The 113,396-nt window shown below is 65.8% G+C and carries 104 protein-coding genes (1 of these 104 only partly in view); 44 read left to right on the top strand and 60 right to left on the bottom strand.

The features are described 5' to 3' along the window. Positions 1-767, bottom strand: the 5' portion of a protein-coding gene (gene cysD, locus JLK41_RS04665) for a sulfate adenylyltransferase subunit CysD (RefSeq protein ID WP_037046552.1). The gene continues 151 nt to the left of window position 1, outside the view; the window shows 767 of its 918 coding nt (coding positions 1-767); its start codon is at positions 765-767; its stop codon lies off the left edge, out of view. 132 nt (positions 768-899) lie between these two features. Further along, positions 900-1,658, bottom strand: a complete 759-nt coding sequence (locus JLK41_RS04660) for a Nif3-like dinuclear metal center hexameric protein (protein ID WP_037046550.1) — start codon at positions 1,656-1,658, stop codon at positions 900-902. 110 nt (positions 1,659-1,768) lie between these two features. Here JLK41_RS04660 and algW point away from each other — a divergent pair, with 110 nt between their 5' ends. After that, positions 1,769-2,911: a Do family serine endopeptidase AlgW gene (algW, locus tag JLK41_RS04655; protein WP_179553485.1), complete on the top strand. Its 1,143-nt coding sequence runs from the start codon at positions 1,769-1,771 to the stop codon at positions 2,909-2,911. Positions 2,912-2,965: 54 nt separating this feature from the next. On the opposite strand, the gene hisC is transcribed toward algW, so the two are convergent. From hisC to JLK41_RS04600, 11 genes are all read right to left on the bottom strand, one after another. Continuing rightward, positions 2,966-4,018, bottom strand: a complete 1,053-nt coding sequence (gene hisC / locus JLK41_RS04650) for a histidinol-phosphate transaminase (protein WP_210390463.1) — start codon at positions 4,016-4,018, stop codon at positions 2,966-2,968. Between the two features lie 80 nt (positions 4,019-4,098). Then, entirely contained in the window at positions 4,099-5,409 is a 1,311-nt protein-coding gene (hisD, locus tag JLK41_RS04645; protein WP_037046542.1) for a histidinol dehydrogenase, read from the bottom strand. A 137-nt stretch (positions 5,410-5,546) separates the two neighbouring features. Next, positions 5,547-6,182, bottom strand: a complete 636-nt coding sequence (gene hisG, locus JLK41_RS04640) for an ATP phosphoribosyltransferase (RefSeq protein WP_037046535.1) — start codon at positions 6,180-6,182, stop codon at positions 5,547-5,549. Between the two features lie 150 nt (positions 6,183-6,332). Then, positions 6,333-7,598, bottom strand: coding sequence for a UDP-N-acetylglucosamine 1-carboxyvinyltransferase (murA, locus tag JLK41_RS04635; RefSeq protein ID WP_037046532.1), 1,266 nt, complete (start codon positions 7,596-7,598; stop codon positions 6,333-6,335). Positions 7,599-7,620: 22 nt separating this feature from the next. Continuing rightward, positions 7,621-7,860 carry a BolA family protein gene (locus JLK41_RS04630; protein WP_017678930.1) on the bottom strand — a complete coding sequence of 80 codons (240 nt, stop codon included), beginning with the start codon at positions 7,858-7,860 and terminating at the stop codon, positions 7,621-7,623. 123 nt (positions 7,861-7,983) lie between these two features. Then, positions 7,984-8,289, bottom strand: coding sequence for an STAS domain-containing protein (locus JLK41_RS04625; RefSeq protein ID WP_210390462.1), 306 nt, complete (start codon positions 8,287-8,289; stop codon positions 7,984-7,986). Next, a complete protein-coding gene (locus tag JLK41_RS04620; RefSeq protein WP_179553483.1) occupies positions 8,286-8,918 on the bottom strand; it encodes an MlaC/ttg2D family ABC transporter substrate-binding protein in 633 nt (210 codons plus the stop codon). Before JLK41_RS04620 ends, JLK41_RS04625 begins: the two co-directional genes overlap by 4 nt. Before the next feature lie 14 nt (positions 8,919-8,932). Further along, positions 8,933-9,403 (bottom strand): outer membrane lipid asymmetry maintenance protein MlaD, encoded by a 471-nt coding sequence (mlaD, locus tag JLK41_RS04615; protein ID WP_037046523.1) that lies wholly within the window; start codon positions 9,401-9,403, stop codon positions 8,933-8,935. Continuing rightward, entirely contained in the window at positions 9,403-10,200 is a 798-nt protein-coding gene (gene mlaE, locus JLK41_RS04610; protein WP_037046520.1) for a lipid asymmetry maintenance ABC transporter permease subunit MlaE, read from the bottom strand. The genes mlaD and mlaE overlap by 1 nt, the downstream gene beginning before the upstream one ends. Next, positions 10,200-11,009, bottom strand: a complete 810-nt coding sequence (locus tag JLK41_RS04605) for an ATP-binding cassette domain-containing protein (RefSeq protein WP_150608148.1) — start codon at positions 11,007-11,009, stop codon at positions 10,200-10,202. Before JLK41_RS04605 ends, mlaE begins: the two co-directional genes overlap by 1 nt. Continuing rightward, on the bottom strand, positions 11,006-11,251 hold the full coding sequence (locus tag JLK41_RS04600; protein ID WP_156049158.1) for a hypothetical protein: 246 nt from the start codon (positions 11,249-11,251) through the stop codon (positions 11,006-11,008). The genes JLK41_RS04605 and JLK41_RS04600 overlap by 4 nt, the downstream gene beginning before the upstream one ends. On the opposite strand from JLK41_RS04600, the gene JLK41_RS04595 reads away from it, so the two are divergent. From JLK41_RS04595 to JLK41_RS04550, 10 genes are all read left to right on the top strand, one after another. After that, positions 11,250-12,224 (top strand): KpsF/GutQ family sugar-phosphate isomerase, encoded by a 975-nt coding sequence (locus JLK41_RS04595; protein ID WP_134676875.1) that lies wholly within the window; start codon positions 11,250-11,252, stop codon positions 12,222-12,224. The two genes, JLK41_RS04600 and JLK41_RS04595, sit on opposite strands and share 2 nt — an antisense overlap. Then, entirely contained in the window at positions 12,224-12,745 is a 522-nt protein-coding gene (locus JLK41_RS04590; RefSeq protein WP_047586962.1) for a KdsC family phosphatase, read from the top strand. The genes JLK41_RS04595 and JLK41_RS04590 overlap by 1 nt, the downstream gene beginning before the upstream one ends. A gap of 7 nt (positions 12,746-12,752) precedes the next feature. Then, positions 12,753-13,319: an LPS export ABC transporter periplasmic protein LptC gene (gene lptC / locus JLK41_RS04585; protein WP_047586960.1), complete on the top strand. Its 567-nt coding sequence runs from the start codon at positions 12,753-12,755 to the stop codon at positions 13,317-13,319. Then, positions 13,306-13,848: a lipopolysaccharide transport periplasmic protein LptA gene (gene lptA / locus JLK41_RS04580; RefSeq protein WP_047586957.1), complete on the top strand. Its 543-nt coding sequence runs from the start codon at positions 13,306-13,308 to the stop codon at positions 13,846-13,848. The genes lptC and lptA overlap by 14 nt, the downstream gene beginning before the upstream one ends. Further along, on the top strand, positions 13,848-14,573 hold the full coding sequence (gene lptB, locus JLK41_RS04575) for an LPS export ABC transporter ATP-binding protein (protein ID WP_047586954.1): 726 nt from the start codon (positions 13,848-13,850) through the stop codon (positions 14,571-14,573). Before lptA ends, lptB begins: the two co-directional genes overlap by 1 nt. Before the next feature lie 136 nt (positions 14,574-14,709). After that, the gene (locus JLK41_RS04570) at positions 14,710-16,203 is read left to right on the top strand and encodes an RNA polymerase factor sigma-54 (RefSeq protein WP_047586951.1); all 1,494 of its coding nucleotides are present in this window, start codon (positions 14,710-14,712) and stop codon (positions 16,201-16,203) included. 98 nt (positions 16,204-16,301) lie between these two features. Next, positions 16,302-16,610: a ribosome hibernation-promoting factor, HPF/YfiA family gene (gene hpf, locus JLK41_RS04565; RefSeq protein WP_037046497.1), complete on the top strand. Its 309-nt coding sequence runs from the start codon at positions 16,302-16,304 to the stop codon at positions 16,608-16,610. Between the two features lie 12 nt (positions 16,611-16,622). Next, positions 16,623-17,087, top strand: coding sequence for a PTS IIA-like nitrogen regulatory protein PtsN (gene ptsN, locus JLK41_RS04560; RefSeq protein ID WP_210390461.1), 465 nt, complete (start codon positions 16,623-16,625; stop codon positions 17,085-17,087). Between the two features lie 2 nt (positions 17,088-17,089). Next, on the top strand, positions 17,090-17,947 hold the full coding sequence (gene rapZ / locus JLK41_RS04555; protein WP_210390460.1) for an RNase adapter RapZ: 858 nt from the start codon (positions 17,090-17,092) through the stop codon (positions 17,945-17,947). A gap of 14 nt (positions 17,948-17,961) precedes the next feature. Then, entirely contained in the window at positions 17,962-18,234 is a 273-nt protein-coding gene (locus JLK41_RS04550) for an HPr family phosphocarrier protein (protein ID WP_037046487.1), read from the top strand. Between the two features lie 32 nt (positions 18,235-18,266). On the opposite strand, the gene JLK41_RS04545 is transcribed toward JLK41_RS04550, so the two are convergent. The 6 genes from JLK41_RS04545 to pmbA all read right to left on the bottom strand — a co-directional run bounded on the left by JLK41_RS04545 (position 18,267) and on the right by pmbA (position 23,528). Beyond that, positions 18,267-19,166 (bottom strand): ZIP family metal transporter, encoded by a 900-nt coding sequence (locus JLK41_RS04545; protein WP_037047383.1) that lies wholly within the window; start codon positions 19,164-19,166, stop codon positions 18,267-18,269. 14 nt (positions 19,167-19,180) lie between these two features. Then, complete coding sequence (locus JLK41_RS04540) at positions 19,181-19,792, bottom strand: superoxide dismutase (RefSeq protein WP_037046481.1); 612 nt, start codon at positions 19,790-19,792, stop codon at positions 19,181-19,183. Between the two features lie 12 nt (positions 19,793-19,804). After that, complete coding sequence (locus JLK41_RS04535; RefSeq protein WP_051800506.1) at positions 19,805-20,242, bottom strand: tetratricopeptide repeat protein; 438 nt, start codon at positions 20,240-20,242, stop codon at positions 19,805-19,807. A 29-nt stretch (positions 20,243-20,271) separates the two neighbouring features. Further along, positions 20,272-21,651: a class II fumarate hydratase FumC gene (fumC, locus tag JLK41_RS04530; RefSeq protein ID WP_210391188.1), complete on the bottom strand. Its 1,380-nt coding sequence runs from the start codon at positions 21,649-21,651 to the stop codon at positions 20,272-20,274. 1 nt (position 21,652) lies between these two features. Beyond that, positions 21,653-22,045, bottom strand: coding sequence for a hypothetical protein (locus JLK41_RS04525; RefSeq protein WP_037046475.1), 393 nt, complete (start codon positions 22,043-22,045; stop codon positions 21,653-21,655). Between the two features lie 136 nt (positions 22,046-22,181). Beyond that, a complete protein-coding gene (pmbA, locus tag JLK41_RS04520) occupies positions 22,182-23,528 on the bottom strand; it encodes a metalloprotease PmbA (RefSeq protein WP_134676878.1) in 1,347 nt (448 codons plus the stop codon). Positions 23,529-23,659: 131 nt separating this feature from the next. Between pmbA and yjgA the strand changes: the two genes are divergently transcribed. After that, positions 23,660-24,178 (top strand): ribosome biogenesis factor YjgA, encoded by a 519-nt coding sequence (gene yjgA / locus JLK41_RS04515; protein WP_037046464.1) that lies wholly within the window; start codon positions 23,660-23,662, stop codon positions 24,176-24,178. 11 nt (positions 24,179-24,189) lie between these two features. Here yjgA and tldD read toward each other — a convergent pair whose 3' ends face one another. From tldD to mreB, 8 genes are all read right to left on the bottom strand, one after another. Continuing rightward, a complete protein-coding gene (gene tldD / locus JLK41_RS04510) occupies positions 24,190-25,632 on the bottom strand; it encodes a metalloprotease TldD (protein ID WP_210390459.1) in 1,443 nt (480 codons plus the stop codon). 2 nt (positions 25,633-25,634) lie between these two features. Next, complete coding sequence (locus JLK41_RS04505; RefSeq protein WP_134676879.1) at positions 25,635-26,483, bottom strand: carbon-nitrogen hydrolase family protein; 849 nt, start codon at positions 26,481-26,483, stop codon at positions 25,635-25,637. 49 nt (positions 26,484-26,532) lie between these two features. Beyond that, a complete protein-coding gene (locus JLK41_RS04500) occupies positions 26,533-30,354 on the bottom strand; it encodes a YhdP family protein (protein WP_210390458.1) in 3,822 nt (1,273 codons plus the stop codon). 17 nt (positions 30,355-30,371) lie between these two features. Then, positions 30,372-31,829 carry a ribonuclease G gene (gene rng / locus JLK41_RS04495; RefSeq protein WP_037046445.1) on the bottom strand — a complete coding sequence of 486 codons (1,458 nt, stop codon included), beginning with the start codon at positions 31,827-31,829 and terminating at the stop codon, positions 30,372-30,374. Between the two features lie 88 nt (positions 31,830-31,917). Continuing rightward, on the bottom strand, positions 31,918-32,520 hold the full coding sequence (locus tag JLK41_RS04490) for a Maf family protein (RefSeq protein ID WP_037046439.1): 603 nt from the start codon (positions 32,518-32,520) through the stop codon (positions 31,918-31,920). Between the two features lie 49 nt (positions 32,521-32,569). After that, a complete protein-coding gene (mreD, locus tag JLK41_RS04485) occupies positions 32,570-33,058 on the bottom strand; it encodes a rod shape-determining protein MreD (RefSeq protein ID WP_037046434.1) in 489 nt (162 codons plus the stop codon). Continuing rightward, entirely contained in the window at positions 33,058-33,984 is a 927-nt protein-coding gene (gene mreC / locus JLK41_RS04480) for a rod shape-determining protein MreC (RefSeq protein WP_037047379.1), read from the bottom strand. Before mreC ends, mreD begins: the two co-directional genes overlap by 1 nt. 188 nt (positions 33,985-34,172) lie before the next feature. Next, on the bottom strand, positions 34,173-35,210 hold the full coding sequence (mreB, locus tag JLK41_RS04475; RefSeq protein WP_047586922.1) for a rod shape-determining protein MreB: 1,038 nt from the start codon (positions 35,208-35,210) through the stop codon (positions 34,173-34,175). A gap of 237 nt (positions 35,211-35,447) precedes the next feature. On the opposite strand from mreB, the gene gatC reads away from it, so the two are divergent. The 6 genes from gatC to JLK41_RS04445 all read left to right on the top strand — a co-directional run bounded on the left by gatC (position 35,448) and on the right by JLK41_RS04445 (position 40,811). Next, a complete protein-coding gene (gatC, locus tag JLK41_RS04470) occupies positions 35,448-35,735 on the top strand; it encodes an Asp-tRNA(Asn)/Glu-tRNA(Gln) amidotransferase subunit GatC (RefSeq protein ID WP_037046429.1) in 288 nt (95 codons plus the stop codon). A 13-nt stretch (positions 35,736-35,748) separates the two neighbouring features. Next, positions 35,749-37,200 (top strand): Asp-tRNA(Asn)/Glu-tRNA(Gln) amidotransferase subunit GatA, encoded by a 1,452-nt coding sequence (gene gatA, locus JLK41_RS04465; protein WP_037046425.1) that lies wholly within the window; start codon positions 35,749-35,751, stop codon positions 37,198-37,200. Positions 37,201-37,310: 110 nt separating this feature from the next. Continuing rightward, complete coding sequence (gene gatB, locus JLK41_RS04460) at positions 37,311-38,759, top strand: Asp-tRNA(Asn)/Glu-tRNA(Gln) amidotransferase subunit GatB (RefSeq protein ID WP_210390457.1); 1,449 nt, start codon at positions 37,311-37,313, stop codon at positions 38,757-38,759. A 61-nt stretch (positions 38,760-38,820) separates the two neighbouring features. Continuing rightward, entirely contained in the window at positions 38,821-39,240 is a 420-nt protein-coding gene (locus tag JLK41_RS04455) for a septal ring lytic transglycosylase RlpA family protein (RefSeq protein ID WP_210390456.1), read from the top strand. A 90-nt stretch (positions 39,241-39,330) separates the two neighbouring features. After that, positions 39,331-40,425 carry a calcium/sodium antiporter gene (locus tag JLK41_RS04450; protein WP_037046411.1) on the top strand — a complete coding sequence of 365 codons (1,095 nt, stop codon included), beginning with the start codon at positions 39,331-39,333 and terminating at the stop codon, positions 40,423-40,425. Between the two features lie 2 nt (positions 40,426-40,427). Beyond that, entirely contained in the window at positions 40,428-40,811 is a 384-nt protein-coding gene (locus tag JLK41_RS04445) for a carboxymuconolactone decarboxylase family protein (protein ID WP_210390455.1), read from the top strand. A gap of 43 nt (positions 40,812-40,854) precedes the next feature. Here the strand turns inward: JLK41_RS04445 and JLK41_RS04440 are convergent, their stop codons facing one another. The 3 genes from JLK41_RS04440 to JLK41_RS04430 all read right to left on the bottom strand — a co-directional run bounded on the left by JLK41_RS04440 (position 40,855) and on the right by JLK41_RS04430 (position 43,752). Further along, a complete protein-coding gene (locus JLK41_RS04440) occupies positions 40,855-41,796 on the bottom strand; it encodes an AEC family transporter (RefSeq protein ID WP_037047376.1) in 942 nt (313 codons plus the stop codon). A gap of 127 nt (positions 41,797-41,923) precedes the next feature. Further along, positions 41,924-42,484, bottom strand: a complete 561-nt coding sequence (locus JLK41_RS04435; protein WP_047587309.1) for a response regulator transcription factor — start codon at positions 42,482-42,484, stop codon at positions 41,924-41,926. Between the two features lie 14 nt (positions 42,485-42,498). After that, positions 42,499-43,752, bottom strand: a complete 1,254-nt coding sequence (locus tag JLK41_RS04430) for an ATP-binding protein (RefSeq protein ID WP_037046403.1) — start codon at positions 43,750-43,752, stop codon at positions 42,499-42,501. A gap of 193 nt (positions 43,753-43,945) precedes the next feature. On the opposite strand from JLK41_RS04430, the gene JLK41_RS04425 reads away from it, so the two are divergent. The 7 genes from JLK41_RS04425 to JLK41_RS04395 all read left to right on the top strand — a co-directional run bounded on the left by JLK41_RS04425 (position 43,946) and on the right by JLK41_RS04395 (position 52,421). Beyond that, complete coding sequence (locus JLK41_RS04425; RefSeq protein ID WP_210390454.1) at positions 43,946-44,659, top strand: SIMPL domain-containing protein; 714 nt, start codon at positions 43,946-43,948, stop codon at positions 44,657-44,659. A 221-nt stretch (positions 44,660-44,880) separates the two neighbouring features. Beyond that, positions 44,881-46,479 carry an ABC transporter substrate-binding protein gene (locus JLK41_RS04420; RefSeq protein ID WP_134676956.1) on the top strand — a complete coding sequence of 533 codons (1,599 nt, stop codon included), beginning with the start codon at positions 44,881-44,883 and terminating at the stop codon, positions 46,477-46,479. A gap of 41 nt (positions 46,480-46,520) precedes the next feature. Then, positions 46,521-48,119, top strand: a complete 1,599-nt coding sequence (locus JLK41_RS04415) for an ABC transporter substrate-binding protein (protein WP_150608130.1) — start codon at positions 46,521-46,523, stop codon at positions 48,117-48,119. A gap of 124 nt (positions 48,120-48,243) precedes the next feature. Then, positions 48,244-49,254 (top strand): ABC transporter permease subunit, encoded by a 1,011-nt coding sequence (locus JLK41_RS04410; protein ID WP_037046393.1) that lies wholly within the window; start codon positions 48,244-48,246, stop codon positions 49,252-49,254. A gap of 117 nt (positions 49,255-49,371) precedes the next feature. Next, the gene (locus tag JLK41_RS04405) at positions 49,372-50,274 is read left to right on the top strand and encodes an ABC transporter permease subunit (RefSeq protein ID WP_037046390.1); all 903 of its coding nucleotides are present in this window, start codon (positions 49,372-49,374) and stop codon (positions 50,272-50,274) included. Between the two features lie 213 nt (positions 50,275-50,487). Further along, a complete protein-coding gene (locus JLK41_RS04400; RefSeq protein WP_037046387.1) occupies positions 50,488-51,450 on the top strand; it encodes an ABC transporter ATP-binding protein in 963 nt (320 codons plus the stop codon). Continuing rightward, the gene (locus JLK41_RS04395) at positions 51,450-52,421 is read left to right on the top strand and encodes a peptide ABC transporter ATP-binding protein (protein WP_037046369.1); all 972 of its coding nucleotides are present in this window, start codon (positions 51,450-51,452) and stop codon (positions 52,419-52,421) included. Before JLK41_RS04400 ends, JLK41_RS04395 begins: the two co-directional genes overlap by 1 nt. A gap of 6 nt (positions 52,422-52,427) precedes the next feature. Here the strand turns inward: JLK41_RS04395 and JLK41_RS04390 are convergent, their stop codons facing one another. Next, complete coding sequence (locus JLK41_RS04390) at positions 52,428-53,600, bottom strand: HD domain-containing phosphohydrolase (RefSeq protein ID WP_179553469.1); 1,173 nt, start codon at positions 53,598-53,600, stop codon at positions 52,428-52,430. Positions 53,601-53,771: 171 nt separating this feature from the next. On the opposite strand from JLK41_RS04390, the gene ada reads away from it, so the two are divergent. After that, on the top strand, positions 53,772-54,800 hold the full coding sequence (gene ada, locus JLK41_RS04385) for a bifunctional DNA-binding transcriptional regulator/O6-methylguanine-DNA methyltransferase Ada (protein ID WP_210390453.1): 1,029 nt from the start codon (positions 53,772-53,774) through the stop codon (positions 54,798-54,800). Between the two features lie 49 nt (positions 54,801-54,849). On the opposite strand, the gene JLK41_RS04380 is transcribed toward ada, so the two are convergent. Then, entirely contained in the window at positions 54,850-55,401 is a 552-nt protein-coding gene (locus JLK41_RS04380; protein ID WP_152487913.1) for a DJ-1 family glyoxalase III, read from the bottom strand. Positions 55,402-55,600: 199 nt separating this feature from the next. On the opposite strand from JLK41_RS04380, the gene JLK41_RS04375 reads away from it, so the two are divergent. Both JLK41_RS04375 and trmA read left to right on the top strand, forming a co-directional pair. After that, on the top strand, positions 55,601-56,893 hold the full coding sequence (locus tag JLK41_RS04375) for an NCS2 family permease (RefSeq protein ID WP_037046356.1): 1,293 nt from the start codon (positions 55,601-55,603) through the stop codon (positions 56,891-56,893). A 244-nt stretch (positions 56,894-57,137) separates the two neighbouring features. Next, positions 57,138-58,226, top strand: a complete 1,089-nt coding sequence (gene trmA / locus JLK41_RS04370; RefSeq protein ID WP_175252986.1) for a tRNA (uridine(54)-C5)-methyltransferase TrmA — start codon at positions 57,138-57,140, stop codon at positions 58,224-58,226. Positions 58,227-58,240: 14 nt separating this feature from the next. Here the strand turns inward: trmA and JLK41_RS04365 are convergent, their stop codons facing one another. Further along, positions 58,241-58,630, bottom strand: a complete 390-nt coding sequence (locus tag JLK41_RS04365; RefSeq protein WP_210390452.1) for a DUF4345 family protein — start codon at positions 58,628-58,630, stop codon at positions 58,241-58,243. Positions 58,631-58,960: 330 nt separating this feature from the next. On the opposite strand from JLK41_RS04365, the gene JLK41_RS04360 reads away from it, so the two are divergent. The 3 genes from JLK41_RS04360 (at position 58,961) to ypfJ (ending at position 61,733) form a co-directional block, all read left to right on the top strand. Then, positions 58,961-60,310: a hypothetical protein gene (locus JLK41_RS04360; protein WP_210390451.1), complete on the top strand. Its 1,350-nt coding sequence runs from the start codon at positions 58,961-58,963 to the stop codon at positions 60,308-60,310. Between the two features lie 102 nt (positions 60,311-60,412). Continuing rightward, positions 60,413-60,853 carry a DUF411 domain-containing protein gene (locus JLK41_RS04355; protein ID WP_210390450.1) on the top strand — a complete coding sequence of 147 codons (441 nt, stop codon included), beginning with the start codon at positions 60,413-60,415 and terminating at the stop codon, positions 60,851-60,853. Between the two features lie 19 nt (positions 60,854-60,872). Next, positions 60,873-61,733, top strand: coding sequence for a KPN_02809 family neutral zinc metallopeptidase (gene ypfJ / locus JLK41_RS04350; RefSeq protein ID WP_150608120.1), 861 nt, complete (start codon positions 60,873-60,875; stop codon positions 61,731-61,733). A gap of 7 nt (positions 61,734-61,740) precedes the next feature. On the opposite strand, the gene JLK41_RS04345 is transcribed toward ypfJ, so the two are convergent. After that, positions 61,741-62,910, bottom strand: coding sequence for a multidrug effflux MFS transporter (locus JLK41_RS04345; RefSeq protein ID WP_037046342.1), 1,170 nt, complete (start codon positions 62,908-62,910; stop codon positions 61,741-61,743). 203 nt (positions 62,911-63,113) lie between these two features. Here JLK41_RS04345 and JLK41_RS04340 point away from each other — a divergent pair, with 203 nt between their 5' ends. Then, on the top strand, positions 63,114-63,734 hold the full coding sequence (locus tag JLK41_RS04340) for a TetR family transcriptional regulator (protein WP_037046340.1): 621 nt from the start codon (positions 63,114-63,116) through the stop codon (positions 63,732-63,734). Positions 63,735-63,750: 16 nt separating this feature from the next. Here the strand turns inward: JLK41_RS04340 and JLK41_RS04335 are convergent, their stop codons facing one another. After that, a complete protein-coding gene (locus tag JLK41_RS04335) occupies positions 63,751-63,948 on the bottom strand; it encodes a heavy-metal-associated domain-containing protein (protein ID WP_037046338.1) in 198 nt (65 codons plus the stop codon). Between the two features lie 114 nt (positions 63,949-64,062). Here JLK41_RS04335 and JLK41_RS04330 point away from each other — a divergent pair, with 114 nt between their 5' ends. The 3 genes from JLK41_RS04330 (at position 64,063) to cueR (ending at position 67,311) form a co-directional block, all read left to right on the top strand. After that, entirely contained in the window at positions 64,063-64,455 is a 393-nt protein-coding gene (locus tag JLK41_RS04330; protein ID WP_210391187.1) for a hypothetical protein, read from the top strand. A 64-nt stretch (positions 64,456-64,519) separates the two neighbouring features. Further along, positions 64,520-66,889, top strand: a complete 2,370-nt coding sequence (locus JLK41_RS04325) for a heavy metal translocating P-type ATPase (protein ID WP_210390449.1) — start codon at positions 64,520-64,522, stop codon at positions 66,887-66,889. Further along, positions 66,886-67,311, top strand: coding sequence for a Cu(I)-responsive transcriptional regulator (cueR, locus tag JLK41_RS04320; RefSeq protein WP_210390448.1), 426 nt, complete (start codon positions 66,886-66,888; stop codon positions 67,309-67,311). The genes JLK41_RS04325 and cueR overlap by 4 nt, the downstream gene beginning before the upstream one ends. A 141-nt stretch (positions 67,312-67,452) precedes the next feature. On the opposite strand, the gene JLK41_RS04315 is transcribed toward cueR, so the two are convergent. After that, positions 67,453-68,340: a PA4780 family RIO1-like protein kinase gene (locus JLK41_RS04315; RefSeq protein WP_134676899.1), complete on the bottom strand. Its 888-nt coding sequence runs from the start codon at positions 68,338-68,340 to the stop codon at positions 67,453-67,455. 72 nt (positions 68,341-68,412) lie between these two features. Then, positions 68,413-69,300, bottom strand: a complete 888-nt coding sequence (locus JLK41_RS04310; protein ID WP_037046329.1) for a LysR family transcriptional regulator — start codon at positions 69,298-69,300, stop codon at positions 68,413-68,415. Positions 69,301-69,400: 100 nt separating this feature from the next. On the opposite strand from JLK41_RS04310, the gene JLK41_RS04305 reads away from it, so the two are divergent. Then, positions 69,401-70,042 (top strand): NAD(P)-dependent oxidoreductase, encoded by a 642-nt coding sequence (locus JLK41_RS04305; RefSeq protein WP_210390447.1) that lies wholly within the window; start codon positions 69,401-69,403, stop codon positions 70,040-70,042. Between the two features lie 49 nt (positions 70,043-70,091). Then, complete coding sequence (locus JLK41_RS04300; RefSeq protein WP_037046322.1) at positions 70,092-70,394, top strand: DUF2218 domain-containing protein; 303 nt, start codon at positions 70,092-70,094, stop codon at positions 70,392-70,394. Here JLK41_RS04300 and JLK41_RS04295 read toward each other — a convergent pair. The 6 genes from JLK41_RS04295 to JLK41_RS04270 all read right to left on the bottom strand — a co-directional run bounded on the left by JLK41_RS04295 (position 70,376) and on the right by JLK41_RS04270 (position 79,808). Continuing rightward, complete coding sequence (locus JLK41_RS04295; protein ID WP_152487900.1) at positions 70,376-71,119, bottom strand: 5-oxoprolinase subunit PxpA; 744 nt, start codon at positions 71,117-71,119, stop codon at positions 70,376-70,378. The two genes, JLK41_RS04300 and JLK41_RS04295, sit on opposite strands and share 19 nt — an antisense overlap. Positions 71,120-71,272: 153 nt before the next feature. Next, positions 71,273-73,477, bottom strand: coding sequence for a TonB-dependent receptor (locus tag JLK41_RS04290; protein ID WP_210390446.1), 2,205 nt, complete (start codon positions 73,475-73,477; stop codon positions 71,273-71,275). A gap of 249 nt (positions 73,478-73,726) precedes the next feature. Further along, positions 73,727-74,839 carry an alpha-hydroxy acid oxidase gene (locus JLK41_RS04285; protein WP_210390445.1) on the bottom strand — a complete coding sequence of 371 codons (1,113 nt, stop codon included), beginning with the start codon at positions 74,837-74,839 and terminating at the stop codon, positions 73,727-73,729. A 19-nt stretch (positions 74,840-74,858) separates the two neighbouring features. Further along, positions 74,859-75,527 (bottom strand): Fe2+-dependent dioxygenase, encoded by a 669-nt coding sequence (locus JLK41_RS04280; RefSeq protein ID WP_037046309.1) that lies wholly within the window; start codon positions 75,525-75,527, stop codon positions 74,859-74,861. Positions 75,528-75,654: 127 nt separating this feature from the next. Then, positions 75,655-76,818: a type III PLP-dependent enzyme gene (locus tag JLK41_RS04275; protein WP_037046306.1), complete on the bottom strand. Its 1,164-nt coding sequence runs from the start codon at positions 76,816-76,818 to the stop codon at positions 75,655-75,657. Positions 76,819-77,276: 458 nt separating this feature from the next. After that, on the bottom strand, positions 77,277-79,808 hold the full coding sequence (locus tag JLK41_RS04270; RefSeq protein ID WP_210390444.1) for a sulfite reductase flavoprotein subunit alpha: 2,532 nt from the start codon (positions 79,806-79,808) through the stop codon (positions 77,277-77,279). A 237-nt stretch (positions 79,809-80,045) separates the two neighbouring features. On the opposite strand from JLK41_RS04270, the gene JLK41_RS04265 reads away from it, so the two are divergent. Together JLK41_RS04265 and JLK41_RS04260 are read left to right on the top strand one after the other, a co-directional pair. Then, complete coding sequence (locus JLK41_RS04265; protein ID WP_037046300.1) at positions 80,046-81,629, top strand: peptide chain release factor 3; 1,584 nt, start codon at positions 80,046-80,048, stop codon at positions 81,627-81,629. Positions 81,630-81,840: 211 nt separating this feature from the next. Further along, positions 81,841-82,308 (top strand): REP-associated tyrosine transposase, encoded by a 468-nt coding sequence (locus JLK41_RS04260; protein WP_134676904.1) that lies wholly within the window; start codon positions 81,841-81,843, stop codon positions 82,306-82,308. Between the two features lie 69 nt (positions 82,309-82,377). On the opposite strand, the gene JLK41_RS04255 is transcribed toward JLK41_RS04260, so the two are convergent. From JLK41_RS04255 to urtA, 9 genes are all read right to left on the bottom strand, one after another. Further along, positions 82,378-83,412, bottom strand: a complete 1,035-nt coding sequence (locus JLK41_RS04255; RefSeq protein ID WP_210390443.1) for an AAA family ATPase — start codon at positions 83,410-83,412, stop codon at positions 82,378-82,380. A gap of 55 nt (positions 83,413-83,467) precedes the next feature. Next, positions 83,468-84,511, bottom strand: a complete 1,044-nt coding sequence (locus tag JLK41_RS04250) for an aliphatic amidase (protein WP_210390442.1) — start codon at positions 84,509-84,511, stop codon at positions 83,468-83,470. A gap of 94 nt (positions 84,512-84,605) precedes the next feature. Further along, positions 84,606-84,953, bottom strand: coding sequence for an FmdB family zinc ribbon protein (locus tag JLK41_RS04245; protein ID WP_210390441.1), 348 nt, complete (start codon positions 84,951-84,953; stop codon positions 84,606-84,608). Between the two features lie 59 nt (positions 84,954-85,012). Beyond that, positions 85,013-86,242 (bottom strand): formamidase, encoded by a 1,230-nt coding sequence (gene fmdA, locus JLK41_RS04240; RefSeq protein WP_210390440.1) that lies wholly within the window; start codon positions 86,240-86,242, stop codon positions 85,013-85,015. Positions 86,243-86,569: 327 nt separating this feature from the next. Further along, a complete protein-coding gene (gene urtE, locus JLK41_RS04235; RefSeq protein WP_037046284.1) occupies positions 86,570-87,259 on the bottom strand; it encodes an urea ABC transporter ATP-binding subunit UrtE in 690 nt (229 codons plus the stop codon). Positions 87,260-87,322: 63 nt separating this feature from the next. Next, a complete protein-coding gene (gene urtD, locus JLK41_RS04230; RefSeq protein ID WP_175252975.1) occupies positions 87,323-88,084 on the bottom strand; it encodes an urea ABC transporter ATP-binding protein UrtD in 762 nt (253 codons plus the stop codon). Next, a complete protein-coding gene (gene urtC / locus JLK41_RS04225; RefSeq protein ID WP_175252974.1) occupies positions 88,081-89,256 on the bottom strand; it encodes an urea ABC transporter permease subunit UrtC in 1,176 nt (391 codons plus the stop codon). The genes urtD and urtC overlap by 4 nt, the downstream gene beginning before the upstream one ends. Before the next feature lie 93 nt (positions 89,257-89,349). Next, positions 89,350-90,267 carry an urea ABC transporter permease subunit UrtB gene (gene urtB, locus JLK41_RS04220; RefSeq protein WP_037046275.1) on the bottom strand — a complete coding sequence of 306 codons (918 nt, stop codon included), beginning with the start codon at positions 90,265-90,267 and terminating at the stop codon, positions 89,350-89,352. Positions 90,268-90,363: 96 nt separating this feature from the next. After that, a complete protein-coding gene (gene urtA, locus JLK41_RS04215) occupies positions 90,364-91,596 on the bottom strand; it encodes an urea ABC transporter substrate-binding protein (protein ID WP_150608098.1) in 1,233 nt (410 codons plus the stop codon). Between the two features lie 354 nt (positions 91,597-91,950). On the opposite strand from urtA, the gene JLK41_RS04210 reads away from it, so the two are divergent. The 3 genes from JLK41_RS04210 to cobB all read left to right on the top strand — a co-directional run bounded on the left by JLK41_RS04210 (position 91,951) and on the right by cobB (position 96,890). Further along, a complete protein-coding gene (locus tag JLK41_RS04210; RefSeq protein WP_175252973.1) occupies positions 91,951-95,346 on the top strand; it encodes an ATP-binding protein in 3,396 nt (1,131 codons plus the stop codon). After that, positions 95,321-96,028, top strand: coding sequence for a response regulator (locus JLK41_RS04205; RefSeq protein ID WP_051800504.1), 708 nt, complete (start codon positions 95,321-95,323; stop codon positions 96,026-96,028). The genes JLK41_RS04210 and JLK41_RS04205 overlap by 26 nt, the downstream gene beginning before the upstream one ends. A 154-nt stretch (positions 96,029-96,182) precedes the next feature. After that, positions 96,183-96,890: a Sir2 family NAD+-dependent deacetylase gene (cobB, locus tag JLK41_RS04200; RefSeq protein ID WP_210390439.1), complete on the top strand. Its 708-nt coding sequence runs from the start codon at positions 96,183-96,185 to the stop codon at positions 96,888-96,890. Positions 96,891-97,034: 144 nt separating this feature from the next. On the opposite strand, the gene JLK41_RS04195 is transcribed toward cobB, so the two are convergent. The 4 genes from JLK41_RS04195 to ptsP form a co-directional block, all read right to left on the bottom strand. After that, on the bottom strand, positions 97,035-99,209 hold the full coding sequence (locus JLK41_RS04195; protein ID WP_210390438.1) for a hypothetical protein: 2,175 nt from the start codon (positions 99,207-99,209) through the stop codon (positions 97,035-97,037). A 147-nt stretch (positions 99,210-99,356) separates the two neighbouring features. Next, positions 99,357-101,084 carry a fructose-specific PTS transporter subunit EIIC gene (locus JLK41_RS04190; protein ID WP_210390437.1) on the bottom strand — a complete coding sequence of 576 codons (1,728 nt, stop codon included), beginning with the start codon at positions 101,082-101,084 and terminating at the stop codon, positions 99,357-99,359. Positions 101,085-101,096: 12 nt separating this feature from the next. Further along, positions 101,097-102,017: a 1-phosphofructokinase gene (gene pfkB, locus JLK41_RS04185; protein ID WP_210390436.1), complete on the bottom strand. Its 921-nt coding sequence runs from the start codon at positions 102,015-102,017 to the stop codon at positions 101,097-101,099. Continuing rightward, positions 102,017-104,878, bottom strand: a complete 2,862-nt coding sequence (gene ptsP / locus JLK41_RS04180; protein ID WP_134676912.1) for a phosphoenolpyruvate--protein phosphotransferase — start codon at positions 104,876-104,878, stop codon at positions 102,017-102,019. Before ptsP ends, pfkB begins: the two co-directional genes overlap by 1 nt. Positions 104,879-105,057: 179 nt before the next feature. On the opposite strand from ptsP, the gene cra reads away from it, so the two are divergent. Further along, positions 105,058-106,044 carry a catabolite repressor/activator gene (cra, locus tag JLK41_RS04175; RefSeq protein ID WP_134676913.1) on the top strand — a complete coding sequence of 329 codons (987 nt, stop codon included), beginning with the start codon at positions 105,058-105,060 and terminating at the stop codon, positions 106,042-106,044. Between the two features lie 79 nt (positions 106,045-106,123). After that, positions 106,124-106,903 (top strand): TatD family hydrolase, encoded by a 780-nt coding sequence (locus tag JLK41_RS04170; RefSeq protein WP_134676914.1) that lies wholly within the window; start codon positions 106,124-106,126, stop codon positions 106,901-106,903. A gap of 48 nt (positions 106,904-106,951) precedes the next feature. Here JLK41_RS04170 and JLK41_RS04165 read toward each other — a convergent pair whose 3' ends face one another. The 4 genes from JLK41_RS04165 to JLK41_RS04150 all read right to left on the bottom strand — a co-directional run bounded on the left by JLK41_RS04165 (position 106,952) and on the right by JLK41_RS04150 (position 113,178). Further along, positions 106,952-108,982, bottom strand: coding sequence for a methyl-accepting chemotaxis protein (locus JLK41_RS04165; protein ID WP_150608082.1), 2,031 nt, complete (start codon positions 108,980-108,982; stop codon positions 106,952-106,954). 303 nt (positions 108,983-109,285) lie between these two features. Then, positions 109,286-110,119 (bottom strand): regulatory signaling modulator protein AmpE, encoded by an 834-nt coding sequence (ampE, locus tag JLK41_RS04160; RefSeq protein WP_047592421.1) that lies wholly within the window; start codon positions 110,117-110,119, stop codon positions 109,286-109,288. 12 nt (positions 110,120-110,131) lie between these two features. Next, complete coding sequence (gene ampD / locus JLK41_RS04155; RefSeq protein ID WP_150608080.1) at positions 110,132-110,680, bottom strand: 1,6-anhydro-N-acetylmuramyl-L-alanine amidase AmpD; 549 nt, start codon at positions 110,678-110,680, stop codon at positions 110,132-110,134. A 191-nt stretch (positions 110,681-110,871) separates the two neighbouring features. Then, positions 110,872-113,178: a DUF1631 domain-containing protein gene (locus JLK41_RS04150; RefSeq protein WP_210390435.1), complete on the bottom strand. Its 2,307-nt coding sequence runs from the start codon at positions 113,176-113,178 to the stop codon at positions 110,872-110,874. Between the last annotated feature and the right edge of the window lie 218 nt (positions 113,179-113,396).

Here is a 113,396-nt window from a genome sequence, read left to right as displayed (position 1 = left end):
GGGTAGCAGCCGAGGGTACGGAAACGCACCATCTTCTTGGTGATACGTGCCTTCTCCTCGTCGGAGAGGTGCTCGAGGATGCGCTCGTCATCGATCATGATCAGCGTGCCGTTGCGCTCGATCACTTCACGCTCGGCGGCGAAGTACAACGGAACGATCGGGATCTGCTCCAGATAGATGTATTGCCAGATGTCCAGCTCGGTCCAGTTCGACAGCGGGAAGACACGGATCGACTCGCCCTTCTTCACCTTGCCGTTGTACACGTTCCACAGCTCGGGGCGCTGGTTCTTCGGGTCCCAGCGATGCTTGCTGTCACGGAAGGAGTAGACACGCTCCTTGGCACGCGACTTCTCTTCGTCGCGGCGGGCACCGCCGAAGGCGGCGTCGAAACCGTACTTGTCCAGCGCCTGCTTGAGGCCCTCGGTCTTCATCACGTCGGTGTGCTTGGCACTGCCGTAGGTGAAGGGGTTCATGTCCTGCGCCACACCGTCAGGGTTGATGTGGGTGATCAGATCCAGGCCCATTTCGCTGACCATCTTGTCGCGGAAACGGTACATTTCCTGGAACTTCCACCGTGTATCGACGTGCATCACCGGAAATGGCAGCTTGCCGGGGAAGAACGCCTTGCGGGCCAGGTGCAGCATCACGGCGGAATCCTTGCCGATGGAATAGAGCATCACCGGGTTGTCAAATTCGGCGGCCACTTCACGAATGATGTGGATGCTTTCCGCCTCCAGCTGCTTGAGATGGGTCAGTTTGTCGAGCATGGCTACTCACGGTTTGCTGTTATGGGGCCGGCGGGCCGTGGACGAGCGCGCACTCTATCACAGCATCTGCTTATACTCAGGGCACTGGTTAGACCGAAAAGATCTAGCGTTATACCTGCCCGTAAGCGCCATTCAGATGGGATTGGGGCAGTCGATGAACAGGTGTTCGAGGGCGAAACGCCGCGCCAGATAGTCGCCCAGGGCCTGCACGCCGTAACGCTCGGTCGCGTGATGGCCGGCCGCGATGAAGCTCACGCCGTTCTCGCGGGCACTGTGGAAGGTCTGCTCGGAGGCCTCGCCGGTCAGGTACAGGTCGACCCCTGCGGCGATGGCCTGGTCGATGTAGCCCTGGCCACCGCCGGTGCACCAGCCGACCCGACGAATCAGCCCCTGCCCTTCGACCAGCAGCGGTTCGCGACCGAGGGCCTGCTGCACGTGACGGGCGAAATCGGCGGCACTCATCGCCTCCGCCAGCGAGCCGACCAGACCGACGGTACGCGGGTTGTCCGGCTCCAGCGGCCCTTCGACGACGATGCCCAGCTGCCGAGCGAGCTGCACGTTGTTGCCGACCTCGGGATGGACATCCAGCGGCAGGTGGTAGGCCAGCAGGCTGATGTCATGCGCCAGCAGGGCCTTCAGGCGGCGCTGCTTCATGCCGGTGACACAAGGGTTCTCGCCTTTCCAGAAATAGCCGTGATGCACCAGCAGCACATCGGCCTCGGCTTCGATGGCCGCCTCTATCAGTGCCTGGCTGGCGGTAACGCCGCTGACGATACGGCGCACTTGCGGACGCCCCTCGACCTGCAGACCATTGGGGCAGTAATCGCTGATGCGCGACGCGTTGAGAAAAGCGTCAGCTTCCTCGACCAGGGTGGACAGGGCAATGGCCATGAAGATTCCTCTCAAGCTGTTGCGGGCCGCTGCCTAATTGGCGAGCACCTCACTATAATGCGCCACCTTAAGGGCGACCTTTTGCCCTCGCAACCCTCAGGATTGTCTCGATGCCCCAGGCACTGCGTTTTCTCGGTTGGCCCCTGCTGGTCGGTGTGCTGCTCGCACTGCTGCTGATTCAGCAGTACCCGGAGTGGGTCGGCTTGCCGCGCAAGGAAGTGCAGCTGGTCCAGGCACCGACCTACAGCCGCCTGCAGGAAGGCCCCGTGTCCTATGCCGAAGCCGTGGACACGGCGTCGCCGGCGGTCGCCAACCTCTATACCACCAAGCTGGTGAGCAAGCCGGCCCACCCACTGTTCGAAGACCCGACCTTCCGCCGCTTCTTCGGTGACAACCTGCCCCGCCAGCAGCGCATGGAGTCGAGCCTGGGCTCGGCCGTGCTGATGAGCCGCGAAGGCTACCTGCTGACCAACAACCACGTCGTCAGCGGCGCCGACCAGATCGTCGTGGCGCTCAAGGACGGCCGCGAAACCCTCGCACGGCTGATCGGCAGCGACCCGGAAACCGACCTGGCGGTGTTGAAGATCGATCTGCCCAACCTGCCGGCGATCACCCTGGGCCGCTCCGACGCCATCCGCATCGGCGACGTGACCCTGGCCATCGGCAACCCGTTCGGCGTCGGCCAGACCGTGACCATGGGCATCATCAGCGCCACCGGGCGCAACCAGCTGGGACTGAACACCTACGAGGACTTCATTCAGACCGATGCGGCGATCAACCCCGGCAACTCGGGCGGCGCGCTGGTCGACGCACATGGCAATCTGGTGGGCATCAACACCGCGATCTTCTCCAAGTCCGGTGGTTCGCAGGGCATCGGCTTCGCCATCCCGGTCAAACTGGCGATGGAGGTGATGCAGGCGATCATCGAACATGGCCAGGTGATCCGTGGTTACCTGGGCGTCGAAGTGCAGCCGCTGACTCCTGAACTGGCCGAATCCTTCGGCCTGGAAGGCCGCCCCGGCATCGTCGTCGCCGGCGTCTACCGCGACGGCCCGGCGCAACGCGCCGGCCTGCAGCCAGGCGACCTGATCCTCAGCATCGATGGCGAAACGGCCAGTGACGGGCGCCGCTCGATGAATCAGGTGGCGCGCACCAAGCCTGGCGACAAGATCCGCATCGAAGTACTGCGCAACGGCAAGCAGTTGGAGCTGACCGCGGAGATCGGCATTCGCCCACCGGCCAACGGTAACTGAAGACATGAAAAAGCCGGCATCAGCCGGCTTTTTCATGCCTGCCCCGCGAGCGTCTTACAGCCCCTGCAAGGCCTCCAGCAACGCCTGGTTCTGTTCCGGCGCACCAATGGTGATGCGCAGGAACTGAGCGATGCGCGACTGCTTGAAGTGCCGCACGATCACACCCTGCTCACGCAGGCCGGCCGCCAGGGTCGCAGCGTCCTTGCCGGGATGGCGGGCAAAGACGAAGTTGGCCGCCGACGGCAGTACCTCGAATCCCAGCCCCTGCAGGCCCGCCACCACCGCCTCGCGGCTGGCGATGACCTGCTGGCAGGTCTGCTCGAAGTAGGCACGGTCCGCGAAGGCCGCCGCCGCACCGGCGATCGCCATACGATCGAGCGGGTAGGAGTTGAAGCTGTTCTTGATTCGCTCCAGGGCCTCGATCAGGTCGGGATGGCCCACGGCGATACCGACGCGCAGACCGGCCAGCGAGCGCGACTTGGACAAGGTCTGGGTGACCAGCAGATTGGGGTACTTGTCCAACAGGCTGATCGCCGTCTCGCCACCGAAGTCGATGTAGGCCTCGTCCACCAGCACCACCGAATCAGGGCTGCCCTGCAGCAGGCGCTCGATGGCGTCGAGCGGCAGCACGCAGCCGGTCGGCGCATTGGGGTTGGGGAAGATGATGCCGCCATTGGGCCTGGCGTAGTCCTCGACACGGATCTGGAACTGCTCGTCCAGCGCCACCTGCTCATGGTCGATACCGTACAGGCCGCAGTACACCGGGTAGAAGCTGTAGCTGATGTCCGGGAACAGCAGCGGCGCGTCATGCTGGAACAGGCCGTGGAAAGCGTGTGCCAGCACCTCGTCGGAACCGTTGCCGACGAACACCTGGGCCGGCTGCACGCCGTAGTACTCGGCCACCGCCTGCTTCAGGCGATCGCCGTTGGGGTCCGGGTACAGGCGCAGGTCATCGTTCAGCTCCGCCTGCATGGCCGCGATGGCCCTGGGCGAAGGACCGTAGGGGTTTTCGTTGGTGTTGAGCTTGACCAGCCTGCTCAGCTTCGGCTGCTCACCCGGCACGTAGGGCACCAGGTCCTTGACGAAGGGGCTCCAGAATTTGCTCATCTGCCCTTCTCTCCTCGAATACTTGAGTTGTCTTATGCAAAGCGGTGGACAAGCGTAGCGTTGTCCACCCTGCGCGGCCGTTAAGGCTTGATGCGGTACTCGGCGCTGCGCGCATGCGCGGTCAGCGACTCGCCGCGAGCCAGCACCGAAGCGCTCTTGCCCAGCTCGGACGCCCCGTCCGGCGAACAGAAGATGATCGACGAACGCTTCTGGAAGTCATACACCCCCAGCGGCGAGGAAAAGCGCGCAGTACCGGAGGTCGGCAGCACGTGGTTGGGGCCGGCGACATAGTCGCCCAGCGCCTCGGCGGTATAACGCCCCATGAAGATCGCACCAGCGTGGCGAATCTGCGGCAGCCAGGCTTCCGGGTCGGCCACCGACAGCTCCAGGTGTTCCGGGGCGATGCGGTTGGCCACCTCGATGGCCTCGGCCATGTCCGCTACCTGCACCAGTGCGCCACGGCCTTCCAGCGAAGTGCGGATGATCTCGGCACGCTCCATGGTCGGCAGCAGCCTGGCGATGCTCTCGGCCACGCGGTCGAGGAAGGCGGCATCCGGGCTGACCAGGATCGACTGGGCATCTTCGTCGTGCTCGGCCTGGGAGAACAGGTCCATGGCGATCCAGTCCGGATCGGTCGCGCCGTCGCAGACCACGAGAATCTCGGACGGCCCGGCGATCATGTCGATACCGACCTTGCCGAACACATGGCGCTTGGCGGTGGCCACGTAGATGTTGCCGGGGCCGACGATCTTGTCCACCGGTGGCACGCTCTCGGTGCCATAGGCCAGGGCAGCGACGGCCTGCGCGCCACCGATGGTGAACACGCGGTCGACACCGGCCAGGGCGGCGGCGGCCAGCACCAGTTCGTTGATCTCGCCACGCGGGGTCGGCACCACCATGACCACTTCCGGCACGCCGGCGACCTTGGCCGGAATGGCGTTCATCAGCACCGACGACGGATAGGAGGCCTTGCCGCCCGGCACGTACAGGCCGGCGCGGTCCAGCGGAGTGACCTTCTGCCCGAGCACGGTGCCGTCGGCCTCGCTGTAACGCCAGGAGTCCTGCTTCTGCTTCTCGTGGTAGCTGCGCACGCGCTCGGCGGCGACCTCCAGGGCCGCACGCTGCTCGGCGGTGATGCGTTCCAGCGCCTGTTCCAGACGCGCGCGCGGCAGGATCAGATCGGCCATCGAGGCCACTTCCAGAGCATCGAAGCGCTGGGTGTACTCGACCAGAGCGGCGTCGCCCCGCTCGCGCACGGCCTTGATGATTTCCAGCACGCGCTGATTGACGCCATCGTCGGAGACGCTTTCCCAGGCGAGCAGATGGTCCAGATGAGCCGCGAAGTCCGGATCGGCAGCATTGAGTCGGCGGATGGCAACGGGAGCGGTCATAGCGAAAGCCTCATCTGATTGGCGTTTTCTCGGGCGCCCGTAATGTAGCAAGCCCACCGTGCGGGCACCCGAGAAAAATGGCTATGACACGGATAGGCTGGTAAAGCACCCTGCCGCTAGGGCAGGCGTGCCATTGATCAGCCTTGGTGTCGTGCTTCGACGGCACCACGCAGGGTTTCGATCAGCGCCTGGATGCGGGCGTGCTGCATCTTCATCGACGCCTTGTTGACGATCAGTCGCGAACTGATCGTCGCGATCAGCTCCTGCGGTTCCAGACCGTTGGCACGCAGGGTGTTACCGGTATCGACCACGTCGATGATCTTGTCCGCCAACCCCACCAGCGGCGCCAGCTCCATCGAGCCGTAGAGCTTGATGATGTCGACCTGGCGACCCTGCTCGGCATAGTAGCGCTTGGCGACGTTGACGAACTTGGTGGCGACGCGCAGGCGCCCCTTGGGCTCCGGCGCACCGACCTTGCCGGCGGTCATCAGCTTGCACTTGGCTATCTGCAGGTCCAGCGGCTCGTAGATACCCTGGCCACCGTACTCCATCAGCACGTCCTTGCCGGCCACGCCGAGATCGGCGGCGCCGTGCTCGACATAGGTTGGCACGTCGGTGGCGCGCACGATCAGCAGACGCACGTCATCCTGAGTGGTGGGGATGATCAGCTTGCGACTCTTGTCCGGATTCTCGGTCGGCTCGATGCCCGCTGCCGCCAGCAGTGGCAGGGTGTCATCGAGAATGCGGCCTTTGGACAGGGCGATGGTCAGCATGAAACGGTTTCCTTGATCGGAAGCGGCCGCTCCGACGGGAAGCGGCCCTACGACAATGGCGGCACGCGGAGGCACCTGATCACAACGCCGCTGGCTGCAGGCCCGTCACAACGCAGCAGGGCCGGCGCACAGCGAGTTGCCAGCGGCGTCTCAGCCCGGCACGCGGCGAATCTTGGCACCCAGCAGTTGCAGCTTCTCTTCGATGCACTCGTAGCCACGGTCAATGTGGTAGATGCGGTCGATCAGCGTATCGCCATCGGCCACCAGCGCAGCCAGCACCAAACTGGCAGAAGCACGCAGGTCGGTCGCCATGACCGGGGCACCCTTGAGCTTGTCGACACCCGTGACGATGGCGGTGTTGCCCTCGACCAGGATGTTGGCGCCCATGCGCAGCATCTCGTAGACGTGCATGAAGCGGTTTTCGAACACGGTCTCGACGATGGTGCCGGTGCCTTCGGCCACCGCGTTGAGGGCGATGAACTGCGCCTGCATGTCGGTGGGGAACGCCGGGTAAGGCGCGGTCCGCAGGTTCACGGCCTTGGGACGCTTGCCCTTCATGTCCAGCTCGATCCAGTCCGGGCCGGTGGTGATCTCGGCACCCGCTTCCTGCAGCTTGGCCAGCACGGCTTCCAGGGTCGACGGATCGGCATCCTTGACCTTGACGCGGCCGCCGGTAACGGCAGCAGCGACCAGGTAGGTACCGGTTTCGATACGGTCGGGCATGACATTGAAACGCGCGCCGTTGAGACGCTCGACACCGTCGATGACGATGGTATCGGTACCCGCACCCTGAATCTTCGCCCCCATGGCGATCAGGCAGTTGGCCAGGTCGACCACTTCCGGCTCGCGGGCGGCGTTTTCCAGCACGCTGCGGCCCTTGGCCAGGGTCGCCGCCATCATGATGTTCTCGGTGCCGGTCACGCTGACCACATCGAAGAAGAAGTGCGCGCCACGCAGGCCGCCTTCCGGCGCCTTGGCCTTGATGTAGCCGCCTTCCACGTCGATCTTCGCGCCCATGGCCTCGAGCCCGCGGATGTGCAGGTCAACCGGACGCGAGCCGATGGCGCAACCGCCAGGCAGGGCAACTTCGGCTTCACCGAAACGGGCGACCATCGGACCGAGCACGAGGATCGAGGCACGCATGGTCTTGACCAGCTCGTAGGGGGCGACCAGCGTCTTGATGCTGCGCGCGTCGACTTCGACGGAGAGCTTTTCGTCGATCACCGGCTCGATGCCCATGCGACCGAACAGTTCGATCATGGTGGTGATGTCGTGCAGGTGCGGCAGGTTGCAGATGGTGACCGGCGCATCGCCCAGCAGGGTCGCGGCCAGGATCGGCAGCGCAGAGTTCTTCGCACCGGAAATACGGATTTCGCCATCGAGGCGAGCGCCGCCGGTAATGATCAGTTTGTCCATAGGAATCTCGTCGCCCGCAGGCTCAGGAACGCGCGGCCCAATCGGCCTGGCTGAAAAATTTCATGGTCACGGCGTGGATGCTGCCATCGGCGATCCAGGCGTTGAGGTGGGCATAGATCTGCTGCTGACGCTTGACCGGGCTGAGAGCGGCCAGATCGTCGCTGATCAGGTTCAGCTGGAAGTTGCAGCCTTCGCCTTCGACTTCCACCTGGGTATTCGGGAGTTTTTCCTCTAGGAGGCTTTTTACTTCTGCAGCCTGCATGCTCGACCTCGACTGACGCATTCGGGCACCTGAGCCCGCGGGTCGGCCATCATACAAAAAAGCCTCCCGCCTGCGAACCCCGCCCGCCGCACCGCTGACGGAACGTCGAGAGGCGGTTCTCGGTTACGCCAGTGGCAGCAACTCCAGCAACCCGCTGACCTGGGCGATCTGCCGCATGTCCTCGGGCAGGCCGCTGATCGACAGTTCATGCCCGGACTCGCGCGCATCGCGAGTGAACGCCAGCAGCAGCGACAGGCCGACGCTGCTGGACTTCTCCACCGCCGCACAGTCCAGCGACAGGCGCTTGACGCTGCAGCTGGTGATCAGGCGCGCACCCTGCTCGCGCAAGCCGGGGCCGGTGCGATAGTCGAGCACGCCGGCCAGCTGCAGCTTACCGGGCGCCCGCTCGATGATGGTCGCCTGGCTCACGAATTGCCTCGCGCCTCACGCGCCCTGGCCACGGTATCGGCCCAGGTGTCGATGACCTTGTCCAGGTCGTTGCGATTGTTCTGCATCGACTGGGCGAACTGGTCGCGGAACAGCTTGCCGACGTTGATGCCGTTGATCACGACGTTGCGCAGCTTCCACACACCATCCATGGACACCATGGTGTAGGACAGCGGATAGACCACGCCCTTGCCGTCACGGATTTCCATGCCGATCGAGGTGCGCTCGGCGTCCTGCTTGCCGGTGGCCGGCAGCACACGGATGTCCTGATTGTCGTACTCGAGCAGGGCGTTGCCGTAGAACTGCATCAGGCTGCGCTTGAAGTTCTCCTGGAAGCGGCTCATCTGCTCGGGCGAGGCCTGACGCGAATAGCGCACGGTCATCACGCCACGCGAGATGCCGTCGACATCCACCACAGGGCCGAGAATGTCGTTGAGCGACTGATAGAAAGCCGCCGGATCACGACGGTACTCGTCCTTGTTGGCCTTGAGGTCCGCCAGCAGCGTATCGGTGGTCTGCTGCACCACCTCGTGAGCGCTCGGCGCCGCCAGTGCCAGCAGAGGCATGGCCGCGAGCAGGGTCAGCAACAGGTTACGTGCGGTCTTGAACATCTTGGGAGCCCTCATCAATTGGCTTCGTCTTTATTGACCGAATTGAGCAGGAATTTGCCAATCAGGTCTTCCAGCACCAGCGACGACTGGGTGTCGTGGATGGTGCTGCCGTCTTTGAGCACCGCCTCCTCACCACCCACGCTGATGCCGATGTATTTCTCGCCGAGCAGCCCAGCGGTCAGAATCGACGCAGTGGAGTCCTCGGGTAGATTGTCGACGTTACCGTCGAGTTCCAGGGTCACCCGCCCCATGTAGCTGTCACGATCCAGGTCGATGGCCGTCACCTTGCCGATACTGACACCGGCCATGGTCACCTTGGCGCGCACGGTCAGGCCGGCAATGTTGTCGAAATAGGCATAGACCTTGTAGGTGTCACCCGCCGATCCGACGCTCAGGCCGCTGACGCGCAGGGCCAGCAGCAGCAGGGCCAGCACACCTGCCATCAGGAACAGACCGACACCAATCTCCAGCGTGCGGTTTTGCATCAGAAATCTCCAAACATCAAAGCGGTCAGAATGAAATCCAGCCCCAGCACGGCCAGCGAGGCATAGACAACGGTACGGGTAGTGGCGCGACTGATCCCCTCGGACGTGGGCTCGCAGTCATATCCCTGGAACACGGCGATCCAGGTCACCACGAAGGCGAAGACGATGCTCTTGATCACGCCGTTGAGCACATCGTCATAGAAGGAAACGCTGTTCTGCATGTTGGACCAGAACGAGCCCTCGTAGACTCCCAGCCAGTCGACGGCGACCATGGCCCCGCCCCAGATGCCGACGACACTGAAGATCATCGCCAGCAGCGGCATGGAGATGAAACCGGCCCAGAGGCGCGGGGCGACGATGTACTTGAGCGGATCGACACCGATCATTTCCAGGCTGGACAACTGCTCGGTGGATTTCATGTTGCCGATCTCGGCGGTCAGCGCCGAACCGGCACGTCCGGCGAACAGCAGCGCAGTCACCACCGGGCCAAGCTCACGCAACAGGGTCAGGGCGACCATCTGCCCCACGGCCTGCTCGGAGCCATAGCTGACCAGGATGTTGTAGCCCTGCAGCGCCAGCACCATGCCGATGAAGACGCCGGAGACGACGATGATCGCCAGCGACATCACGCCGACGGCGAACAGCTGCTTGATCAGCAGTTGCATCGGCTTGCCGGCGCGGTTGCGGCCGAACAATGCGCCCACCAGGAACAGCATCGAGCGCCCCAGCGTCGCCACCACATCGATACCCGCACGACCGAACAGACGCAGCCGTTCGAGCGGTGAAATTCTGCGCATCAACCTCTCCCCAACAGATCTTCGCGGTAATCCGGCGCCGGATAATGAAAGGGTACCGGACCATCCGGCGTGCCTTTCATGAACTGCCGGATACGCGGGTTATCCGACTCCATCAGCTCGGCCGGAGTGCCGTGTCCCAGCACCTGCGCATCACCGACGACATAGAGGTAGTCGGCAATGCTGGCGGTTTCCGCAAGGTCGTGAGAGACCACCACGCTGGTGATTCCCAGCGCGTCATTGAGCAGGCGGATCAGGCGCACCAGCACGCCCATGGCGATGGGGTCCTGGCCGACGAAGGGCTCGTCGTACAGCAGTATCTGCGGGTCCAGCGCAATGGCACGCGCCAGGGCCACACGGCGCTTCATGCCGCCGGACAGCTCGTCCGGCATCAGCTCCAGCGCGCCACGCAGGCCGACGGCCTGCAGCTTCATCAGCACGATGTCGCGGATCATCTCTTCGGGCAGCTTGGTGTGCACGCGCAACGGAAAGGCGACGTTCTCGAAGACATCGAGGTCGGTGAACAGCGCGCCACTCTGGAACAGCACGCCCATCTGCTTGCGCATGTCGAACAGCTCATCGCGCGACAGCTTCGGCAGACTGACGCCCGCGACGCGGACATCACCGGCGGACGGACGCAACTCGGCGGCGATCAGCCGCAGCAGCGTGGTCTTGCCGCAACCGGACGGCCCCATGATGCCGGTGACCTTGCCGCGCGGTATGCGGATATCGACCGTGTCGAAGATCGACCGCGCGCCACGCTTGAAGCTGACGCCCTGCAACTCGATCGCATACTCGTGCTCGGCGCTCATCTGAACTCCTTGAAAAACTGGCCTTCCTGGCAGACGCCATCTCTCACCCGATGGGACACACCTGCAAGATGGCCGAAATGGCCGCGGACTATAGCATTTGCTGGAGTTGCCGCCCAATAGCGGCGCGCGCCAGCGTTCAGACTTGCGACAGCTTCGATACTAAGCACACTCAGCAAAGGTGAGCGCTGCAAGCTTTTCCGTTTATAATCCTCGTCTTTTTCGCCCGAAGCTTCGTTCAGCATGAACCAGACCCGCGACCTGATTGACTCCGCGCAGCGCACCATTCGCCTCGAGATCGAAGCAGTACAGGAACTTTTGCCTCGTATCGACGCAGATTTCGTCAAGGCCTGCGAGCTGATCCTGGACTGCAAGGGCCGCGTGGTCGTGGTCGGCATGGGCAAGTCCGGGCACATCGGCAACAAGATCGCCGCCACCCTGGCCAGCACCGGCACCACGGCGTTCTTCGTCCATCCGGCCGAGGCCAGCCACGGCGACATGGGCATGATTACCCGCGATGACATCGTCCTGGCCCTGTCCAACTCCGGCTCCACGGCGGAGATCGTCACGCTGCTGCCGCTGATCAAGCGTCTCGGCATTCGCCTGATCAGCATGACCGGCAACCCGAACTCGCCGCTGGCCCAGGCCGCCGAGGTCAATCTCGATGCCAGCGTCTCGCAGGAAGCCTGCCCGCTGAACCTGGCACCGACGTCCTCGACCACCGCCAGCCTGGTACTCGGCGACGCCCTGGCCATCGCCCTGCTGGAAGCTCGCGGCTTCACCGCCGAAGACTTCGCCTTCTCCCACCCGGGCGGCGCACTTGGCCGCCGCCTGCTGCTGAAAGTGGAGAACGTCATGCACAAGGGCGACGCACTGCCCTGCGTGCAACGCGGCACCAGCCTGCGTGACGCACTGCTGGAAATGACCCAGAAAGGCCTGGGCATGACCGTGGTACTGGAGAACGACGGCCGCCTGGCTGGCATCTTCACCGATGGCGACCTGCGTCGCACGCTGGACAAGGGCATCGACGTGCGCCAGGCGCTGATCGATGAGGTGATGACCCCGCATGGAAAGACCGCCCGCGCAGAGATGCTCGCGGCAGAGGCCCTGAAGATCATGGAAGACCACAAGATCAATGCTCTGGTCGTCGTCGACGACCAGGACAACCCGGTCGGCGCATTGAACATGCACGACCTGCTGCGCGCGGGGGTGATGTGATGAACGACCTGCTGCAGCGAGCACGCGCCGTCAAGCTGGCGATCTTCGACGTCGATGGCGTACTCACCGACGGCCGCCTGTACTTCCTCGAAGACGGCAGCGAGTTCAAGACCTTCAACACCCTCGACGGCCACGGCATCAAGATGCTCATCGGCTCGGGCGTGCGCACCGCCATCATCAGCGGGCGCAAGACCCCGGTGGTCGAGCGCCGCGCCAACAACCTCGGCATCCAGCACCTGTTCCAGGGCCGTGAAGACAAGCTCGTCGTTCTCGACGGCCTGCTCGCCGAACTCGGCCTAGACTACGAGCAGGTCGCCTACCTGGGCGATGACCTGCCGGACCTGCCAGTCATCCGTCGCGTCGGCCTGGGCATGGCCGTGGCCAGCGCGGACGGCTTCGTGCGCCAGCACGCCCACGGCGTGACCCAGGCGTGCGGCGGGGCAGGCGCCGCCCGGGAATTCTGCGAACTGATCATGCGTGCCCAGGGCACGCTGGATGCGGCCCAAGCCGCCTACCTGTGAGCCAAGCATGCCGCGTCAAGCCTTCAACACTCTGATTTTCGCCCTGATCGCAGCCGTCGTGGCCGCCCTCGGGTACTGGAACATCGCCCCGGAAACCCCACACCGACCTCAGCAGGCCGGCAACGACGACGCCATCGACTTCTACGTACTGGGTGCACGCACCGTGCAGTACCAGGATGACGGCAAGCTGCACTACCGCATGACCGCGGAGAAGCTCGAGCACGTCAAGAGCACTGACATCACCCTGGTCGACACCCCCAAACTGGACCTCTACCGCGGCACCGAACTGCCCTGGAAGGTCACCAGCCAGCGCGCCGAGGTCTCCCCCGGCGGCACCGAGGTGGAGCTGATCGACGATGTGCGCATCGCGCGCACCGATGCCAAGAACCGCCCGACCATCATCACCAGCAGCCGCATGACCGTAATTCCCGACAAGGAATATGCGCAGACCAAGCAAGCCGTTAGAATCGTCGCGGCCAATGGGGTGACCACGGCACAAGGAATGAAAGCGTACTTGAATGACGGCAGGATGATCCTGCAGTCCAACGTAAGAGGCCAGCATGAGGTTCGTTAACACCCTCCCCCTGATTCTCAGCCTCAGCGCCGCATTGGGAAGCGCGGCCGCCTGGGCTCTGCCATCGGATCGCGACCAGCCGATCCGCATCCAGGCCGACACGGCCGAATTGGATGACAAGCAGGGCGTCGCAGTCTATCGCGGCGATGTGATCATCACTCAGGGCACCCTGAAGATCACCGGCGACACCGTCACCATCACCCAGACCGCCAGCGGTGACATCGACGTGTTCACTTCGGTGGGCAACCTCGCCTACTACGAACAGAAGCCGGATGTGGACAAGGACATCGTCAAGGCCTACGGCAAGACGATCCAGTACTTCGCCAGCAACGAACGTATCGTGCTGATCGATCAGGCCAAGGTGATCCAGGAAGGCAATACCTTCGAGGGCGAGAAGATCGTCTACGACACCCGCCGCCAGATCGTCAACGCAGGCCGCGCCACTGGCAGCAATGTCAGCACGCCGCGCCCACGCATCGACATGGTCATCCAACCGAAGAACAAACCCGCGGATCAGGCACAGCAGTAATGGCCATTCTCAAAGCCCAACATCTGGCGAAAAGCTACAAGAGCCGCCAGGTCGTGCGCGACGTCAGCATGAGCATCGAAAGCGGGCAGATCGTCGGCCTGCTGGGCCCCAACGGTGCCGGCAAGACCACCTGTTTCTACATGATCGTCGGCCTGGTACGCGCCGATCAGGGTCGCGTGCTGATCGACGACGTCGACGTCAGCCATCAACCCATGCACGGCCGTGCTCGCGCCGGCATCGGCTACCTGCCGCAGGAAGCCTCGATCTTCCGCAAGCTCTCGGTAGCCGACAACATCATGGCTATCCTCGAGACCCGCAAGGATCTCGACCGCGCTGGACGTCAGGCCGAACTGGAAAGCCTGCTGCAGGAATTCCACATCCATCACATCGCCGACAGCCTGGGCATGAGCCTGTCCGGTGGCGAACGGCGTCGCGTGGAGATCGCCCGAGCCCTGGCCACCAACCCGAAGTTCATCCTGCTCGACGAACCCTTTGCCGGCGTCGACCCGATCTCGGTAGGTGACATCAAGCAGATCATCCATCACCTCAAGGCCAAGGGCATCGGCATCCTGATCACCGATCACAATGTGCGCGAGACCCTGGACATCTGCGAGACCGCCTACATCGTCAACGACGGCCAGCTGATCGCCGAAGGCAACGCCGAGACCATCCTCGCCAACCAGACGGTGAAAGAGGTGTATCTGGGCCACGAGTTCCGCCTGTAGGGCGCAGGCTATTTCGCTACAGAAATATTGCACCCCCTAGGCAAGAACGAGAAATTCAGGCATATAATTTGCTTCCTGGCGGCGCTTCGGCGCCCTGATGTGGAAGGCGTAACTCGCCAGTAAATTAAGGTCTGCAATGAAACCATCGCTAGTCCTCAAGATGGGCCAGCAGCTGACGATGACACCGCAGCTGCAACAGGCTATCCGCCTCCTCCAACTGTCGACCCTGGACCTGCAACAGGAAATCCAGGAGGCACTGGAATCCAACCCCATGCTCGAGCGCCAGGAAGACGGCGACGACTTCGACAACAGCGACCCCATGGCCGACGGCGCGGAAAGCGCCGCCCCCACCCCCAGCAAGGAAGACAGCTACCAGGAATCCACCCCGACGGTGGACAGCCTGGAAGAAGGCGAGTGGGCAGAGCGCATTCCCAATGAACTGCCGGTCGACACGGCCTGGGAAGACGTCTACCAGACCAGCGCCAGCAGCCTGCCGAGCAACGACGATGACGAGTGGGACTTCACCACCCGTACCTCCAGCGGCGAGAGCCTGCAGAGCCACCTGCTCTGGCAGCTGAACCTGGCGCCCATGTCCGACAAGGACCGCCTGATCGCCGCCACCCTGATCGACTGCATCAACAACGACGGCTACCTCGAAGAAACCCTCGAAGAAGTCACCGAGTCCTTCGACCCTGAACTCGACATCGAGCAAGACGAAGTCGAGGTCGTCCTGCATCGCATCCAGCAGTTCGAACCGGCCGGCATTGGCGCGCGCGACCTGCGCGAGTGCCTGCTGCTGCAACTGCGCCAGCTGCCTGCCGGCACGCCATGGCTGAGCGAGACGCAGCGTGTGGTCAGTGACTTCCTCGAAGTGCTCGGCAGCCGCGACTACGCCCAGCTGATGCGGCGCACCAAGCTCAAGGAAGACGAACTGCGCCAGGTCATCGACCTGATCCAGCGCCTCAATCCGCGCCCCGGCTCGCAGATCGAATCCAGCGAGCCGGAATACGTGGTACCGGACGTGATCGTGCGCAAGCACAATGATCGCTGGCTGGTGGAGCTCAACCAGGAAGCCATGCCACGCCTGCGCGTCAACGCGCAGTACGCGGGCTTCGTCAAGCGAGCCGACTCCAGCGCCGACAACACCTTCATGCGCAACCAGTTGCAGGAAGCGCGCTGGTTCATCAAGAGCCTGCAAAGCCGCAACGAAACGCTGATGAAGGTGGCCACGCAGATCGTCGAGCACCAGCGCGGTTTCCTCGACTACGGCGACGAGGCGATGAAACCGCTGGTCCTGCACGACATCGCCGAAGCGGTCGGCATGCACGAGTCGACCATCTCGCGCGTGACCACGCAGAAGTTCATGCACACCCCGCGTGGCATTTACGAGCTGAAATACTTCTTCTCCAGCCACGTCAGCACCTCCGAAGGGGGCGAATGCTCGTCCACCGCGATCCGCGCAATCATCAAGAAACTGGTCGCGGCAGAAAACGCGAAAAAGCCGTTGAGTGACAGCAAGATCGCTGGTTTACTGGAGGCACAAGGCATCCAAGTCGCCCGTCGGACGGTCGCCAAGTATCGCGAGTCCCTCGGCATAGCGCCCTCCAGTGAGCGCAAGCGACTGATGTAGGCCAGATCGATTGGAGGCCTGGGCCTCCAAGCCAACGTGTTCCGGTGGCGGGTCGCACGAGACCCGTCTCTTACACAAGGCAACAAGGAGAAAGCGGTATGCAAGTCAACATCAGTGGACATCAGCTGGATGTGACCGACGCCCTGCGTGACTATATCGGCGAGAAACTGGGCCGACTGGAACGCCACTTCGACAAGATCACCAACGTTCAGGTGACCATGGAGGTCGAGAAACTCAAGCAGAAGATTGAGGCGACTCTGCACGTTGCAGGCGGCGAAGTGGTCGCCAACGCCGAACATCAGGACATGTACGCAGCCATCGACCTGTTGGCCGACAAACTTGACCGTCAACTTATCAAGCACAAGGAAAAGCAGCTCGACCGCCTGCAAGGCGCCACGGCCCGCTGACATTCCCCATCCATGATCCGACTTGAAAACATCCTGACCCCCGGCCGTTCCCTGGTGAACGTGCCGGGCGGCAGCAAGAAACGCGTGCTCGAACAGATCGCCAACCTGGTCGCCCGCGATCTTCCCGACCTGGATGCCCAGGACATTTTCGAAAGCCTGATTGCCCGCGAGAAACTCGGCTCGACCGGTTTCGGCAACGGCATCGCCATTCCTCACTGTCGCCTGGCTGGCTGCAGTGAAGCGATCAGCGCCGTGCTGCATCTGGACACCGCAGTGGACTTCGACGCCATCGACGGCGCCCCGGTCGACTTGCTGTTCGTACTGCTAGTGCCGGAAGCCGCAACCGACGCTCACCTCGAGCTGCTACGCCAGATCGCCAGCATGCTCGACCGCGGCGACGTACGTGAACGTCTGCGCCATGCCTCAAGCGGCGAAGACCTTTACCAAGTGGTCGTGGACACTCAGAACGGTCAATAAGCATGCGCCTGATCATCGTCAGCGGTCGCTCGGGCTCGGGCAAGAGCACCGCCCTCGATGTCCTTGAGGACAACGGCTTCTATTGCATCGACAACCTGCCAGCCGGCCTCCTGCCTGATCTCGCGGAACGCTTTCTGCCGCACAGCGACATGCTCCTGCCACAGGTCGCGGTATCCATCGATGCACGTAACCTGCTGAGCCAGCTCAAGCGTTTTCCCGAACTGCTCGACGAAGTGCGCCAGCGCAACATTCGCTGCGACGTGCTCTATCTCGATGCCGAAGACGACACCCTGCTCAAGCGCTTCTCGGAAACCCGCCGGCGCCACCCGCTGACCAATGACAACCGCTCGCTGGCCGAGGCGATCGCCTACGAAAGCCAGTTGCTGGCTCCGATCACCGATCGCGCCGACCTGAAAATCGACACTACACGCCTGAACCTGTACCAGTTGCGCGACGCCCTCAAGCTCCGCCTGCTGGGCCAGGCACAAACTGGCACGGCATTTCTGGTCGAGTCCTTCGGCTTCAAGCGCGGCATGCCGGTAGACGCCGACCTGGTGTTCGACGCCCGCTGCCTGCCCAATCCCTACTGGAAACCCGAATTACGCGACTACTCCGGCCTCGACCAGCCCGTGATCGACTACCTGGCGGCGCAACCGGAAGTGGAAGAAATGTATCAGGACATTCTCGTCTATCTGGACAAGTGGCTGCCCCGCTTCGCCGCCAGCAACCGGGCCTACGTGACCGTCGCCATCGGCTGCACCGGCGGTCACCACCGTTCGGTCTACCTGGCCAGCCGCCTGAGCCAGGCACTGAAAGAGAAACTGAAGAACGTCCAGGTGCGTCACCGCGACCTCAGCTAAGGAGCCCCGCCGCGATGCCAGCACGCGATATCACCATCATCAACAAGCTCGGCCTGCACGCACGTGCTGCGGCCAAGTTCGTTGGCGTGGCCACGACCTACCCCTGCCAGGTGCGCATTGGCAGAAGCCCGGAGAGCCTGGTCGATGGCAAGAGCATCATGGCCGTGATGATGCTCGCGGCCGGCAAGGGCACCGATGTGCACCTGTCGACCGAAGGCGAACAGGAGCTGCAAGCGATGGAAGCCCTGGTCGGCCTGATCGAGAACTACTTCGAGGAAGGCGAGTAAGGCCGCGACCAGTTGCACCCGGCTCTTCAGTTCTAGGCCAGGGCGGTATCCAGCACCATCATCAGGCAGAAGCCCATCGCCAGCGCCAGACTGGCATCGCCGCGATAACCGTTGCCGTGCGACTCGGGAATGACTTCGTGAGTCACAGCGACCAGCATGGCCCCCGCAGCCAGCGCCAACCCCCAAGGCAACAGTAACTGCGACAGGCTCACCACCCAGGCGCAGAGCACCGCGAACAGCGGCTCGACCAGCCCGGACGCCGCGCCGATCAGCACCGCCCTCCCCCGCCCCATACCGGCACTGGCCAGCACCAGAGCGACGATCAGTCCCTCCGGCACGTCCTGCAGGGCGATACCAATCACCAGGCCCTCGGCGCCGCTCAGTCCGGCCCCGACAGCCACACCGACAGCCATGCCTTCCGGCACGTTGTGCAGCATGATGGCGATGACGAACAGCAGCACGCCCGGCGTCAGACCGGCCTGGGTATCCGGCAGGCACTGCCGCGTGTCCAGCAAACGCGCCAAACCGAGCAACCCAGCCGCGCCCAGCAACAGGCCAGCACTGCCCAGCGCGCCAGCCGACCAGGGGCCGAACCCTTGCGTGCGCGCCACGTCCAGCGCCGGTATCAACAGAGAGAACACTGCCGCCGCAAGCATGACACCGGCACCGAAGCCGAGCAGACGGTCACGCCAGCGCTGGGACAACTCGCGCATGAACAATACCGGCAGCGCGCCTGACGCCGTGCCGAGAGCGCACAACAGCCCGCCCTGCAAGGCATCCATCAAGCGCGGCTGCGCGTGCGGATCGAGCAGTGCGGTCGACTGGATGAACAGCAGCAACGCACCGCTGAACAGGATGGCCCCACCCAGCAGATAACGCAGTACTCGTCCGTTGGCGGCTGCCGAGGGGCTCAGCAAGGTTCGCCGCAGCATCACCAGGCGCATCCTCAGCTCGACGCCCGTCGGAATCGACTCGCCACTTCCGCCCAGTCGATGACGTTGTAGAAGGCACCAATGTATTCCGGCCGGCGGTTCTGGTAACGCAGGTAGTAGGCGTGCTCCCAGACGTCCAGCCCGAGAATCGGCGTGTTGCCGTGCATCAGCGGACTGTCCTGATTGGCGCTGCTCTCGACCAGCAACCTGCGCTGCGGCGTCACGCTGAGCCAGGCCCAGCCACTGCCGAAACGACTCAGCGCCGCTTGCGTGAAGGCCTCCTTGAATGCCGCGAAACCACCCAGTTCGGTATCGATCGCCAACGCCAGTTCCCCCTCGGGCACGCCGCCTCCGCTGGGTGACATCACCTGCCAGAACAGGCTGTGATTGGCGTGGCCACCCCCCTGATTGATCACCGCGCCCTGCAGGCTCTGCGGCAGCTCGCTGACCTGACGCAGCAAGTGCTCGACGTCCTGCTCGGCGTACGCCGTACCTTGCAGCGCCGCGTTGAGGTTGTTGATATAGGTCTGATGATGCTTGGTGTGGTGAATCTCCATGGTCTGCGCATCGATATGCGGTTCCAGGGCATCGTAGGCGTAGGCGAGCGGCGGAAGCTGATAAGGCATTGACGTCATCCTTCAGTGACAGTGACGGCCATTGCAGGCCAGGTGCTGCTGGCGCCTGCTCGGCGCCCCCAGCAAGCGGTCGGTACGCGGGAATGCGCCGTGCTCGGCGATGAACTGCAAGAGTTCGATGTAGGTACGCCGGCTGTGATGCATGGCGATATCCCGCAGCGCCTGGGGCTGCTGCGCGTCGCTCAGGGTCTGCAACAGGCGCTCATGGCTGGCACAGAGGTTCTCCGCCGCCTCCTCCGGCTGGCCCAGCGTCAGATGCAGATCGGCCAGGTTGTGGTGCGAGATCACGAACGCGGCCACTGCCATGTTGTGCTCGTGCCAACGCCCGAACAGCACCTGAGCCTCGGCCAGGGCTTGCAGATAGAGTTCACGGGCCTGCACCCAGTCGCCGTCCCGAAAGCAGCGGTTGCCCGCTTCGATGATGTGTTTCCAGTGCTCCATGGTTACCTCCCGGCTGCTCGCCAGTGGATTTACAGACCGCCTGCGGTGAGTTTCTCCGGGTCGAGCAGATGCTCGAGTTGCTGACGGCTCAGCTCGGTGTGCTCCAGCGCCACATCGATGATCGGCCGCTGTTCGCGGTAGGCCTGCTTGGCGATCTCCGCGGCCTTGAGGTAGCCGATCAGCGGGTTGAGCGCGGTAACCAGAATCGGGTTGCGCTCCAGCGCTTCCCTGAGCTTCGGCTGGTTGACCTTGAAGCTGCTGATCGCCCGGTCGGCCAGCAGGCGGCTGGCATTGCTCAGCAACTGCATGCTCGACAGCAGGTTGTCGGCCACCAGCGGCAGCATCACGTTGAGCTCGAAGTTGCCGGACTGGCCGGCGATGGCGATGGCCGCGTCGTTGCCGATCACCTGCGCCGCCACCATCGCGGTCGCTTCCGGGATCACCGGATTGACCTTGCCCGGCATGATCGAAGAGCCAGGCTGCAAGGCCTCCAGCTCGATCTCGGCCAGGCCGGCCAGAGGCCCCGAATTCATCCAGCGCAGGTCGTTGGCGATCTTCATCAACGACACCGCTACCGTCTTCAGCTGACCGGAGACGGCAACGGCGGTGTCCTGCGAACCGATCAGGGCGAAGAAGTTGGTGCCGGTGGTGAAAGGCAGACCACTCAGGGTGCTCAGCTCCTGGCAGAACTGCTCGGCAAAGCGCGGGTGCGCGTTGACCCCGGTGCCCACCGCCGTACCGCCCTGGGCCAGCGCCTGCAGGGAGGGTTGCAGATGACGCAGGTGCTCGATATTGGCCTGGATCTGCTGCGCCCAGCCGTCGAGCACCTGGCTCATGCGCACCGGCATGGCGTCCATCAAATGGGTCCGCCCGGTCTTCACGTAAGGGCGCACTTCCAGCGACTTCTCGCACAGCGCCTGCAGCAGGTGGCCAAGCGCCGGCAGCAGGCGCTCATGCAGCTCGATGGCGGCGCTGACGTGAATGGTCGTGGGAATGATGTCATTGCTGCTCTGCCCGCAATTGACGTGATCGTTGGCACTGACCGCATCGCCCAGCAGGTCGCTGGCCAGGGTGGCGATCACCTCGTTGGCGTTCATGTTGGAGCTGGTGCCAGAGCCGGTCTGGAACACGTCCACCGGGAAATGCGCCATGAAATCGCTGTCGAGCAGTTGCTGGCAGGCGCTGACAATGGCATCGCCCATCGGCGCATCGAGCTGCTGCAACTCGACGTTGGCCCGCGCCGCAGCCGCCTTGGCCAGGATCAGCGCACACACGAAAGCGGCCGGCATACGTTGCCCGGAGATCGGGAAGTTGTTCACCGCGCGCTGCGTCTGTGCGCCATAGAGCGCGCCACCGGGTACGGCCAACTCCCCCATGCTGTCGCGTTCGATACGGGTGCTAGCAGTCATTTCAAGCATGGGATGGTCCCTCAGCTGATTCGTCGTAGGAAAGCGATGGCGCCAGGCGCAGGTGGGCCAGGCGGCTGCGCAATGCATCCAGGCGCAGCAGGCGGCGGCGATCACTGGCGAGCATCTGCAGGGCGTAGAGGGGGCGCCAGGCACGGTCCAGGCACTGGCTGCGCCAATGCCAGGGCAATGCCGGATCGGCAGCGCTGTCGAGCAGCAACTGCGCCAGGTGCCACCACATCCGCCAGGCGTCCAGGCGCCCCTGCGCGACCAGCTGACGCCCCTGCGCCTCGTGGAAATCGAACAGGCGCGGGTCGTCCGGCAGCAGCGCGCAGCGAATGCGCAGCCCTTGCCAGTGCCAGCAGTCGAGACAGAGCGAGGAGTAGGGATTGTGCATAGAGGCCCACCAGATTACGTAATGATATTTATTCCCATTCTCATGAGATAATCAACACGCAATCCGTGTGGGCTTCGCTGCGCACCGTGCAGCGGGCGCGCAACGAGAAAGGCCGACGCGGCGGTCGGCCTGGGGATCAGCTGCCGGCGACCGTCATCCGCTCGATCAGTACCGAGCCGGTGCAGATGTTGCCACGGCGCTCCAGATCGCTGCCGACCGCGACGATCTGGGCGAACATGTCGCGCAGATTGCCGGCGATGGTGACTTCCTGCACCGGGAACTGGATCTCGCCGTTCTCGATCCAGAAACCGGCGGCGCCACGCGAATAATCGCCGGTCACCAGGTTGAGCCCCTGCCCCATCAGCTCGGTCACGAGCAGCCCGCGCCCCATGCGCCGGATCAGCGCCTGCTGGTCTTCGTCGCCATGAGTGACGAACAGGTTGTGCACGCCCCCCGAGTTGGCCGTGCTGGGCAGGCCCAGCTTGCGGCCGGAGTAGGTGCCGAGCACGTAGGACACCAGCTCGCCCTTGTCCACGAACGGCTTGGCATAGGTGGCCAGGCCATCGCCATCGAACGCGGCGCTGCCGAGCGCTCGCGGCAGATGCGGACGCTCGTCGAGGCTCAGCCACTCGGGGAACAGGCGCTGGCCGAGCGCCCCTTCCAGGAAGGACGAGTGACGATAGAGGTTGCCACCGGAGATGGCTGCCAGCAGGTGACTGAACAGCCCCCCGGCGAGCTCCGCAGCGAACAGCACCGGCACTTCGCATGTCGGCACGGGGCGTGCGCCCAGGCGGCTGACGGCACGTTGTGCCGCGCGCTGGCCAATACCGGCGGCGTCGGCCAGCAACTCGCCCTGGCGGTTGACGTCATACCAGTAGTCACGCTGCATCTGCCCTTCGCCCTCGGCGATCATCACGCAGCTCAGGCTGTGCCGGGTGCTGGCGTAACCGCCGATGAAGCCATGGCTGTTGCCGTACACGCGGCAACCCTGATGGGTGTTGAGGCTGGTGCCATCGGCGTTGCGGATGCGCGGGTCAGCAGCGAAGGCCGCCGCTTCGCACGCCAGCGCCTGCTCCACCGCCTGCTCCGGGCTGATCGCCCAGGGGTGATAGAGGTCCAGTTCCGGCAACTCGCGCGCCATCAGCGCCGCGTCGGCCAGGCCGGCGCATTCGTCTTCGGATGCGTGCCTGGCGATCGCCAGCGCCGCCGCCACCGTCTCGCGAACGGCGTCGAGACCGGTCGCCGAGGTACTGGCCGAGCCCTTGCGCTGGCCGACGTACAGGGTGATGCCGAAGCCCTGGTCGCGGTTGAACTCCACGGTTTCCACTTCGCGCTGACGCACCGTGGTCGACAGTCCCTGGCCGATCGAGACCGCCACTTCGCACGCACTGGCACCCTGGCGCGCCGCCTCGGCAAGAATGCTCTCGACCTGCTGCTGCAGCTCTGGCAAGGCCTGCGGCCCGATCTGTTCTAACTCACTCATAACGACTCCTAAAAAGCAGCTTCAAGCTACAAGCTCCTCGCTACAAGAAAAACGCCGAACCCGTTTTTCGCTTGAAGCTTGAAGCTCGCAGCTGCTGTTATCATGGCGGCGTTTCCATCTGGACCCGCCCCATGTCTGATTCTTTCGACGACTTCTCCCTGGAGAAGAGCAAATCCCAGGTCAAGCGCGAACTGCATGCCCTGCAGGAACTCGGCGAGCGACTGACCACGCTCAAACCCGACCTGCTGGCCAAGATGCCGCTGACCGACGCCCTGCGCCGGGCACTGGCCGAAGCGCCGAAGCATACGGCCAACGCGGCGCGCAAACGCCACATCCAGTTCCTCGGCAAGCTGATGCGTGAACAGGATGTCGAGGCGATCCTCGCCATGATCGACCAGGTGGACACTTCCACCCGTGAATACAACGAGCGCTTTCACGCCCTCGAGCGCTGGCGCGACCGCCTGATCGGCGAAGGCGACAGCGCCCTGGAAAGCTTTTTCGAGCTCTACCCCGACGCGGACCGCCAGCACCTGCGCAGCCTGATACGTCATGCCCAGCACGAGGCCGCGCGCAACAAACCGCCGGCGGCCGCACGCAAGGTGTTCAAGTACATCCGTGAACTCGACGAGATCCAGCGCGGCCTGCGCTGACCTCGCACCCTCTAGGCACCGGTACCGCCGACCGTGATCGCATCGATCTTCAGCGTCGGCTGACCAACGCCTACCGGCACCGACTGGCCGTCCTTGCCACAGGTGCCGACACCGCTGTCCAGGGCCAGGTCGTTGCCGACCATGGACACGCGGCTCATGGCTTCCGGCCCATTGCCGATCAAGGTGGCGCCCTTGACCGGCGCAGTGATCTTGCCGTCCTCGATCAGGTAGGCCTCGCTGGTGGAGAACACGAACTTGCCACTGGTGATGTCCACCTGGCCACCGCCCAGGTTGGCGCAATAGATGCCCTTCTTCACCGAACGGATGATTTCTTCCGGATCGCTCTCGCCAGCCAGCATGTAGGTGTTGGTCATGCGCGGCATCGGCAGATGCGCGTAGGACTCGCGCCGGCCGTTACCGGTGGCGGCGACGCCCATCAGGCGGGCGTTGAGCTTGTCCTGCATGTAGCCCTTGAGCACGCCGTTCTCGATCAGCGTGGTGCACTGTGTCGGCGTGCCTTCGTCATCGACGCTGAGCGAGCCGCGACGTTCGGCCAGGGTGCCGTCGTCGACGATGGTGCACAGGCTGGACGCGACCTTATCGCCCACCTTGCCGCTGTACGCCGAGCTGCCCTTGCGGTTGAAATCGCCTTCCAGGCCATGGCCTACCGCTTCATGCAGCAGCACGCCCGACCAGCCCGCGCCCATCACCACCGGCAAGGTCCCGGCAGGCGCGGCAACGGCTTCCAGGTTGACCAGCGCCTGGCGCAGCGCTTCACGGGCATAGCCCATGGCGCGATCCTCGCTGAGGAAATAGCGGTAGTCGGTGCGTCCGCCACCGCCATGCCCGCCACGCTCACGACGGCCGTTCTGCTCGACGATGACGCTGACGTTGAAACGCACCAGCGGGCGGATGTCGGCGCTCAGGCTGCCATCATGGGCCGCCACCAGGATGCGGTCCCAGACCCCGGCCAGGCTCACGGTCACCTGCTTGATGCGCGGGTCCAGCGCACGCGTGGCGCGGTCGATGCGCTGCAGCAACTCGACCTTCTCGGCCCGGCCGATGACATCCAGCGGATTGTCCTGGGCATACAGCTGGGTCACCTGCGGGCTGACGAAGGCCTGCACGCGCCCCTGCTGGCCGGAGCGCGAGATCGAGCGCGCCGCACGCGCCGCCTGCTGCAGCGCATCGAGGCTGATCGCGTTGCTGTAGGCGAAGCCGGTCTTCTCGCCCGACTGCGCACGCACGCCGACGCCCTGATCGAGATTGAAGCTGCCCTCCTTGACGATCCCGTCCTCCAGCACCCAGGACTCGGATACCTGGCTCTGGAAATACAGATCAGCCGCGTCGATACCCGGCCCGGCGACCTCACCCAGCACCGAGCCGAGGCTATCCAGAGTCAGGTCGCCTGGGGCGAGCAGGTGCTCGCTGACGGATTGCAACATCGTATTCATGGTCACTCCACAACGATCGGGCGTGCGACGCCCGATGAAAAAAGACGGCGGTGCTGCTGCACCGGCATGCGTTGGCGAATGGCCGCCTGCTCGGCGCCATCGCGTGAAGCCAGCAAGGCGGCTTCGCCCTGATCCTGCTCGACCAGCACGCCCCCCCAGGGGTCGATGATGGCCGAATGGCCGAACGTCCAGCGCGGCCCGGGGTGTTCCCCGCCCTGACCGGCCGCCAGCAGGTAGCACTGGGTCTCGATGGCGCGGGCACGGGTCAGCACCTGCCAGTGGGCCGCGCCGGTCACCGCGGTGAACGCCGCCGGCACGCTGATCAGCTCGGCTCCGGCTTCACGCAGCGCGCCATACAGCTCGGGGAAACGCAGGTCATAGCATACCGTCAGCCCGAGCCGACCGACCGGCGTGTCGACCACCACCACCTGCTCGCCATGGGCGAAATCGTCCGATTCGCGATAGCGGCCACGATTGTCCGCCACGTCGACATCGAACAGGTGCAGCTTGTCATAGCGTGCGGCACGCTCACCCTGTTCATCGATCAGCAACGAACAGGCCCGTGGCTTGCCGTCGCGGTCGTCATCCGGTGGCAGCGGCAGCGTACCGGCCACTATCCATAAGCTGAGGTCACGGGCGGTCTGTTTCAACCAGGGCAGAATCGGCCCCTCGCCCATGGCCTCGGCACGCCCGATGGCGGCCAGGTCGCGCCGGCCCATGGCCGCGAAGTTTTCCGGCAGTACGGCAAGGCGCGCACCACCTTGTGCGGCACGCTCCAGCCAACGCCTAGCCTGCGCGAGGTTGGCCCGCACCTCTGCCTGACTGACCATCTGTATCACGGCAAGATTCATGGCTGCGCTCATTGCCTCCGGTGCTGACAGCGTACGCCAAGGCGGCGCTTCATTGCGGTTTTTCGAAGGGTTTGTCGAAGCTGATCTTGGGATCCTGCAGCGGACCGTCGACGTCGTACTGCACGCTGGCGAAACGCGCCACCTTGTCGCCCAGCAGCTTGTCCACCACGAACAGTGCACCACCAATGGCCGGCGCACCGACGATCAACGCTGCCAGCGGCAGGTTGTTGGTCACCGGCAGGGTCACCAGCAATTTGGCGTCGATGCGCTCGTTGCGCATGTCCAGGTTGCCATTGAGTTCCAGGTTGCTCGAGGGCCCTGTCAGGGTGATCGGCTCCTGCGTGACAAACAGGCCATTGGTCGCCTGCAGGTTGCCCTTGACCCGGTCGTAGCTGAGGCCCTTGCCCAGCAGGTCGGAGAAATCCAGGCGCAGGCGGCGGCCGATCGAATTGAAGTTGAGCAGGCCGAACACCCGCAAGGCCTGCGCCGAACCCTGCACCTCGACGAACTGGCCGCTGCGCAGCGACGGGTCGAGGTTGCCGGAGAACCGCTTGAGGGAGAACCACGCCGGCGAGCCCGGCCAGTTGCCATCGGCATCCACCCGGAAACTCTCGCTGGTGACGCTCGGCGCGAAATCCCAGGCCTTGAGCACCTTGCCAAGGTCATCGCCGTGCAGGCGTCCCTTGTACCAGCTCTGGAGGTTGCCTGGCGTGCCACGCCAGCCGGCGCTGCCACTGATCTTCAGCCCGCGCAGGTCGAGGTCGAGTTCGTCGAAGCGAACCCCCTGCGCCTCAGGCCGAACCTTCAGCGACCAGGCCCCCAGCACCTTGTCACCCCGCTGTACGCGGTCGATCCTGATATCCAGCGCCGGAATCTGCCGCGGGTCGACACCCGCCAGAGGGTCCGGGGCGTCGTCGCTTGTCAGCGTATCGACGGCCGGGGCTGGCAGGCTCACATGCTGCAAGTCGACCTGGATGGGTACGTCCTCGGCGTCCGCCAGCACCACCCGCCCGCTCGCCAATGCGCTGTCGAGCTGCAGTGCCCAGCCCTGAGACTCTCGTTCGAGACCGACGGCGAGCTGCTCGACTTCCTGGCCGAAGCCCTGGAAACGGCCGATATCCAGCTGGGCGCTGCGGAACAGGCGCTGGCTGTCAGCGTCCACCTTCAGCGGGTGATCCGCGATGAACTGCTTCCAGGCATCCAGGTCCAGCTCGGCCAGGCGACCACGCACACGCAGGCCCTGGCTGGTCGGTAGCCGGGCGGGCTCCCCGCCCAGCATCAGCTCGCCACGGCCCTCGGCCAGTGCCGTCGGCGGCGCCGCCAGGTTCAGGCTGGCCAGCCCACGATAGTCGGCCCAGTAGCGGCGCTCCTTGCCGGACAGCGTCATGCGCCAGTCGGCATAGGCCTCTTGCTCGGCGCCCTTGCCGAAGGGCGCGGGCAGCGCCACATTCACCCCGAGCAGGTTGGAATCGACGCGCAGCTGGCTGTCGTCGCCATCCAGCGTCAGGCGCAGGCGATAGGGCAGCAGGCCGCTGACAGGCAGCGCCTGCGGACCATTCAACCATTTGTTGAGAGTGTCGACCTGCACCTGCCCGCGCAGATCGAACAGAGTTCTGGCCTGACCGCGCGCACCCTCGGCGCTGATCTTGCCGCGCACCTGGCGCCCGAACACCTCGCCACGCACGTCGGGCGAGCTGAGGCCCGCCGCACTGTCGAAACGAAACGCGCCCTTCACCTTGCTCAGCTGCAGGTCCGGGTTGGGCAGCTTGAGACGCGCGCCTTCGGTGGCGAAGTCCACTACCACGACCGGGGCATCCCCCTTGTGCAGCGGGATATCCAGCTTCAGGCGTCCGGCCAGCGGCCCCTCGCCCTGCCAGCCGGCGAAGATCTGCGAGGTGCCCAGGGGCGCCTCCTGCAGCAGCTTGATGGCATCGCTCAGGCTGCTCTGCACGTCGCCTTCGAGGTACAGGTGCGGCGCCTTGCCGTCATGCAGCAGCGGGATATTGGCGGCCACGTCCGTGACCTGACTGTCGAGCAGGCGCCCCTGCTGCAGGCGCACCCGCACGGCATCATCCTCGATCAGTACTTCGCCGGCGCCGTCGCGCAGCGATGGCCAGCCAGGCTGGAAGGCCAGCTCGGCATCCCTGACCTTGAAGAACAGGCTGAGGCTGCGCGCCGCCAGCGGTGCACCCTTGTGCAGCGAGCCCTGGTACTGGAAGTAGCCCTCCTCGACGTGGCCGGCACGGATCGCCGTCTTCAGCCAATGATCGAGTTCCGGGCTCATGCCGGGCGAGAGACTCGGCAGGTACTTCTCGGTGAAGGCCGCATCGCCGTCGCGCAGACCGACACGCAGGTCCATGTAGTCCTCGGCCTCGGGATCGCTCAGCAGGCGGATCAGCATGTCACCCGCAACCTGCCCTTCCTCGCCGTCGACACGCATGTAGGGGCTGTACAGGGTCAGGCCGGCTTCGCTCCAGTCCCAGCTCAGGCGGGCCTGGGCATAGCGATAGCGCCAGGGTTTGGGAAACAGTTCATTCAGGTGCAGGGCAAAGTTCTCGCTGTTCAGGCGCAACTCGCCTTTGAACAGGTTGCCAGAGACGCTGCCGCTGACATTTTCGGCAGCCGGCGCGCCGTGGTAGGCCTGGACGCCCACCTGCTGCAGATTGGCAGCGAAGCGCAAGCGCTCCGCACCCTGGTGCTGCGGGTAGTAGTCGAGCAACAGGTTGTTGACCACGCCGACGGGTGCCAGCGCGACCAGGGCGTCGTGGGCCGCGTCGGGCATGGGCGCCAGCGCCTGCACCAGCGGCGCCCAGGCCGCCAGGTCGAGGCGGTCAGCCGTCAGCGCCCAGCGCTCGTCGGTCTCGCCGCCATCGAGTTGTTTCAGGTTGAGGTGCAACTCGCCGATGCGCTGCTCGCCATGGGTCATGGCCAGGGAGTCGATCTGCCCGCGCATGCCCTGCTCGTCGAGTTCGAAGAAGGCGTTGAAGGCCAGGTCCTTGAGGGTCACGGCTTCACGCTTGACCCGACCGCCCACCAGCTCGGGCGCATGCAGGCGCAGCGCAGCTTTATCAAGGGCCAGGCCGTGCCCTTGCAGCCAGAGCTCGCCACCGGCCTGCAGACGCTGCACCTGCCAGTCGCCCAGCAGCGACCTGGGCAACCACGTTGCCCAGTCACTCTGCGGCAGGCTCAGGTAGAGCTCGGACTCCGTCTCGCGCCAGGTCTCGGGCTGCATGCGCGTGCGCAGCCGCAGGGCGACCGGCTGGCCGTCGGGGAGCAGCAGGCGGCCGTCGAGGCGCTGCCGGTTGCTGCCGTAGCTCAGGCTCAGATTGACGTAGCTGAGCAGCAACGGTTCCTGATCGAGCGGCTGCAGCACCACGCGACTGTCGAACAGGCTGACCCGCCGCACCGCCTGCAACTGCCGCAACAGCTGCTCGACATCCATCTGCCGCTCGCTGCGCTGTGGCCAACCCTGCAGATGCCAGCGACCCTCGCTGTCCTGCTGCAGGTTCAGCTGCAAACCGTCGAATTGCAGGTGGGCGATGCGGGGCTGGCGTGCCAGCAGGCTGGCCAGCACATCGGGCATCAGTTGTACGCGCTCCAGGCTCAGCCCGTCGTCCTCTGCGCCCAGGCGCACGTCGTGCGCCAGCAGCACCGGGGAGAACCCCTGCCAGCGCCCTTCGAGCCGGCCGATACGCACGGGCACACCCAGCTGCGCGCTGGCCTTGTCCTCCAGTTCGAGGCGGTACTCGGCCACCAGCGGCACCAGCTCGCGCCCCAGGCTGACGTACAGCGCCGCCAGCACCAGCAGCGCGGCAAGGACACCCAGCCCCCAGCGCAGCAAGGTGGTGAACAGGCGCACCAGGCCGTTCACCTCAGCGCTCGCGGCGCTCAGAGCAGCACCACATCGTACTGTTCCTGGGAATACATGGTTTCCACCTGGAACTTGATGGTGCGGCCGATGAAGGCTTCGAGATCGGCGACGTTGCCCGACTCTTCATCGAGCAGGCGGTCGACGACCTTCTGGTTCGCCAGCACCCGGTAGCTTTCCGCCTGGTAGGCCCGCGCCTCGCGCAGGATCTCGCGGAAGATCTCGTAGCAGATGGTCTCGGGAGTCTTCAACTTGCCGCGCCCCTGGCAGGCGCTGCACGGCTCGCAGAGAATCTGCTCGAGGCTCTCGCGGGTGCGCTTGCGGGTCATCTGCACCAGGCCCAGCTCGGTGATGCCGATGATGTTGGTCTTGGCGTGATCACGCTCCAGCTGTTTCTCCAGGGTGCGCAGCACCTGGCGCTGGTGCTCCTCGTCCTCCATGTCGATGAAGTCGATGATGATGATCCCGCCCAGGTTGCGCAGGCGCAGCTGGCGGGCGATGGCCGTGGCCGCTTCCAGGTTGGTCTTGAAGATGGTCTCTTCGAGGGTGCGATGGCCGACGAAGGCGCCGGTATTGACGTCGATGGTGCTCATCGCCTCGGCGGGGTCGACCACCAGATAGCCGCCGGACTTCAGCGGCACCTTGCGCTCGAGCGCCCGCTGGATCTCGTCTTCGACGCCATACAGGTCGAAGATCGGCCGCTCGCCGGGGTAATGTTCCAGGCGGTCGGCAATCTCCGGCATCAGCTCGGCGACGAACTGAGTGATCTTCTGGAAGGTCTCGCGCGAGTCCACGCGAATCTTCTCGGTTCGCGGGCTGACCAGGTCACGCAGCGTGCGCAGTGCCAGCGACAGGTCCTCGTAGATCACCGAGGGCGCCTTGGCGGTCTGCACCTGCGCGGAAATCTGATCCCACAGGCGCCGCAGGTAGCGGATGTCGATGAGGATCTCGTCGGCACCGGCCCCCTCGGCGGCCGTGCGCAGAATGAAGCCGCCGGCCTCCTCGATTCCCTCGGCGGCCACGCAGTCGGCCACCACCTGCTTGAGACGGTCGCGCTCGGCTTCGTCCTCGATCTTCAGGGAAATGCCGACGTGGCTGGTGCGCGGCATGTACACCAGGTAGCGCGACGGAATCGACAGCTGAGTGGTCAGGCGCGCGCCCTTGCTGCCGATCGGGTCCTTGGTCACCTGCACCACCAGGCTCTGGCCTTCGTGCACCAGCGCGCTGATCGGCTCGATCGCGGCGCCCTCGCGGGTGGAGATCTCCGAGGCATGGATGAACGCGGCACGTTCCAGGCCGATGTCGACGAAGGCCGCCTGCATGCCGGGCAGCACGCGCACCACCTTGCCCTTGTAGATGTTGCCGACGATGCCACGCTTCTGCGTACGCTCGACGTGCACTTCCTGCAGCACACCGTTTTCCACTACGGCCACACGCGATTCCATCGGCGTGATGTTGATCAGAATCTCTTCGCTCATGCATCCATCCTGGTGATCATGCCGGCCGGACCATAACGCCGCCCCGCGGACTCAAGCTTTCGGGAATCGCTGGAAACGCCCCGCGTTTCTACACGCCCCCTTGCGCCGGCAACTGCCAGCAGGCAATACCGAACTGGCCAAGCATCTCGGCAGTTTCGCACAGCGGCAGCCCCACCACCGCCGAATAACTGCCCTGCACACGGTTGACGAACACCGCCGCCAGGCCCTGGATACCATAACTGCCGGCCTTGTCGCAGGGCTCGCCACTGGCCCAGTAGGCCGCGATTTCCGCCTCACCGAGGGTGCGGAAACTCACCTCGCTGGTCACCACCCGGGACGACTCCCGCCCGGCGCCCACCAGGGCGACTGCGGTCATGACCTGATGGCTGCGACCGGACAAACTCAAGAGCATCTCGCGGGACTCGGCGAAGTCGGCCGGCTTGCCGAGAATGCGCCCATCCAGCACCACCGCCGTATCGGCCCCCAGGACCACGGCATCGGCCCGCTCGCCCAGGGCACGCAGCCCCGCACGCGCCTTTTCCAGCGCCAGGCGCTCTACATAGACTGCAGCAGGCTCGGCTGGCAACGGGGTTTCATCTATCGAGGCGATTTGCGTGACACATGGCACAGCGATCTGGGCCAGCAGTTCACGCCGACGGGGCGAAGCGGAGGCCAGGAACAGCTCGGCCATGCGGGTATCTCCGTTGGCGAACCGCGACCAGCCGTGCGGCGGGCCGCGCTCAGTTGACGTTGAGGCGCAGGTGCAGACCACGCAGGATGGCGCAGATCCACGGCCAGAGCAGGGCACTGACCAGCGCCGGCAGGATGAAGGCCAGGGTCGGCGGCCGACTGCCGGTCAGCGCATTGAGCCACAGCTGAACCAGCTGGGCCAGACCGAACACCACCATCAGCACCATGCTCTGCTGCCACATGGGGAACATGCGCAGACGCTGGTGCAGGCTCAGCACCAGGAAGGTGATCAACGTCAGGATCAGCGCGTTCTGCCCCAGCAACGTGCCGAACAGCACGTCCTGCGCCAGACCCAGAACCCAGGCGGTGGTCATGCCGACACGGTGCGGCAGGGCCAGCACCCAGTAGGTCAGCACCAGCGCGACCCACAGTGGGCGGCCGATCTGCATGAACTCGGGCAACGGCGAAACACTGAGTAACAAACCCAGCGCGAGGCTGAGCCAGATCACCCAGCCATTGCGAGGCTGCACGCCAACCATCAGTTCGTCTCCTCTGCGCCAGCGTCCGCAGCCGGCGCCTGCCCATCCGCGGGTGCCTGCTCGCCCTGTCGCGCCTGCTCGGCCTCACGGTCGGCGGCTTCCTGCGCCACGGCGGAGTCGTTGGCACGCTGTTCGGGGGTACGCCGGTCGGAAAACACCAGCAGCAGATAGCGGCTGCGATTGAGCGCCGCAGTGGGCACCGCGCGAACGATGGCGAACGGCTGGCCGGAGTCATGGATCACTTCCTTGACCGTGGCCACCGGATAGCCCGCCGGGAAGCGCTGGCCCATGCCGGAGCTAACCAGCAGATCGCCTTCCTTGATGTCCGCGGTATCCGCCACATGGCGCAGCTCCAGGCGCTCGGGGTTGCCGGTGCCGACGGCAATGGCGCGCAGGCCGTTGCGATTGACCTGCACCGGAATGCTGTGGGTGTTGTCGGTGAGCAGCAGCACCCGCGAGGTGTAGGGCATGATCTCGACCACCTGGCCCATCAGACCACGGGCATCGAGCACCGGCTGGCCGAGAAACACGCCGTCCTTCTCGCCCTTGTCGATGAGAATGCGGTGGGTATAGGGGTTGGGATCGACGCCGATCAGCTCGCTGACCAGTACTTCGTCATCCACCAGTGCGGCGGAGTTGAGCAATTCGCGCAGGCGCACGTTCTGTTCGGTGAGGGCCGCCAGCTTCTGCAGCCGGCGCTGCAGCAGCAGGGCCTCGGCCTTGAGCTTCTCGTTCTCGGCCATCAGCTCGCTGCGCGAGGAAATCTGCTGGGTCGCGCCATCCCAGGCCCGCACCGGCAGGTCCGCCAGCCAGTAGAACGGTGTCAGCACCAGGCCCATCTGACTGCGCACCGGCTTGAGCGCCTCGAAGCGGGCATCCACCACCATCAGCGCAGCCGACAGCACCGCCAGCACCAGCAGGCGGATGCCCAGCGAAGGACCTTTGGCGAAGAGCGGCTTAATGACCTGCTCCTTGTGCGCCACGAGGGCGGAAAGCGCGCGAATTCATGCGAAGGGCAAACCGATCTGGCGAAGGTTGAGGCGAGTGTACTGCAATGCTCGAATATGCGCGTGCCGCCCGGAGGCGGCACGACAGCGAGCCCCACGGCAAGCGCTTACTCGGTGGAGAGCAGGTCCATGGCGTGGCGATCCATCATTTCCAGCGCCTTGCCGCCGCCACGGGCGACGCAGGTCAGCGGGTCTTCGGCGACGATCACCGGCAGGCCGGTCTCCTGGCTCAGCAGCTTGTCCAGGTCGCGCAGCAGTGCGCCACCACCGGTCAGCACCAGGCCGCGCTCGGCGATGTCCGAGGCCAGCTCGGGCGGCGATTGCTCCAGCGCGCTCTTCACCGCCTGGACGATGGTCGCCAGGGATTCCTGCAGCGCCTCGAGCACTTCGTTGGAGTTCAGGGTGAAGCTGCGCGGTACGCCCTCGGCCAGGTTGCGGCCGCGAACGTCGACTTCGCGAACCTCGCCACCCGGGTAGGCGGTACCGATTTCCTGCTTGATGCGCTCGGCGGTGCCTTCACCGATCAGCGAGCCGTAGTTGCGGCGCACGTAGGTGATGATGGCTTCGTCGAAGCGGTCGCCGCCGACGCGGACGGACTCGGCATAGACCACGCCATTGAGGGAGATCAGAGCGATCTCGGTGGTGCCGCCGCCGATATCGACGACCATCGAGCCACGGGCTTCCTCTACCGGCAGGCCGGCACCGATGGCGGCGGCCATCGGCTCTTCGATCAGGAACACTTCACGGGCACCGGCGCCCAGGGCCGATTCACGGATGGCACGGCGCTCGACCTGGGTCGACTTGCACGGCACGCAGATCAGCACGCGCGGCGACGGCTGCAGGAAGCTGTTCTCGTGCACCTTGTTGATGAAGTACTGCAGCATCTTCTCGCAGACGCTGAAGTCGGCGATCACGCCATCTTTCATCGGCCGAATGGCGGCGATGTTGCCAGGCGTACGGCCGAGCATGCGCTTGGCCTCGGTGCCGACGGCCACGACACTTTTCTGGTTGCCGTGGGTGCGGATGGCGACCACGGACGGTTCATTCAGGACAATACCGCGCTCGCGCACATAAATAAGGGTATTGGCAGTTCCCAGGTCGATAGACAGATCACTGGAAAACATGCCACGCAGTTTCTTGAACATTAGGAAGGGACCCTAGGCAACGCGTGGGTAAAAAAGTGCGGCAAACTCTAACAACGGCAGGGATTTTGGGCAAGGCGGCAATATGGTAGATTGCCTGTTTTTCCGGGCCTTGTAGCTGCACATCGCGGCCTTTGACCGCCGGCTCGCGACATCCGTTCCCTACAGGCGACGCGGGATGCCCGAGCGCAGCAATTGGCAGACACCCGCCCCGTCACACTTCCACTGGAGACCCCCCCAATGGCGCTTGAACGCTCCGAGGTGGAAAAAATCGCCCACCTGGCCCGCCTGGGCCTGAATGACGGCGATATTCCGCAAACCACCGAGACCCTGAACAACATCCTCGGCCTGATCGACCAGATGCAGGCCGTCGACACCCAGGGCATCGAACCCCTGGCCCACCCGCTGGAAGCCACCCAGCGCCTGCGCGCCGACGTGGCCACCGAGGGCAATCAGCGCGACGCCTACCAGGCCATCGCCCCGGCCGTGGAAAGCGGCCTGTACCTCGTGCCGAAAGTCATCGAATAAGGAAAGGGCTGACATGCATCAACTGACCCTGGCCGAGATCGCCAAGGGCCTCGAGGCCAAGCGATTCTCCGCCGAAGAACTGACCCGCAGCCTGCTGGCGCGCATCGAGCAGCTCGATCCGCAGCTCAACAGCTTCATCACCGTCACGCCCGAACAGGCGGTCGCCCAGGCCCAGGCCGCCGACGCCCGCCGTGCCGCTGGCGAGAACGGCGCCCTGCTCGGTGCGCCGATCGCGCACAAGGACCTGTTCTGCACCGAAGGCGTGCTGACCACCTGTGCCTCGAAGATCCTCACCGGCTTCAAGGCGCCGTACAACGCCACCGTGGTCGAGAAACTGGCCGCCGCCGGCGCTGTCACCCTCGGCAAGCTGAACATGGACGAATTCGCCATGGGCTCGGCCAACGAATCCAGCCACTACGGCCCGGTGAAGAACCCCTGGGACACCAGCCGTGTACCGGGCGGTTCCTCGGGCGGTTCGGCGGCTGCGGTCGCCGCACGCCTGCTGCCGGCCGCCACCGGCACCGACACCGGCGGTTCTATCCGCCAGCCGGCGGCGCTGACCAACCTCACCGGGATCAAGCCGACCTACGGCCGCGTCTCGCGCTGGGGCATGATCGCCTACGCCTCCAGCCTCGACCAGGGCGGCCCGCTGGCCCGCACCGCCGAAGACTGCGCGCTGCTGCTCGGCGCCATGGCCGGTTTCGACGCCAAGGACTCCACCAGCGTCGACCAGCCGGTGGATGACTACCTGGCCGCCCTCGCCCAGCCGCTGGCCGGCCTGCGCATCGGCCTGCCGAAGGAATACTTCGGCGCCGGCCTCGACGCGCGTATCGGCGAGAAGGTGCTGGCCGTGGTCGAGGAGCTGAAGAAGCTCGGCGCCAGCGTCAAGGACATCAGCCTGCCCAACCTGCAGCATGCGATCCCGGCCTACTACGTGATCGCCCCGGCGGAAGCCAGTTCCAACCTGTCGCGTTTCGACGGTGTGCGCTTCGGCTACCGCTGCGAGAATCCGCTCAACCTCGAAGACCTGTACAAGCGTTCGCGCGGTGAAGGCTTCGGTGCGGAAGTGAAGCGCCGCATCATGGTCGGCACCTACGCCCTGTCGGCCGGCTACTACGACGCCTACTACATCAAGGCGCAGCAGATCCGCCGCCTGATCAAGAACGACTTCGTCGCTGCCTTCAATGACGTCGACGTGATCCTCGGCCCGACCACGCCGAACCTGGCGTGGAAGCTCGGCGAGAAAGGTGGCGACCCGGTGTCGGCCTACCTCGAGGACATCTACACCATCACCGCCAACCTCGCTGGCATCCCCGGCCTGTCGATGCCAGCCGGCTTCGTCGATGGCCTGCCGGTGGGCGTGCAGCTGCTCGGCAACTACTTCCAGGAAGGTCGCCTGCTCAACATCGCGCATCAGTACCAGCAGGTGACTGACTGGCACAGCCAAGCACCGAGCGGCTTCTAGGCCATGGCGCAGCCATGCAGCCTTTTCCCCTCTCCCATTCATGGGAGAGGGTGGCGCGCAGCGCCGGGAGAGGGCTGGATGACGCCACACAGGATTGAGGAACACTAAAGATGCAATGGGAAACAGTGATCGGGCTGGAGATTCACGCTCAGCTCAGCACCCAATCGAAGATCTTCTCGGCCAGCGCCACCACTTTCGGCGCCGAGCCCAACACCCAGGCCAGCCTGGTTGACCTCGGCATGCCCGGCACCCTGCCGGTGCTCAATGCCGAAGCGGTGCGCATGGCCTGCATGTTCGGCCTGGCGATCGACGCCGAGATCGGCGAGCGCAACGTCTTCGCGCGCAAGAACTACTTCTACCCGGACCTGCCCAAGGGCTACCAGACCAGCCAGATGGATCACCCCATCGTCGGCAAGGGCCACCTGGACATCACCCTGGAAGACGGCACCGTCAAGCGCATCGGCATCACCCGCGCGCACCTGGAAGAAGACGCCGGCAAGAGCCTGCACGAAGACTTCCACGGCATGAGCGGTATCGACCTCAACCGCGCTGGCACGCCGCTGCTGGAAATCGTCTCCGAGCCGGACATCCGTTCGGCCAAGGAAGCGGTCGCCTATGTGAAGTCGATTCACGCCCTGGTGCGCTACCTCGGCATCTGCGACGGCAACATGGCCGAGGGCTCGCTGCGTTGCGACTGCAACGTGTCGGTACGCCCGAAAGGCCAGGAAGCCTTCGGCACCCGCGCCGAGATCAAGAACGTCAACTCCTTCCGCTTCATCGAGAAGGCCATCAACCACGAGATTCAGCGGCAGATCGAGCTGATCGAGGACGGTGGCAAGGTGGTACAGGAAACCCGCCTGTACGACCCGAACAAGGACGAGACGCGCTCCATGCGCGGCAAGGAAGAAGCCAACGACTACCGTTACTTCCCCTGCCCGGACCTGCTGCCGGTGGTCATCGAACGCAGCTTCCTCGACGACCTGCGCGGCCAGCTGCCGGAACTGCCGGTGCAGAAGCGCGAGCGCTTCGAGAGCCAGTTCGCTCTGTCCGCTTACGACGCCAGCGTGCTGAGCGCCAGCCGCGAGCTGGCCGACTACTTCGAAGCGGTCGAGAAGACTTGCGGCGATGCCAAGCTGTCGGCCAACTGGGTGATGGGCGAGCTGTCCAGCCTGCTGAACAAGGAAGGCCTGGAGATCGAGCAGTCGCCGGTGTCCGCCGAGCAACTGGGTGGCATGATCCTGCGCATCAAGGACAACACCATCAGCGGCAAGATCGCCAAGATGGTCTTCGAAGCCCTGGCAGCCGGTGAAGGCACCAGCGCCGACGAGGTGATCGAGAAGAAGGGCCTCAAGCAGGTCACCGACTCCGGCGCCATCGAGGCGATGCTAGACGAAGTGCTGGCGGCCAACGCCGAGCAGTTCGAGCAGTACCGCGCAGCGGACGAAGCCAAGCGCGGCAAGATGTTCGGCTTCTTCGTCGGCCAGGCCATGAAGGCCTCCAAGGGCAAGGCCAACCCGGGCCAAGTGAACGAACTGCTGAAGAAAAAGCTCGAAGGTTGAGCCTCGACCCACCGAAACGACGCCGGGCTTGCCCGGCGTCTTTCTATCTGGAGATACCGCGATGATGACCCGTAGCCCGGATGCAATCCGGGAGCCCGCAACGCCCAGGATTGCATCCGGGCTACAGACCTGCGCCTTGCTTGGCGCGCTGGTCCTGCTCGGCGGCTGCTCGACCTTCGGCGGTAGCGGCGGCAGCGAAACCGGCAAGGCCTCCTATTATGGCCAGGCGCACCATGGCAAGCGCACCGCCAGCGGCGAGCGCTTCGATCAGAACGCCCTGACCGCCGCGCATCGCACCCTGCCCTTTGGCACACGGGTCCGCGTCACCAACCTGAACAACGAGCGCAGCGTGGTGGTGCGCATCAACGACCGCGGCCCGTTCGTGCGCGGGCGCATCATCGACCTCTCCCGTGCCGCCGCCGAGCGCCTGGACATGCTGCGTGCAGGCGTGGTGCCGGTTCGGCTTCAAGCGCTGGACTGACGAACAATTGGCAACAAATACCTTGCGTAATCTCTGGCGGCCACGGACGCCATCGCTACACTAGCCGCACTTTTTCGGAGCCTCCCTGTAATGACCCTGATGACTTTCGTCTACCTGATCGCCGGCCTGGTGTTGCTGGTCGCCGGCGCAGAAGTACTGGTACGCGGCGCCGCCAAACTGGCTGCGCAGTTCGGCATTCCCCCGCTGGTGATCGGCCTGACCGTGGTGGCCTTCGGCACCAGCGCCCCGGAGACGGCGGTCAGCGTGCAGTCGGCCTTCAACGGCAGTGGCGACCTGGCGATCGGCAACGTGATCGGCAGCAACATCGCCAACGTCCTGCTGATCCTCGGCGTGACCGCACTGGTGGCCCCGCTGATCGTTTCGCGCCAGCTGATCCGCCTGGACGTGCCGATCATGATCGGCGCCAGCCTGGTGGTCTACGCACTCGCCTGGGACGGCCAGCTGAGCCGTCTCGATGGCGCCCTGCTGTTCGCGGGCGTGATCACCTACACCGTCTTCCTGATCTACAGCAGCCGCAAGGACAAGGGCGGCGAAGACGATGAGTTCGCCAAGGAGTTCGGCCTCGACGAGCCGGCCAAGCCCTACGCCTGGGCCGTCAACCTCGGCCTGCTGCTCGCCGGCCTGGCGCTGCTGGTGGGCGGATCCAACCTGCTGGTCGACGGCGCCGTGCAACTGGCCCGCGCCCTGGGCCTGTCGGAGCTGGTGATCGGCCTGACCGTGATCGCCATCGGCACCTCGCTGCCGGAACTGGCCACCTCGATCATCGCCGCCTTCAAGGGTGAGCGCGACATCGCCGTCGGCAACATCGTCGGCAGCAACATCTTCAACCTGCTGTGCGTCCTGGGCCTCGCCTCGCTGGTCTCGCCGAACGCCATCCCGGTGGCCGCCAACGCGCTGGCCTTCGACTTCCCGGTGATGATCGCCGTGGCCTTCGCCTGCCTGCCGATCTTCTTCAGCGGCTATCGCATCAACCGCTGGGAAGGCTTGCTGTTCGTCGCCTACTACGTGGCCTACACCCTCTATGTGGTGCTGTTCGCCACCGGCCGCCCATTCGCCCAGAGCTTCGGTGACGCAATGATCGGCTATGCGCTGCCACTGACCGCCATTACCCTGGTGATCATCGCCGGGCGTGCCTGGCACAAGCAACGCGGCCAGGAGATCTGAACATGAGCGAGAACCACGAGCGCGGCCTGCAAGTACGCCGCGAAGTCATGGGCGAGGCGTTCGTCGAGCGCGCCCTGGGCAATGCCACCGAGTTCAGCCAACCCCTGCAGGACTTCGTCAACGAACACGCCTGGGGCGGCGTGTGGACGCGCAGCGGCCTGTCACGCGCGACCCGCAGCCTGATCACCCTGGCCGCGCTGACCGCACTGAAGTGCCCGCAGGAGCTCAAGGGGCACGTGCGCGGCGCGCTGAACAACGGCTGCACCGTCGAGGAAATCCGCGAAACCCTGCTGCACTGTGCGGTCTATGCCGGCGTGCCGGCGAGCATCGATGCCTTCCGCGCAGCCCAGGAAGTGATCGACGACTACCAGCGCAACGCCTCGTAGGAGCCGCCTTGCCGGTGCTCCATCGAGCGCCGGCCACGACCGGCTAGACCCAGCCCCCCCACTGCAACAGCAGCAGACCGAAGTTGGTGGTCAGCACCGCCGCCAGGGTGGTGATGACGATGATCGCCGCCGCCAGCTCATGGTTGGCACCGACGGCCCGGGCCATGACGAAACTGGCCGCAGCCGTCGGGCTGGCGAAGTAGAGAAAGAGAATCGCCAGGTCCGCATCGCGAAAACCCAGCAGCCAGGCGCCGGTGGTGCTCAACAGCGGCAGCCAGACCATCTTCATCAGGCTCGAGCCGATGGCCGTGCCGCTGCTGCGCTGCAGCGAGGCCAGGCTCAGCGTGCCACCGATGCAGATCAGCGCCAGCGGCAGCGTCATCTGCGCGAAATACTCCGCCGAGGTGAGCAGCCACTGCGGCAGGGCGATCTTCCAGTAGGCGAAAGGCACGGCCAGCAGCACGCCGATGATCATCGGGTTGCTGACGATGCTGCGGGCGATGGCCCGCATGCCGGTTTTCGCCCCCGGGCTGTAGATGGCCAGCACGACGGCCGAGAGCGCGTTGTAGCAGAGGATCACCAGCGCGGCGAGCACCGAACCGAGGGACAGCCCGTAATCGCCATACATGCTGGTGGCCAGCGCCAGCCCGACGATACCGTTGTTACCGCGAAAGGCACCCTGAGTGTAGACGCCACGGTCCACGAACGGCACGCGCCAGACGGCCCAGCCCCAGGCCAGGAAGAAGCTGGCCACCGTGGCCAGCACGTAGTAGGTCAGCAGCCCCGGCTGCATCGCCGCATCCAGGTCGGCCTTGATCACCCCGAGAAACAGCAGGGTCGGCATGGTGCCGCGAAACACCAGGCTCGAGGCGGTATCGATGAAGGCGCCGTCGATCCAGCGCACGCGCTTGAGCGCCACACCGAGAAACAGCATGGCGAACACCGGGGCGGTGACAGCGAGGGTTTGTGCAGCGACGGCGAGCATGAAGGCACCGATGCAGTTGTACGACAACGCATGTTAGCCGGCTAATGTTTATGCTGCTACCGGTAAATCGGGTGGCCACCTGCGGCGGCCATGAAGCGAGGCCCGGAACCGCTCCGAGCCAATGGCCTCAGCGGCGTACCGGGCGCTTCTGCAACTTGCGCTGCAAGGTACGACGGTGCATGCCCAGCGCGCGGGCCGTGGCGGAGATGTTGCCCTCATGCTCGGCCAGCACACGCTGGATGTGCTCCCACTGCAGACGGTCGACCGACATCGGGTTTTCCGGCACCAGGCTGTCCAGGTCGGCATGCTCGGAGAGCAAGGCAGTCAGCACGTCGTCGGCGTCAGCCGGTTTGCACAGGTAGTTGGCGGCACCACGCTTGATCGCCTCGACGGCGGTGGCGATGCTGGAGTAACCGGTGAGCAGCACCACGCGCATCTCGGCATCCAGCTCCAGCAGCTTGGGCAGCAGGACCAGGCCGGAATCGCCTTCCATTTTCAGGTCGACCACCGCGTAGTCGGGCAGGTCTTCCTTGGCCATCGCCAGGCCTTCCTCGGCGCTGGACGCAGTGGACACACGCAGGCCACGGCGGCTCATCGCGCGCGCCATCACACGGGTGAACGTCGGGTCGTCGTCGACCAGCAGCAGATGGGGCTGCTCTTCACCTTCGAACAGGGATTCTTCGCTCATGCAGGTTTTCCTTGTCAGGCCACGCCATAGGCTCGCGGCAACTTCAATTCGGTGAGGGTGCCGCCATCCTCATGGTTATACAACTTAACCGTACCACCGGCACGGGTCACGCTGGCCTGGCTGAGGAACAGACCGAGCCCGAAACCCTTGCCCTTGGTGGTGAAGAACGGCCGCCCAAGCTGTTCGGCAATGGCCAGCGGGACGCCGGCGCCATGGTCGCGGATGCTCAGGCGCAACCACTGGTGATCCCAGTCCAGACGGATGTCGAGCTTGTCCGGGCAGGCGTCGGCGGCGTTGTTCAGCAGGTTGAGCAGCGCCTGGGTAAGGTCGGCCGGCGGCATGATGCGCGGCGCCGTGCCACGCCCCAGGCACTGGTAGCGGTAGCTGGCCTCGGGGCGCATCAGGTGCCAGCGATTGAGGGTGGTTTCCAGCCACTCCACGCAGGACTGCTCCACCACCGCCTGGCGCCGGTCGTTCTCGGCCGCACGCACCAGTTGCTGCAGGGTGTACTTGCACAGCTTGACCTGCTCCTGCAGCAGGGCCAGGTCGTCCTGCAGGGCTGGCTTGTCGCGGTGTTCCTGGCGCAGCTCCTTGAGCAGCACGCTCATGGTGGCCAGCGGCGTACCCAGTTCATGGGCGGCGCCCGCAGCCTGGGTGGCCACGGCCAGCAACTGCTGGTCGCGCAGGCTCTCCTCACGGCGCTCGGCACGCAGCTCGTCCTGGCGCCGCAGTTCCTCGGCCATCTTGGCGACGAAGAAGGTGATCAGCGCGGCAGCCAGGGCGAAGCTCAGCCACATGCCATAGACCAGCAGGCTCTCGCGCGCCGCCGGCAGTTCCAGCGGGTGCGTCCACACCAGCAACAGGGTGTAGCCCGCCAGCGCCATTCCCGCCAGCACGATGGTGAACAGCCAGGGCAAGGTGGCCGCAGCGATGGTCAGCGGCACCAGGTAATAGGAGACGAAGGGGTTGGTCGAACCACCCGAGTAATACAGCAGCACGCTGTGGATGATCAGGTCGCAGCCGAGCTGCACGGCGTACTCGACCTCGGTGACCGGCCAGGGACCGCGCAGACGCAGCGCCGTGCCCACGCAGAGCAGCAGGGAAATGCCGAGGGTGATCGACAATTCGCACCAGGGCAGCGCCAGCACGCCCGACTTGTACGCGAGCCCGACGGAACCGGCCTGGGCGGCGAGCACGAGAATACGAATGAGGGTCAGGCGCCAGAGATTCTGGCGGCTGGCGGACAACAACTGCACGGGTTCGAGCATGGCGACTCCAGTCAATGGGGCGAGTATAACCAAGCCTGGCGCGGCCTTCCGCCGCTGCGGCAACCGGACGCACGCCTGTTCGGCGCGGCTGTGTGGCCTGAAAAAAACCTGAACCGGGTTTAACCCGGATGGTCATCTGTCTTCGTCTAACCTCGGGAAACGGCCATCAAGGCCACTGAAAAAGGAACAGCACATGCTCACCATGCCCCGTATCGCCTCCGCCATCGCCCTGACCATCGCCGGCCTGGCCAGCAGCGGCCTGCTGGCCGACGAAGCGCGCTACAACCAGATTGCCCTGCGTGCCGAGGTGAACCAGGAAGTCGCTCATGACCTGATGCACGTCACCCTGTACACCGAGTCGCAGAATGCCGACCCGGCCAAACTGGCGGCGGAGATCACCAGCACCCTGAACAAGACCCTGGAGCAGGTGCGCCAGGTCAAAGGCGTCTCGGTCAAGCTGGGCAGCCGCCACAGCTACCCGGTCTATGACGACAAGGGCCAGAAGATCACCGCCTGGCGCGAGCGCGCCGAAGTACGCATGGAGAGCGCCGACTTCGCCCGCCTGTCCTCGCTGACCGGTGAACTGCTGCAGTCGATGAAGATGGGCGGCATGGACTTCAGCATCGCCACCGATACTCGCAAGACACGCGAGGACGCCATGCTCAAGGACGCCGTGGATGCCTTCAAGGCCCGCGCCCAGCTGGCCACCCAGGCGCTCGGCGGCAAGGGCTACAAGCTGGTCAGCCTGAGCCTGAACACCGGTGGTTTCCAGCCGCCGATGCGCATGCGCGGCTTCGAGGCGAAGAGCATGGCGATGATGGATTCAGCCCCCACTCCGCAGATCGAAGCCGGCACCAGCCAGGTGACCGTGAGCGCCGATGGCGTCATCGAAGTGCAGATGCCCTGACCCGCGCCCCGCGACAAAGCAGCGCCGTTGTCGAAAGATAACGGCGTTTTGCTATCTCTTCCCGACAAAAGTTCATAAATGCGACAGCGAGTTACACCCGTGTAGCGCTAACCCTTTTTACGCCACTTGCGCACTTGCCTCAGGCACACGCCCTGCATAGCTTGCCAGGAGGCCCCCACAAGGGGCTCCTCAAAAACAAGCAAAACAACGATGAGGTCATGATGCGCAAGAACGCCGTTATCCAGGCTTTGCTTACCGCTGGGCTGATCGCCAGCGCCCCCCTCGCCAGCGCCGCCAACCTGGTTTTCTGTTCCGAAGGCAGCCCCGCCGGATTCGACCCGGGCCTGTACACCACCGGCACCGACTTCGATGCCGCTGCGGAAACCATCTTCAACCGTCTGACCCAGTTCGAGCGTGGCGGCACCAAGGTCGAGCCCGGCCTGGCCGAGAGCTGGACGGTCTCCGACGACGGCCTGGTCTACACCTTCAAGCTGCGTCCCGGGGTGAAGTTCCACACCACCGACTACTTCAAGCCCAGCCGTGAGTTCAACGCCAACGACGTGCTGTTCACCTTCGAACGCATGCTCGACAAGGACCACCCCTTCCGCAAGGCGTACCCCACCGAGTTTCCCTACTTCACCGACATGGGCATGGACAGCAACATCGCCAAGCTGGAGAAGCTCGATGACATGACGGTGCGCTTCACCCTCAACCAGGTCGACGCCGCGTTCGTGCAGAACCTGGCGATGAGCTTCGCCTCGATCCAGTCCGCCGAATACGCCGACCAACTGCTCAAGGCCGGCAAGGCCTCCGACATCAACCAGAAGCCGATCGGCACCGGCCCCTTCGTGTTCAGCCGCTACCAGAAGGACGCGGTGATCCGCTACAAGGGCAACAAGGACTACTGGAAGCCCGACGACGTGAAGATCGACAACCTGATCTTCGCCATCAACACCGACTCCTCGGTGCGCATGCAGAAGCTCAAGGCCGGCGAATGTCACGTCACCCTGTTCCCGCGTCCGGCGGACATCGAATCGCTGCAGAAGGACCCCAACCTGCAGATGCCCGAGCAGGCGGGCTTCAACGTCGGCTATATCGCCTACAACGTCACCCACCCGCCGTTCGACAAGCTGGAAGTACGCCAGGCGCTGGACATGGCGGTGAACAAGCAGGCGATCCTCGACGCCGTCTACCAGAAGGCCGGACAGCTGGCCGTCAATGGCATGCCGCCGACCCAGTGGTCGTATAACGAGGACATCAAGGACCCGGCCTTCGACCCCGAGAAAGCCAAGGCGCTGCTCAAGGCCGCGGGCGTCAAGGAAGGCACCGAGATCACCCTGTGGGCCATGCCGGTGCAGCGCCCGTACAACCCCAATGCCAAGCAGATCGCCGAGATGCTGCAGGCCGACTGGGCCAAGATCGGCATCAAGGCGCGCATCGTCAGCTACGAGTGGGGCGAGTACCTCAAGCGTGCCAAGGGCGGCGAACATGACGCCATGCTGATCGGCTGGAGCGGCGACAACGGCGACCCGGACAACTGGCTGGGCACCCTCTATGGCTGCGATGCGGTCGACGGCAACAACTTCTCCAAGTGGTGCTTCGAGGACTACGACAAGCTGGTCAAGGCTGCCAAGCGCACCACCGATGTGGCCGAGCGCACCGAGCTGTACAAGCAGGCCCAGGTGATCCTCAAGCGCGAAGTGCCGATCACCCCGCTGGCACACTCCACCGTGTACCAGCCGATGCGCAAGGAAGTGCACGACTTCCGCATCAGTCCGTTCGCGCTCAACTCCTTCTATGGTGTAAGCATCGACAAGTGATGCATGCGGCGCCCGCAAGGGCGCCGTTCAAGGAGTTATTCATGTCATCCACGTCCTTGCTACGTGGCGGCCTGCTGTTGGCCGCCCTGCTGGGCGCACACGTCCAGGCGGCTGACAGCCTGGTGGTGTGCACCGAAGCGAGCCCGGAAGGTTTCGATATCGTCCAGTACACCGCGGCGACCACCGCCGACGCCAGCGCAGAGACCCTGTTCGAACGCCTGGTGGCCTTCGCTCCCGGCAGCACCGAGATCATTCCCGCGCTGGCGCAGAGCTGGAGCATCAGCGACGACGGTCTGAGCTACACCTTCAACCTGCGCCAAGGGGTGAAATTCCACAGCAACCCGGCGTTCACCCCGACGCGCCCCTTCAACGCCGACGATGTGTTGTGGAGCTTCCAGCGTCAGCTCGACCCGGATCACCCCTGGCACAAGCTGTCGCTGCGCGGCTTTCCCTATGCCGAAGCCATGGGCCTGCGGCAACTGATCGAGCGTGTGGAAAAGCTCGACGACTATCGCGTGCGCTTCGTGCTCAGGCACCCGGAAGCGCCATTCCTGGCCAACCTGGCCATGGGCTTCGCCTCCATCTATTCGGCCGAGTACGCCGACCAGCTGCTCGCCGAGCATGCGCCCGAGCGCCTCAACAGCCAGCCCATCGGCACCGGCCCGTTCATCTTCGAACGCTATGCCAAGGATGCCCAGGTGCGCTTTCGTGCCAACCCCGACTACTGGGATGGTGCCCCTGCCATCGACCGCCTGCTGCTGGCCATCACCACCGAGCCCAACGTCCGCCAGCAACGGCTCAAGGCCGGCGACTGCCAGATCGCCCTGTATCCGCGTCCGGTGGACATCCCCGCGCTCAAGGCCGATGCTCGGCTGCAGGTGCTGGAACTGGACTCGCTGCTCACCGCCTATATCGGCATCAACACCCGCCACCCGCCGCTGGATGACGTGCGCGTGCGCCAGGCGCTGAACCTGGCGTTCGACAAGGCCGCCTACATTCGCGCGCAGTATGGCGAAGGCAATGCGAGCCCTGCCGTCGCCCCCTACCCGGCGACACTGTGGGGCTACGACGAAGAGTTGCAGGACTGGCCGCACGACATCGAGCGCGCCCGCCAGCTTCTGGGCGAAACCGGGCGCAAGAGCGGCTTCAAGCTGTCGATCTGGACACGCCCCGGCGGCGGCCCGACCAATCCCAACCCCGGTATCGGCGCGCAGATGCTGCAGGCCGATCTGGCCAGGCTGGGCATCGCCAGCGACATTCGCGTGTTCGAGTGGGGCGAGCTGATCAAGCGCGCCAAGAATGGCGAGCACGATCTGGTGTTCATGGGCTGGGCCGGCGACAACGGCGACCCGGACAACTTCCTCACGCCCAACCTGTCCTGCGCAGCCGCCGAAAGCGGCGAGAACCAGGCCGGCTGGTGCAACGAGGCCTTCGATGCGCTGATCACCCAGGCCCGCCGCGAGCCGCAGCAACAAAAACGTGCGGCGCTGTACCGCCAGGCCCTGGCGATCTTCCACGAGCAGGCGCCATGGATCGCCCTGGCCCACCCGAAGCAGTTCGCCGCGCTGCGCAAGGGGGTCGAAGGTTTCGTGCTCAGCCCCATGGGCTCGAACAACTTTGCCCGGGTGAAGCTGCCATGACCCCTCGCCGCACAGCCCGCCAACCCGCGATACCCCCGGAAGGCCTCCGGGCCACGCACATCCCAGAACAGCGGCGGACCACGCAGTCCGCCGCCCGCTTCCAGCCATGGAGTAGAACCGCCTGATGTTTTCATTCATCGCCAGACGCCTGGGGCTGCTGATCCCCACCTTCTTCGGCGTCACCCTGCTGACCTTCGCATTGATCCGCCTGATCCCCGGCGACCCGGTGGAAGTGATGATGGGCGAACGCCGCGTCGACCCGGAAATGCACGCCCAGGCCATGGAGCGCCTGGGGCTGAACAAGCCGCTGTATGCCCAGTACCTCGACTACATCGGCCAGCTCGCCCAGGGCAACCTGGGGGAATCGCTGCGCTCGCGCGAAAGCGTCTGGCGCGAGTTCCTCACCCTGTTCCCCGCCACGGTCGAACTGGCACTGGCGGCGCTGCTGTTCGCCGGTACGCTGGGCCTCGTCGCGGGGGTGGTCGCCGCGCTGAAACGCGGCTCGCTGTTCGACCACGGAGTGATGGGCATCTCGCTGACCGGCTATTCCATGCCGATCTTCTGGTGGGGCCTGCTGCTGATCATGTTCTTCTCCGTCGGCCTGGGCTGGACCCCCGTGTCCGGACGCATCGACCTGCTCTACGACATTCCGCCGGTTACCGGTTTCATGCTGATCGACACCCTGCTCTCCGATGAACAAGGTGCCTTCCTCGATGCCCTGCATCACCTGATCCTGCCCGCCATCGTGCTCGGCACCATCCCGCTGGCGGTGATCGCCCGCATGACCCGTTCGGCCATGCTCGAAGTGCTGCGCGAGGACTACATCCGTACCGCGCGGGCCAAGGGCCTCTCCCCGGCACGGGTGGTGTTCGTCCACGGCCTGCGCAATGCCCTGATCCCGGTGCTCACCGTGTTCGGCCTGCAGATCGGCACCCTGCTGGCCGGCGCCGTGCTCACCGAAACCATCTTCTCCTGGCCGGGCATCGGCAAATGGCTGATCGAAGCCATCGGCGCCCGCGACTACCCGGTGGTGCAGAACGGCATTCTGCTGATCGCCTGCCTGGTGATCCTGGTCAACTTCATCGTGGATGTCCTCTATGGCCTGGCCAATCCACGCATCCGCCATCAGCAGTAAGGAAGGCGCCATGCACGAACATGACGATTACGCAGGCTGGATGACCCCCGCTTCATCCAGCGTGAAAAACCATTGGCGGACCGCCACTGCAGCATCCAGCCCACGCGAGGTGCGCCCATGACGACCGCCACCACGCTCGACCAGAGCCTGCTCTACCCTTCGCCGCTGAAGGAATTCTGGCAGGCCTTCAGCCACAACAAGGGCGCCCTGGGCGGCCTGGCGTTCATGCTGCTGATGGTGTTCTGCGCCCTGTTCGCCCCCTGGATCGCCCCACACGATCCCAGCGAGCAGTACCGCGACTTCCTGCTCACCCCGCCGGTGTGGCTGGAAGGCGGGCAATGGCAGTTCCTCCTCGGCACCGACGAACTGGGCCGCGACCTGCTGTCCCGCCTGATCCATGGCGCACGCCTGTCGCTGCTGATCGGCCTGGCCTCGGTGGTGCTGTCGCTGATCCCCGGCATCCTCCTGGGCCTGGCCGCGGGCTTCTTCCCGCGCCTGCTCGGCCCGAGCATCATGCGCCTGATGGACATCATGCTGGCCCTGCCGTCGCTGCTGCTGGCGGTGGCCATCGTCGCCATCCTCGGCCCCGGGCTGATCAACACCATCTTCGCCATCGCCATCGTTTCGCTGCCGTCCTACGTGCGCCTGACCCGCGCCGCGGTGATGGGCGAACTCAACCGTGACTACGTCACCGCCGCCCAGCTGGCCGGCGCCGGCCTGCCTCGCCTGATGTTCGTCACCGTGCTGCCCAACTGCATGGCGCCGCTGATCGTGCAGGCCACCCTGAGCTTCTCCTCGGCGATTCTCGACGCCGCCGCGCTGGGCTTTCTCGGCCTCGGCGTGCAACCGCCCACTCCCGAGTGGGGCACCATGCTGGCCTCGGCACGCGACTACATCGAGCGCGCCTGGTGGGTGGTCAGCCTGCCGGGTCTGGCCATCCTGCTCAGCGTGCTGGCGATCAACCTGATGGGCGACGGTCTGCGCGATGCGCTCGACCCGAAACTCAAGAATGCGCAGTGAGGAGCCCGACATGAGCCATACCCCAGCCCGAATCGGCCTCCTCCCCTCTCCCGTTCACGGGCGAGGACTCTGCCCAACCCTCCCCCGCCAGCAGGCGAGGCAGCACGCCCTGTGTGTCAGCGACGCAAGGGGGATGACGCGCTGTTCATCCACCAAGAATCTACGACGCTGGACGGGTGCAGCATCGTCCACCCTGCGCACGGAGGCACGCCCATGAGCCTGCTGGATATTCGCAATCTTTCCGTACGTTTCGGCAGCGCCGATGCCGTGCCGGTGGTCGACGGCCTCGACCTGTCCGTGGAAAAGGGTGAAGTGCTGGCCATCGTCGGTGAGTCCGGCTCCGGCAAGTCGGTGACCATGATGGCGCTGATGGGGCTGATCGACGCCCCCGGCATCGTCGGCGCCGACTGCATGCAGTTCGATGGCACCGACATGCTGCGCCTGAAAGGGCGTCAGCGCCGGCACATCGTCGGCAAGGACCTGGCCATGGTCTTCCAGGACCCGATGACCGCCCTCAACCCCAGCTACACCGTGGGCTTCCAGATCGAGGAAGTGCTGCGCCAGCATCTCGGGCTCAAGGGCAAGGCCGCGCGGGCACGTGCGCTGCAACTGCTCGAACGCGTCGAGATTCCCGCTGCCGCCAGCCGCCTGGACGCCTATCCGCACCAGCTTTCCGGTGGCATGAGCCAGCGCGTGGCGATCGCCATGGCCATCGCCGCCGAGCCCAAGTTGCTGATCGCCGACGAGCCGACCACGGCGCTGGACGTCACCATCCAGGCGCAGATCATGGAGCTGCTGCTCGACCTGCAACGCGATCAGGGCATGGCCCTGGTGCTGATCACCCACGATCTTGCCGTGGTGGCCGAGACGGCCCAGCGCGTCTGCGTGATGTACGCCGGGCAGGCGGTTGAACTGGGCCAGGTGCCGGCGCTGTTCGATGCCCCCAGCCACCCCTACACCGAGGCACTGCTCAAGGCCATTCCCGAGCACAGCGCAGGCGCCGAGCGCCTGGCGACCCTGCCCGGCATCGTGCCCGGACGCTACGACCGGCCGCAGGGCTGCCTGCTGTCCCCGCGCTGCCCCTACGTGCAGGAGCGCTGCCGCCAGCAGCGGCCCGCACTCGATGAACACGCCAGTGGCGCCGCGCGCTGCTTCTTTCCCCTGGAGGTGGCCTGATGAGTTGCGTACTCGAAGCCCAGGACCTGACTCGTCATTACAACGTCTCGCGCGGCCTGTTCAAACCCACCGCGCTGGTCAGGGCACTCAACGGCGTGTCGTTCAGCCTGCAGGCCGGCAAGACGCTGGCGGTGGTCGGTGAATCCGGCTGCGGCAAATCCACCCTGGCCCGCGCCCTCACCCTGATCGAGGAGCCCAGCTCGGGCAGCCTGCAGATCGCCGGCCGCGAAGTGGCCGGGGCCAGCAACGACCTGCGCAAGCAACTGCGCCGCGACGTGCAGATGGTGTTCCAGAACCCCTACGCTTCGCTCAACCCCCGGCAGAAGATTGGCGACCAGCTGGCCGAGCCGCTGCTGATCAATACCGGCCTGGATCGCGGCGAGCGCCGCGAGCGCGTACAGGCAATGATGCAGCAGGTGGGCCTGCGCCCCGAGCACTACCAGCGCTACCCGCACATGTTCTCCGGCGGCCAGCGCCAGCGCATCGCCCTGGCCCGCGCCATGATGCTGCAACCCAAGGTCCTGGTGGCGGACGAGCCGACCTCGGCCCTGGACGTGTCGATCCAGGCCCAGGTGCTCAACCTGTTCATGGACCTGCAGGAGCAGTTCGCCACCGGCTACGTGTTCATCTCGCACAACCTCGCGGTGGTGCGCCATGTGGCCGACGACGTGCTGGTGATGTACCTCGGGCGCCCGGTGGAAATGGGCCCGGCGGCGGCCCTCTACGACCGCCCCCTGCATCCGTACACACGGGCGCTGCTGTCGGCGACGCCGGCGATCCATCCCGATCCGGACAAGCCCCGGGTGAAGATCAGCGGCGAGCTGCCCAATCCGCTCGATCCGCCGTCCGGCTGCGCCTTCCACAAGCGCTGCCCGCATGCCGACGAGCGCTGCCGCGGCGAGCGCCCGGAGCTGCGCCTGATCGACGCGCGCCAGGTCGCCTGCCATCACGTCGAGCGAATAGCCGGCTGAGCGTCTTCAGCTCACTGGCGGCAGGGTCAGCTCGATGCTCTCCGCCAGGGAGTCCTCCAGGCGCTGCAACTCGACCTCCACGGCCGCCGCGTCGTCGGCCAGCGACTCGGCGATGCGCATGAATGCCGGCGTCGCCTCGACGAGGGCCAGCACCACCATGGGATCGAAGCGCGTACCGCTGGCCTCGCTGATCTGCGCCACCGCCTGAGCGGGGCTGAGCCGTGGCCGGTACGGGTGCTGGCAGGTCAGCTCCTCGAAGTGGCCGACCAGCGCCATCAGGCGTGCGGACAGGGGAATCTGCTCACCATGCACGCCCTGCGGGTAGCCCTTGCCATCCCAGCGCTCGTGCTGGCCATGGACGATGTCCTTGGCATCGGAGAGAAAACTGGTGCTGCTGCCCAGCTTGCGCTCGGCACGCAGCAAGGCGTCCCGCCCGGCCAGCACGCCTTCGCTGAGCAGGCGCAGGTCGCCCTCGTCCGGTTCGCCATGGCGGAACAGGATACGGTCCGGCAGGGTCATCCGCTCGATCACGTGGAGCATGGCGGACTTGCCCAGCTGGGCGATGCGCTCCTCGTCCAACTGAGCGGAAAGCGCGGGCTGTTGCCGTGCCACCGCCGCCGCCAGGCAGGTCATGTAGCGCTCGATGCGCGCCAGGTGACGGCTGCACGGGTTGTCACGCATGACGGCAACGCTGGCCATCGCCTCGATGGTCACGTCCTGCAGTTTCTGGATATCGCGGGTGCGCCGCTTGACCTCGAGTTCGAGGTACTCGCTCTTGTCGCGCAGGTAGTCGGTGGCCGCCTTGAGCTGCAGCTGCGCCTTGACCCGAGCCAGGACGATGGGCGGGCTCACCGGCTTGGTGATGTAGTCGGCGGCGCCGAGGTCGAAGCCCATCTGCTCGTCGACGGCATCGCGCTTGGCAGTCACCAGAATCAGCGGGATATGCCGGGTCTGCGCTTCACGCTTGAACTGGCGGCAGAGCGCATAGTCATCCTGCCAGCCGAGCAGTATCAGGTCCGGCTGCGGCGCCTCGCAGGCGGCAGCCAGCGCCTGGTCAGCGGCGACCAGGCGCACCTGGTAGCGCTCGACCAGCAGCGCACCGATACGCTCACGCACCTCCTGTGAGTCGTCCGCGACCAGAATCAGCTCCTGTTCCGGCCTGTCGAGCATCCCGCGCATGGCGACCTCCACGGCTACCTGTCTACCGAACAGTAAAGGCGCAGAACGGCATCTGCGCCCAGGTGTTCCACAACTGACCGCCGTTAGGCTTTGAAAGTGCAATACGGATTGGCAGCGCGGCGCAGCCGGCCGACAATCGTCATTCAGATCGTCATCACCTGGGCAGGCCACATGTTGAATCCGGAGAGTTGCTGGCAGGCCGTCTGCGAGCGCGACGCGACGCTCGACGGACGCTTCGTGTTCGCCGTACGCAGCACCGGCATCTATTGCCGGCCAAGCTGCCCGGCCAGGCGCCCACGCCGCGACAACGTCAGCTTCCATGCAGACCCGGGCAGCGCCGAAGCCGCCGGCTTTCGCCCGTGCAAGCGCTGCTCGCCGCAAGGCCAGAGCCCGGCGCAGCAGCTCGACGCGCTGGTCGCGGCCGCCTGCCAGTTGCTGCGCGGCGAGCAACGCCTGACGTTGCCCCAGCTGGCCGCGCGCATCGGCTTGTCGCCCTCGCACCTGGCGCGCGCGTTCAAGGCGCGTACCGGCATGACGCCCCACGCCTGGGCCGATGCCGAACGACGACAGCGCCTGGACGCGCACCTCGCGCAATCGCACAGCGTCCTCGACGCCGCGCTGGCGGCGGGCTACTCCGGCACCCGCGCCCTGTATGAGAAGCCGCAGGCCATGAGTCCGGGCCGACGGCGTTCAGGGGGCGCCGGCGAACACCTGCGCTACGGCATCGCCCCCTGCGCCCTCGGCCACGTGCTGCTGGCGAGCAGCGACAAGGGCGTCTGCGCCCTGCTGTTCGGCGACAATCCGGCGACGCTGCTCGCCGAACTGCAGCAGCGCTTCGCCGCAGCCCGGCTGGAGCAGGATGAGGGCGCCCTGCACGACTGGCTGCAGCAGGTACTCGGGCAACTACAGGAGCCGGAACGCGCCGCCCACCTGCCGCTGGACATTCGCGGCACGGCCTTCCAGCAGCGCGTCTGGCAGGCCCTGCAACAGATTCCCAGCGGCGCGACCCGCAGCTACGCCGAGCTGGCCGGGCAGCTGCGCAGCCACCCGCGCGCGGTGGCACGGGCCTGCGCCAGCAACGCCATCGGCCTGCTGCTGCCCTGCCACCGTGTGGTGGCCAGCGACGGCAGCCTCAGCGGCTACCGCTGGGGGCTGCAGCGCAAGCGCCAGTTGCTGGCGAACGAGCGTGGCGAACCATGAGTTCGCCGCTGCCATCCGCGACGCCCGCCCTGCAACAGCATCGCAAGCGTTACACCAGCATCGCCGCCGCCACCTCGTTGCGCTTGCCGCGCCCGACCAGCTGTTCGACCAGGGTCAGGGCGAAGGCCAGTGCCGTTCCCGGCCCCTGGCTGGTGATGCAGTTACCGTCGACCACCACCGCTTCATCGACGAAGCTGCAGCCGCTCAGGCGATCGCTGAAGGCCGGGTAGCAGGTCATCCGTCGCTGCCTGAGCACCCCGTAGCCCTGCAACGCCAGGGCGGGCGCCGCACAGATGGCAGCGAACAGCTCACCGGCCCTGGCCTGCTTGCGCACACGCTCGGCCAGCGGCTCGAAGTCGGCCAGGCGCTGCGCACCGGGCATGCCACCGGGCAGCACGATCAGGTCGAAGTCCTGCGCCAGCACATCCACCAGCATGGCGTCGGCGGTCAGGCGCGTGCCACGGGAGCAGGTGATCATCCGCCGCTCCTCGACACTCGCCACCAGCACCTCGACGTCGGCACGGCGCAGCACATCGATCAGGGTCACGCATTCGAGATCCTCGACGCCATCGGCGACGGTGACCAGTGCACGCTTGCTCATCTATCCACTCCTTCAGGTGCGAAATGAAACTGTCCGCCTGGTCATGAAATGGCCGCACAGCGCACAAATTCACCAGGCAAAACCTTGCTGGTATGATGCGCGGCTTTTGCGGGAACGGGCAATTTTCCGGCCGGTTCGGACGAATGTGCTTTGCTTTCTGCAGACCAATTTCGGCGCGCTCGCGCCTTGGGGAGCCACCATGCTGGAAAGACTGTTCCAACTCAAAGCCCACAACACCACGGTGCGCACCGAGGTTCTGGCCGGGATCACCACCTTCCTGACCATGGCCTACATCCTCTTCGTCAACCCCAACATGCTGGCGGCGACCGGCATGGACCATGGCGCGGTGTTCGTCGCCACCTGCCTGGCCGCCGCCATCGGCTCGCTGGTGATGGGCCTGCTGGCCAACTACCCGATCGCCCTGGCCCCGGGCATGGGCCTCAACGCCTTCTTCACCTACACCGTGGTGATGACCATGGGCTACAGCTGGCAGACCGCCCTGGGCGCGGTGTTCCTCTCCGGCGCGATCTTCTTCCTGCTGTCGATCTTCAAGATTCGCGAATGGATCATCAACAGCATCCCGCTGGCCCTGCGCGCCGGCATCGCCGCCGGTATCGGCCTGTTCCTGGCGATCATCGCCCTGAAGAACGCCGGCATCGTGGTCGATCACCCGGCCACCCTGGTCGGCCTGGGCGACATGAGCAACGGCGGCGCGCTGCTGGCCTGCCTGGGCTTCTTCGTCATCGCCGCGCTGGCCTACCGCAAGGTCACCGGCGCCGTGATGATCGGCATTCTGCTGGTCACCGCACTGTCGATCATCCTCGGCCTGTCCGAGCTGCCGGGTGTGGTCTCGATGCCGCCGTCGCTGATGCCGACCCTGCTGCAGCTGGATATCGCCGGCGCCCTGGACATCGGCCTGGTCAGCGTGATCTTCGCCTTCCTCTTCGTCGACCTGTTCGACACCTCCGGCACCCTGGTGGGCGTAGCGCAGAAAGCCGACCTGCTGGACAAGGACGGCAAGATGCCGCGCCTGGGCCGTGCCCTGCTGGCCGACAGCACCGCGACCATGGCCGGTGCCGCACTGGGTACCAGCACCACCACCAGCTACATCGAATCCGCCGCGGGCATCAGCGCCGGCGGGCGTACCGGCCTGACCGCCTGCGTGGTCGCCGCGCTGTTCCTCCTCAGCCTGTTCTTCGCCCCGCTGGCCGGCTCCGTACCGGCCTATGCCACCGCGCCGGCGCTGCTGTTCGTCGCCGTGCTGATGATGAGCAGCCTGGCGCAGATCGACTGGGACGACCTGACCGTCGCCGCCCCGGTGGTGATCGCCGCCCTGGCCATGCCGCTGACCTTCTCCATCGCCAACGGCATCGCCTTCGGTTTCATCGCCTGGACCGGCATCAAGCTGCTGTCCGGCCGTGCCCGCGAGCTGAACGCCGCGATGTGGGTGCTCTCGGCGCTGTTCATCGTCAAGCTGGCCTACTTCGCCTGATCGGCCCTTGGCTGGGCATGCCATTGCAGCCCCCCATACCCGCTAGCCGAAGCAACGGTGGATGAAAAGAGCGTCATCCACCCTACGCCCCCGCCGGCCACCACCTAGAGTGGACATCGCTTTTCATCTCCACCAATCGCTCACTTGCGCCCACCCACAGCGCCGCGCCGACGAGTAACCCAAGGCACGCGGCCACCGCCTCCGCTACAATGGCGCCCCGTTTTCCTGCCTGCACGAGTGACCGATGAGCCGCCCCGCATTCGACCCCGCCACCTACGACGCCCAACTCGCCGAGAAGAAGGCACGCCTGGTCGAACTGCTGGCGCCCTTCGCCGCCCCCGAACCGCAGGTATTCGACTCGCCACGCGAGCACTACCGCCTGCGCGCCGAATTTCGCCTGTGGCGTGAAGACGGCCAGCGCCACTATGCGATGTTCGCCCCGGGCGACAAGCACACGCCGATCCTGCTCGACGACTTCCCCATCGCCAGCCTGCGCGTGAACGAGCTGATGCCACGCCTGCGCGCGGCCTGGCAGGCCAGCGAGGTGCTGTCGTTCAAACTGTTCCAGGTGGAGTTCCTCACCACCCTGGCCGGCGACGCCCTGATCACCCTGGCCTATCACCGTCCGCTGGACGACGCCTGGCAGGCCGAGGCGGAAAAACTGGCGAGCGCGCTCAACGTCAGCCTGGTCGGGCGCTCGCGCGGCCAGCGCCTGGTGATCGGCCGCGACTACGTGGCCGAGGAGCTCGACGTGGCCGGGCGCAGCTTCCACTACCGCCAGCCGGAGGGTGCCTTCACCCAGCCCAATGGCCGGGTCTGCGAGAAGATGCTCGGCTGGGCCTACGATGCGCTCGGCGAGCGCCAGGATGACCTGCTCGAGCTGTACTGCGGCAATGGCAACTTCACCCTGCCGCTGGCCACCCGCGTGCGCAAGGTACTGGCCACCGAGATCAGCAAGGCCTCGGTGAATGCCGCCCTGGCCAACCTGGCCGACAACGGCGTGGACAACGTCGAGCTGGTGCGTCTGTCCGCCGAGGAACTGACCCAGGCCCTCAACGAGGTGCGCCCGTTCCGCCGCCTGGCGGGCATCGACCTGAAGAGCTACGACTTCGGCAGCGTCTTCGTCGACCCGCCACGCGCCGGCATGGACCCGGACACCTGCGAGCTGACCCGGCGCTTCGAGCGCATCCTCTACATCTCCTGCAACCCGCAGACCCTGGCCGCCAACATCGCCCAGCTGCACGACACGCACAAGGTCACGCGTTGCGCGCTGTTCGACCAGTTCCCCTATACCCATCACATGGAAGCGGGCGTCCTGCTGGAGCGCCGCTGAGTCGCCTGAACGGCTCAGTTCCCGCGCTGAATCCCCCGCAGTGCCCACCAGGCCAGCCCGGCCGAGACCAGTTCGAGCAGCAGCGCGTAGAGATTGAAGCTCTGCTGCGCGCCACCATCGAGCCACAGGCCGCCGATGCGCGCCACGGCCAGGGCGCTGTAGAGCAGCACCAGCAGGGTCAGCGCCGGACGCAGCAGGTCGAGGCGCAGCAGCGCCATCGCCAGAAAGGCCGCCAGGCCAAGCTGCAGGCCACCGTAGAACGCCCGGACCTCGGTCACCGCCGCGGCGCTCATCAGCAGCGCACCGCTGAAGCTGGCCATTTCCTCGGGGCGGATGAAGTAGGCCAGCCCCAGCAGGACGAGGGCGGCAATCTGGATCAGCAGGACGATTCGCGCGAACAGCATCGGAAATTCCTCGTTCGAGTGCCGGCGCGCAGGGCGACGCCGCACCAGATCATGGCACTTCCGTCAGGATGATCTACAACTATCACCTGTAGTAGTGCCCTCACCGTACTCGACATGGAGGTCGACATGCCTGCCCGCCGTCCTAGTCGTCCCGCCCGTCGGCGCCATGCCGAACTCGTGCCTGAGTACCTCTCCACGCCCCCGCTCAGGAGCCCCGCGACACCGTGAACCGACGCACCGGATGATGCGCCGCAGCCTCGATAACGGCCACCCTGCGCTCACTGCGCGAACCGCTCGCCAGGCAGGCGTGGCCACATAAGGAGATGATCCATGCGCAACGCACAAGGAACCCTGATCTTCACCCTGGCACTGGCCACCCCACTGCTCGCCTCGGTAGCCCAGGCCGGCACCTTTCCCGACTTCGGCTACCAGCCACCGAGCAAGGAATACAGCGGGCCGCTGTTCCAGCTCAGCCAGTCCTATCCCGACGCCGCACCTCCCGCGTCGGCCCTGCCGGCCTTCTTCAAGCTGCTACCCGGCAAGCCGAGCAACGACTTCGAGACCTGGCGCGAGTACATGGCCGCGGTCAAGGACTACTGCCTGGAAGGCAACGTGGAGAACGACTGGAACGTGCAGAAGAACACGCTGCGCCAGTGGTACCACATGCCCTGGCAGCACTACGGTCCGCTGGGTCGTGAGGGCATCCACGGCCTGACCAAGGAGGCGCAGATCCAGGCCAAACAACTCGCCGCGAGCCAGACCAGCACCGGGCAGACCTACGCGGTGGGCATCTACAACGACATCGGCGCCTACACCATCGGCCAGGTGTGGAAAGACCCGCAGAACCCCAACCCGGACTTCACCTCCAAGCCTAACAGCTTCGCCAACGGCACCGTGGTGTGCAAGGCGCTGTTCGCCGATGTCGACCGCAGCCAGGTGCCCTTCCTGCAGAACCCGGTGCTGTGGAAGGGCTACATCACCACGCGCTTCGACTCCGCCGACCGCGAGGTGAAGGACGTCGCCCTGATCCAGATGGACATCGCCGTGCGCGACACCCGCATCAACGAAACCGGCTGGATCTTCGGTACCTTCCAGTACAACGGCGCAGTCACCGGCAAGGCCGGCTGGGACAACCTGGTCCCGGTGGGCATCATGTGGGGCAACGACCCGCAGGACACGGGCAACGACTTCAGCAACCCGCAACCGAGCCAGACGCGCATCAACCCCAACCTCAAGCAGACCGCGATCAACGCCAACACCGCGCAGTTGCCGCCGACGCACCTGGGCTGGAATGGCCGCCTCAACGGCCCGGTGGACAACCCGGTCAGCTCCTGCATGAGCTGCCACATGACCGGGGAGTACCCGCAACTGGCCATCATGAACCCCACCTTCCAGGCCAACCCTCCGGCGGTCGGTTCGCCGCAATGGATGCGCTGGTTCCAGAACATTCCCGCCGGCCAGCCGTTCAGCCCCGGCACCAAGAGCAGCGACTACAGCCTGCAACTGGCGGGAGGCCTGGCCAACTTCTATGACTGGAAGTGCAACCAGGGCGGTGTCTTCGTCGATGGGCACAACGCCTGCCAGAAGGCCAGCCAGTTGAAGCTGATGCTCAAGAAGGAGGTCAAGCCTGAGCAGATCCAGCCGGTACAGCGCGATCCCGGCCTGATGGAACTGGAGTGACCCGTGCAGCGGCGCCGGAGCAACTGCGGCGCCGCGTCACGCATCTTGGTCATCCTCGGGCGCGGCGGTATCCTCTACCCCACGCCCACAGGAGCTGCCAACATGCGCTTTTCCCTGCTTGCCCTCTTCCTCATCGGCAACCTGGCCCACGCCAGCGAGCCGCTGACCATCGATGTCCACCGCGACGCCAGCTGCGGCTGCTGCACCGCCTGGATCAGCCATTTGCAGGACAACGGTTTCACCGTCAACGACCACGTCGAGCAGGACATGAGCGCAGTCAAGCGACGCCTCGGCGTGCCAGCGCGCCTGGCCTCCTGTCATACCGGCGTGATCGACGGCAAGTTCGTCGAAGGCCATGTGCCGGCCGCCGACATTCTCAAACTGCGCGAACGCTCCGACCTTGTCGGCGCCGCCGTACCGGGCATGCCCGTGGGCTCGCCCGGCATGGAGTACGGCGACCGCGTCGACGCCTACCAGGTCATCGGCCTGGACCGTGACCGTCAGGACCAGGTGCTGAGCGACTACCCCGCTCCGCAGCGATAACCAACGAGGGAGCAGCGACATGCGCTGGCAGAAAGGCAGACGCAGTGACAACGTGGTGGATGCACGCGGCCGCTCCGGCAGGCGCGTCGGCGGCGGCTTGAGCCTTGGCGGCGTGGCGGTCATCGTCATCGTCGGCCTGCTGATGGGCCAGGACCCGCTGCAGATCCTCGGCCAGATAGCCGGCCAGGCCACGCAGCCACAGGCACCCCAGTCCCAGGCGGCACCACCCGCCGGGGATGAACAGAGCGAGTTCGTTCGCGCCATTCTCGGCGATACCGAGGACACCTGGCGCGAGCTGTTCCAGCAGGCCGGGCAGCAGTACCGCGACCCGCAACTGGTGCTGTTCTCGGGCGGGGTGAACTCGGCCTGCGGCTTCGCCAGCTCGGCGGTCGGCCCCTTCTATTGCCCAGGCGACAAGCGCGTGTACCTGGACATGGCCTTCTTCCGCGAGATGGAGCAGCGCTTCTCCGCCGCCGGCGACTTCGCCCAGGCCTACGTGATCGCCCATGAGGTCGGCCACCACGTGCAGACCCTGCTGGGCGTATCGGCCAAGGTCAATGCCGCCCGCCAGCGCGGTGAGCGCGTCGAAGGCGATGGCGGCCTGCTGGTGCGCCAGGAGCTGCAGGCCGACTGCCTGGCCGGCGTCTGGGCGCACCATGCCCAGCGGCGTCACGACTGGCTGGAGGCGGGTGACCTGGAAGAGGCGCTGAACGCCGCCAGCGCCATCGGCGACGACCGCCTGCAGAAGCAGGCGCGCGGCCAGGTGGTGCCCGACGCCTTCACCCATGGCACCTCGCAGCAGCGTGTGCGCTGGTTCAGCACCGGTTTCGAGACCGGCCAGCCGAGCCGCTGCGACACCTTCAAGGCGACACGCCTGTAACGGCGGCTCAGATCGCGAAGCGCCGACTCCACCAGGCGAAGGCAGTGGCCGCCCCGCCACACAGGGCGATCACCAGTGCCATCGGCACCGCCGAGCCATCATGCAGGAAGGCCACCAGCGCCGAGGCGCTGGCGGCCACGGTGAACTGCATGCTCCCCAGCAACCCCGAGGCACTGCCGGCATGCCGCCCCTGCCCGGCCATGGCGCAGGCCGTGGCGTTGGGCAGCAAGCAGCCCAGGCTGGCGACGCAGATGAACAGCGGCACCAGCAGCGGCCAGAGCTGCTCCGGTCGCCACCACGCCAGCGCCAGCAGGCACAGGCCGCTGCTCAGGTACACCAGCACCACGCGCCGCAACCACACCGCCGGGCCACCCGCCCGCACCAGCCGCGCATTGACCTGGGCCATGATCACGAAGCCGGCCGCATTGCTGCCGAACAGCCAGCCGTAGTGCTCGGCCGGCACGCCGTACAGCTCGATGAAAACGAAGGGGGAGCCAGCGATATAGGCGAACATCCCCGCCATCGCCACACCGCCAGCCAGGCTGTAACCCATGAACGGCGCATTGCCCAGCAGCGCCCGGTATTGCCCGAAAGCGCCACTCAGGGGCGCTGGCGGCAGCTCCTGCGGACGCGTCTCCGGCAACCAGCGCAGTACTGCCAGCAGGCACAGGGTCGCGAAGATCGCCAGGCTGTGAAAGATCCAGGGCCAGCCCAGGGTGTTGAGCAGCAAGCCACCGCCCAGCGGCGCCAGGATCGGCGCCAGCCCCATGACCAGCACCAACTGCGAAAACACCTTGGCCGACGCCAGCGGGTCGCACAGGTCACGCACCACGGCGCGGGTGATCACCATGCCGGCGCAGCCGCCCAGGGCCTGCACGAAACGCGCGGCGATCAGCCACTCCAGGCTCGGCGCGATCGCACAGGCCAGCGAGCCCAAGGCGAACAGCGCGACACCGACCAGCAACGGCACCCGGCGCCCGAAGCGGTCGGCCAGCGGCCCGTAGAACAGCTGGCCGATGGCGATACCGACGAAGTAGGCCGCCAGCGACAGCTGGATGTGTTCGACATCGGTGGCGAACTGCTGAGCCAGAGTCGGGAAACTTGGCAGATAGAAATCGATGGCCAGAGGGCCGAAGGCACACAGGGCACCGAGAATCAGGAGTGTTCTCAGGTTCATGACTATTCCGGGCTTTATTGTTAGCCGGCTAATCATCTCACCGACCGCAGGCGCGGTGAAAGCCCCCTGGGGCCCCATCGTCGTGCACGACGCAGGACCTAAAACACTGGCGCTGATACCCGTCGATCACCCCTCAGCAGAGGTCATGGCAAAGCCGGTAAACTCCGCCCCCTCATAGCCCAGCACCAACCTGCCGGATCACCATGCGCAGAACAAAAGAAGACGCGGAGAAGACCCGCCATACCATCCTGGCCGCAGCCGAACACCTGTTCCTCGAGCGCGGAGTCGCCCACACCAGCCTGGAACAGGTCGCCAGGCACGCGGGCGTGACCCGAGGTGCCGTCTACTGGCACTTCCAGAACAAGGCCCACCTGTTCCACGAGATGCTCAACCAGGTGCGCCTGCCACTGGAGCCACTGGCCCAGCAGCTGGCCGAAGTGGACGGGCTGGTATCCCTGCAGCTGCTGCGCGACCTGTGCATCGAGGCCATGGCCAACCTGGTTCTCGACGACCAGCGCCGGCGCATCCTCACCGTGCTGCTGCGGCGCTGCGAGTTCACCGAGGAGCTGCGTGAAGCCGAGGAGCGCCACGAAGCCTTCGTCAACCAGTTCATCGCCCTCTGCGAACAGCAGTTCGCCCTGCCGTCGGTACAACCACTGCTGCAACCCGGGATCACCTCCCGCCTGGCGTCACGGGCCCTGCATGCCATGCTGGTCGGGCTGTTCAGCGACTGGCTGCGCGACCCCAACCTGTTCGACGCGCAGACCGACACGCCAGCGATGATCGACAGCTGCTTCCGCGGCCTGCTGCGGCAGTGGCCGTAGCGCCACTCGCGGCCGGCTAAGGCGCGCTCACCTCGTAGCCCTCGCCGCGTATCGCCGCCTCCAGCTGCGCGGCCGGCACGTCACTGTCGACCTGCACCACGCCGGCGGCGAGATCGACATCCACCTGCGCCGCCGGGTCGAGCGCCTTGATCGCCTGGGTGACGGTCCTGACGCAGTGACCGCAGGACATTCCGCTAACCTTGAACTGCTGCATCTGCTGACTCCTTGAATCGATGGTCGATGGGTGTAGTCTCGACCTTGCCACGGTGGCAAGGTCAAGCACTTGCCGCCAGTCATTCCGCCGGCTTTCGACATGGGGATCATCGTCATGCGCCTGCCCTACCTGCTGCTTGCCGCCCTGCTTGCGCCAGCAGCCCTTGCCCAATCGCTGGCACCCCTGCCATCGGCCGCCCAGGGCGAGGGCTACGCGGTACTCATCGTTTCGCGCGAACGGCTGGAGGTGGCCACCACCTGCGAGGTCGCGCTGTACCTGCATGACCAGATGGCCGCCCGCCTGCACCAGGGCCAGTCGGTGGCGTTCAACCTGCCGCCCGGCAAGGTGTCCCTGCGCCTCGGCCTGACCGGCACCGGGCCGTGCCAGGATGGCATCGCCCAGCTGCAAGGGCAGTCGCTGGAGCTCCACGCCGGCGAAGTACGCCGCTACCGCATCGCCATGGACAACGCCGGCCTGCGACTGCATGCCGCGCCCGCATTGAACTGAACGCTTGACCTTGCCATGGGGTCAAGGTTGATCCTGTGGTCATGACGTTACCGGGAGCCCGTCCATGACCACCTTCGACCTGCCGATCCAGGGCATGACCTGCGCCAGTTGCGCCGGTCGTGTCGAACGCGCACTGCGCAAGCTGCCGGAGGTCGCCAGCGCCACCGTCAACCTGGCCAGCGAGCAAGCGCGCATCGAGGCGCCTGCCGATAGCCTCGGGCAACTGATCGAGGCGATCGAAGGGGCCGGCTACGCCGTTCCCGGCCACGCACTGGAACTGGCCATCGAAGGCATGACCTGCGCCAGCTGCGTCGGCCGCATCGAACGCGCACTCGGCAAGCTGCCGGGCGTGACCCAGGTCGCGGTCAACCTCGCGGACGAGAAGGCACGCCTGCAGGTCGTCGCCGGTTTCGACGCGCAGCAGGCACTGCAAGCCGTGAAGGCGGCTGGCTACCAGGCCAGCCTCGTGGACGAGCAAACCCCTGCGGACGATGGCAGCTCGCGCCTGCGCCGCGAGCGCCTCACCTTGTTCGCGGCCATCGCCCTGACCCTGCCATTGCTGGTGCCGATGCTCGTCGAACCCTTCGGCCTGCACTGGATGCTGCCAGCCTGGCTGCAGTTCCTGATCGCCACCCCCGTGCAGTTCATCTTCGGCGCCCGCTTCTACCGTGCGGCCTGGCAGGCGCTCAAGGCACGCGCCGGCAACATGGACCAACTGGTGGCCATCGGCACCAGTGCCGGCTACGGCCTGAGCCTCTACCAGTGGGCGGTGACACCCGCCGGGCAGATGCCACACCTGTACTTCGAAGCCTCGGCGGTGATCATCAGCCTGATCCTGCTCGGCAAGTACCTGGAAAGCCGCGCCAAACGCCAGACCGCCAGCGCCATACGCGCCCTGCAGGCGCTGCGCCCGGATCACGCCGTGCGCCTGGTCGATGGCCGCGAGGAGCAGGTCAGCATCGAGGCGCTGACCCTCGGTGACCAGGTGCTGGTCAGGCCTGGTGAACGCTTTCCCGTGGATGGCCAGGTGGTGGAAGGCCGCAGCCACGCCGACGAAGCGCTGATCAGCGGCGAGAGCCTGCCGGTGGCCAAGCAGCCGGGCGACAAGGTCACCGCCGGTGCCATCAACGGCGAAGGCCGCCTGCTGGTGGAGACCACCGCCCTCGGCGCGGAGACGGTGCTGGCGCGCATCATCCGCCTGGTCGAAGACGCCCAGGCCGCCAAGGCGCCGATCCAGAAGCTGGTGGACAAGGTCAGCCAGGTGTTCGTCCCTGCCGTGCTGCTGGTGGCACTGGCCACGCTGCTGGTCTGGCTGCTTTTGGGGGCCTCCGCCGAACAGGCCCTGCTCAACGCCGTGGCCGTGCTGGTGATCGCCTGCCCCTGCGCCCTCGGCCTGGCGACCCCGACCGCGATCATGGCCGGTACCGGCGTCGCCGCTCGCCACGGCATCCTGATCAAGGATGCCGAAGCGCTGGAGGTGGCCCATGACGTGCGCCACATCGCCTTCGACAAGACCGGCACGCTGACCGAGGGCAAGCCACGCATCGCCCATGTCGGCCTGGCCGAGGCCAGCGAAGAGACGCTGCTGCGCCTGGCTGGCGGCCTCCAGCAAGGCAGCGAGCACCCGCTGGCCAAGGCTGTGCTGGAACGCTGCAGCGAGCAGCGCATTGCCCTGCCCGCCGTGAGCGACAGCCGCGCGCTGGCGGGCCGGGGCATCGCCGGCACGGTCGAGGGCCGCCAGCTGCAGCTGGGCAGCAGCCGTCTGCTGGACGAACAGCAGCTGCAGGCCGGCGCCCTGAGCGAGTCCGCCCGCGCCTGGGAAGCCGAAGGTCGGACCCTGTCCTGGCTGATCGAAAGCGGCGACAGCCCGCGCCTGCTCGGCTTGCTGGCGTTTGGCGACCAACTCAAGCGCGGCGCCGCAGAAGCCATCGCCGAACTGCGCGAACAGGGCATCACCAGCCACCTGATCAGCGGCGACAACCAGGGCAGCGTCGCGGCGGTGGCAGGCACCCTGGGCATCGACCAACCGCATGCCCAGGTGCTCCCGGCGGACAAGGCGCGCCTGATCGACGAGCTGCGCCAGCAGGGCACAGTGGCCATGGTCGGCGACGGCATCAATGACGCCCCGGCGCTGGCCGCCGCCGACGTCGGCATTGCCATGGGCGGTGGCACCGACGCCGCCATGCACGCCGCCGGCATCACCCTGATGCGCGGTGACCCACGCCTGGTGCCGGCGGCCCTGGACATCAGCCGGCGCACCTATGCGAAGATCCGCCAGAACCTGTTCTGGGCCTTCATCTACAACCTGGTCGGCATCCCCCTAGCCGCGGCGGGCCTGCTCAACCCGATGTTCGCCGGCGCGGCAATGGCCCTGTCCAGTGTCAGCGTGGTGAGCAACGCCCTGCTGCTGAACCGCTGGAGACCCAAGGCATGAACATCGGCCAAGCCGCCAAGCACACCGGCCTCAGCGCCAAGATGATTCGCTACTACGAATCCATCAACCTGCTGCCCCATGCCGGGCGCTCGCAGAGCGGCTACCGGCAGTACGACGCCAACGACCTGCATCGCCTGACCTTCATCAAGCGCTCACGGGACCTGGGGTTCTCGCTGGACGAAGTGGGCAGGCTGCTGGCGCTGTGGCAGGACAAGCAGCGCGCCAGCGCCGACGTCAAGGCACTGGCCGAGGAACACATCGCCACACTGTCGCGCAAGATCGCCGAGATGAGCGCACTGCGCGACACCCTGGTGGACCTGGCGGCCAGTTGCCAGGGCAACGAGCGGCCGGACTGCCCGATCCTGCAGGGCATCGAACAGGGTGTCAGTTGCTGCGCCAAGGGACACGCGAAAACGCCGTAGCCCGGATGAAATCCGGGGCCCAGGCTCCGCCTGACGTCAAGGCCGTAGGAGCCCGCTTGCGGGCGATCACACAAGCGTCATGATCAACAGCCGGATGTTATCCAGCCCGCGTGCCCCAGCGGATCAGCACCGGGCATTGCCTCAGCGCATCCAGGGTGGCGTCGGCTCGGTATCCTTGGGTTCATCCTCGGCGTTGCGCAGAGCCTGTTTCTTCGCCTCTTCGGCCAGCGCGGCCTTGATCTCGCGCATGACCGCATCGATGTCGGCGGCGTCCTGCGGTTCGGCGAACTCGCCGGTCAGTTGCGTATGCGGCTGCAACTTGCCGGCCTCGTAGAGCGCCCACATTTCCTTGGCGTATTTGGTGTACCTGAGTTCCGGGGCGAACTGGCCGAAGTACTCGGCCATGTTGCGCACATCGCGCTCGAGCATGCTGAAGGCATGGTTGTTGGCCGCCGCATCCACCGCCTGCGGCAGGTCGATGATCACCGGCCCCTCGGGGCCAAGCAGCACGTTGAATTCCGAGAGATCACCGTGCACCAGGCCGGCGCAGAGCATCTTGACGATCTCCTGGATCATGAAGGCGTGGAACTCACGCGCATCGTCCGGGTGCAGGTCGACGTCATTGAGCCGCGGCGCGACGTCGCCTTCGCCATCGTCCACCAGCTCCATCAACAGCACGCCATCGAGAAAGTCATAGGGCTTGGGCACCCGCACGCCGGCACTGGCCAGGCGGAACAGTGCCGAGACCTCGGCATTCTGCCAGGCCTGCTCCTGCTCCTTGCGCCCGTACTTGCTGCCCTTGGCCATGGCACGCGCCTGACGGCTGCCACGCACCTTGCGCCCCTCCTGATATTCGGAGGCCTGGCGGAAACTGCGCTTGTTGGCCTCCTTGTAGACCTTGGCGCAGCGTAGCTCGTCGCCGCAACGCACCACATAGACCGCTGCCTCCTTGCCGCTCATCAGCGGTCGCAGCACTTCGTCCACCAGGCCATCCTCGACCAGGGGTTCAATACGTTTGGGCGTCTTCATCGGTGTGGGTCACGGGTCCTTTCTAGCCGGGGATCTGAGTATTGGCCATCCTCGCACAGCCTGAGTCGATCATCACGCATTGATCAGGTGCCGTCTGAGTGCCTCGATGGCATAGCGCACCTTGGCGGGCTGAGCATCGCGGCGCGGCGTGACGATGTACAGGCCCACCGGTTCCAGCTGCCAGTCAGGCAGCAGCGGCAGCAGCTCGCCACTGGCCAGCAGCCCGCGGATTTCCGCCTCGGGCTGCAACGACACACCCATGCCGGCCAGGGTGAACTGGCGCGCCGCCAGGATGTTGTTGCAGGTGACGCGGCTCTCCAGGCGCAACCGTTGCTGCACGCCGCCGGGGCGCTGCAGCGACAGGTGCTGGATGCGCTCGAGGTGCAGGCCGATCCAGTCCAGCTTGAGCAGGTGCTGCGGCTCGCTCGGCAAACCGGCACGCGCCAGGTAGGCCGGCGCGGCGCACAACAGCATGCGCCAGTCGACGATGTAGCGGGCGACCAGGCTGGAGTCCTCCTGGCGCCCGACGCGGATGGCCAGATCGATGCGCGACTCGACCAGATCGATCTGCTCGTCCTGAAAGAACAGCGTCAGGCTGAGGCCGGGGTGGGCGCTCAGCAGCGGGGCCAGCGCCTCGCACAGCAGCGGCCCGGAAAAGCCGACCGGGGCCGCGACGCGCAGCTCCCCCACCGGTGCATCCCGCTGCTCGGCCAGGCGCTGCTCGGCGCGCTGCGCCAGCTCGACGATCTGTCGACAGCTGTCATAGAAGGTTGCGCCGGCCTCGGTCAGGGTCAGCTTGCGGGTGGTGCGGTGCAACAGCGTGACCCCCGTGGCCTCCTCCAGTCGCCGCACCTGCTGACTGACCGCAGAGGCGGACATGCCCATGGCTTCCCCTGCACCGACCATCGAGCCCTTCTCCACCACGGTGGCGAACAGCGCCATGCGCTTGAGCTGCTCCATTATGAAGCTCCGCTTAACTATTCCAGTTCATGAAGCCACTTTTTCCCGGGTTTATCCAGCAGCGATCATGTGTTCACCCCAACTACTCGAGGTCCCCCCCATGAAGATCGCTCTGATCGGCGCCACTGGTTATGTCGGCGCCCCCCTGTTGCAGGAAGCGCTGCAGCGCGGACATCAGGTCACCGCGCTGGTGCGCCACCCGGAAAAACTCGCCGCCCACCCTCGCCTGAGCGCCGTACAGGCGAACGTGCAGGACACCGCCAAACTGGCCGAACAGCTGCGAGGCCATAACGTGGTGATCAGCGCCTTCAACCCGGGCTGGGGTGTGGCGGACATCCGCGAGCAGTTCATCAGCGGCAGCCGCTCGATCATCGCGGCGAGCAAGCAGGCGGGCACCCAGCGCCTGCTGGTGGTCGGCGGGGCGGGCAGCCTGTACGTGGCCCCCGGTCTCCAGCTGATCGACACAGCGGACTTTCCCGCCGAATACAAGGAAGGTGCAGAAGGTGCCCGCCAGGTCCTCGACCTGCTGCGTGACGAACAGGCACTGGAATGGACGTTCCTCTCGCCGGCCGCCCTGCTCGTGCCCGGCCCGCGTACCGGCAAGTTCCGCCTCGGCAACGACGAGCTGCTGATGACCGGCGATGAGCCCGGCAGCGTCTCCGTGGCCGACCTGGCCGTCGCGCTGATCGACGAAGCGGAACAGCCACAGCACATCCGCCAGCGGTTCACCCTGGCGTACTGACCTCAGCCCACAGACAGGGTGCGCAGCGCGCACCCGATCAGGAGTCACCATGAATCCATTGAGCAGCAGTGCCTTCGTCGCGACCGACACACCGGCACGTTACATCAGCCGTCTGTGCAAACACTTCGCACACAAGATTCCAGTCAGCTTCGACGAGCAGCAGGGCCGCATCGAGTTCGACTCGGGCCTGGCCACCTTGCAGGCCGAAGAACAGGGTTTGCGCCTGCAGGTCGAGAGTGGCAACGCGGATGACCTGCAACGCCTGCAAGCTGTCGTCGCCAGCCACTTCGAGCGGTTCGCCTGGCAGGAAGCGCTGACCCTGGACTGGCAACCTCAGAGCGCATCCAGCTGAGCGCGCAGGCGCCGCAGCACCGCCAGCGACTCGGGGTTGTCGCCGTGCACGCAGAGGCTGTCCGCACGCAGGCGTAGCGGCTTGCCATCGATGTCGGCAAAGGCCTCGCCACGGGCGATGGTCACGGCCTGCTCCAGTATGCGTTCAGGGTCCTGGTGCACCGCGTCCGCGAGACGTCGCGGTGCCAGCCGACCATCGGAGAGATAGGCGCGGTCGGCGAACGCCTCGAACATCAGCGGTACATCCGCCTCGTCCGCCAGGCGCAGCTCGCGGCTGTTGTCGGCCAGGGCCAGCACCATCAGGGGCAAGCCCCTGCGATAGCTGGCACAGGCATCGAGCACCGCCATCAGCAAGGCGTCGTCGAGCACCAGGTCGTTGTAAAGCGCGCCATGGGGTTTGACATAGGCCAGCTGGCCGCCCGCAGCGCGGCAGAAGGCATCCAGCGCGCCGATCTGATACAGCATCAGGGCCCGCACTTCCTCCGGCGAACACTGCAAGTGGCGCCTCCCGAAACCCTGCAGGTCGGGGTAGGAAGGGTGTGCACCGACGCTCACGCCATGCTCGATGGCCAGCGCGACGCTACGCGCCATGATCAGTGGATCACCCGCGTGGAAGCCACAGGCCAGGTTGGCCTGATCGATCAGCGGCATGGCCAGCGCGTCGTCACCCATGCGCCAGGCGCCAAAGCCCTCGCCCATGTCACAGTTGAGCAGTATTCGCTTCATCCACGCAGCATAAGACGGACGCCGGCAAAGTCCAGCGCGCGCCCCGCTTCCGCGTGGTGGTACCCGACACGCCAACCTGCATGAACGCCAACGCCCCGGACCAGCCGGGGCGTTGGACAATCGGGCGTGCCTGTCGGCACGCCGGAGGCGGACTCAGAAGCTGTAGGTCGCCGAGAGGATCGCCGAACGGCCGTCGCCGTACTCGATGGCCGAGGAACGGGCACCGGTGCCCGGCGTCTGGCGGACGCGCTCCACGTAGTCTTCGTCGAACAGGTTGTTGAGGTTCAGCTGCAGGTCGACGTTGTCGTTGACCTTGTAGCCGACCATCGCGTTGTGCAACCAGTAGGAGTCCAGCTTGGCGTTGCTGCTGGAGCTGACGTTGCGCTCGCTGACATAGCGGGCGCCGTAACCCAGCGACCAGCCGGCCGGCAGCTGGTAGGAGGTCCACAGGTTGAACGAACGCGGCGGCGTGTTGGCCAGGGCCTGACCCTCGCGGGCGATGCCGGCGGTAGTGTCGGCCGCTTCGAGGGTCTCGCTGCTGAGTACGGTGTAGTTGGCGAACACGTCCCAGCGCTCGGTGACATGACCGGTCAGCCCCACCTCTATCCCTTCGACGCGCTGCTTGCCTGCCAGCTGGGTGCTGCCGTCAGCCATGGTTTCGCGGGCATTGGTCTTTTCTACCCGGAAGATCGCCGCATCCAGCTCCAGGCGACGGTCGAGCAGTTCCCACTTGGTACCCAGCTCCCAGGTCTTGTTCTTCTCCGGATCGAGGCCCGAGGTCGCGTCCGAAACGCCGCTGCCGGTGGTCGCCAGGTATTCGGCCGACGGGTTGAAGGAGGTGCCGTAGGCCACGTAGATGCGGCCATTGTCGACCGGCTTGTAGACCAGACCGATGCGCCCGCTGAGTTCTTCGTCGCGGGTGTCGAGCTTGGTCAGGGTGCCGGCCGGCAGCGCGGTGTTCTTGTAGTCGCCTTCGATCCAGTCGTAGCGCAGCCCCAGGCTCAGGTCCCAGTCGGAGTTCAGGGCTATGGTGTCGAACACGTACACCGCCTGGTTGTCGAGGCGGGTCGACAAATCCGCGCTCATGGTCTTGTTGACCGCACCGTTCCAGTAGCCCGGCGGGTTGCCCAGCGAATAGCCATCGGTCGGGTAGAGCGCGGTGCCCAGGCCGTGGTTGTAGGTCAGGCGGTCGTAGTCCTCGCGGGAGATTTCCACCCCGGTGGAGAGGCTGTGCTGCAGACCGAAGGTGTCGAAGTCGGCACGCAGGTTGGTCTGGTTGATCAGCATCTTGCTGTTCACGTCACGCCCATAGGCCTGCGGGCCGGCCGGCAGGTAGTTGCCGGCCGGTACGCCGGTGGTGTTGACATGCGAGGCGGAGATCACCGTGTTGCGGTCGATCTGGCTGTAGCGGGTGAGGTTCTGCAGGCTCAGGCTGTCGTTGAAGGCGTGCTCGAGCTTGATGGTGAAGGAGTCGGTCTTGATGTCGTCCTTGTCCAGGTTCTTCCAACCGAAATAACTCTCGCGGTCCACCCCGGCGACCTTCTTGCCATCGATGGCCGGCACACCGTAGTCCGGCAGGATGTCGTCGGTCTGGTGGAAGTAACTGAGGGTCAGGCGGGTGTCCTCGCTCAGGCCCAGGGCCAGCGACGGTGCGATGCCCCAACGCTTGCGGTCGATCTCGTCGCGGCCGGCCACGTCGTTTTCGTGCGTCATCAGGTTGAGCCGGAAGGCACTGTCGGTACCCAGGCCATCGAGGGTCTGGTTGCTGTCCAGGGTCAAGCGACGGTAGTTGTCGGTACCGATACTGGCGCCGATCTGGGTGAAGTCACGCAGGCGAGGCGCCTTGGTCACCTGGTTGATGCTGCCGCCAGTGGTACCGCTGCCGCCGAATACCGAGTTGGGGCCCTTGATGACCTCGACCGACTCGATGTTGAAGGTGTCGGTGCGGTTGGTCTGCGCGCTGTCGCGCAGGCCGTCGATCTGCATGTTGGCGTTGGCGCTGAAGCCACGGATGTTGATGCTGTCACCGGAACCACCACCACCCTCACCGGCGGTGAAGGTGATGCCGGAAACGTTGGACAGCACCTGGCGCAGGCTCAGCGCCTGCTGCTCGGCGATTATCTTCTGCGGTACCACGGTGACGGTCTGCGGGGTGTCCAGCAGCGGCGCGGTGTACTTGGGCGACGAGACCGACTCGGTCTTGTAGTCACCTTCCTGCTCACCCTTGACCGTGACGCTGTCCAGCTTGAGCGACTCGTCCGCCAGCGCCGGCAGCGTCAGCGAGGCGATGGCCAGGCCGATGGCAGTGGCCAGCACGCGTTTGACGGGCAAAACCTGATCGTAATTCGTGGCACGCATTTGAGATAACCTGTCAATATGTAATGATAATTATTTACAAACATGTACAGAGGAATCCGCAGAAATCCCCCGCACAACGCCCTGGCGCAGGGCCTGAAACGGCCCTACCCTCTAAAAGAGAACGTATATTATTTGTAAATAAATTTATGTCAAATAAGAAACACTATTAAATACATTCTTATTTGATACCTGCCGTACGGACGGCTCAACAGGGCGGAGCAGTTCCTTTGCGCAGCGCGTGCAAGGACCTCAGCAGCTGTGTGGAGTCCAGATCGTCTGCGGGCCGATACTGGCCAGATCGGCGCAGCCGGTCAGTGCCATCGCCACCTCCAGTTCGGCGCGCAACAGCTGCAGCACATGCGCCACACCCACCGCACCGGCTGCAGCCAGAGCGAAGATGCACGGCCTGCCCACCAGCACCGCGTCGGCGCCCAGGGCCAGCGCCTTGAGGATGTCGGTGCCACGGCGGATCCCGCCATCGAGCAGCACCGGCACACGTCCCTGCACCGCGGCCGCCACCTCCGGCAGCGCCTCGATGGTCGCCGGCAGGCCATCGAGCGTGCGGCCGCCGTGGTTGGACACGATCAGCCCATCGACCCCAGCCGCCAGCGCCTGCTCGGCATCGGCGGCGCTGAGGATGCCCTTGAGCAGGATCGGCAGGCGCGTCTGCGCGCGCAGCCAGGCCAGGTCGGCCCAGGTCGGCGCGGCGTTGAGCAGCGGTCCGCCGAGCAACAGGCTGCTGGCGGACGGATCGGCGCTGACCGCCAGCGGGCGCATGCCGCGCAGATTCACCGCCTCGATACCGGCGGGCAAGGCGAAGCCCGCGCGCTGCTCACGGTTGCGGATGCCGCTGACCGGCGCGTCCACCGTCAGTACCAGGGCACGATAACCGGCGGCTTCGGCGCGCCGCACCAGGGCGGCGGTGAAGTCACGATCGGGCTGGATGTACAGCTGGAACCACAGCGGTGTCTGCGCCTGCGCCGCGATGGTTTCCAGCTCGATGCTGGCCTGGGTGCTGACCACCATGCCGGCACGCAGCGCACTGGCGCCCAGCACGCAGGCCAGCTCGCCGTCGGCATGGGCCAGCTTCTGATAGGCCACCGGCGCGACGAAGATCGGATGCTCGTAGTCCTGACCGAACAGGCGCAGGCGCGTGTTGCCACCGCGCAGGTCCTGCAGCACGCGACTGCGCAGGCGCAGCCGATCGAACGCCTGGCGATTGTCCTGCAGGGTCAGCTCATCCGCCGCCCCTCCGGCCAGGTAGGCCCAGGCCTGCTCGCTCATGCGTTCGCGGGCATAGGCCTGGTAGTCGCCGACGGCGGCGATGTCAGCGGGAATCTGTTGCAGCGGGGCAAGGGACATGGCGACTCTCGATGGCGACTCAGGTCTGCGACCACTGCCGCAGCAGGTTGTGATACAGCCCGGTCAGGCGCAGCAGCTCGGGGCTGTCCGGCACCTGCAGGCGCAGCGCCTGGATGCTGTCGTCGAGCTCCAGCAGCAGCTCGCGCTGGTCATCCTGGCGCACCAGGCTCTGCAGCCAGAAGAACGAGGCCAGACGCGCACCGCGAGTCACCGGCTCGACGCGATGCAGGCTGCCACTGGAATACAGCACCAGGTGCCCGGCCGGCAGCTTGATCCGCCGCTCGCGCGTCACCAGTTCGCCGCCGTCGTACTCGTCGGGTTCGTTGAAGAACAGCGTCGCCGACAGGTCGGCGCGGATACGCTGCGAGGTCCCCGGCACGCTGAAGATCGCATTGTCGATGTGGTCGCCGTACTGGCCTCCGCCGGCATAGCGGTTGAAGCGCGGCGGCACCACCTTGAGCGGCAGGGCAGCGGCCATGAAGCGCGGGTTGCGACTCAGGCATTCGAGCAGGAAGTCGCCGAGCTGCTGCGTCAGCGGGTCGTTCTGCGCCAGTTGCTGATTGGTCTTGGCGTGCACCGCCTGGTGCCCGGCGCTCAGGCGCCCGTCCTGCCAGCTCGCCGTCTCGAGCGCCGCACGGCAATCGCGCAACTGCTCGGCATCGAGCACATCGGGGATGATCAGCATCATGGTGCCGCTCCAGGGCAAAGACCAAAAGTGATAATGATTCTAAATAACTGGCGTACCAAACAACAGCCATGCGCGACGGAAATGAAAACGCCCACACGAGGTGGGCGCTTGCAGACAGCGTCGGGCCTTACAGGTAGTAGGACTTCAGCGGCGGGAAGCCATTGAACTCCACGGCGCTGTAGCTGGTGGTGTAGGCGCCGGTGGAGAGCCAGTACAGGCGATCACCGCTGGCCAGGTTCAGCGGCAGGCCGTACTTGTAGTTCTCGTACATGATGTCGGCGCTGTCGCAGGTCGGGCCGGCGATCACCACTTCTTCCATCTCGCCCTTCTTCTCGGTCCAGATGGGGAACTTGATGGCCTCGTCCATGGTTTCGATCAGGCCGCTGAACTTGCCGACGTCGGCATACACCCAGCGCTCCACGGCGGTACGCGACTTGCGCGCCACCAGCACCACTTCGGAGACCAGCACGCCGGCGTTGGCGATCAGCGAACGGCCCGGCTCGAGGATGATCTCCGGCAGTTCGTCACCGAAGTCTTCCTTGAGGAAGCGGGTGATCTCCTCGGCGTAGGTTTCCAGGTCGTTGGTGCGCTGGATGTAGTTGGCCGGGAAGCCGCCGCCCATGTTGATCATCTGCAGGGTGATGCCGTCTTCTTCCTTGAGACGCTCGAAGATCACCTTGACCTTGGCGATGGCGGCATCCCACACGTCGATGTCGCGCTGCTGCGAACCGACATGGAAGGAAATGCCGTACGGCACCAGGCCCAGCTGCTTGGCCAGGATCAGCAGATCCAGCGCCATGTCCGGCTGGCAACCGAACTTGCGGCTCAGCGGCCAGTCGGCGCTGGTCGAACCTTCGGTGAGGATGCGCACGTAGATCTTCGAACCCGGCGCCGCCTTGGCGATGTTGCGCAGGTCGGCTTCGGAGTCGGTGGCGAACAGGCGCACGCCCTTGTCGTAGAAGTAGCGAATGTCGCGGGACTTCTTGATGGTGTTGCCGTAGCTGATGCGCTCCGGGCCGACACCTGCGCTCATGACCTTGTCCAGCTCGTAGATCGAGGCGATGTCGAAGCTCGAGCCCTTGTCGCGCAGCAGCTCGATGATCTCGATGGCCGGGTTGGCCTTGACCGCGTAATAGATCTTGGCGAACGGGAAGCAGTTGCCCAGCTGGTCATAGGCATCGGCGATGATCTGCCGGTCGATCACCACGAAGGGGGTCTCGTGCTGATCGGCGAATGCCTTCATGCGCTGGAAAGTGGCGGGTGCGTAGTAGTCTTCGACCTTGATCGACATGCTGGGGACTCCAATGGCAAAACCAGGAACACATGAATTCGGGCAGCGAAACGCCTGACAGGTTCCGCTACGTGTCGGGGCTGGCCGCGCAACGCGCGAGCCTGAACGTCTGACAGTTTCCCCACTTTGGTTCGCCTACTTCCCAAGGCATGTCGCCGAGCATCACTGATCGCGGTGGGCCACCAGCGATCTCTCGTCGTCAGTACTTGAGCCGGATGGATCGTTTCCAGCATGGACGTTCGGGCGCGGACTTTAAGACCATGCGCCCGTCAGATCAACCGGAAATTCCCCCTATCTGGAGCGGCCCTGGCAAACGTTCCGGATATCACACAGAACAGGCGGAAATGCTGAACGGACGCGGCTTTCAGCCTCTGCCAAGTCTAGACGAGAGAGATGTCAGCGGCATGGCAACCGGGTGCACGCCGACCTCCCGATTGCCCCGCCGGAACGACCTCGATTCAGTACACGTCACGCCGGTAACGTCCGTCCTCGACCAGTTGCTGCACGCACTCGTCGCCGAGCACCTCACGCAGTGCCACGTCGACACCGCCGGCCATGCCGTCGAGGCTGCCGCACACGTAGATCGCCGCGCCCTCGTCCAGCCAGGCCTGCAGACGTGCGCTGTGCTCGCGCAGCAGGTCCTGCACATAGTGCTTGCGGGCCTGGTCGCGGGAGAAGGCCAGGTCCAGATGCTGCAGGTCGCCGGCCTCCAGTGCCGCCTGCAGCTCGTCGCCGCAGAAGAAGTCGCAGGCACGACTGCGCTCGCCGAACAGCAGCCAGTTGCGCCCCTGGCCTGCCAGTGCACGCGCCCGCAGCAACGAACGCAGCCCGGCCAGGCCGGTGCCATTGCCGATCAGGATCAGCGGACGATCGTCCTCCGGCAGATGGAAACCGGTGTTGCGCCGCACCCGCGCCAGCAGCTGCCCGCCCACGGGCAGGTACTCGCTCAGCCAGCCGGACCCCAGACCCAGGCGGCCACCCGCCTGTACGGCCTGACGCACGATCAGCTGCAGCACACCGTCGGCTGCCACCGAGGCAATGGAGTAGTCGCGCGCCCCCAGGGGTACCAGGGCATCGACCAGCGCCTGGGCATGCAGCCCGACCAGGTGGGCGAAGCTGCCCGGCAACTGGCGCTCGGCCAGGGCTTCACGCAGGCTGGTCGCCTGGCCATCCAGCGTCACCGGCTCGCTGCCGTCGAAGCCGGAGTGTTGCAGCCAGGCCTGCACGGCGGCGGCCCCGTGGCGCGGACGGATCTCCAGGATGTCGCCGGCCTGCCAGTCGCTCTGCGCAGGCGGCGTCAGGCCGATGAAGTACACCGGCGCGCCCTGACTGCCGTGGTTGAGCAGGCGGCGCTCGGCGAGCGTCCAGTTCTGCCAGGGCGTCTCTTCGAAGCGCATCGGCGCCGCACCGGTCAGGTCGCTCAACTGCTGCTGCCAGCGCTGCAGTGCCGCCTGATCGGCGCCATCCACCTCGATGCTGTCGAACAGCGGCCGAGCGCCCTGCAGCCCCAGCCAGGCGTTGATGCGCCGAGCGAAGCCACAGAAGTGCTGATACTGCCGGTCACCCAGCGCCAGCACCGCATAGCTCAGTTGCTCGAGAGGCACCGAACCCGCCAGCACCTTGCGCTCGAAGCCCTGCGCGGCATCCGGCGCCTCGCCATCACCGAAGGTGCTGACCACGAACAGCGCCTTCTGCGTCTGGCGCAGGCTGTCGGCATCCAGGCGTGACAGCGGCTCGACCCGTACCGGGATACCGGCGGCCTGCAGTTGGCCGGCACTCTGCCAGGCCAGCTGCTCGGCAAAGCCGCTCTGGCTGGCGAACCCCACCAGCCAGCCACCCGCCGAATCCGCGTCCTTGAGCGAGCTGCGCGCCGCCAGCGCAGCCCGCTTCTTGCGCCGGCGATCCAGGTACAGCAGCCAGCCGGTGATGAAGAACAGCGGCATGGCCGCCGTGGCCAGCATCATCAGGATGCGCCCCGGCATGCCGAAGTACTCGCCGACATGCAGCGCATAGACGCTGGCCAGCAGCTGCGCCTTGAAACTCTTGTCGGCATAGCGCTCATGGCGGCTGACCGCGCCGCTTTTCGGGTCGATCTGGAACTGGTTGAAGGCACGCACATGGTCGGCGCCGTCGAGCATGTAGAAGACGGTCCCCGGCTGCCCGGCCACGGCTGGCAAGCGCAGGTTCCAGGCGACCAGGCCGGGGCCGGCGGCCTGCTGGATACTCTGCCAGACGGCGTCGTAGTCGACTTCGGGGGCCGGGCCGTTACCCGCGTCACGGCCACCCCGGCCACGGCCTTCCCCGCGCTTCTCCGGCGCCGTGTCGGAGAGCATGCGCGTCAGCCCTTCGCGGTACCACTCATAGGACCAGTACAGGCCGGTGAGCCCCGCGCAGAGGTAGAACAGCAGCACCCAGGTGCCGGCCACCGCGTGCAGGTCCCAGTTGAAGCCACGGCCTTTCTTCTTCCAGTCCAGGGTCAGCCAGGTGCGCCAGTTCAGAGCCTTGCGCGGCCAGCGCAGGTAGAGACCGGACAGACAGAAGAAAATCAGCGCCAGGGTGCTGGCGGCGGTGATCTGCTTGCCCACCTCCCCCATCGACAGGAAGCGGTGCAGCATCAGCATCAGGTGGAAGAAGTCCTGGCCGATCGGCTCGGCCAGCACCTCGCCGGTGTAGGGGTCGAACGCGATGCGCGGCCCGCGTCGCTCGCCTGGCGGCGGCGCGAGAAAGGCAATGCCCGGCCCGTCATGCCGGGTATCGACCCACAAGCCGGTGACGCGATCAGCGGTCGCGGCCTCGATCCGCGACACCAGTTCGCGCGGCGCAAGGTGGCCCTGCTCGCTCGGTTCGATCTGCCAGCGCTCGGCATTGAGCGCCCGGGTGATCTCGCCCTCGAAACTGTAGAGCGCGCCGGTGATGCCCATGACGGCCAGCACCAGGCCGGCGCTGATGCCGAAGAACCAATGCAACTGGAAGATGATTTTCTTGAACACGACGGCGCCACCCTTACCCTGACCCTTTGCGACGGGCGGCTACTCTATATGGGAATAATTTTCATAACCATTTATTTACGCGATTTTTACGCATTCGCAGCCTGCGCGACTCACCTGCCCGGCCAGCGCACCTGAAACCCGATGGCCGCCCCTCGGCCAGAGCCTGCAGTTATCGGTATAATCGCCAGTTTTCCGGGCGCCAAGGCGCCCTCAACGATTCCATCCAGGCACGCATTCATGACCACCCAGGCCGCCGAAGTCGCCAAGCGCCGCACGTTCGCCATCATTTCCCACCCGGACGCCGGTAAGACCACCATCACCGAGAAACTGCTGCTGATGGGCAAGGCCATCGAAGTCGCAGGGACCGTGAAGTCGCGCAAGTCCGACCGCCATGCCACGTCCGACTGGATGGAGATGGAGAAGCAGCGCGGTATCTCCATCACCACCTCGGTGATGCAGTTCCCCTACCGCGAGCACATGATCAACCTGCTCGACACCCCCGGCCACGAAGACTTCTCCGAAGACACCTACCGCACCCTGACTGCGGTGGACTCGGCGCTGATGGTGCTCGACGGCGGCAAGGGCGTCGAGCCGCGGACCATCGCCCTGATGGATGTCTGCCGCCTGCGCGACACGCCCATCGTCAGCTTTATCAACAAACTCGACCGCGACATCCGCGACCCCATCGAGCTGCTCGACGAGATCGAGGCGGTGCTCAACATCAAGGCCGCGCCGATCACCTGGCCGATCGGCTGCTACAAGGACTTCAAGGGCGTCTACCACCTGACCGGCGACTACATCATCGTCTACACCCCCGGTCACGGCCATGAGCGCACCGAAGCCAAGATCATCCAGAGCCTCGACTCCGACGAGGCGCGCGCGCACCTCGGCGACATGTACGAGCGCTTCGTCGAAGAGCTGGAACTGGTCCAGGGGGCCTGCCACGAGTTCGACCCCGAGGCCTTCCTCAAGGGTGCGATGACCCCGGTATTCTTCGGCACCGCACTGGGCAACTTCGGTGTCGACCATGTGCTCGACGCCGTGGTCGACTGGGCCCCGCGCCCGCTGGCGCGCGTGGCCAACGAGCGCAGCGTGGAGCCGACCGAGGAGAAGTTCTCCGGCTTCGTGTTCAAGATTCAGGCGAACATGGACCCGAAACACCGCGACCGCATCGCCTTCATGCGCATCTGCTCGGGCAAGTACACCCAGGGCATGAAGATGCGCCACGCCCGCCTGGGCAAGGACGTGCGCGTCGGCGACGCGCTGACCTTCTTCTCCAGCGAGCGTGAGCACCTGGAAGAGGCCTACGCCGGCGACATCATCGGCCTGCACAACCACGGCACCATCCAGATCGGCGACACCTTCACCGAAGGCGAGAACCTCGGCTTCACCGGTATCCCGCACTTCGCCCCGGAACTGTTCCGCCGCGTACGCCTGAAGGACCCGCTGAAATCCAAGCAGCTGCGTCAGGGCCTGCAGGAACTGGCCGAGGAAGGCGCGACCCAGGTGTTCTTCCCCGAGCGCAACAACGACATCATCCTCGGTGCGGTCGGTGTGCTGCAGTTCGACGTGGTCGCCAGCCGCCTGAAAGAGGAATACAAGGTGGAATGCGCGTACGAGGCGATCAACGTCTGGTCCGCCCGCTGGATCGAATGCAGCGACGAGAAGAAGCTCAAGGAGTTCAAGGACAAGGCCTACGAGAACCTCGCCGTCGACGGCGGCGGCCACCTCACCTACCTGGCCCCGACCCGCGTCAACCTCAGCCTGATGGAAGAGCGCTGGCCGGAGGTGAAATTCCGCGCCACCCGTGAGCATCACTGATCGTCGCACTGCATAAGGCCAAAAACGTCGACCTGTAGGGTGGATGACGCTCTTCTCATCCACCGATGCGGTTGCAGGGTGGTGGATGGATGAAGCGTCATCCACCCTACGCAACTGCAGAGGCCGGCTTGCCGGCGATCAGGTTGTGTACCACCCTTGCCGATGATCGCCGGCAAGCCGGCTCCTACAGCCCGACGTTGAGAAATCTGGAATGGACTCCAGCCGCTTCAACCACCGTGGACATGCCCTGCGCCATGGACGCGTCTCGGACCCCGGCCGCGCCTACCTGCTGACCACGGTCACCCATGAGCGACATCCCATCTTTCAGGACTGGCAGCTGGCCAGGCTGCTGATTGCAGAGATGCGCCGCCTGCATGAGCGGCAACTCGTCCAGTCACTCGCCTGGGTCGTCATGCCCGACCACCTGCACTGGCTCGTCCAGCTGCAGGAGACATCACTGGCCAAGCTGGTACTGCAGCTCAAGTCCCGTAGCGCCATTGCCATCAACAAGGCGCGTGAAACCAGCGGCCGTGTCTGGCAGAAGGGCTTTCACGACCACGCCCTGCGCCAGGAAGAAGACCTGGCCGCCACGGCACGCTACATCGTTGCCAACCCGCTACGCGCCGGTCTGGTGAAACGTGTCGGTGACTATCCCCACTGGGATGCGATCTGGCTGTAGTGCCTCTGCTGTAGGAGCCGGCTTGCCGGCGATCATGGCGACGAAAGCGCATCGCCCGCAAGCGGGCTCCTACCAGGAGTGCGGCGTTACCTGCAAGCGATCGTGGTCGCAGGTACAGAGCAATCGCGCCGTGCTCGGCTCTGCCAGCAGGCAATCGGCGATCGCCGGTTCCAGTTCGGTACGTATTCGACGCGCCAGGGCGCGGGCGCCGAAACGTACATCGTGCTCACGGCACAACCAGGCGCGGGCGCTCGGCTCCAGGTGCAGCGAACGTCCCTGGCGCGCGAGACGCTGGCCCAGTTTGTCCAGTTCGATCTCCAGCAAGGCGTCCAGCCAGCGTTCGTCGACCCGCTCGAACACCAGGATGCGGTCGATACGGTTGAGCCATTCCGGCTCGAAACGCTGGTGCAGCACCTGCTCCAGCAGCGCCGCCTCCCCCTTCGGTGCCAGGCCCAGCCAGCGCCGCCAGCCACGACCGAAGCGCTCACGGTAGCGCTGCGCCTGCTGCGCCCCGACATTGCTGGTCATGAAGATCAGGCTGTTGCGGAAATCCAGGGTGCGGCTGCCGGCCGTCAGGGTCAGCCGGCCATGTTCGAGAATGCCGAGCAGGCTGCGCAGCACTTCCGGGCTGGCCTTCTCCAGCTCGTCGAACAGCACGATACCGGGTCGCCCGAAACTGCCGGCGATGGCTTCGCCATCGAACAGCGTGGTGCCCTCCTTGCTGCCGACGTAACCCGGTGGCGCGCCGGTCAACGCCGCAGCGTAATGCTCCTGGGCCAGGGTGTGCATGTCGATGCGGCACATCGCGTCGGCGCGGCCGTGAATGGCCTGGGCCAGCAGGCGCACGATCTCGGTCTTGCCGACACCGGTCGGGCCCATGAACAGGTTGACCGCCAAAGGCCGCTCGCGCTCACCGATGTCGACCTTGACCACCTTGAGCATGGACTCGACCTGCGCCAGCACGGCGTCCTGGCCGACGATGCGCGAGCGCAGCAACGCCATGACCGCTGCCGGCTCGAAGAGGAAACGCGACTGCAGGCGAGCAACGCCCTGTTCATCCAGACGCTCGCGGTTGCTGTCGATCAGGTCGTTGGCGAAGGGCATCCCGTTTTTTCCACAGAGACAAAGGCATCGCCGGCAAGCCGGCTCCTACGGGCGATCAGCCAGCAGTGCGTTCCCTGCCCGGATGCGGCAGCTCTGCCACCGGGCAGTCGGCCACGCCGATGGTCGAGCGGGTCATCTTCTCCACATCCTCCTGGGCCTTCTGCGCGTCCAACACCCAGGTGCGGTAGAACTCGAACGGGCAGTCGGCCACGCCCTTGTCGCCATCCCCGGAGTTGTAGACGCCGGTGTAGCCACGGTGCAGCAGCTTGAACAGGTGGTTCTGCGACTGGTCATTGGCCCGTGCATCGCGGATCTGCGACACCGACAGCTGGGCGTACTGGATGCCCATTTCCTCCTCGCCGCACTCGCCCAGGGTGCGCCCGTCGATACCGATCAACGCGGAGTGGCCGAAGTAGCTGTACACACCGTCGAAGCCGCTGGCGTTGGCCACCGCCACATAGCAGTTGTTGGCCCAGGCCATGGTCTTGGCCATCAGCACCTGCTGCTCCTTGGCCGGGTACATGTAGCCCTGGCAGCGCACGATCAGCTCGGCGCCCTTCATCGCGCAGTCGCGCCAGATTTCCGGGTAGTTGCCGTCATCGCAGATGATCAGGCTGATCTTCATGCCCTTGGGGCCAGTGGAGACATAGGTGCGGTCACCCGGATACCAGCCCTCGATGGGGCACCAGGGAATGCACTTGCGGTACTTCTGCACGATCTCGCCCTGGTCATCGATCAGGACGAGGGTGTTGTAGGGCGCCTTGTGCGGATGCTCTTCGTGGCGCTCGCCAGTGAGCGAGAAGATGCCCCAGGTTTTCGCCTCGCGGCAGGCGGCGGAGAAGATCGCGGTCTCCTCGCCGGGGATGGCGGCGGCGGTGGCCATCATCTCGTCCCTGTCGTACATGATGCCCATGGTGCTGTATTCGGGGAACACCACCAGGTCCATGCCGGGCAGGCCGAGCTTCATGCCCTTGATCATCTCGGCGATCTTGCGCGCGTTGTCGAGCACCTCGGCCTTGCTGTGCAGACGCGGCATCTTGTAGTTGACGACAGCAACGCCGACGGTATCGGGGCTGCTGGAAATATCGCCGTGACGCATGGAAAACTCTCCTTAGCCGCAAGCGACAAGCTGCAAGCCTCAAGCAAGAGCGCGCTCTGCTTGCCGCTTGTGGCTTGCAGCTTGTCGCTGCTGTTTAGTGACTGATCATCCACGGCCGTGCCGATGGGCTGGCCTTGAGGCCGTGCGGGTTGGCCTTGGTGCGCTGCACCGGCTTGCTCGGGCCGCAGCAGCTGCAGCCGGCCGGATGCTTGCGGCTGGCCTTGTACTCGTCGAGATTCATCGGCGCGTTGGCGCTGCGCTCATTGCTTTCATGGGCGCGGCGCTGGCTGCCCGGCAGGGTCGCCAGGCCCGGCGCGCTGAGGATCACCCGCTCGCTGGCGGTGTCGCAGTACGGGCAGGCGCAGGCCTGGTCGCGCTCGACCATTGGCCGCAGCACGGTGAAGTCGCCGCAGTGCGGGCAGTCGTATTCGTAGATGGGCATGACGGCATTCCTCGAAAGACCTGGGCCCCTCCCCCGCATTCAGGAGAGGGGGAGTGACATCACTTGTCGTAGGCGATGGGCATGTCGATGCTGCCGTCGAGGAACCGGGTCGGGCCGCTGGCGCTGGGGTTGATGTCGAACTCGAAGATATCGGTCGGCAACCACAGCGTGGCGCAGGCGTTGGGGATGTCGACCACCCCGCTGATATGCCCCTGCACCGGTGCCGAGCCCAGCAGCGAGTAACCCTGCGCGCCGCTGTAGCCGAACTTCTTCAGGTAGTTGATGGCATTCAGGCAGGCCTGCTTGTAGGCCAGGTTGACGTCGAGGTAGTGCTGCTTGCCGTCGTCGTCCACCGAGATGCCTTCGAAGATCAGGAAGTTGTTGTAGGTGGGCACGATCGGGCTGGGTTTGAAGATCGGGTTCTTGATGCCGTACTTGGCCATGCCGCCCTTGATCAGCTCGACCTTCATGTGCACCCAGCCGGCCATCTCGATGGCGCCGCAGAAGGTGATCTCGCCATCGCCCTGGCTGAAGTGCAGATCACCGACCGACAGGCCGGCGCCGTCGACGTAGACCGGGAAGAAGATCTTCGAACCACGCGACAGGTCCTTGATGTCGCAGTTGCCGCCATGCTCGCGTGGCGGCACGGTGCGCGCGCCGGCGGCGGCGGCCATGTCGCGGGCATCGCCCTTGAGCTTGCCCATGTGCGCGGTGGCGGCAAACGGCGGGTTGGCCAGCGGCGGTACGCGGGTCGGGTTGGTGTCGATCAGCGCCTGCTCGCGCTTGTTCCAGTCGGCGAGCATCTTGTGATCCGGCAGGCAGCCGATCAGGCCGGGGTGGATCAGGCCGGCGAAGCGCACGCCGGGGATGTGCCGGCTCTTGGTGAACATGCCCTCGAAGTCCCAGATCGACTTCTGCGCCGCCGGGAAGTGATCGGTGAGGAAGCCGCCGCCATTGCTCTGCGAGAAGAAACCGTTGAAGCCCCAGAGCATGTCCTGCTTGGCGCCGATGTCGAGCAGCTCGACGATCAGCAGATCGCCCGGCTCGGCCCCTTTCACGCCCACCGGACCGGACAGGTAGTGCACGGTGGAGAGGTCGACGTCGCGAACGTCCGAGGCATCGTCATCGTTCTTGATCGCGCCGCCGGTCCAGTCGTAGGTCTCGAGGATGAAGTCATCGCCCGGATTTACCCAGCAGGCCATCGGGATGTCCGGGTGCCAGCGGTTGTGGACTTGCTCGTTCTCGGTGGCGGCCTGGTTGAGGTCGACCTTGATCAGGGTATCGGTCATGACAAAGCTCCATGGGACCTGTGAGGAATGCCGGCCGCTGTGTGCCGGGTACGCAGCCAGTCTCAAGCGCGCGGGGAAATCGGCAAATACGTTGGATGACGTATGCCCGGAACGCCGACCTCACGGGGCCTGCAGGCATTTTTCGCGGACGCGAAAAAGCGGCCACTGCATGGAGAACACAGTGACCGTAAAGCGGGAGCCACTACCCTCTCCCCCAACCCCTCTCCCATGAATGGGAGAGGGGAGCAGCACGCGGTGCGAAATGGCACACCGCCCAACAGTCCCCTCTCCCGCTTGCGGGAGAGGGTTAGGGAGAGGGCAAGAAAGTCACACCGACAGATAACGACTGATGCTCGCCTCGTCGACCTGGTCGCGGCTCTCCTCGACCACGAACTTGCCCTTCTCGATGACCAGGAAGCGGTCGGCGATTTCCATGGTGAACGACAGCACCTGCTCGGAGACGACGATGGTCAGATCACGCATGTTGCGGATCTCCTTCAGGCTGCGGGCGATGTCCTTGATGATCGACGGCTGGATGCCCTCGGTCGGCTCGTCGAGCAACAGCACCTTGGGATTGGTCGCCAGCGCCCGGGCGATGGCCAGCTGTTGCTGCTGGCCACCGGACAGGTTGCCGCCCTTGCGGTGGCGCATGTCATGCAGCACCGGGAACAGCGCATAGAGGTCATCCGGTACCTTGCCGCCGGCGGAGGCCGGCAGGCCGGTCTGGATGTTCTCCAGCACGGTCATGTGCGAGAAGATCATCCGCCCCTGTGGCACGTAGGCGATGCCGCTCTCCACCCGCTGGTGGGTTTCCAGCTGCGACACGTCCTTGCCATCGACGCGGATCTGCCCGCCCCATTGCGGCAGGATGCCCATCAGGCTCTTGAACAGGGTGGTCTTGCCCATGCCGTTGCGGCCCATCACCGCGACGATTTCCTTCTTCGCCACATCGAGGTTGAGTTCATGGAGGATCTGGCTCTGGCCATAGCCCGAGGCGAGGTTGCTGATCTGGAACATAAATGACTCCTTGCTGGACATGCCCCCGGATTGCCTCCGGGCTACAGATACGCGCGACCGGGATCAATGCCCCAGGTACACTTCGATGACCTTGGGATTGCTCTGCACCGCCTCCATGCTGCCCTCGGCCAGCACCTTGCCTTGGTGCAGCACAGTGACGCGGTGGGCGATGCTCTTGACGAACTCCATGTCGTGCTCGATGACCAGCACCGAGCGCCCCTGGCTGATACGGTTGAGCAACTCGGCCGTCGCCACCCGCTCGCTCACGCTCATGCCGGCCACCGGCTCGTCGAGCATCAGCAGCTGCGGGTCCTGCATCAGCAGCATGCCGATCTCCAGCCACTGCTTCTGCCCGTGGGAAAGCAGGTCGGCCTGGCGGTGCAGGTGTTCGCCGAGCATGATCTCCTGCGCCACCTGCTCGACCCGTTCGATCACCTCCCGCGAGCGCTTGAAGAACAGCGCGCCGAACACCTTGCGCCCGGCCGGATAGGACATCTCCAGGTTCTCGAATACCGTCAGGTTCTCGTAGATCGACGGGTTCTGGAACTTGCGCCCGACGCCGGCACGCACGATGTCGTACTCGCGCATCCGGGTCAGCTCGCGCCCGTCGAAGGCGATGCTGCCGGCGGTGGCGCGGGTCTTGCCGCAGATCAGGTCGAGCACCGTGGTCTTGCCGGCCCCGTTGGGGCCGATCACCACATGCACCTCGTTGCGGTCGACATACAGGTTGAGGTCGTTGACCGCCTTGAAGCCGTCGAAGGACACGGTCAGTCCCTCGATGGCCAGTACCGGCTTGGCGGCCTGGAAGCCTGCTGGGCTGTTCATGGCGTGGTCTCCAGTTCAGGGGCGGGACGTTTGCTTGCAGCGACGCTCCTAGCCGCAGGTTGCGCGGCGACCCGGGCCTGGGGTTTGCGCCTGAGGCGTGCCAGCCAGCGCTTGCCGTGGCTGTCCCACAGGCCGGCGAGACCGTTGGGGAAGTACATGACCACGACGATGAACAACCCGCCCATCAGGTACAGCCATAGTTCGGGAAAGCTCTCGGAGAAGTAGGTCTTGCCGAAGTTGACCAGCAGCGCGCCATACACTGCGCCGAGCAGCGACAGGCGCCCGCCGACCGCGGCGAAGATGACCATCTCGATCGACGGCACGATGCCGACGAAGCTGGGCGACATGAAGCCCACCTGCAAGGTGAACATGGCCCCGCCGATACCGGCGAAGGCGGCGCCGACGCAGAACACGAAGATCTTGAAGCTGGCCACGTCGTAACCGGAGAAGCGCACCCGCTCTTCCTTGTCGCGCATCGCCAGCAGCAGGCGCCCCAGCTTGGAAGCGACGATGAAACGGGCGATGAGGATGCAGCCGATCAGCAGCGCTGCGCTGACGAAGTAGAGGATCAGCCTGGCTTCGTCGGTGCGGATGTCCCAGCCCTTGAGCGTGCGCAGGTCGGTGATGCCGTTGACCCCGCCGGTGAGGCCCTGCTGGCCGATGATCAGCACGGTGAGGATCAGCGCGATGGCCTGGGTGACGATGGAGAAATACACGTCACCGACGCGGCGCTTGAACATCGCCAGGCCGATCACCAGCGCCAGCAGCACCGGCACCGCGACCACGGCGACCAGGGTGAAGCCCAGGCTGTGGAACGGCTCCCAGAGCAGCGGCAGTTCGGTGATCTGGTTCCAGTCCATGAAGTCCGGGATGCCCGGTGTGGACTGGATCTTGGTGCTCTCCGGGTCGGACGCCTCGAGCTTGAGGAACATCGCCATGCAGTAGCCGCCGAGGCCGAAGAAGATGCCCTGGCCGAGGCTGAGGATGCCGCCATAGCCCCAGCACAGCACCAGGCCAACGGCGACGAAGGCGTAGGTCAGGTACTTGCCCACCATGTTCAGGCGGAAGGCATCGAGCGCCAGCGGGAACACCACCAGGATCAGCGCCGCGAGCAGCGCCAGGCCGATGGCCCCCTGCTTGCCGCCGAGCAGTTTGTCGAGTGTCTTGTTCATGTCCGCGTCCTCAAATCACTGTAGGAGCCAGCTTGCTGGCGATCCTGCGGTCCCTGATCGCCCGCGAGCGGGCTCCTGCGAAAGCACCAGGGTTCATTTGCGCACCTTGCTCGAGAACAACCCCTGCGGGCGCAGCATCAGGATCAGCACCACGGCGGACAGGGTCAGCACCTTGGCCATCGATCCGCTGGTGAAGAACTCCAGCAGCGACTGCGCCTGGGCGATGCTGAATGCCGAGGCGATGGTGCCGAGCAGGCTGGAAGCGCCGCCGAACACCACCACCAGGAAGGTGTCGACGATGTACAGCGAACCGGCCGTCGGCCCGGTCGAGCCGATGGTGGTGAACGCCGCGCCCGCCACGCCGGCGACGCCACAGCCGAGGGCGAAGGTCATGCGGTCGACGCGCTTGGTGTTGATGCCCACGGCCCGCGCCATCACTCGGTTCTGCACCGTGGCGCGCACCTGCAGGCCCCAGCGCGAGCGGTACAGCATCACAAACAGCAGCGCGGTGAGCAGCAGGGTCAGGCCCATGACGAACAGGCCGTTGCGCGGGATGTCGATGGTTTCGGTGGGGTTCCACGAGCCCATCAGCCATTCCGGCAGCGTGGCGCCGACCTCGCGGGCGCCGAAGATCGAGCGAAAGCCCTGCTGCATCACCAGCGACAGGCCCCAGGTGGCCAGCAGGGTGTCCAGCGGGCGTTGGTAGAGCTTGCTGATCATCGCCCACTCCACCAGCCAGCCAATGGCCCCGGCGATGAAGAACGAGAGGATGATCGCGAGGAAGAAGTAGTAAGGCCCGAAGGCCGGAGCGTATTGCTCGGTGAGTGTCGATACCACGAACGTGGTGTAGGCGCCGATGGTGAGGAACTCGCCATGCGCCATGTTGATCACGCCCATCTGGCCGAAGATGATCGCCAGCCCCAGCGCCATCAGCAGCAGCACGCAGAACACGGACAAGCCGTTGAAACCCTGCATGGCTGCGATGGCGCCGAATTCAGATAGCCATTCCATAGAAGCGCCCTCAAAAGAAGTTGCAAGCCTCAAGCTTCAAACGGCAAGCAGAGCACGCTCCACTTGCCGCTTGCGGCTTGCAGCTCGTCGCTGCTGTTACTGGTAGCCTTCCGGGAAGGGGTTCGGCTCGATCAGGTCGGACTCGTAGACCACCTTGAACTGGCCGTCCTTCTGCACTTCACCGATGCGCGTCTTGCTCCACAGGTGATGGTTGTCGTGCACCTTGACGTAGCCTTCCGGCGCGGTGCCCAGCTCGATGCCCGGGGAGGCGGCGACCACCTTGTCGATGTCGAAGCTACCGGCCTTCTCCACCGCGGCCTTCCACAGCCACGGGCCGAGGTAGGCGGCCTGGGTCACGTCGCCGATCACCGCGTCCTTGCCGTACTTGGCCTTGAAGGCTTCGACGAAGGCGGCGTTGTTCGGGTTGTCCAGGCTCTGGAAGTACTTCATCGAGGCGTAGAAGCCCTCCATGTTCTCGCCGCCGATGCCCAGCAGTTCGTCCTCGGTGACCGACAGGGTCAGCAGGGTCTGCTTGGCGGAGGTCACGCCGGCGGCCTTCATCTGCTTGTAGAACGCCACGTTGGAACCACCGACCACGGCGGAGAAGACCACGTCAGGCTTCTTCAGCTTGACCTTGTTGATCAGCGAGCCGAACTGGGTATTGCCCAGCGGGTAGTACTCCTCGCCGACCACCTTGCCGCCGAGCACGTTCTCGATGTGCTTGCGCGCGATCTTCATCGAGGTACGAGGCCAGATGTAGTCCGAACCGATCAGGTAGAAGGTCTTGGCGCCCTTCTCCTTGGCTACCCAGTCGAGGCCGGCGAGGATCTGCTGGGTCGCTTCCTGGCCGGTGTAGATGACGTTCTTCGACTGCTCCAGGCCCTCGTAGAAGGTCGGGTAGTAGAGCAGGCCGTTTTCCTTCTCGAACACCGGCAGCACGGCCTTGCGCGATGCCGAGGTCCAGCAGCCGAACACGGTCGCGACCTTGTCGCCGACCAGCAGCTTGCGCGCCTTCTCGGCGAAGGTCGGCCAGTCGGAAGCCCCATCTTCCTGGATGACCTTGATCTGCCGGCCGAGGATCCCGCCGCTGGCGTTGATCTGCTCGATGGCCAGGCGCTCGGCCTGGATCGAACCGGTTTCGGAAATGGCCATGGTGCCGGTCGCCGAGTGCAGGATGCCGACCGTGACCTCGCTGTCGGTGACGGCCAGGCCGGTGGTGTTGACCTCGGCGCTGGCGACATGGCTGAACAGGCTGGCAGCCAGCAGCGAGAGCGCCGCAGCCCCTAGCGCCAGCCGGCGGGGAAGAAGTCGAATCGGTTGAGAATCCATGGTCGTGCTCCTGTGCTGGTTATTCGTGCCGAACCACGCCGGCTTCGCAGCAAGGATGCGTTTGCCCCGGCACGCGGGGTATACGCAGCATGACGTAACGGCATACGTCATCTGACGTACAGCCTCGCGCGCCAGCCTGGTGCAAGCTGGGCGCAGAAAAACCAGGCAGACAGAAGCTCGCGCGCGCGGCAGAGGGCTCGCCGAACCGGGGCATGGAAGTTGCTGGGATCTGCCTGTAGGAGCCCGCTTGCGGGCGATGCGTCCTTCCTGGTCATGCAGATCGCCGGCAAGCCGGCTCCTGCAGGAACGCTCGACAGGGACAATCTATCAGACAACGCCAGCAGGACGACGCCCGTGCAGCAGACCGGCACCCAGCGCATCATCAAGATTCGCCGCGACTACAACTCCTGGGTCGCCGACGAGACCATGGAGGACTACGCCCTGCGCTTCACGCCCAGGTCGTTCCGCAAGTGGTCGGAGCTGCGCATCGCCAACACCGCACTGGGCGCCGTGTCGTTCCTCGCGCTGGAGGCCATCGGTGGCGCCCTGGCCCTTTCCTACGGCTTCACCAACACCCTGTGGGCCGTGCTCGCGGTCGCGCTGGTGATCTTCCTCACCGGCTTGCCGATCAGCTACTACGCGGCCCGCTACGGCCTGGACATGGACCTGCTGACCCGTGGTGCCGGCTTCGGCTACATCGGCTCGACCATCACCTCGCTGATCTACGCCAGCTTCACCTTCCTGTTCTTCGCCCTGGAAGCGGCGATCATGGCGCTGGCCCTGGAGCTGTACTTCAACATTCCCCTGGCGCTGGCCTACGTCATCTGCTCGGTCATCGTCATCCCGCTGGTGGCCTATGGCGTAACGCTGATCAGCCGCCTGCAGATGTGGAGCCAGCCGGTATGGCTGCTGCTGCTCCTGCTGCCCTACGCCTTCGTCGCCGCCAAGAACCCCGATGCCCTGTCGGACTGGACCAGTTTCGCCGGGCGCGAAGGCGAACCCGGCAGCTTCAACCTGCTGCACTTCGGCGCCGCCTGCACCGTGGCCCTGGCGCTGGTGACGCAGATCGGCGAACAGGTCGACTACCTGCGTTTTCTCCCGGAAAAGACCCGCGCCAATCGTACTCGCTGGTGGACCGCCCTGCTGCTCGCCGGCCCCGGCTGGATCATTCCCGGTGCACTGAAGATGCTCGCCGGGGCCTTCCTCGCGTTTCTCGCCCTGCAGCATGAAATCCCCATGGAGCGCGCCGCCGAACCCACGCAGATGTACCTGGTGGCCTTCAACTACGTGTTCGCCTCGCCGCAGTGGGCGCTGGCCGCCATGGTCCTGTTCGTCATCGTCAGCCAGATCAAGATCAACCTGACCAATGCCTATGCCGGCTCGCTGGCCTGGTCGAACTTCTTCGCACGGATCACCCACAGCCATCCGGGGCGCGTGGTCTGGCTGGTGTTCAACGTGGCCATCGCCCTGATGCTGATGGAGCTGGGCGTGTTCGAGGCGATCGAGGAAGTGCTCGGCCTCTACGCCAACATCGCCATCGCCTGGATCGGCGCGCTGGTCGCCGACCTAGTGGTGAACAAGCCGCTCGGCCTGTCGCCGAAGTACATCGAGTTCAAGCGCGCGCACCTCTACGACATCAATCCGGTGGGCGTCGGCGCCATGCTGATCGCCTCGCTGCTCTCGGTGCTGGCCCACGGCGGCCTGTTCGGCGCCCTGGCGCAGGCCGCCTCGCCAATCGTGGCACTGGGCTCGGCCTTCCTCCTCGCCCCGCTGCTGGCCTGGCTCACCGCTGGCCGCTACTACATCGCCCGCGAGCGTCAGCCACAGTTGCTCTACCCCTACGCCGAGTCCGGCCAGGTGCAGTGCTGCCTGTGCAACAACCGCTTCGAAGAGCCGGACACCGCGCTGTGCCCGGCCTACGGCGCACCGATCTGCTCGCTGTGCTGCTCGCTCGATGCGCGCTGCGATGATCGCTGCAAACCCCGTGCGCGCCTGGCCGACCAGCTCGACGACTTCGTCAGCTGGGTCTTCCCGCGTGCATCGATCCCGCGCCTGCACAGCCGCCTGGCCCAGTACCTCGGCCTGCTCGGTCTGCTGGTGCTGATGCTGTTCGGCGCCCTGGCGCTGATCTACAGCCAGGTCTCGCTGAGCCTGCTGACGCAGGAACCGGAGGTACGCCAGACGCTGTTCCAGGCCTTCCTCAAGGCCTTCCTCACTCTTTCGCTATTCGCCGCCATGCTCGCCTGGTGGCTGGTGCTGACCCGCGAGAGCCGCCGCGTGGCGCAAGAAGAGTCGGACCGCCAGACCCTGCTGCTGATGCAGGAGATCGAAGCGCACCGCAAGACCGACGAAGCCCTGCAACAGGCCAAGGAGGCAGCCGAATCCGCCAACGCGGCGAAGAGCCGCTACGTCACCGGCCTGTCCCATGAACTGCGCACGCCACTCAACAGCATCCTCGGCTACACCCAGATCCTGCAGCGCGACACGGCCATGCCCAGCCAGCACCAGGACGCCCTGGCGACCATCCTGCGCAGCGGCTCGCACCTGCTGTCGCTGATCGACGGCCTGCTCGACGTAGCCAAGATCGAGGCCGGCAAACTGCACCTGGAGCTGGCGGAGATTCCCTTCCCCGAATTCATCGATCAGCTCGAACGCATGTTCACCCCGCAAGCCGCCGAGAAAGGCCTGCGCTTTCGCCTCGAATGCATCGGCCGCATGCCGGCGGTGGTACGCGGCGACGAAAAACGTGTGCGGCAGATCCTCATCAACCTGCTGGGCAACGCCGTGCGCTTCACCGAGCGCGGCGAGGTGCGCCTGCGCGTCGGCTACATGCGCGAGACCGCCACCTTCGAGATCATCGACACCGGCGTCGGCATCGCCCCGGAGCAGATCGAGCGCATCTTCCAGCCCTTCGAGCGCGGCGACCTGATGCGCCAGGACAATGGCGTCGGCCTGGGTCTGACCATCACCCGCATGCTCACCGCGCTGATGGGCGGCGAGCTGTCGGTGGACAGCGAACCGGGCCAGGGCACCCGCTTCCAGGTGCGCCTGTTCCTCTCCGAGGTGCGCGTGCCGCAGGCGGTGGTGCACGTGGAGCACGACATCATCGGCTACCAGGGCGAGCGCCGGCTGATCCTGGTGGTGGACGATCACCTCGAACACCGCCGCGTGCTCGCCGGCATGCTCGAGCCACTGGGCTTCGAGGTGATCCAGGCGGCCAGCGGCCAGGAAGCCATTCGCCAGGTGGCCCTGCAGCATCCGGCGCTGATCCTCATGGACCTGTCCATGCCGCAGCTGGACGGCTGGGAAACCAGCCGCCTGATCCGGCGCAACACCCAGTGCCAGGCGCCGATCATCGTGATCTCCGCGAATGCCTTCACCGACGATCGCGAACGCAGCGTGGCAGCCGCCTGCAACGACTACCTGGCCAAGCCGGTGTACACCCCGCAACTGCTCGAACGCATTCAGCAGCAGCTGGGCCTGACCTGGCTGCATCGCACCCAGGAGCGGCCCGCCAGCGTGCAGCGCGTGACCCTGCCCGACAGCGACGACCTGCAGGCACTGCGCGAGCTGGGGGCGCTGGGCTACATCCGTGGCATCCAGCAGCGCCTGGACGACATCGACCAGCGCAACCCGGCCTGCGCCAGCTTCACCGCCTCGCTGCGCAGCCTGGTGAAGCACTTCCAGCTCGACGAATTCAACCGCCAACTGAAGGAGGCCGAACATGAATGCGCCGCTCCACCAGCCTGAGTCGCGTCTGCCTGCCAGCCTGTCGGCCGAACGCGGCATCATCCTCATCGTCGACGACACGCCGGACAACCTGGCGCTGATCTCCGACGCCCTCGACGACGCGGGCTACATGGTGCTGGTGGCACTGGATGGCAGCAGTGCGCTGGGGCGCATCCAGCGGCGGCGCCCCGACCTGATCCTGCTCGATGCGATGATGCCGGGGCTGGATGGCTTCGAGACCTGTCGGCGGATCAAGGCCGATCCCGCCAGCGCCGACATCCCGGTGCTGTTCATGACCGCCCTGACCGACAGCGAACACGTGGTGCAGGGCTTCGAGGCCGGCGGCATCGACTACGTGACCAAGCCGATCAACCCCGACGAGGTGCTCGCCCGGGTCGCCTCGCACCTGCGCACCGCGCGCATCCTGCAGGCTGCCAGGGCCGCGTCCAGACCGGTCGACCTCAGCCTGGACAATGCGCCGGCGCACGCTCACCTGTCGGCACGCTTCCAGCTCACCGAGCGCGAGGTGGAGGTGCTGCGCTGGGTGGCGTGCGGCAAGACCAACCGCGATATCGGCGACATCCTCGGCCTCAGCCCGCGGACGGTGAACAAGCACCTGGAACACGTCTACGTGAAACTCGGCGTGGAGACCCGCACCGCCGCTGCCTCGGTGGCCCTGGCGGCGATGAGCGAACGCGCATGACGCACGCTCGGCTGATCCTTGAGTAGGGCGGGTGCAACCCGCCACTACAGAACAGCCGGGTTTCACCCGCCCTACGGAACGAGCGAAAGTCCGTAGGCTGCGGCATCCCGAATTGGCTTAGAGTGGTGGCAACGCACCTGTTTCGGAGCCTGCCATGCCCCATCCCAACCTCGTCATCCTCACCGGTGCCGGTATCTCCGCCGAAAGCGGCATCCGCACCTTCCGCGCCAGCGACGGGCTGTGGGAAAACCATCGCATCGAAGAGGTGGCGACCCCCGAAGGCTTCGCGCGCGACCCGGCGCTGGTGCAGCGCTTCTACGACCTGCGCCGCGCCCAGTTGCGCGACCCGGCCATCGCGCCGAACGCCGGGCACCTGGCGCTGGCCGAACTGGAAGCAGCCTGGCAGGGTGATTTTCTGCTGGTCACGCAGAACGTCGACAACCTGCACGAACGCGCGGGCTCCCGGCGCCTGCTGCACATGCACGGCGAACTGCAGTCGATGCTGTGCAGCAACAGCCAGCGACGCTTCCCGCTGGACGGCGACATGCCGGTCAGCCAGGCCTGTGCCTGCTGCGGCCTGAGGGGCACGCTGCGCCCGGATATCGTCTGGTTCGGCGAGATGCCCTATCAGATGGAGCGCATCCAGGATGCGCTGGAACGCTGCGAGCTGTTCGTCAGCATCGGCACCTCCGGTCATGTCTACCCGGCAGCCGGCTTCGTCGAACAGGCGCGGCGGGCAGGCGCCCACACGCTGGAGATCAACCTGGAGCCCAGCCAGGGCCATTCGCTGTTCGCCGAAAAGCGCTATGGCCTGGCGACCGAGCAGTTGCCCCGCTGGGTCGCGGAGCAGTTGGCCGGCTGAGCGTCGACATGCAGGAGCCAGCTTGCTGGCGATCAGCCTCGCGCAGGATCGCCGGCTCCTACAAAAGCGCGCGCATTACCAGACAGCGACGTAGGGCGGGTGCAACCCGCCACGCCGAAACCGGCGGGTTGCACCCGCCCTACGTTACTGCTGCGCTGGTGCGACCACTTCGGCCGGAGCTTCGGCGGCCGTTGGGCTGAACATGCCGCTGCTCCAGGCATGGTAGCCGCCAGCCAACAGCACCAGCAGCAGGACCACCCAGGGCCAGACCAGCGGTTTGTCGGCATAGGGGTCACGCAGGGCACGGTCGCTGCCCTTGGGCAACTCGGCCATTTGCGTCAGCGCGGTACCGAAGGGAATGCTGATGCGCGCCTTGGCGTTCACCGCCCAGCCATTGGCATCGAGAATCGGCCCCAGGCTGCGCCGACGCAGCTTGAACCAGGCCAGCAGCATGGCCGGGCCGGAAATGGCCAGCAGCACGCCCAGCAACAGCAACGGCACCTGCCACCAGGCCAGCGACAGGATGCCTGTCACCACCGCAGCCAGGGCCGTACCCAGGGCACCGACCGCCAGGCCGATGGCAGCGAAGATCCCGGCGAACTTGGCGATGTCGAACGCCGGCGCCGACGTTGCAGCACCCGGCGCCCCCGTTTCACCGACCTTGGCAGCGGTCTTGCTGACCATGTCGGCGTCACGGCTGGCCGCCAGTTTCTGCACCTGGTCGGAGACCAGCTTGGAGATGCGCCGATAGGGCGACCAGAAGGCCTCGCGGATGCTGATGGCGCTCTGCACCACCTTGACCACCTTGGCGTCCCAGTCATTGCCGTCGCGGTCATAGAACAGGCCATGGCGCCCGGCCTGCAGGTCGCCCTCGCTGCCGGCGGTGACCGCCACCACGATATTCATCGCCTCCTTGCCACGCACCGGCTCGCCACGACGGGTACAGGCGCAGTAGAGCAGGAAGCAGTCGCTGGCCGCCGCCACCTTGGCATGCGCCTCGATGTTGTCGACCTCCACCGCCAGGTCGCAGCTCTTGCCGTCGATGTACAGCGTGCCGGCCTGGAACACGGCCTTGTCCTGACGGGCATAGAAACTCTGGAACGACACGAAGTTGCGCAGCAGCGTGATCAGGCCGTGGCGCAGACGAATCAGCTTGTCCAGTTCGACCAGCCCGTCGGCCGCCTCGGCCACGGTCTTGTCTTTCTCGACCAGCGCCAGCAAGCGGGCTTCGGCGTCCTGCTCCACCAGTTCGAGGATGCGCCCGCGCTTGAGCACCTCGACAATCGCCACCTTGGGCGTCTCAGCCTGCCAGGCCAGGTAGTTGCCGCAGAGCGCGACCAGGTGCTGCCACTGCTCGCGCGACAGGCGCTCCAGCTCGCCGTAGACCGGCACCACCACGCGCTGGCGGAACTCGCCGATCGCGCCTTGCCACGCCGGGTTGAGGCCCTTGTCCAGTGGCAACTCGTCACCGTGCTGCACCGCCGCCAGGGGCAGGCCGGCGACTTCGCCGGCATCCGCCAGGGACAGCGACGACAGACGCACCAGCTCGGCTTCCTGGGCATTCATCAGCGCCGCGGCACGCGGGTCGAACTCGGCCATGGCAACGCGGGTGAAGTAATCGTCGATCTTGGCGCGCACGGCACTCAGCGCCTCGACCGCCGCGACCGTGCCCTCGCCGAAGGCGTCCAGCCCCTGCTCCGCCGCACGCGCATGCCAGGCGTGCAGCTGGCGCGCCTGCGCGAAGAACTCGCCGATCTGTTCGGCGCCGATCGCCGCCTCGCCACTGCGGTCGGTCTGCGCCCCCAGGCTGGCGATGATGTCGGCGATGGCCGCCTTCAGCTCGGCGTCATCGGTCAGCGTCGCCGGCACCAGGCCGTCGCCGTTGGGTTCGTGCGGCGGGAACAGGTGCGCCAGGTTGGCCGTGTCGGCCGGCACCAGGCTGTCGCCATCGGCGCGCCCCAGCACCGCCAGCAGGCGTTGCGCCGCCAGGCGCAGGCGCGCACCCACGGCGTCATCGGTGAGCGATGCGAGCTGCAGCGGGCCGTTCTCGAACAGCACGGCCGGGTCGCGCAGACGCGCCAGCGTCCAGTCCACCACGTCGAGGATTTCCGGGGCGCGGATACGACCGTCCTTGTTCAGGTCGATGTAGTCCAGCATGCGCCGATCCAGCTCCAGGTTGTTCACCGGGCAGGCCAGGCTGGCCCAGAGTTTCTGGTCCAGGCCACGCAGTGCGGCGAGATCCGCCGGGGTTTCCAGTTGCACCTGATCGAAGCCGCCGGCCCGGAAGAAGCGCCAGCGATGCGCGAGAGCTTGAGTCATCTACAAAAGATCCTTTCTTGGTGAGGGCGACTGCGCCAAGCAGTCCGGCATGCTCCCGTCGCCACGCACGGGCGCACGGTCATGCCCTGGACTCCTACATCCCAGGCGCTGTTCGGCCCAGTGTACCCGAGCTTCAGCGGCGCGCGCTCATTGCGCCTCGACCGCCAGCGGCTGCGCGTCGGGCTGCTTGATCAGCGCATAGAGCACGCCGGTGAGCAGGCTGCCGGCGACGATGGCCAACAGGTACAAGGCGGCGTGGTTGATGGCGTTGGGGATCAGCAGCACGAAGAGGCCGCCGTGCGGCGCCATCAGCTTGCAGCCGAAGTACATCGACAGGGCGCCGGTCAGCGCCCCGCCGGCGATGCTGGCAGGGATCACCCGCAGCGGGTCCCTGGCGGCGAAGGGAATCGCCCCCTCGGAGATGAAGCACAGCCCCAGCACGCCCGCCGCCTTGCCGGCCTGACGCTCGCTCTGGGCGAACTTGCGCCGCGCCAGCACGGTGGCGATGGCCATGGCGATCGGCGGCACCATGCCCCCGGCCATGGTCGCGGCCATCGGCGCGTAGCTGCTCGACGCCAGCAGGCCGACGGAGAAGGCGTAGGCCGCCTTGTTGATCGGCCCGCCAAGGTCCACGCACATCATCCCGCCGAGCAGCGCACCGAGCAGAATGGCGTTGGTGCTGCCCATGCTGTCGAGGAAACGCGTCAGCGACTGCAGCACACCCGCCACCGGCGTGCCGACGACATAGATCATCAGCAGGCCGGTCACCAGGCTGGCCAGCAACGGGATGATCAGGATCGGCTTGAGCGCTTCCAGGCTCTCCGGCAGGCGCACCCAGCGGGCGATGGCCCTGGCGCTGTAGCCGGCGATGAACCCGGCGACGATGCCGCCGATGAAACCGGCGCCCAGCGAGCCGGCCAGCAGCCCGCCGATCATGCCCGGCGCCAGCCCCGGACGATCGGCGATGGAATAGGCGATGTAACCGGCCAGCACCGGCACCATCAGCTTGAAGGCGGCGTCGCCGCCGATCTGCATCAGCGCCGCCGCGAACGTGCCCTCCTCCTTGAAGGCCTCGATACCGAAGACGAACGACAGGGCGATCAGCAGACCACCCGCCACCACCATCGGCAGCATGTAGGAGACACCGGTGAGCAGGTGCTTGTAGGGCCCGCTCTTCTCGCCCTGGCTGGCCGCGGCCTGGCCTTCTCCGGACGCCGCCTCGCTCAGTGGCCGGGCCTCGTTCAGCGCCCGTTCCAGCGTCTGTTGCGGATGCTTCAACGCCACGCCGGTGCCACAGCGATAGACCTTCTTGCCGGCGAAGCGGCTGGTGTCCACCTCGATATCGGTGGCCAGCAGCACCGCGTCGGCAGCGGCGATGGCGGCTTCGTCGAGCAGGTTGCGCGCACCGACCGAGCCACGGGTCTCCACCTGCAGCTCGATACCCGCACGCGTCGCCGCCTGCTGCAGCGCCTCGGCGGCCATGAAGGTGTGCGCCACCCCGGTCGGGCAGGCGGTGATGGCGACCAGCCGGCGCGTGCCAGCGGTCGATGATTCGGTCGTAGCCTGATAGGGCTCGGCGCGCTCGGCCGCCTCACGCAGGAAGCGCTGCGGGTCGGCCAGCGCCTCTGCCGGCGAGGCCTGCAACAGGCGTTTGCCAGCGAAGCGCTGCAACGGCAGATCGCCGGTCCGGACCACCAGCACCCAGTCGGCGGCGGCGATTTCCGCCGCACTGAGCGGCGAGCCAATGGCGCGGGCGTCGTGCACCTCGACGCGGGTTTGCCAGCCCAGGCGTTCGGCAGCCGCCTGCAACAGACGCGAGCACAGCACGCTGGTGACCTGGCCATTGGGGCAGGCAGTGACGATCAGCAGATTCATGGTGGGTGCCTCTTATTGTTCTGGACGGTGCAGTTGCACGGCCGCTTCGAAGCGGGCCAGTTGCTCGCGATCATGGATACCGAAGCCGATCTGGGTGACCGCCTGCGCCGCCACCGCCGTGGCCAGGCGCAGCGTGCGCTCGGCGGGCCAGCCTTGCAGCAGGCCATGCAGGCTGGCCGCCAGCAGCGAGTCGCCAGCACCGACGGTACTGGCCACCTCGACGCGCGGCGGCACGGCACGCAGGGCGATACCCGGTCCGTGCCATTCGACGCCGTCGGCGCCACGCGAGAGCAGCACATGCTCGATGCCCTGCCCGCGCAGGCGCGTGATGGCCGCTGGCAGGTCGTTGCCGCAGGCCTCGCGCAGTTCTTCCTCGTTGGGCTTGATCAGCCACGGCACGACGTCGAGGGCCGCCTGCAGGGCCGCGCCGCTGCTGTCCACCACCAGCGGTATGCCACTGGCCTTGATCCGTCGCAGCAGGCTGGCGAACCACTGCGTGGTGACGCCACGCGGCAGGCTACCGGCGACCACCACGGCGTCGTGCTCGACAAGCAGCGGCTGCAGCTCCTCCTCCAGGCGCTGCAGGTGCTCGGCCTCGACCTGCGGTCCGGGGCCATTGAGGTCGGTGATGCGGCCATCGGCCTCGGCCAGCTTGATGTTGCTGCGCGTCTCGCCCGGCACGCGGACGAACAGGTCATGAAAGCCGCGCGCCTGCATCAGGCGCTCGAACGGCACCGCATTGGCGCGGCCCAGAAAGCCGCTGACGCTCAGGCTGTGGCCCAGGTCGGCGAGCACCTGGGCGACGTTGAGGCCCTTGCCGGCGGCATGACTGCGCAGCTCGTCACAACGGTTGATCGCGCCGGGCTGCAGGCTCGGCAGGCGCAGGGTCAGGTCCAGCGCCGGATTCAGGGTCAGGGTCAGGATTCGTGCCATCAGTGCATCTCCGCGACCAGCGCGCGCACGGCGCTGGCACTGTCCAGCGCCAGGGCGCGATCGACCAGGGTACGTGCCTGGCGGCTGTCGACCTCGCGCACCCGCGCCTTGACCAGGGCGATGGAGCGCGGCGTCACGCTCAGCTCGTCCACCCCCAGGCCGATCAGCAGGGGCACGGCCAGGCGATCGCTGGCCAGCTCGCCACAGACGCCGACCCACTTGCCCTGGGCATGGGCAGCCGTGACAGTCATCTCGATCAGGCGCAGCACCGCCGGGTGCAGACCATCGGCCTGCGCCGACAGCTGCGGATGACCGCGGTCGATGGCCAGGCAGTACTGGGTCAGGTCATTGGTGCCGATACTGAAGAAGTCCACCTCGCGCGCCAGCACCGGCGCCAGCAGCGCAGCCGAGGGCACTTCGATCATGATGCCGAGCTGCAGGTCGCGCACCTCGATCTCTTCGCGCAGGCGCTGCACCAGGTCACGCGCCGCGCGCCACTCCTCCACCGCGCCGACCATGGGGAACATGATCCGCAGCGGACGACCGTCGGCCGAGGCGAGCAAGGCGCGCAGCTGGGTTTCGAGGATGTCCGGGCGCTGCAGGCTGAGGCGAATGCCGCGTACGCCGAGGAAGGGGTTTTCCTCGGCGGGCATCGGCCAGTACGGCAAGGGTTTGTCGCCGCCGACGTCCAGCGTGCGCACCACCAGCGGGCGGCCAGCCAAGGCGTCGAGCACGCGGCGGTACTCGGTTTGCTGCGCGGCCTGGTCCGGCGCCTGGGCATGTTCCATGAACACCAGCTCGGTGCGCAGCAGGCCCACGGCCTCCGCGCCCAGCTCCACCGCGTCGGCGGTTTCCCCGCTGGCACCGATGTTGGCCGCCACCTCGACTCGCACGCCGTCACGGGTCTGCGCCGTGTCGAAGCGCCGGGCATGCGCCTGCTCCTGGCGGCGCTGCGCAGCCTCGCGCTCTTGCAGCGCCTGGTCACGCTCGCGCGCATCCGGCGCCACCCGCAGCACGCCGCTGTCGCCATCGAGCAGCAGCGGCGTGCCCTGCGCCAACTGCAGCACGCCGTCGCCGGCGCCGACCAGCGCAGGAATGCCCAGAGCACGGGCGATGATCGCGCTGTGCGCCGTCGCCCCACCGCGCGCGGTGAGAATGCCGGCAACGCGTCGACGATCGAGCCCGGCGACATCGGACGGCACCACCTCGGCCATCACCAGGATGTAGGGTTCGTCCGGCTCGCTGGGCAGCGCCACGCCACACAGCTGCGCCAGCACCCGATTGCCGATGTCGCGCAGGTCGGCCGCGCGTTCGGCCAGCAGCGCATCATGCAAGGCTTCCTGACGCCTGGCCGCCGCCTCGACCTCGACCTGCCAGGCGGCTTCGGCACTGGCGCCCTGCCCCAGGCGTGCCTCGACATCCTCACGCAGTGCCGGGTCACCAAGCATGGCCAGGTGCGCACTGAATATCTCCCGGATGCTGGCCACGCCCGCGCCGTCGACCAGGCGCTGAATCTGCGCCGAGACGACGGCCAGGGCCTGCTCGAGGCGCGCCCGCTCAGGCTCGATGCCCTGCCCCTGTTCGGCGAAATGAAAGGTCGGAGGCGTGCGCACCAACGCCGGCCCGATGGCGATACCGGGCGAGGCACCAACCGCCAGCAGGCGAGCGCCGGCGACAGGCGCGACCGGCGCGACCGGTTGCAGCTGCGCGGCCACCTCCGGCAGCGCCTCGCTCAGCGGTTCGACCGTTTCACCGAGGCCGCTTTGCAATGCCGCACGTAGCGCCGGCAACGCCGCTTCGGCAATCGCCGGCTCGGCGCTGAACTCCAGCATCTGCCCGCGACGCGCCCCCAGCGCCAGCAGCCGGCTGAGGCTCTTGGCCGAGACGCCTGCAGCGCCGTCACCGAGCAGGCGCACACGGATCTCGCCGGCAAAACCCTGCGCCAGCTCGCTCAAGGCCTTGGCCGGTCGTGCATGCAGGCCGTGGGCATTGAGCAGCGGCACGCTGAGGCTGGGCCAGTCCGGCGCCACCTCGCCACCCAGCGCCTCGATCACCTGGCGGCTGTCGCTGGCCTCGCTGAACGCCGCCGCGCGACCGCCGATCAGCACATCGCAGAGCCGCTCCAGCGCCTGCCGATGCGCTTCACCCTGGCTGGCCAGGCAGAACAGGCCGCGCAGCGCCTCGCCACGAAAGGTCAGCGCCTGCGCCGGGGTGACGAACGCCAGGCCCGGCCGCTCGACACTGGCGTCGCTGTGCAGCCACCACAGGCCGTCACCCAGCGGCAACGGCTCGCCACGCGCCAGGCCGAGCGCAAAGCCCGTGCGCGCGCAACCGGCCTGGCGCAACAGGCGGGCACCCTGCCAAAGCAACTCGTCAAAGTCTTCGGCCGCCTGCCCCAACGCCACCAGCTGGCCATCCAGGGCCAGCGCCTGCGGCGCGCCCTGCAACAGTTCGAGGATCTGCGTGGCTTCACCCGCCTCACGCAAGGCCTGGCTCAGGTCCCCTTCGCCCAGGGCGCGGGTCAGCAGTTGCAACAGATGCAGGTGCTCGTCGGACTGGGCGGCAATCGCGATGGCCAGGTACACCCGTTGCCCGTCGCCCCAATCCACACCCGCCGGAAACTGAATCAGGCTGACCCCCGTGCGCAGCACCTGGTCGCGTGTCTGCGGCGTGCCGTGGGGAATGGCGATGCCCTGCCCCAGAAAGGTCGAGCCCTGGCGCTCGCGTGCCTGCAAACCGTCGAGATAAGCCGCTGTGGCCAGGCCAGCGCTGGCCAATGCGTCGGCAAGCATGGCCAGGGCTTCATCCTTGTTCGCCGCGGCCCGGCCCATCTGGATCTGACTGGCATCGAGTTCGAGCATGGGAGTCTCCGACTTATTGTTCTGGCTAAGACGAGCAGGTGAACTAGACTGCTGAAACGATTCACCACATTCCGGCACCTTAGCCGATAACGGGGCATCCTTGAAGCCCGGTCGTCGCCGGGACGGTGTAGACTCGCCGCGCTCGCACAGCCGAAACCTCATCTCTACAGGGTGCGCCCGTGAAACTCAGCGACATCGCCCGCCTGGCCCAGGTCTCGGTCACCACCGCCAGCTACGTGATCAACGGCCAGGCCGAACGCCGGCGCATCAGCCCCGCGACCGTGGCGCGCGTGCTGGCGGTGGTGGAGGAACATGGCTATCGACCCGACCAGCAGGCCGCCAGCCTGCGCAGGGGGCAGAGCCGCTGCCTGGGCTTCATCCTGCCTGACCTGGAGAACCCCAGTTATGCGCGCCTGGCCAAGCTGCTCGAGCAGAAGGCGCGCGCCGCCGGCTATCAGCTGCTGATCGCCAGCTCCGACGACGCTGCGGACAGCGAGCGCCAGCTGCTCGAGCTGTTTCGCTCGCGCCGCTGCGATGCCTTGATCGTCGCCAGTTGCCTGCCGCCGGACGACCCGCTGTATCCGTCGATCGTCGCCTCCGGCCTGCCGGTGATCGCGGTGGACCGCGCGCTGTCACCCCGGCATATCCGCTCGGTGGTCAGCGATGACGAACAGGCCGGACACACCCTGACCGCCAGCCTGCTGACGCCCCGGCCCCGACATATCGCCCTGCTCGGCGCTCGTCCCGAACTGGTCATCAGCCAGGCGCGCGAACGGGGCTTTCATGCCGCGCTAGCCGGGTTCGACGGGCGCGTCAGCGTGTACCACGGCGAGCTGTTCAGCCGGGCCTGCGGCTACCGCCAGATGCAGGCGCTATTGGCCGACGCCGGCCCGCCCGACGCCCTGCTGAGCACCGCCTACGTCCTGCTCGAAGGCGTGTTCGACGCCCTGCGCGAGCGACACGGCGAGCAGCAGCCGGCGATACGCCTGGCGACCTTCGGTGACACCCAGTTGCTGGACTTCCTGCCGCTGCGGGTCAATGCGATGAGCCAGCAGCACGAGCGCATCGCCGAGCGCGTGCTGAGCTGGGCCCTACGAGCCGTGGAACAGGACGACTATCAGCCCGGCATCGAGGCCATCGAACGCAGCTTCAAGGCGCGTATCTGACCCCGCTGGCAATCCCGATGGGGCGGCGGCTCGCCCGGTACTGGCAACCTGGTCGAAAATGGTCGACCCTGAGTGAACGATGCGCCTGATCGATACCCACACCCACCTCGACTTCCCGGACTTCGACGCCGACCGCGCCGAGGTGCTCGCACGCAGCCAGGCCCTGGGCGTACAGCGCATGGTCGTCCTCGGGGTGTACCAGAGCAACTGGCAGCGTCTATGGCAGCTGGTCGAGTCGAGCGAAGGTCTGTACGCCGCATTCGGCCTGCACCCGGTGTATCTGGACGAGCACCGCCCTGAGCACCTGGGCGAGTTGCGCGCCTGGCTGGACAGGCTGATCGGCCACCCCAGGCTGTGCGCCGTTGGCGAGTTCGGCCTGGACTACTACCTGGACCACCTCGATCGCCAGCGCCAGCAGGCCCTGTTCGAAGCCCAGCTGCACCTGGCAATCGAGTTCGAGTTACCCGTCCTGTTGCACGTACGCCGTGCGCACGCGGCGACCATCGCCACGCTCAAGCGCCTGCGTCCGGCGCGTGGCGGCATCATCCACGCCTTTGCCGGCAGCGCCGAGGAAGCACGCGAATACATCAGGCTGGGGTTTCGCCTGGGCCTGGGCGGCGCGGCGACCTGGCCGCAGGCCAATCGCCTGCGCAAGGTCGTGGCCGGGCTGCCGCTGGAGGCCATCGTGCTGGAGACCGACGCGCCGGACATGGCGCCCTCCATGCACGCCAACCAGCGCAACAGCCCGGAGCACCTTGCGGAAATCTGCAGCGAGCTGGCGGCATTGCGTGGCATGTCGGCCGAGGCGCTGGCGGCGGCCAGCAGCCGCAATGCGGAGGCGCTGTTCGGCTGGGGCTAGGCCACCAGGCTTGAGCCGCGATCAGGGCGACTCAAGCCCTCGGGCCGATCAGACGCGGAACGCGCCGATCAACTGCTTGAGGCGGGTGACCAGTTCGCTCAACTCGCGGCTGGCCTGCTCGGTCTGGCTCGCGCCAGCGGCGGTGCGCTCACCGGCATGGTTGATCTCGACGATGTTCTGGTCGATATCGTGCGCCACGGCGGTCTGCTGCTCGGCGGCCGCCGCGATCTGCTGGTTCTGATCGACGATCATGCCCACCGCGCCGAGAATGTTCTCCAGTGCCTGCTGCACCTTGGCCGACTCGCTGACCGTGCCATCGGCCATCTGGTGGCTGGCATTCATCGCCTTGACGGCGGCGCCGACACCTCCCTGGAGCTTGGCGATCATCGCCTCGATCTCCTCGGTGGACTGCTGGGTGCGCTTGGCCAGGTTGCGCACCTCGTCGGCGACCACCGCGAACCCGCGCCCCTGCTCCCCGGCACGCGCCGCCTCGATGGCCGCGTTGAGCGCCAGCAGGTTGGTCTGCTCGGCGATGCCCTTGATCACGTCCAGCACCTGGCTGATGGCAGCACTGTCGCTGGCCAGTTGGTCGATGACCGCCACCGACTGGTCGATTTCCCCGGCCAGGCGCTGGATAGCCCCGACCTGCGACTCGACCAGTGCCCGGCCGCTGACCGTTTCCTGGTTGACGCTCTGTGCACTGTTCACCGCAGCGGCGGCGCTACGCGCCACTTCCTGGGCCGTGGCCGACATCTGGTTCATCGCCGTGGCGACCTGCTCGATCTGCGCGCGCTGACCGGCGACGGCCTGGTTGCTCTCGCCCGACACCAGCTCGACGCGGTCGGCCTGGCCGCCCACTTCGCCGACCGTGTGGCCCACGCGTTCGATCAGGTCATGGATACGCATGACAGTCTGGTTGAACACCTGCCCCAGCTCACCCAGTTCGTCGCGACTCTGCGCCTGGAAGGTGACCGTCATGTCGCCGGCCGCCACCTTGTCCATGACCTGGCCAAGGGTCTTCAGGGTCGAGCGCGTGGACACGTAGAAACCGCTGTAGAGGTAGACGATCAGCAGGAACACCACCACCAGCGCGACCACCAGCAACACCATCTGCGCGCGGTTCTCGGTCAGGCGCTCGCTCAGCTGGCTATCGAGAAAGGCCAGCAGGCCATCGTTGAACGCGTAGGTCCTGGCCATCTGCTGGCTGACCTGCTCGTAGAACTGGGCCCAGGGCGTATCGAGACTGTCGGCGATGATCACCTGGTCCTCGAACAGCACAGCACTGTCTTTCAGGCTCTGCCGACTGGCCTCGGCCAGACCGCCCAGGCCATTCTGCGCGGCGACGCTGCCCGCCAGCGCCTCCTGCAGGTTCAGGCCATATTCGGCGTGCAGCTTCTCCAGCTGCAGCAACAGATCATCGAACTTGGTGCTGGCCGCCGAGTTGAGAAAGCCCTGCCCCAGCGAGTAGGCGCCAATGGCACGGCCCTGGCTCAGCACGTCGGTGATCTGCGGGGTGACGTTGGTGATCAGCTCGGTGATCTGGCGAACCTGGCGCTGCGGGTCCTGGCTGAGACCGGCCTGGCTGGCCACCAGCTTGATGAACACCTGCGAGGAGCCGAGCAGCTTCTCGACGATGACCGCCTTGCTCTGCAGCGACGTCTCGCCTTCCGCGCTCTTGAGATCCGCCAGCAGCTCGTCGCGCTTGCTGACGAACTCGGCCGCCTGCTCGGCATCCTGGGTGACCGGCTCCAGGCCCTGCAGCCCCGCGCTCAGTGCCTGCTGCAGTTGGCCGATGCGGCTTTCCAGATCGCCCGCCTGGCCGGACTGGCCGATCATCGAGTTGATCTGCACCAGGTCATTGAGGCTTTCCAGGTCACGCCGCAGCTGCAGACTCTGGCCCAGCAGCTCGAGGCTCTCCAGTGCATTCTCGGTCCCGACGAACTGTCGGTAGGAGTCACGCACCAGATAGAAATTGGTGACCAGCATGGGCAGGAAAAACAGGACACTGATCAGACTGAACTTCATGCCGAAGCTGAGGCGGTTCATCAGCGCGATGGCCGGATACAACACGGTCTTCACTAGACGTCTCCAGTTGCCATTATTGTTATGGGTGTTGCTTGAACGGCCGCTGAGCCTCACACGGGCTGACGACGGCGTCCTGTGCAGCCCGACCTGCGGCGCGCGAATCCACGCGGCGAATACAGGCAGATAAATGTGACGCGAATCACTAAACAGGACAGGCTACCGCCCCCTTATACCCCTTATCGACCCGCCTCTCTGTAACTTAAGGTTAAACCCGCGCGACACCCCGAACCGCCTCGCAGGAAGCCTTCGAGGTTGCAGCGACCCCGGCCAACGTTCGCCAGGGCGCTCCGATCACCGCTAGATGAGCAGCACCCACACCGCGTAAGCGGCGTACCAGACCACTGCAGCGCGAATCAGCAGCTGCCACAGCTGATCCAGCGTATCCACGCCCTCCTCACCCATGACCGGGGCCGGCATCTCCCCCGCTGCACGCCCGGCCTTGATCACCAGTTGGGCGGCGGCGATGTCCCAGCTGAGCAACTCGTGCAACAGGGCACGAGTGACCGCAACGAAGTTGCCCACCAGGGCGAAGCTGGAAGCCAGCACCCGCGCCGGCAACCAGTCGAAGGCGTGTCGCAGCTGAACCGCCCGCTCGCGCAGCGCGGCCTGCTCGGCGTGCTCGGACGTCAGCGCCAGCAGCCGGTAGGCCAGCGCCGCCAGCGGACCGAGCAGCAGATACCAGAAGATCACCGCGAAGAAGCTCTGGTAGGCCTGCCACAGCAAGTGCCCCTGGACCTGCTGCAGCAGTTGAGTGCCCTCTTCCGGCTGCAACGCCAGGTCACGCTCGGCGACGTGGTAGGCGGCCTGCCCATCACCGCGACGCCAGGCATCACGGAAAGGGCCCAGAGCTGCGAGCAGATCGCCACGGCCCAGGCTGTAGATCAGCACCAGCAGGTGCACCGGCAAGGCAAGCCAGCCATAGGCCAGCGGTTTGAGCACGAGCAGAACCAGCCCCAGTGCCGCGACGGGCAGAAGCACCAGAAGGCCCAGGCACAGCCACGGCGCCTGCTGCAGACTGCCCTGCTGCACGCGTCGCAACTGCGCGAGCCAGGGGCCGTCCTGCTGGATGCGCAGGCGCCAGGCGGAGAACTTCTCGACCCAAAGCACCAGCAGAATGACCAGAAAACTCATCGCTACCTCTCCTCAATCCTTCAATGTGGCGTACAGGCGTGGCCAGTCGAACGCGGGGCCCGGATCGGTCTTGCGTCCCGGCGCGATGTCGCAGTGCCCACGAATGCGTTGGGTCGAGATGGCCGGGTAGGCGTCCAGCAACTGGCGCGTCAGCTCGGTCAGCCTTGCGTACTGACTGTCAGTGTAAGGCTGGTCATCGGTCCCCTCCATCTCCACACCTAGCGAAAAATCATTGCAGTTGTCCCGTCCATCGAAGCGGGAAACACCGGCATGCCAGGCGCGATCCAGGCAGGAGACGAATTGCGTCAGCGAGCCATCACGCTCGATGAAGAAATGCGCAGAGACCTGCAGGTCGGCAATTTCGGAGAAGAAGGGGTGCTCATCCGTCGCCAGGCGGTTCTGGAAGAACGCCTGCACCCTGCCGGTACCGAACTGTCCAGGCGGCAGGCTGATGTTGTGCACCACGAGCAGCGAGATCTCGCCGTCGGGACGGGCGTTGAAGTTGGGTGATGGGCAATGACGAATGCCCTGAAACCAGCCGGTTGAGGGGTCGAGCTGCATGTGACACTCCTGAGCGAGCCATCACTCTAGAGCAGCCAACCCGGACGGCCAAGCGCGAGACGGCAACAGGATGTGCGCGGGACAGGAAATGTCGAATGGGTCGTGCGCCCTCAGGCACAGGACGAGGCATGCAGTGCCTCACGCCGGAGGCGCGCGCGTGCCCTGAGGACAGCGCACGCACCGGCGATCGATCAGGCGTTCTTCAGCTTGCGCAGGTTGCCGATCACCGACTCCAGCGCGCGATCGAACAGCAGCGCATCGTCGAGCAGGCGAATGGCGTTGCGACGGAACTCCACGGCCAGCGAGTTGCGGCTCTTCTCCAGCACCTTCATGCCGGTGCGGTTGACGAACACGTACTTGCCGGTCGGTTTGATGATGGCCGCCAGCTTGCAACGCAGCTTGTGCTCCTCGTCTTCCTGGAATTCGACCCAGCTGCCCACACGCAGGCTGTCTACCTGCAGCAGCGCCTCGTCGTCGTCCGGCAACATCACTTCCGGCTCCTGCGGGCGGGTCTGCCCTGGAGCCAGCAGGATGATTTCCTCGACCACCTCGACCATCGCCGGTGCGTCCTCGACCACCGCTTCCTCGGCGGGCAACTCCAGCAGCGGCAGTTCGAGGTCACCCTCGCCGGCGTCAGCCTGCACGGCCTCGGCCTGCTCGGGCGTGACCTCGGCCTCGGCAGCGGCGCGCTTGAAGCGCTGGAAGGCCTGCACATGCAGCACTTCCAGCTGGCTGAAGAACTCGCTGGTGGAGAAGGGATCGAAGGCGGCGCTGGCCATGCCTTCGCGCAAAGCCTTGAGCAGGCCCGGGACAAGTTCCAGCAGTTGCAGACGGGCTTCCGGATCCTCGTGCGGCGCAACGCTCCAGACCAGGTCATCCATGGTCTGCAGGGCAGCCTGCCACTCCGGCGATTCCACGCCATGCTTGAGGCAGGTGAGCATCAGCACCTTGCTCCAGGCTTCCTGCAGCAGGCGCACCACCACCTCGGGCAGCGTCTTGCCCAGCAGGCGCTCGTTCAATGCCTGTTCGACCTGACGACGGGCGAGCTCGGCCTTGGCGCTGCCTTCCTCGGCATCACGGGTGCGTTGTTCGAGCAACTCGCTGCGGCGACGCTCATCGCCCGTGAAGGCCATGAAGTCAGCGAGCAGCTCGGAGAAAATCGCCGGGTCATCGACGAAATCGTTCAGCAGACGCTGCACCACCTGTTCGATCTTCTGATACAGGCTGTCGCGCTGCGCGTCGTCCTGCTCGCCCCAACCCAATGCCGCAGAGGCAATTTCGTTGAGCAGGCGACGAGCCGGGTGGCTGCCACGGCTGAAGAAGGTCTTGTCCAGCACCGCGACCTTGAGCATCGGGATCTGCAGGCGGCCGATCAGCGCCTTGAGCGAATCCGGCAGGGTGCGGTCGTCGAGAATGAACTCGAACAGCATCGACACCAGGTTGATCACGTCCTCGTCGACTTCACCGACCACACGCGCCTTGCCACTCTTGGCACTGGCACGCTCGAGCAGGTGCTCGAGCTGGTTGCGCAGGTCAAAATCGTCGAGGTTGATCTGCGCCGGCGTGCGCTGCTGCATGTGCGAGAGCAGGCGCATCAGGTCGTTGCTGGTGATGGGCAGCGCATCGGCCACCTGAGCGCGACGCGGCATCGCGCTGCCACGCACCTGGGACAACAGGTCCTGCAGCGCGCCGAAGACTTCCTGCACGCCCTGGTCGGCCCCCTCGAGCAGCGGCATGCCTTCCTCGGCAGAGGACTGCACGTAAGTGGAGGCGGCCGGGCGCGACTGGCGACGCGGTGGCGCGGATTTCAGCTCGGGCAATACGCCGGCACTGACCAGCGCCTGGTTGGCCTCGGCATAGAGATTGTCGCAGCTGCCCAGGACGTACTTCTCGAACAGCTTGAGGATGATCAGCTTGACCTTGATTTCGACACCCAGGCCGCTGCAGGCATCGAGGAAGTATTCGCTGAGCAGGGTCGGACCGAGCGGGTTGCTCTTGTCATCCAGCTTCTTGCTGATCACCGCGTTGAGACGCGTGGTGAGATGCCCCAGCGCTGCGGCGTCACGACTCATGACCTTGGCCACCATGGCGTCCAGTGCCACGGTCTCTTCCAGTTCGTCGTTCTGCACCAGGCTGAGGCTGTCCAGGGACACCGCATCCAGGGCAGGCTGCGGCTTGCCGATCTCGTACTGGTTGAGATTGGCGAAAGACTCGAACACCTTCTGCAGGAAACCACGCTCGATGGTCTTGCGCTTGAGACGCAGGTCGCGCATGGCCTCGAAGAAGGCATTCTGCTCGGCATTGCTGGTCGCCCGATCCGCCATCTCGAAGAGGGTATCGTCGGCGTTGTCGAACAGACTCTGCAGATTCTGCTTGAGCTGTTGCGCGGCTTTGTCACGCACCTGAATCAGCGCCACGGGCAGTCTTCCTACCGGCGAAGTTGGCGATTGCTCTGCGGTGGCCTTGTTCAGGTGCACCACATTCGCGTCGGTCTTCATTCTAGTCTCCCGCAGACTGCCCGAACCCGGGCTTCCTGGTCTGCACAGCGTCAACCGAGCGTCATCCCTAACGTCAAAGGCCTGGCGTCAATAACGAAAAATGTAAAGGCATTATAGGGAGGCTGCGAGCCATACCAAGCCAATTTTTCCTACAGACATGATGCAGGTCACAGATAGCCACACGCCATCTCCAGACGGTAGCCACTGCCCGACGACCG

The organism is Ectopseudomonas khazarica (assembly GCF_017915135.1).
GTDB classification, from domain to species: Bacteria; Pseudomonadota; Gammaproteobacteria; order Pseudomonadales; family Pseudomonadaceae; genus Aquipseudomonas; species Aquipseudomonas khazarica.
This window is presented reverse-complemented; position numbering and strand designations above follow the sequence as displayed.

What these genes read in the sequence shown, in the direction of transcription:
- JLK41_RS04170 (WP_134676914.1), top strand. Translation starts at nt 106,124, where the DNA reads ATGCGCCTGATCGATACCCACACCCACCTCGACTTCCCGGACTTCGAC.
- JLK41_RS04430 (WP_037046403.1), bottom strand. Translation starts at nt 43,752, where the DNA reads ATGCTCGAACCCGTGCAGTTGTTGTCCGCCAGCCGCCAGAATCTCTGG.
- JLK41_RS04450 (WP_037046411.1), top strand. Translation starts at nt 39,331, where the DNA reads ATGACCCTGATGACTTTCGTCTACCTGATCGCCGGCCTGGTGTTGCTG.
- JLK41_RS04425 (WP_210390454.1), top strand. Translation starts at nt 43,946, where the DNA reads ATGCTCACCATGCCCCGTATCGCCTCCGCCATCGCCCTGACCATCGCC.
- pfkB (WP_210390436.1), bottom strand. Translation starts at nt 102,017, where the DNA reads ATGGCACGAATCCTGACCCTGACCCTGAATCCGGCGCTGGACCTGACC.
- gatC (WP_037046429.1), top strand. Translation starts at nt 35,448, where the DNA reads ATGGCGCTTGAACGCTCCGAGGTGGAAAAAATCGCCCACCTGGCCCGC.
- JLK41_RS04525 (WP_037046475.1), bottom strand. Translation starts at nt 22,045, where the DNA reads ATGCACAATCCCTACTCCTCGCTCTGTCTCGACTGCTGGCACTGGCAA.
- JLK41_RS04280 (WP_037046309.1), bottom strand. Translation starts at nt 75,527, where the DNA reads ATGATGCTGATCATCCCCGATGTGCTCGATGCCGAGCAGTTGCGCGAT.
- JLK41_RS04660 (WP_037046550.1), bottom strand. Translation starts at nt 1,658, where the DNA reads ATGGCCATTGCCCTGTCCACCCTGGTCGAGGAAGCTGACGCTTTTCTC.
- lptC (WP_047586960.1), top strand. Translation starts at nt 12,753, where the DNA reads ATGCCGCGTCAAGCCTTCAACACTCTGATTTTCGCCCTGATCGCAGCC.
- JLK41_RS04415 (WP_150608130.1), top strand. Translation starts at nt 46,521, where the DNA reads ATGTCATCCACGTCCTTGCTACGTGGCGGCCTGCTGTTGGCCGCCCTG.
- JLK41_RS04250 (WP_210390442.1), bottom strand. Translation starts at nt 84,511, where the DNA reads ATGCGTCACGGCGATATTTCCAGCAGCCCCGATACCGTCGGCGTTGCT.
- lptA (WP_047586957.1), top strand. Translation starts at nt 13,306, where the DNA reads ATGAGGTTCGTTAACACCCTCCCCCTGATTCTCAGCCTCAGCGCCGCA.
- JLK41_RS04395 (WP_037046369.1), top strand. Translation starts at nt 51,450, where the DNA reads ATGAGTTGCGTACTCGAAGCCCAGGACCTGACTCGTCATTACAACGTC.
- fmdA (WP_210390440.1), bottom strand. Translation starts at nt 86,242, where the DNA reads ATGACCGATACCCTGATCAAGGTCGACCTCAACCAGGCCGCCACCGAG.
- urtB (WP_037046275.1), bottom strand. Translation starts at nt 90,267, where the DNA reads ATGGAATGGCTATCTGAATTCGGCGCCATCGCAGCCATGCAGGGTTTC.
- JLK41_RS04570 (WP_047586951.1), top strand. Translation starts at nt 14,710, where the DNA reads ATGAAACCATCGCTAGTCCTCAAGATGGGCCAGCAGCTGACGATGACA.
- JLK41_RS04630 (WP_017678930.1), bottom strand. Translation starts at nt 7,860, where the DNA reads ATGCAGGCTGCAGAAGTAAAAAGCCTCCTAGAGGAAAAACTCCCGAAT.
- ptsN (WP_210390461.1), top strand. Translation starts at nt 16,623, where the DNA reads ATGATCCGACTTGAAAACATCCTGACCCCCGGCCGTTCCCTGGTGAAC.
- JLK41_RS04600 (WP_156049158.1), bottom strand. Translation starts at nt 11,251, where the DNA reads ATGCTGAACGAAGCTTCGGGCGAAAAAGACGAGGATTATAAACGGAAA.
- JLK41_RS04435 (WP_047587309.1), bottom strand. Translation starts at nt 42,484, where the DNA reads ATGAGCGAAGAATCCCTGTTCGAAGGTGAAGAGCAGCCCCATCTGCTG.
- JLK41_RS04330 (WP_210391187.1), top strand. Translation starts at nt 64,063, where the DNA reads ATGCGCCTGCCCTACCTGCTGCTTGCCGCCCTGCTTGCGCCAGCAGCC.
- gatA (WP_037046425.1), top strand. Translation starts at nt 35,749, where the DNA reads ATGCATCAACTGACCCTGGCCGAGATCGCCAAGGGCCTCGAGGCCAAG.
- urtD (WP_175252975.1), bottom strand. Translation starts at nt 88,084, where the DNA reads ATGAACAGCCCAGCAGGCTTCCAGGCCGCCAAGCCGGTACTGGCCATC.
- JLK41_RS04195 (WP_210390438.1), bottom strand. Translation starts at nt 99,209, where the DNA reads ATGACTCAAGCTCTCGCGCATCGCTGGCGCTTCTTCCGGGCCGGCGGC.
- JLK41_RS04355 (WP_210390450.1), top strand. Translation starts at nt 60,413, where the DNA reads ATGCGCTTTTCCCTGCTTGCCCTCTTCCTCATCGGCAACCTGGCCCAC.
- JLK41_RS04605 (WP_150608148.1), bottom strand. Translation starts at nt 11,009, where the DNA reads ATGAGCGCCGAGCACGAGTATGCGATCGAGTTGCAGGGCGTCAGCTTC.
- mlaE (WP_037046520.1), bottom strand. Translation starts at nt 10,200, where the DNA reads ATGCGCAGAATTTCACCGCTCGAACGGCTGCGTCTGTTCGGTCGTGCG.
- JLK41_RS04505 (WP_134676879.1), bottom strand. Translation starts at nt 26,483, where the DNA reads ATGAATCTTGCCGTGATACAGATGGTCAGTCAGGCAGAGGTGCGGGCC.
- JLK41_RS04335 (WP_037046338.1), bottom strand. Translation starts at nt 63,948, where the DNA reads ATGCAGCAGTTCAAGGTTAGCGGAATGTCCTGCGGTCACTGCGTCAGG.
- JLK41_RS04305 (WP_210390447.1), top strand. Translation starts at nt 69,401, where the DNA reads ATGAAGATCGCTCTGATCGGCGCCACTGGTTATGTCGGCGCCCCCCTG.
- lptB (WP_047586954.1), top strand. Translation starts at nt 13,848, where the DNA reads ATGGCCATTCTCAAAGCCCAACATCTGGCGAAAAGCTACAAGAGCCGC.
- JLK41_RS04595 (WP_134676875.1), top strand. Translation starts at nt 11,250, where the DNA reads ATGAACCAGACCCGCGACCTGATTGACTCCGCGCAGCGCACCATTCGC.
- JLK41_RS04345 (WP_037046342.1), bottom strand. Translation starts at nt 62,910, where the DNA reads ATGAACCTGAGAACACTCCTGATTCTCGGTGCCCTGTGTGCCTTCGGC.
- JLK41_RS04295 (WP_152487900.1), bottom strand. Translation starts at nt 71,119, where the DNA reads ATGAAGCGAATACTGCTCAACTGTGACATGGGCGAGGGCTTTGGCGCC.
- JLK41_RS04550 (WP_037046487.1), top strand. Translation starts at nt 17,962, where the DNA reads ATGCCAGCACGCGATATCACCATCATCAACAAGCTCGGCCTGCACGCA.
- yjgA (WP_037046464.1), top strand. Translation starts at nt 23,660, where the DNA reads ATGTCTGATTCTTTCGACGACTTCTCCCTGGAGAAGAGCAAATCCCAG.
- hpf (WP_037046497.1), top strand. Translation starts at nt 16,302, where the DNA reads ATGCAAGTCAACATCAGTGGACATCAGCTGGATGTGACCGACGCCCTG.
- JLK41_RS04205 (WP_051800504.1), top strand. Translation starts at nt 95,321, where the DNA reads ATGAATGCGCCGCTCCACCAGCCTGAGTCGCGTCTGCCTGCCAGCCTG.
- trmA (WP_175252986.1), top strand. Translation starts at nt 57,138, where the DNA reads ATGAGCCGCCCCGCATTCGACCCCGCCACCTACGACGCCCAACTCGCC.
- JLK41_RS04590 (WP_047586962.1), top strand. Translation starts at nt 12,224, where the DNA reads ATGAACGACCTGCTGCAGCGAGCACGCGCCGTCAAGCTGGCGATCTTC.
- JLK41_RS04325 (WP_210390449.1), top strand. Translation starts at nt 64,520, where the DNA reads ATGACCACCTTCGACCTGCCGATCCAGGGCATGACCTGCGCCAGTTGC.
- JLK41_RS04400 (WP_037046387.1), top strand. Translation starts at nt 50,488, where the DNA reads ATGAGCCTGCTGGATATTCGCAATCTTTCCGTACGTTTCGGCAGCGCC.
- ada (WP_210390453.1), top strand. Translation starts at nt 53,772, where the DNA reads ATGTTGAATCCGGAGAGTTGCTGGCAGGCCGTCTGCGAGCGCGACGCG.
- gatB (WP_210390457.1), top strand. Translation starts at nt 37,311, where the DNA reads ATGCAATGGGAAACAGTGATCGGGCTGGAGATTCACGCTCAGCTCAGC.
- JLK41_RS04150 (WP_210390435.1), bottom strand. Translation starts at nt 113,178, where the DNA reads ATGAAGACCGACGCGAATGTGGTGCACCTGAACAAGGCCACCGCAGAG.
- urtE (WP_037046284.1), bottom strand. Translation starts at nt 87,259, where the DNA reads ATGTTCCAGATCAGCAACCTCGCCTCGGGCTATGGCCAGAGCCAGATC.
- JLK41_RS04290 (WP_210390446.1), bottom strand. Translation starts at nt 73,477, where the DNA reads ATGCGTGCCACGAATTACGATCAGGTTTTGCCCGTCAAACGCGTGCTG.
- rng (WP_037046445.1), bottom strand. Translation starts at nt 31,829, where the DNA reads ATGAGCGAAGAGATTCTGATCAACATCACGCCGATGGAATCGCGTGTG.
- tldD (WP_210390459.1), bottom strand. Translation starts at nt 25,632, where the DNA reads ATGAATACGATGTTGCAATCCGTCAGCGAGCACCTGCTCGCCCCAGGC.
- JLK41_RS04410 (WP_037046393.1), top strand. Translation starts at nt 48,244, where the DNA reads ATGTTTTCATTCATCGCCAGACGCCTGGGGCTGCTGATCCCCACCTTC.
- JLK41_RS04620 (WP_179553483.1), bottom strand. Translation starts at nt 8,918, where the DNA reads ATGTTCAAGACCGCACGTAACCTGTTGCTGACCCTGCTCGCGGCCATG.
- cobB (WP_210390439.1), top strand. Translation starts at nt 96,183, where the DNA reads ATGCCCCATCCCAACCTCGTCATCCTCACCGGTGCCGGTATCTCCGCC.
- cueR (WP_210390448.1), top strand. Translation starts at nt 66,886, where the DNA reads ATGAACATCGGCCAAGCCGCCAAGCACACCGGCCTCAGCGCCAAGATG.
- JLK41_RS04310 (WP_037046329.1), bottom strand. Translation starts at nt 69,300, where the DNA reads ATGGAGCAGCTCAAGCGCATGGCGCTGTTCGCCACCGTGGTGGAGAAG.
- hisD (WP_037046542.1), bottom strand. Translation starts at nt 5,409, where the DNA reads ATGACCGCTCCCGTTGCCATCCGCCGACTCAATGCTGCCGATCCGGAC.
- JLK41_RS04315 (WP_134676899.1), bottom strand. Translation starts at nt 68,340, where the DNA reads ATGAAGACGCCCAAACGTATTGAACCCCTGGTCGAGGATGGCCTGGTG.
- JLK41_RS04455 (WP_210390456.1), top strand. Translation starts at nt 38,821, where the DNA reads ATGATGACCCGTAGCCCGGATGCAATCCGGGAGCCCGCAACGCCCAGG.
- JLK41_RS04275 (WP_037046306.1), bottom strand. Translation starts at nt 76,818, where the DNA reads ATGTCGATCAAGGTCGAAGACTACTACGCACCCGCCACTTTCCAGCGC.
- JLK41_RS04285 (WP_210390445.1), bottom strand. Translation starts at nt 74,839, where the DNA reads ATGTCCCTTGCCCCGCTGCAACAGATTCCCGCTGACATCGCCGCCGTC.
- mlaD (WP_037046523.1), bottom strand. Translation starts at nt 9,403, where the DNA reads ATGCAAAACCGCACGCTGGAGATTGGTGTCGGTCTGTTCCTGATGGCA.
- JLK41_RS04245 (WP_210390441.1), bottom strand. Translation starts at nt 84,953, where the DNA reads ATGCCCATCTACGAATACGACTGCCCGCACTGCGGCGACTTCACCGTG.
- pmbA (WP_134676878.1), bottom strand. Translation starts at nt 23,528, where the DNA reads ATGAGTGAGTTAGAACAGATCGGGCCGCAGGCCTTGCCAGAGCTGCAG.
- mreD (WP_037046434.1), bottom strand. Translation starts at nt 33,058, where the DNA reads ATGGTTGGCGTGCAGCCTCGCAATGGCTGGGTGATCTGGCTCAGCCTC.
- ptsP (WP_134676912.1), bottom strand. Translation starts at nt 104,878, where the DNA reads ATGCTCGAACTCGATGCCAGTCAGATCCAGATGGGCCGGGCCGCGGCG.
- JLK41_RS04380 (WP_152487913.1), bottom strand. Translation starts at nt 55,401, where the DNA reads ATGAGCAAGCGTGCACTGGTCACCGTCGCCGATGGCGTCGAGGATCTC.
- JLK41_RS04490 (WP_037046439.1), bottom strand. Translation starts at nt 32,520, where the DNA reads ATGGCCGAGCTGTTCCTGGCCTCCGCTTCGCCCCGTCGGCGTGAACTG.
- algW (WP_179553485.1), top strand. Translation starts at nt 1,769, where the DNA reads ATGCCCCAGGCACTGCGTTTTCTCGGTTGGCCCCTGCTGGTCGGTGTG.
- JLK41_RS04440 (WP_037047376.1), bottom strand. Translation starts at nt 41,796, where the DNA reads ATGCTCGCCGTCGCTGCACAAACCCTCGCTGTCACCGCCCCGGTGTTC.
- mreB (WP_047586922.1), bottom strand. Translation starts at nt 35,210, where the DNA reads ATGTTCAAGAAACTGCGTGGCATGTTTTCCAGTGATCTGTCTATCGAC.
- hisC (WP_210390463.1), bottom strand. Translation starts at nt 4,018, where the DNA reads ATGAGCAAATTCTGGAGCCCCTTCGTCAAGGACCTGGTGCCCTACGTG.
- ypfJ (WP_150608120.1), top strand. Translation starts at nt 60,873, where the DNA reads ATGCGCTGGCAGAAAGGCAGACGCAGTGACAACGTGGTGGATGCACGC.
- JLK41_RS04545 (WP_037047383.1), bottom strand. Translation starts at nt 19,166, where the DNA reads ATGCTGCGGCGAACCTTGCTGAGCCCCTCGGCAGCCGCCAACGGACGA.
- JLK41_RS04390 (WP_179553469.1), bottom strand. Translation starts at nt 53,600, where the DNA reads ATGCGCGGGATGCTCGACAGGCCGGAACAGGAGCTGATTCTGGTCGCG.
- JLK41_RS04445 (WP_210390455.1), top strand. Translation starts at nt 40,428, where the DNA reads ATGAGCGAGAACCACGAGCGCGGCCTGCAAGTACGCCGCGAAGTCATG.
- JLK41_RS04255 (WP_210390443.1), bottom strand. Translation starts at nt 83,412, where the DNA reads ATGCCCTTCGCCAACGACCTGATCGACAGCAACCGCGAGCGTCTGGAT.
- JLK41_RS04260 (WP_134676904.1), top strand. Translation starts at nt 81,841, where the DNA reads ATGGACTCCAGCCGCTTCAACCACCGTGGACATGCCCTGCGCCATGGA.
- JLK41_RS04360 (WP_210390451.1), top strand. Translation starts at nt 58,961, where the DNA reads ATGCGCAACGCACAAGGAACCCTGATCTTCACCCTGGCACTGGCCACC.
- JLK41_RS04540 (WP_037046481.1), bottom strand. Translation starts at nt 19,792, where the DNA reads ATGCCTTATCAGCTTCCGCCGCTCGCCTACGCCTACGATGCCCTGGAA.
- JLK41_RS04340 (WP_037046340.1), top strand. Translation starts at nt 63,114, where the DNA reads ATGCGCAGAACAAAAGAAGACGCGGAGAAGACCCGCCATACCATCCTG.
- JLK41_RS04420 (WP_134676956.1), top strand. Translation starts at nt 44,881, where the DNA reads ATGCGCAAGAACGCCGTTATCCAGGCTTTGCTTACCGCTGGGCTGATC.
- urtC (WP_175252974.1), bottom strand. Translation starts at nt 89,256, where the DNA reads ATGAACAAGACACTCGACAAACTGCTCGGCGGCAAGCAGGGGGCCATC.
- JLK41_RS04405 (WP_037046390.1), top strand. Translation starts at nt 49,372, where the DNA reads ATGACGACCGCCACCACGCTCGACCAGAGCCTGCTCTACCCTTCGCCG.
- JLK41_RS04265 (WP_037046300.1), top strand. Translation starts at nt 80,046, where the DNA reads ATGACCACCCAGGCCGCCGAAGTCGCCAAGCGCCGCACGTTCGCCATC.
- fumC (WP_210391188.1), bottom strand. Translation starts at nt 21,651, where the DNA reads ATGACTGCTAGCACCCGTATCGAACGCGACAGCATGGGGGAGTTGGCC.
- JLK41_RS04375 (WP_037046356.1), top strand. Translation starts at nt 55,601, where the DNA reads ATGCTGGAAAGACTGTTCCAACTCAAAGCCCACAACACCACGGTGCGC.
- JLK41_RS04365 (WP_210390452.1), bottom strand. Translation starts at nt 58,630, where the DNA reads ATGCTGTTCGCGCGAATCGTCCTGCTGATCCAGATTGCCGCCCTCGTC.
- JLK41_RS04190 (WP_210390437.1), bottom strand. Translation starts at nt 101,084, where the DNA reads ATGAATCTGCTGATCGTCACTGCCTGCCCCAATGGCCAGGTCACCAGC.
- urtA (WP_150608098.1), bottom strand. Translation starts at nt 91,596, where the DNA reads ATGGATTCTCAACCGATTCGACTTCTTCCCCGCCGGCTGGCGCTAGGG.
- JLK41_RS04300 (WP_037046322.1), top strand. Translation starts at nt 70,092, where the DNA reads ATGAATCCATTGAGCAGCAGTGCCTTCGTCGCGACCGACACACCGGCA.
- hisG (WP_037046535.1), bottom strand. Translation starts at nt 6,182, where the DNA reads ATGCTGACCATCGCCCTGTCCAAAGGCCGCATTCTCGATGACACCCTG.
- murA (WP_037046532.1), bottom strand. Translation starts at nt 7,598, where the DNA reads ATGGACAAACTGATCATTACCGGCGGCGCTCGCCTCGATGGCGAAATC.
- rapZ (WP_210390460.1), top strand. Translation starts at nt 17,090, where the DNA reads ATGCGCCTGATCATCGTCAGCGGTCGCTCGGGCTCGGGCAAGAGCACC.
- ampE (WP_047592421.1), bottom strand. Translation starts at nt 110,119, where the DNA reads ATGAGTTTTCTGGTCATTCTGCTGGTGCTTTGGGTCGAGAAGTTCTCC.
- JLK41_RS04535 (WP_051800506.1), bottom strand. Translation starts at nt 20,242, where the DNA reads ATGGAGCACTGGAAACACATCATCGAAGCGGGCAACCGCTGCTTTCGG.
- ampD (WP_150608080.1), bottom strand. Translation starts at nt 110,680, where the DNA reads ATGCAGCTCGACCCCTCAACCGGCTGGTTTCAGGGCATTCGTCATTGC.